The organism is Gemmatimonadota bacterium (genome assembly GCA_016720805.1).
GTDB lineage: Bacteria > Gemmatimonadota > Gemmatimonadetes > Gemmatimonadales > GWC2-71-9 > Palsa-1233.
On record JADKJZ010000001.1, the window covers coordinates 342,700 to 456,489 of the forward strand.

The 113,790-nt window shown below is 68.4% G+C and carries 112 protein-coding genes, 1 tRNA gene and 1 pseudogene (2 of these 114 cut by a window edge); 98 read left to right on the plus strand and 16 right to left on the minus strand.

Going from position 1 to position 113,790, the window contains the following annotated elements; genetic code table 11:
- From IPP98_01575 to IPP98_01620, 10 genes are all read left to right on the plus strand, one after another.
- A protein-coding gene (locus IPP98_01575) for a nuclear transport factor 2 family protein (GenBank protein MBL0177802.1) crosses the window boundary here: on the plus strand, window positions 1-172 show its 3' portion. Its footprint begins 320 nt before the window's first position; 172 of the gene's 492 nt are visible here — the last part of the coding sequence; the start codon falls outside the window, past its left edge; the stop codon is at window positions 170-172.
- A complete protein-coding gene (locus IPP98_01580; GenBank protein ID MBL0177803.1) occupies window positions 148-1,608 on the plus strand; it encodes a PAS domain-containing protein in 1,461 nt (486 codons plus the stop codon). Before IPP98_01575 ends, IPP98_01580 begins: the two co-directional genes overlap by 25 nt.
- A complete protein-coding gene (locus IPP98_01585; protein MBL0177804.1) occupies window positions 1,605-2,273 on the plus strand; it encodes a response regulator transcription factor in 669 nt (222 codons plus the stop codon). The genes IPP98_01580 and IPP98_01585 overlap by 4 nt, the downstream gene beginning before the upstream one ends.
- Window positions 2,274-2,279: 6 nt before the next feature.
- Window positions 2,280-3,797 (plus strand): HAMP domain-containing protein, encoded by a 1,518-nt coding sequence (locus IPP98_01590; protein ID MBL0177805.1) that lies wholly within the window; start codon window positions 2,280-2,282, stop codon window positions 3,795-3,797.
- 108 nt (window positions 3,798-3,905) lie between these two features.
- Window positions 3,906-4,616 carry an energy transducer TonB gene (locus tag IPP98_01595; GenBank protein MBL0177806.1) on the plus strand — a complete coding sequence of 237 codons (711 nt, stop codon included), beginning with the start codon at window positions 3,906-3,908 and terminating at the stop codon, window positions 4,614-4,616.
- A 71-nt stretch (window positions 4,617-4,687) separates the two neighbouring features.
- Complete coding sequence (locus tag IPP98_01600) at window positions 4,688-5,437, plus strand: MotA/TolQ/ExbB proton channel family protein (GenBank protein ID MBL0177807.1); 750 nt, start codon at window positions 4,688-4,690, stop codon at window positions 5,435-5,437.
- On the plus strand, window positions 5,418-5,852 hold the full coding sequence (locus IPP98_01605; protein ID MBL0177808.1) for a biopolymer transporter ExbD: 435 nt from the start codon (window positions 5,418-5,420) through the stop codon (window positions 5,850-5,852). Before IPP98_01600 ends, IPP98_01605 begins: the two co-directional genes overlap by 20 nt.
- Window positions 5,853-5,854: 2 nt before the next feature.
- Window positions 5,855-6,274 carry a biopolymer transporter ExbD gene (locus IPP98_01610; protein ID MBL0177809.1) on the plus strand — a complete coding sequence of 140 codons (420 nt, stop codon included), beginning with the start codon at window positions 5,855-5,857 and terminating at the stop codon, window positions 6,272-6,274.
- A 7-nt stretch (window positions 6,275-6,281) separates the two neighbouring features.
- Window positions 6,282-7,073: a hypothetical protein gene (locus IPP98_01615; GenBank protein MBL0177810.1), complete on the plus strand. Its 792-nt coding sequence runs from the start codon at window positions 6,282-6,284 to the stop codon at window positions 7,071-7,073.
- A complete protein-coding gene (locus tag IPP98_01620) occupies window positions 7,070-8,566 on the plus strand; it encodes an amino acid permease (GenBank protein MBL0177811.1) in 1,497 nt (498 codons plus the stop codon). The genes IPP98_01615 and IPP98_01620 overlap by 4 nt, the downstream gene beginning before the upstream one ends.
- A 605-nt stretch (window positions 8,567-9,171) precedes the next feature.
- Here the strand turns inward: IPP98_01620 and IPP98_01625 are convergent.
- From IPP98_01625 to IPP98_01650, 6 genes are all read right to left on the minus strand, one after another.
- Window positions 9,172-10,161 carry a PDZ domain-containing protein gene (locus IPP98_01625; protein MBL0177812.1) on the minus strand — a complete coding sequence of 330 codons (990 nt, stop codon included), beginning with the start codon at window positions 10,159-10,161 and terminating at the stop codon, window positions 9,172-9,174.
- A gap of 171 nt (window positions 10,162-10,332) precedes the next feature.
- Window positions 10,333-11,214: a hypothetical protein gene (locus IPP98_01630; protein ID MBL0177813.1), complete on the minus strand. Its 882-nt coding sequence runs from the start codon at window positions 11,212-11,214 to the stop codon at window positions 10,333-10,335.
- Window positions 11,211-12,680: a sodium/solute symporter gene (locus tag IPP98_01635; GenBank protein MBL0177814.1), complete on the minus strand. Its 1,470-nt coding sequence runs from the start codon at window positions 12,678-12,680 to the stop codon at window positions 11,211-11,213. The genes IPP98_01630 and IPP98_01635 overlap by 4 nt, the downstream gene beginning before the upstream one ends.
- 130 nt (window positions 12,681-12,810) lie before the next feature.
- The gene (locus IPP98_01640) at window positions 12,811-13,140 is read right to left on the minus strand and encodes an iron-sulfur cluster assembly accessory protein (GenBank protein ID MBL0177815.1); all 330 of its coding nucleotides are present in this window, start codon (window positions 13,138-13,140) and stop codon (window positions 12,811-12,813) included.
- A gap of 138 nt (window positions 13,141-13,278) precedes the next feature.
- Window positions 13,279-14,472 carry a beta-lactamase family protein gene (locus tag IPP98_01645; protein MBL0177816.1) on the minus strand — a complete coding sequence of 398 codons (1,194 nt, stop codon included), beginning with the start codon at window positions 14,470-14,472 and terminating at the stop codon, window positions 13,279-13,281.
- Window positions 14,469-16,241, minus strand: coding sequence for a hypothetical protein (locus IPP98_01650; protein MBL0177817.1), 1,773 nt, complete (start codon window positions 16,239-16,241; stop codon window positions 14,469-14,471). Before IPP98_01650 ends, IPP98_01645 begins: the two co-directional genes overlap by 4 nt.
- On the opposite strand from IPP98_01650, the gene IPP98_01655 reads away from it, so the two are divergent.
- The 19 genes and pseudogenes from IPP98_01655 to IPP98_01745 all read left to right on the plus strand — a co-directional run bounded on the left by IPP98_01655 (window position 16,230) and on the right by IPP98_01745 (window position 33,472).
- A complete protein-coding gene (locus IPP98_01655) occupies window positions 16,230-17,516 on the plus strand; it encodes a DUF1343 domain-containing protein (GenBank protein ID MBL0177818.1) in 1,287 nt (428 codons plus the stop codon). The two genes, IPP98_01650 and IPP98_01655, sit on opposite strands and share 12 nt — an antisense overlap.
- Window positions 17,517-17,669: 153 nt before the next feature.
- Window positions 17,670-18,272, plus strand: coding sequence for a CDP-alcohol phosphatidyltransferase family protein (locus IPP98_01660; GenBank protein ID MBL0177819.1), 603 nt, complete (start codon window positions 17,670-17,672; stop codon window positions 18,270-18,272).
- Window positions 18,241-19,593 (plus strand): inositol-3-phosphate synthase, encoded by a 1,353-nt coding sequence (locus tag IPP98_01665; GenBank protein MBL0177820.1) that lies wholly within the window; start codon window positions 18,241-18,243, stop codon window positions 19,591-19,593. The genes IPP98_01660 and IPP98_01665 overlap by 32 nt, the downstream gene beginning before the upstream one ends.
- A 117-nt stretch (window positions 19,594-19,710) precedes the next feature.
- Window positions 19,711-20,001: a hypothetical protein gene (locus IPP98_01670; GenBank protein ID MBL0177821.1), complete on the plus strand. Its 291-nt coding sequence runs from the start codon at window positions 19,711-19,713 to the stop codon at window positions 19,999-20,001.
- Between the two features lie 28 nt (window positions 20,002-20,029).
- The gene (locus tag IPP98_01675; GenBank protein ID MBL0177822.1) at window positions 20,030-20,656 is read left to right on the plus strand and encodes a DUF47 domain-containing protein; all 627 of its coding nucleotides are present in this window, start codon (window positions 20,030-20,032) and stop codon (window positions 20,654-20,656) included.
- 3 nt (window positions 20,657-20,659) lie between these two features.
- Entirely contained in the window at window positions 20,660-21,688 is a 1,029-nt protein-coding gene (locus IPP98_01680; protein MBL0177823.1) for an inorganic phosphate transporter, read from the plus strand.
- A 110-nt stretch (window positions 21,689-21,798) separates the two neighbouring features.
- The gene (locus tag IPP98_01685; GenBank protein ID MBL0177824.1) at window positions 21,799-22,899 is read left to right on the plus strand and encodes a thiamine pyrophosphate-dependent dehydrogenase E1 component subunit alpha; all 1,101 of its coding nucleotides are present in this window, start codon (window positions 21,799-21,801) and stop codon (window positions 22,897-22,899) included.
- Window positions 22,892-23,869: an alpha-ketoacid dehydrogenase subunit beta gene (locus IPP98_01690; GenBank protein MBL0177825.1), complete on the plus strand. Its 978-nt coding sequence runs from the start codon at window positions 22,892-22,894 to the stop codon at window positions 23,867-23,869. The genes IPP98_01685 and IPP98_01690 overlap by 8 nt, the downstream gene beginning before the upstream one ends.
- 26 nt (window positions 23,870-23,895) lie before the next feature.
- The gene (gene sucB, locus IPP98_01695) at window positions 23,896-25,257 is read left to right on the plus strand and encodes a 2-oxoglutarate dehydrogenase, E2 component, dihydrolipoamide succinyltransferase (GenBank protein MBL0177826.1); all 1,362 of its coding nucleotides are present in this window, start codon (window positions 23,896-23,898) and stop codon (window positions 25,255-25,257) included.
- Window positions 25,258-25,259: 2 nt separating this feature from the next.
- On the plus strand, window positions 25,260-25,577 hold the full coding sequence (locus IPP98_01700; GenBank protein MBL0177827.1) for a hypothetical protein: 318 nt from the start codon (window positions 25,260-25,262) through the stop codon (window positions 25,575-25,577).
- A 1-nt stretch (window position 25,578) separates the two neighbouring features.
- Window positions 25,579-25,845 carry a hypothetical protein gene (locus tag IPP98_01705; protein ID MBL0177828.1) on the plus strand — a complete coding sequence of 89 codons (267 nt, stop codon included), beginning with the start codon at window positions 25,579-25,581 and terminating at the stop codon, window positions 25,843-25,845.
- On the plus strand, window positions 25,842-26,678 hold the full coding sequence (locus IPP98_01710) for a PHP domain-containing protein (GenBank protein MBL0177829.1): 837 nt from the start codon (window positions 25,842-25,844) through the stop codon (window positions 26,676-26,678). Before IPP98_01705 ends, IPP98_01710 begins: the two co-directional genes overlap by 4 nt.
- Window positions 26,675-27,412: an SDR family oxidoreductase gene (locus tag IPP98_01715; GenBank protein ID MBL0177830.1), complete on the plus strand. Its 738-nt coding sequence runs from the start codon at window positions 26,675-26,677 to the stop codon at window positions 27,410-27,412. The genes IPP98_01710 and IPP98_01715 overlap by 4 nt, the downstream gene beginning before the upstream one ends.
- Window positions 27,409-28,146 (plus strand): hypothetical protein, encoded by a 738-nt coding sequence (locus IPP98_01720; GenBank protein MBL0177831.1) that lies wholly within the window; start codon window positions 27,409-27,411, stop codon window positions 28,144-28,146. The genes IPP98_01715 and IPP98_01720 overlap by 4 nt, the downstream gene beginning before the upstream one ends.
- 193 nt (window positions 28,147-28,339) lie before the next feature.
- The gene (gene trxB / locus IPP98_01725; GenBank protein MBL0177832.1) at window positions 28,340-29,320 is read left to right on the plus strand and encodes a thioredoxin-disulfide reductase; all 981 of its coding nucleotides are present in this window, start codon (window positions 28,340-28,342) and stop codon (window positions 29,318-29,320) included.
- 26 nt (window positions 29,321-29,346) lie between these two features.
- On the plus strand, window positions 29,347-29,964 hold the full coding sequence (locus IPP98_01730) for an MBL fold metallo-hydrolase (protein ID MBL0177833.1): 618 nt from the start codon (window positions 29,347-29,349) through the stop codon (window positions 29,962-29,964).
- A gap of 119 nt (window positions 29,965-30,083) precedes the next feature.
- Window positions 30,084-30,648: pseudogene (locus IPP98_01735) on the plus strand (YceI family protein).
- A gap of 230 nt (window positions 30,649-30,878) precedes the next feature.
- Window positions 30,879-32,300, plus strand: coding sequence for an aspartate ammonia-lyase (locus IPP98_01740; GenBank protein ID MBL0177834.1), 1,422 nt, complete (start codon window positions 30,879-30,881; stop codon window positions 32,298-32,300).
- On the plus strand, window positions 32,297-33,472 hold the full coding sequence (locus IPP98_01745; GenBank protein MBL0177835.1) for an MFS transporter: 1,176 nt from the start codon (window positions 32,297-32,299) through the stop codon (window positions 33,470-33,472). Before IPP98_01740 ends, IPP98_01745 begins: the two co-directional genes overlap by 4 nt.
- Window positions 33,473-33,593: 121 nt before the next feature.
- Here the strand turns inward: IPP98_01745 and IPP98_01750 are convergent, their stop codons facing one another.
- Window positions 33,594-33,947, minus strand: coding sequence for a helix-turn-helix transcriptional regulator (locus tag IPP98_01750; protein ID MBL0177836.1), 354 nt, complete (start codon window positions 33,945-33,947; stop codon window positions 33,594-33,596).
- Window positions 33,948-34,305: 358 nt separating this feature from the next.
- Here IPP98_01750 and IPP98_01755 point away from each other — a divergent pair, with 358 nt between their 5' ends.
- The 3 genes from IPP98_01755 to moeB all read left to right on the plus strand — a co-directional run bounded on the left by IPP98_01755 (window position 34,306) and on the right by moeB (window position 36,606).
- The gene (locus IPP98_01755) at window positions 34,306-34,821 is read left to right on the plus strand and encodes a hypothetical protein (GenBank protein ID MBL0177837.1); all 516 of its coding nucleotides are present in this window, start codon (window positions 34,306-34,308) and stop codon (window positions 34,819-34,821) included.
- Window positions 34,822-34,977: 156 nt separating this feature from the next.
- Window positions 34,978-35,433 carry an Rrf2 family transcriptional regulator gene (locus IPP98_01760; GenBank protein ID MBL0177838.1) on the plus strand — a complete coding sequence of 152 codons (456 nt, stop codon included), beginning with the start codon at window positions 34,978-34,980 and terminating at the stop codon, window positions 35,431-35,433.
- 12 nt (window positions 35,434-35,445) lie between these two features.
- On the plus strand, window positions 35,446-36,606 hold the full coding sequence (moeB, locus tag IPP98_01765) for a molybdopterin-synthase adenylyltransferase MoeB (protein MBL0177839.1): 1,161 nt from the start codon (window positions 35,446-35,448) through the stop codon (window positions 36,604-36,606).
- A gap of 23 nt (window positions 36,607-36,629) precedes the next feature.
- Here the strand turns inward: moeB and IPP98_01770 are convergent.
- Window positions 36,630-36,713 (minus strand) — tRNA-Leu (locus IPP98_01770).
- 72 nt (window positions 36,714-36,785) lie between these two features.
- Between IPP98_01770 and smpB the strand changes: the two genes are divergently transcribed.
- The 12 genes from smpB to rplQ all read left to right on the plus strand — a co-directional run bounded on the left by smpB (window position 36,786) and on the right by rplQ (window position 44,447).
- Window positions 36,786-37,280 (plus strand): SsrA-binding protein SmpB, encoded by a 495-nt coding sequence (gene smpB, locus IPP98_01775; protein ID MBL0177840.1) that lies wholly within the window; start codon window positions 36,786-36,788, stop codon window positions 37,278-37,280.
- The gene (locus tag IPP98_01780) at window positions 37,277-38,497 is read left to right on the plus strand and encodes an N-acetylmuramoyl-L-alanine amidase (protein ID MBL0177841.1); all 1,221 of its coding nucleotides are present in this window, start codon (window positions 37,277-37,279) and stop codon (window positions 38,495-38,497) included. Before smpB ends, IPP98_01780 begins: the two co-directional genes overlap by 4 nt.
- Window positions 38,497-39,846, plus strand: coding sequence for a hypothetical protein (locus IPP98_01785; protein ID MBL0177842.1), 1,350 nt, complete (start codon window positions 38,497-38,499; stop codon window positions 39,844-39,846). The genes IPP98_01780 and IPP98_01785 overlap by 1 nt, the downstream gene beginning before the upstream one ends.
- On the plus strand, window positions 39,843-40,223 hold the full coding sequence (locus IPP98_01790; protein MBL0177843.1) for a hypothetical protein: 381 nt from the start codon (window positions 39,843-39,845) through the stop codon (window positions 40,221-40,223). The genes IPP98_01785 and IPP98_01790 overlap by 4 nt, the downstream gene beginning before the upstream one ends.
- Window positions 40,120-40,710 (plus strand): hypothetical protein, encoded by a 591-nt coding sequence (locus tag IPP98_01795; GenBank protein ID MBL0177844.1) that lies wholly within the window; start codon window positions 40,120-40,122, stop codon window positions 40,708-40,710. Before IPP98_01790 ends, IPP98_01795 begins: the two co-directional genes overlap by 104 nt.
- A complete protein-coding gene (gene pyrF, locus IPP98_01800; protein ID MBL0177845.1) occupies window positions 40,703-41,386 on the plus strand; it encodes an orotidine-5'-phosphate decarboxylase in 684 nt (227 codons plus the stop codon). Before IPP98_01795 ends, pyrF begins: the two co-directional genes overlap by 8 nt.
- Window positions 41,387-41,463: 77 nt before the next feature.
- Window positions 41,464-41,580 (plus strand): 50S ribosomal protein L36, encoded by a 117-nt coding sequence (gene rpmJ / locus IPP98_01805; protein ID MBL0177846.1) that lies wholly within the window; start codon window positions 41,464-41,466, stop codon window positions 41,578-41,580.
- Window position 41,581: 1 nt separating this feature from the next.
- Complete coding sequence (rpsM, locus tag IPP98_01810; protein MBL0177847.1) at window positions 41,582-41,962, plus strand: 30S ribosomal protein S13; 381 nt, start codon at window positions 41,582-41,584, stop codon at window positions 41,960-41,962.
- Window positions 41,963-42,364 (plus strand): 30S ribosomal protein S11, encoded by a 402-nt coding sequence (rpsK, locus tag IPP98_01815; GenBank protein MBL0177848.1) that lies wholly within the window; start codon window positions 41,963-41,965, stop codon window positions 42,362-42,364.
- Between the two features lie 3 nt (window positions 42,365-42,367).
- On the plus strand, window positions 42,368-43,003 hold the full coding sequence (rpsD, locus tag IPP98_01820) for a 30S ribosomal protein S4 (protein ID MBL0177849.1): 636 nt from the start codon (window positions 42,368-42,370) through the stop codon (window positions 43,001-43,003).
- A 64-nt stretch (window positions 43,004-43,067) separates the two neighbouring features.
- Entirely contained in the window at window positions 43,068-44,087 is a 1,020-nt protein-coding gene (locus IPP98_01825) for a DNA-directed RNA polymerase subunit alpha (protein ID MBL0177850.1), read from the plus strand.
- Between the two features lie 3 nt (window positions 44,088-44,090).
- Window positions 44,091-44,447 (plus strand): 50S ribosomal protein L17, encoded by a 357-nt coding sequence (rplQ, locus tag IPP98_01830; GenBank protein ID MBL0177851.1) that lies wholly within the window; start codon window positions 44,091-44,093, stop codon window positions 44,445-44,447.
- A 138-nt stretch (window positions 44,448-44,585) separates the two neighbouring features.
- On the opposite strand, the gene IPP98_01835 is transcribed toward rplQ, so the two are convergent.
- Window positions 44,586-44,795: a 50S ribosomal protein L28 gene (locus IPP98_01835; protein MBL0177852.1), complete on the minus strand. Its 210-nt coding sequence runs from the start codon at window positions 44,793-44,795 to the stop codon at window positions 44,586-44,588.
- Between the two features lie 95 nt (window positions 44,796-44,890).
- Between IPP98_01835 and gmd the strand changes: the two genes are divergently transcribed.
- Genes gmd through murB form a run of 6 tightly spaced genes read left to right on the plus strand, consistent with a single transcriptional unit; the run spans window position 44,891 to window position 50,998 of the window.
- Window positions 44,891-45,853: a GDP-mannose 4,6-dehydratase gene (gene gmd / locus IPP98_01840; protein ID MBL0177853.1), complete on the plus strand. Its 963-nt coding sequence runs from the start codon at window positions 44,891-44,893 to the stop codon at window positions 45,851-45,853.
- Entirely contained in the window at window positions 45,850-45,987 is a 138-nt protein-coding gene (locus tag IPP98_01845) for an NAD(P)-dependent oxidoreductase (GenBank protein ID MBL0177854.1), read from the plus strand. The genes gmd and IPP98_01845 overlap by 4 nt, the downstream gene beginning before the upstream one ends.
- The gene (locus IPP98_01850) at window positions 45,929-46,456 is read left to right on the plus strand and encodes an SDR family oxidoreductase (GenBank protein ID MBL0177855.1); all 528 of its coding nucleotides are present in this window, start codon (window positions 45,929-45,931) and stop codon (window positions 46,454-46,456) included. Before IPP98_01845 ends, IPP98_01850 begins: the two co-directional genes overlap by 59 nt.
- Before the next feature lie 27 nt (window positions 46,457-46,483).
- The gene (locus IPP98_01855) at window positions 46,484-46,789 is read left to right on the plus strand and encodes a GDP-mannose 4,6-dehydratase (protein ID MBL0177856.1); all 306 of its coding nucleotides are present in this window, start codon (window positions 46,484-46,486) and stop codon (window positions 46,787-46,789) included.
- Window positions 46,773-50,039 carry a carbamoyl-phosphate synthase large subunit gene (carB, locus tag IPP98_01860; protein ID MBL0177857.1) on the plus strand — a complete coding sequence of 1,089 codons (3,267 nt, stop codon included), beginning with the start codon at window positions 46,773-46,775 and terminating at the stop codon, window positions 50,037-50,039. The genes IPP98_01855 and carB overlap by 17 nt, the downstream gene beginning before the upstream one ends.
- Entirely contained in the window at window positions 50,036-50,998 is a 963-nt protein-coding gene (gene murB, locus IPP98_01865; GenBank protein ID MBL0177858.1) for a UDP-N-acetylmuramate dehydrogenase, read from the plus strand. The genes carB and murB overlap by 4 nt, the downstream gene beginning before the upstream one ends.
- A 114-nt stretch (window positions 50,999-51,112) precedes the next feature.
- Here murB and IPP98_01870 read toward each other — a convergent pair whose 3' ends face one another.
- Both IPP98_01870 and IPP98_01875 read right to left on the minus strand, forming a co-directional pair.
- Window positions 51,113-53,716, minus strand: a complete 2,604-nt coding sequence (locus tag IPP98_01870; GenBank protein ID MBL0177859.1) for a serine/threonine protein kinase — start codon at window positions 53,714-53,716, stop codon at window positions 51,113-51,115.
- The gene (locus tag IPP98_01875) at window positions 53,713-54,243 is read right to left on the minus strand and encodes a sigma-70 family RNA polymerase sigma factor (GenBank protein ID MBL0177860.1); all 531 of its coding nucleotides are present in this window, start codon (window positions 54,241-54,243) and stop codon (window positions 53,713-53,715) included. The genes IPP98_01870 and IPP98_01875 overlap by 4 nt, the downstream gene beginning before the upstream one ends.
- 182 nt (window positions 54,244-54,425) lie before the next feature.
- Here IPP98_01875 and IPP98_01880 point away from each other — a divergent pair, with 182 nt between their 5' ends.
- Entirely contained in the window at window positions 54,426-55,319 is an 894-nt protein-coding gene (locus IPP98_01880) for a hypothetical protein (protein ID MBL0177861.1), read from the plus strand.
- Window positions 55,320-55,380: 61 nt separating this feature from the next.
- On the opposite strand, the gene IPP98_01885 is transcribed toward IPP98_01880, so the two are convergent.
- From IPP98_01885 to IPP98_01895, 3 genes are all read right to left on the minus strand, one after another.
- The gene (locus IPP98_01885; protein MBL0177862.1) at window positions 55,381-56,082 is read right to left on the minus strand and encodes a response regulator transcription factor; all 702 of its coding nucleotides are present in this window, start codon (window positions 56,080-56,082) and stop codon (window positions 55,381-55,383) included.
- Window positions 56,079-57,689, minus strand: coding sequence for a HAMP domain-containing histidine kinase (locus tag IPP98_01890; GenBank protein ID MBL0177863.1), 1,611 nt, complete (start codon window positions 57,687-57,689; stop codon window positions 56,079-56,081). The genes IPP98_01885 and IPP98_01890 overlap by 4 nt, the downstream gene beginning before the upstream one ends.
- A 78-nt stretch (window positions 57,690-57,767) precedes the next feature.
- Window positions 57,768-58,157, minus strand: coding sequence for a DoxX family protein (locus IPP98_01895; GenBank protein ID MBL0177864.1), 390 nt, complete (start codon window positions 58,155-58,157; stop codon window positions 57,768-57,770).
- A 307-nt stretch (window positions 58,158-58,464) separates the two neighbouring features.
- Here IPP98_01895 and IPP98_01900 point away from each other — a divergent pair, with 307 nt between their 5' ends.
- The 22 genes from IPP98_01900 to IPP98_02005 all read left to right on the plus strand — a co-directional run bounded on the left by IPP98_01900 (window position 58,465) and on the right by IPP98_02005 (window position 87,328).
- Entirely contained in the window at window positions 58,465-59,745 is a 1,281-nt protein-coding gene (locus IPP98_01900; protein ID MBL0177865.1) for a hypothetical protein, read from the plus strand.
- 63 nt (window positions 59,746-59,808) lie between these two features.
- Entirely contained in the window at window positions 59,809-60,399 is a 591-nt protein-coding gene (locus IPP98_01905; GenBank protein MBL0177866.1) for an N-acetyltransferase, read from the plus strand.
- Between the two features lie 45 nt (window positions 60,400-60,444).
- Window positions 60,445-61,560: a DegT/DnrJ/EryC1/StrS family aminotransferase gene (locus tag IPP98_01910; protein ID MBL0177867.1), complete on the plus strand. Its 1,116-nt coding sequence runs from the start codon at window positions 60,445-60,447 to the stop codon at window positions 61,558-61,560.
- Window positions 61,557-62,639 carry a Gfo/Idh/MocA family oxidoreductase gene (locus IPP98_01915; GenBank protein ID MBL0177868.1) on the plus strand — a complete coding sequence of 361 codons (1,083 nt, stop codon included), beginning with the start codon at window positions 61,557-61,559 and terminating at the stop codon, window positions 62,637-62,639. Before IPP98_01910 ends, IPP98_01915 begins: the two co-directional genes overlap by 4 nt.
- 3 nt (window positions 62,640-62,642) lie before the next feature.
- Window positions 62,643-63,932, plus strand: a complete 1,290-nt coding sequence (locus IPP98_01920; GenBank protein ID MBL0177869.1) for a nucleotide sugar dehydrogenase — start codon at window positions 62,643-62,645, stop codon at window positions 63,930-63,932.
- Window positions 63,929-65,233, plus strand: a complete 1,305-nt coding sequence (locus IPP98_01925) for a UDP-glucose/GDP-mannose dehydrogenase family protein (protein MBL0177870.1) — start codon at window positions 63,929-63,931, stop codon at window positions 65,231-65,233. Before IPP98_01920 ends, IPP98_01925 begins: the two co-directional genes overlap by 4 nt.
- On the plus strand, window positions 65,233-66,168 hold the full coding sequence (locus IPP98_01930; GenBank protein ID MBL0177871.1) for an SDR family oxidoreductase: 936 nt from the start codon (window positions 65,233-65,235) through the stop codon (window positions 66,166-66,168). The genes IPP98_01925 and IPP98_01930 overlap by 1 nt, the downstream gene beginning before the upstream one ends.
- Entirely contained in the window at window positions 66,165-66,872 is a 708-nt protein-coding gene (locus IPP98_01935; protein MBL0177872.1) for a tetratricopeptide repeat protein, read from the plus strand. Before IPP98_01930 ends, IPP98_01935 begins: the two co-directional genes overlap by 4 nt.
- The gene (locus IPP98_01940) at window positions 66,869-67,759 is read left to right on the plus strand and encodes a hypothetical protein (GenBank protein MBL0177873.1); all 891 of its coding nucleotides are present in this window, start codon (window positions 66,869-66,871) and stop codon (window positions 67,757-67,759) included. The genes IPP98_01935 and IPP98_01940 overlap by 4 nt, the downstream gene beginning before the upstream one ends.
- Complete coding sequence (gene bamD, locus IPP98_01945; GenBank protein MBL0177874.1) at window positions 67,759-68,565, plus strand: outer membrane protein assembly factor BamD; 807 nt, start codon at window positions 67,759-67,761, stop codon at window positions 68,563-68,565. The genes IPP98_01940 and bamD (IPP98_01945) overlap by 1 nt, the downstream gene beginning before the upstream one ends.
- A 1-nt stretch (window position 68,566) precedes the next feature.
- Window positions 68,567-69,139, plus strand: a complete 573-nt coding sequence (gene nadD / locus IPP98_01950; protein MBL0177875.1) for a nicotinate (nicotinamide) nucleotide adenylyltransferase — start codon at window positions 68,567-68,569, stop codon at window positions 69,137-69,139.
- 6 nt (window positions 69,140-69,145) lie between these two features.
- Complete coding sequence (gene secA / locus IPP98_01955) at window positions 69,146-72,307, plus strand: preprotein translocase subunit SecA (protein ID MBL0177876.1); 3,162 nt, start codon at window positions 69,146-69,148, stop codon at window positions 72,305-72,307.
- Between the two features lie 191 nt (window positions 72,308-72,498).
- On the plus strand, window positions 72,499-73,098 hold the full coding sequence (locus IPP98_01960; protein MBL0177877.1) for a response regulator transcription factor: 600 nt from the start codon (window positions 72,499-72,501) through the stop codon (window positions 73,096-73,098).
- Window positions 73,099-74,995: 1,897 nt separating this feature from the next.
- A complete protein-coding gene (locus tag IPP98_01965) occupies window positions 74,996-76,120 on the plus strand; it encodes a hypothetical protein (GenBank protein ID MBL0177878.1) in 1,125 nt (374 codons plus the stop codon).
- Between the two features lie 227 nt (window positions 76,121-76,347).
- Complete coding sequence (locus IPP98_01970) at window positions 76,348-76,575, plus strand: hypothetical protein (GenBank protein MBL0177879.1); 228 nt, start codon at window positions 76,348-76,350, stop codon at window positions 76,573-76,575.
- A gap of 696 nt (window positions 76,576-77,271) precedes the next feature.
- The gene (locus IPP98_01975; GenBank protein MBL0177880.1) at window positions 77,272-79,503 is read left to right on the plus strand and encodes a hypothetical protein; all 2,232 of its coding nucleotides are present in this window, start codon (window positions 77,272-77,274) and stop codon (window positions 79,501-79,503) included.
- Window positions 79,504-79,603: 100 nt separating this feature from the next.
- Entirely contained in the window at window positions 79,604-81,748 is a 2,145-nt protein-coding gene (locus IPP98_01980) for a hypothetical protein (protein MBL0177881.1), read from the plus strand.
- A gap of 100 nt (window positions 81,749-81,848) precedes the next feature.
- Entirely contained in the window at window positions 81,849-82,973 is a 1,125-nt protein-coding gene (locus IPP98_01985) for a hypothetical protein (GenBank protein MBL0177882.1), read from the plus strand.
- Between the two features lie 156 nt (window positions 82,974-83,129).
- A complete protein-coding gene (locus IPP98_01990; protein ID MBL0177883.1) occupies window positions 83,130-83,249 on the plus strand; it encodes a ribbon-helix-helix protein, CopG family in 120 nt (39 codons plus the stop codon).
- A gap of 100 nt (window positions 83,250-83,349) precedes the next feature.
- Entirely contained in the window at window positions 83,350-83,577 is a 228-nt protein-coding gene (locus IPP98_01995; protein ID MBL0177884.1) for a hypothetical protein, read from the plus strand.
- A gap of 69 nt (window positions 83,578-83,646) precedes the next feature.
- A complete protein-coding gene (radC, locus tag IPP98_02000) occupies window positions 83,647-84,321 on the plus strand; it encodes a DNA repair protein RadC (GenBank protein ID MBL0177885.1) in 675 nt (224 codons plus the stop codon).
- Window positions 84,322-85,156: 835 nt separating this feature from the next.
- On the plus strand, window positions 85,157-87,328 hold the full coding sequence (locus IPP98_02005; protein ID MBL0177886.1) for a bifunctional (p)ppGpp synthetase/guanosine-3',5'-bis(diphosphate) 3'-pyrophosphohydrolase: 2,172 nt from the start codon (window positions 85,157-85,159) through the stop codon (window positions 87,326-87,328).
- Window positions 87,329-87,459: 131 nt separating this feature from the next.
- Here the strand turns inward: IPP98_02005 and IPP98_02010 are convergent, their stop codons facing one another.
- On the minus strand, window positions 87,460-88,341 hold the full coding sequence (locus IPP98_02010; GenBank protein ID MBL0177887.1) for a metallophosphoesterase: 882 nt from the start codon (window positions 88,339-88,341) through the stop codon (window positions 87,460-87,462).
- Window positions 88,342-88,446: 105 nt separating this feature from the next.
- Between IPP98_02010 and IPP98_02015 the strand changes: the two genes are divergently transcribed.
- The 19 genes from IPP98_02015 to IPP98_02105 all read left to right on the plus strand — a co-directional run bounded on the left by IPP98_02015 (window position 88,447) and on the right by IPP98_02105 (window position 107,054).
- Window positions 88,447-88,854, plus strand: a complete 408-nt coding sequence (locus IPP98_02015; protein ID MBL0177888.1) for an EVE domain-containing protein — start codon at window positions 88,447-88,449, stop codon at window positions 88,852-88,854.
- Window positions 88,855-89,019: 165 nt separating this feature from the next.
- Window positions 89,020-91,074 (plus strand): excinuclease ABC subunit UvrB, encoded by a 2,055-nt coding sequence (uvrB, locus tag IPP98_02020; protein ID MBL0177889.1) that lies wholly within the window; start codon window positions 89,020-89,022, stop codon window positions 91,072-91,074.
- Complete coding sequence (tsaE, locus tag IPP98_02025; GenBank protein MBL0177890.1) at window positions 91,071-91,478, plus strand: tRNA (adenosine(37)-N6)-threonylcarbamoyltransferase complex ATPase subunit type 1 TsaE; 408 nt, start codon at window positions 91,071-91,073, stop codon at window positions 91,476-91,478. Before uvrB ends, tsaE begins: the two co-directional genes overlap by 4 nt.
- An 11-nt stretch (window positions 91,479-91,489) precedes the next feature.
- Window positions 91,490-92,194, plus strand: coding sequence for a tRNA (adenosine(37)-N6)-threonylcarbamoyltransferase complex dimerization subunit type 1 TsaB (gene tsaB / locus IPP98_02030; protein ID MBL0177891.1), 705 nt, complete (start codon window positions 91,490-91,492; stop codon window positions 92,192-92,194).
- Window positions 92,154-92,636, plus strand: a complete 483-nt coding sequence (rimI, locus tag IPP98_02035; GenBank protein MBL0177892.1) for a ribosomal protein S18-alanine N-acetyltransferase — start codon at window positions 92,154-92,156, stop codon at window positions 92,634-92,636. The genes tsaB and rimI overlap by 41 nt, the downstream gene beginning before the upstream one ends.
- 85 nt (window positions 92,637-92,721) lie before the next feature.
- A complete protein-coding gene (gene ssb / locus IPP98_02040) occupies window positions 92,722-93,234 on the plus strand; it encodes a single-stranded DNA-binding protein (GenBank protein ID MBL0177893.1) in 513 nt (170 codons plus the stop codon).
- 159 nt (window positions 93,235-93,393) lie between these two features.
- Window positions 93,394-94,221, plus strand: a complete 828-nt coding sequence (locus tag IPP98_02045; protein ID MBL0177894.1) for a hypothetical protein — start codon at window positions 93,394-93,396, stop codon at window positions 94,219-94,221.
- Between the two features lie 89 nt (window positions 94,222-94,310).
- Window positions 94,311-95,267 (plus strand): NAD-dependent epimerase/dehydratase family protein, encoded by a 957-nt coding sequence (locus IPP98_02050; GenBank protein MBL0177895.1) that lies wholly within the window; start codon window positions 94,311-94,313, stop codon window positions 95,265-95,267.
- A 299-nt stretch (window positions 95,268-95,566) separates the two neighbouring features.
- Window positions 95,567-95,971, plus strand: coding sequence for a MotA/TolQ/ExbB proton channel family protein (locus IPP98_02055; protein MBL0177896.1), 405 nt, complete (start codon window positions 95,567-95,569; stop codon window positions 95,969-95,971).
- Between the two features lies 1 nt (window position 95,972).
- Entirely contained in the window at window positions 95,973-96,395 is a 423-nt protein-coding gene (locus tag IPP98_02060) for a biopolymer transporter ExbD (protein ID MBL0177897.1), read from the plus strand.
- Complete coding sequence (locus IPP98_02065; GenBank protein MBL0177898.1) at window positions 96,392-97,063, plus strand: TonB family protein; 672 nt, start codon at window positions 96,392-96,394, stop codon at window positions 97,061-97,063. The genes IPP98_02060 and IPP98_02065 overlap by 4 nt, the downstream gene beginning before the upstream one ends.
- Window positions 97,060-98,352 (plus strand): PD40 domain-containing protein, encoded by a 1,293-nt coding sequence (locus IPP98_02070; GenBank protein MBL0177899.1) that lies wholly within the window; start codon window positions 97,060-97,062, stop codon window positions 98,350-98,352. Before IPP98_02065 ends, IPP98_02070 begins: the two co-directional genes overlap by 4 nt.
- Before the next feature lie 14 nt (window positions 98,353-98,366).
- Window positions 98,367-98,966, plus strand: coding sequence for an OmpA family protein (locus IPP98_02075; GenBank protein MBL0177900.1), 600 nt, complete (start codon window positions 98,367-98,369; stop codon window positions 98,964-98,966).
- A complete protein-coding gene (gene bamD / locus IPP98_02080; GenBank protein MBL0177901.1) occupies window positions 98,966-99,784 on the plus strand; it encodes an outer membrane protein assembly factor BamD in 819 nt (272 codons plus the stop codon). The genes IPP98_02075 and bamD (IPP98_02080) overlap by 1 nt, the downstream gene beginning before the upstream one ends.
- Window positions 99,785-99,810: 26 nt before the next feature.
- On the plus strand, window positions 99,811-103,410 hold the full coding sequence (gene tatC / locus IPP98_02085; GenBank protein MBL0177902.1) for a twin-arginine translocase subunit TatC: 3,600 nt from the start codon (window positions 99,811-99,813) through the stop codon (window positions 103,408-103,410).
- A 165-nt stretch (window positions 103,411-103,575) separates the two neighbouring features.
- Entirely contained in the window at window positions 103,576-105,525 is a 1,950-nt protein-coding gene (locus tag IPP98_02090; protein MBL0177903.1) for a tetratricopeptide repeat protein, read from the plus strand.
- Window positions 105,522-106,514 carry a polyprenyl synthetase family protein gene (locus IPP98_02095; GenBank protein ID MBL0177904.1) on the plus strand — a complete coding sequence of 331 codons (993 nt, stop codon included), beginning with the start codon at window positions 105,522-105,524 and terminating at the stop codon, window positions 106,512-106,514. Before IPP98_02090 ends, IPP98_02095 begins: the two co-directional genes overlap by 4 nt.
- Entirely contained in the window at window positions 106,514-106,786 is a 273-nt protein-coding gene (locus tag IPP98_02100) for a DUF4321 domain-containing protein (GenBank protein MBL0177905.1), read from the plus strand. The genes IPP98_02095 and IPP98_02100 overlap by 1 nt, the downstream gene beginning before the upstream one ends.
- A 13-nt stretch (window positions 106,787-106,799) precedes the next feature.
- Window positions 106,800-107,054, plus strand: coding sequence for a twin-arginine translocase TatA/TatE family subunit (locus tag IPP98_02105; GenBank protein MBL0177906.1), 255 nt, complete (start codon window positions 106,800-106,802; stop codon window positions 107,052-107,054).
- 85 nt (window positions 107,055-107,139) lie between these two features.
- On the opposite strand, the gene IPP98_02110 is transcribed toward IPP98_02105, so the two are convergent.
- The gene (locus IPP98_02110) at window positions 107,140-108,978 is read right to left on the minus strand and encodes a peptidyl-prolyl cis-trans isomerase (protein MBL0177907.1); all 1,839 of its coding nucleotides are present in this window, start codon (window positions 108,976-108,978) and stop codon (window positions 107,140-107,142) included.
- 151 nt (window positions 108,979-109,129) lie between these two features.
- Here IPP98_02110 and IPP98_02115 point away from each other — a divergent pair, with 151 nt between their 5' ends.
- The 6 genes in view from IPP98_02115 to IPP98_02140 are tightly spaced (at most 59 nt apart) and all read left to right on the plus strand, a layout consistent with a single transcriptional unit that may run on beyond the window.
- Entirely contained in the window at window positions 109,130-109,993 is an 864-nt protein-coding gene (locus IPP98_02115) for a hypothetical protein (GenBank protein MBL0177908.1), read from the plus strand.
- Window positions 109,990-110,430, plus strand: a complete 441-nt coding sequence (gene aroQ, locus IPP98_02120; GenBank protein MBL0177909.1) for a type II 3-dehydroquinate dehydratase — start codon at window positions 109,990-109,992, stop codon at window positions 110,428-110,430. Before IPP98_02115 ends, aroQ begins: the two co-directional genes overlap by 4 nt.
- Complete coding sequence (locus tag IPP98_02125) at window positions 110,423-111,505, plus strand: aminopeptidase P family protein (GenBank protein MBL0177910.1); 1,083 nt, start codon at window positions 110,423-110,425, stop codon at window positions 111,503-111,505. Before aroQ ends, IPP98_02125 begins: the two co-directional genes overlap by 8 nt.
- A gap of 21 nt (window positions 111,506-111,526) precedes the next feature.
- Entirely contained in the window at window positions 111,527-112,087 is a 561-nt protein-coding gene (gene efp / locus IPP98_02130) for an elongation factor P (GenBank protein MBL0177911.1), read from the plus strand.
- 59 nt (window positions 112,088-112,146) lie between these two features.
- The gene (gene accB / locus IPP98_02135) at window positions 112,147-112,626 is read left to right on the plus strand and encodes an acetyl-CoA carboxylase biotin carboxyl carrier protein (GenBank protein MBL0177912.1); all 480 of its coding nucleotides are present in this window, start codon (window positions 112,147-112,149) and stop codon (window positions 112,624-112,626) included.
- Window positions 112,619-113,790: the 5' portion of a PilT/PilU family type 4a pilus ATPase gene (locus IPP98_02140; protein ID MBL0177913.1), read on the plus strand. Its footprint extends 1 nt past the window's final position; only the first 1,172 of its 1,173 coding nucleotides appear in the window; the start codon lies at window positions 112,619-112,621; only part of the stop codon is in view: it crosses the right edge, with 2 bases visible at window positions 113,789-113,790. Before accB ends, IPP98_02140 begins: the two co-directional genes overlap by 8 nt.

The window sequence follows — 113,790 nt, forward strand, 5'->3', positions numbered from 1 at the left end:
ATTGCGGGTCGACGGCAACATTGCCGTGGCCCGGGTGGTCGTCACGGTGCCTGCAGCTGGCGGCGCCGGCGAGATGGAAGCGGCCGACCTGCTCACGCTCGGTCGGCGCGACGGGGCGTGGCGGGTCGCGCACACGCAATTCGGGCCATGGCGGACACGATCGGCACCCTGACCCCCGCCGCGCCCCTGCTGGCGCCGCCGCTCGCCGTCGTGGTGGGCGCCGCGCGCGTGCTCGGGGCAGCCGGCACCTCGGCCTCGCGCCTGCGGGCACTCTGCGAACATCTGCGCAACACCTTGCCGGCCGACGAAGTCCGCCTCCGCTCGGGCGAGCGTCGCGCCGGCGCGCCGCGTGAGCCGACCGCCGACCTCTTCGCGGTGGCGGTGCCGTGGCGCACCGATCGCCCGGCAGTGCTGGAGGTCCTGGGGAGCCGTCGCCCGCCGGCCGAATTGCGCCCGGTGCTCGAGGCCGTCGCGGCGTTGCTCGCCACCGTCCTGCCGGTCCTCGAAGAGGGCACCGCGGATGAGCAGGGGCTCGAGCGTCGTCTGGCACGGCTCACCATCGATTCCTTGCCGGTCGGCCTGTATGTCGTCGATCGACAGTACCGGATCGTGGTCTGGAATCGGAAGCGTGAAATCGGGACGCAGGGGCTCCGACGCGACGACGTGATCGGCCGCCCTGTCGCCGAGGTGCTCCATCGCCAGGACGCGGACACCCTGCTCGCCGAATTCGATCATGTCTTCCGGACCGGCGAGGTCTTCGAGACTGAGCAGGAAGTGACCGCCGACACGGAGCGACGGATCTTCCGCACCTCGCGCCTGCCGATGCGCCTCGAGGGAGACGGCATCAGCCACGTCATCACCATCGGGGAAGACGTCACCGAGACGCGGGCGCTCCAGCGCGCGATGCAGCAAACAGAGAAGCTCGCCGCCGTCGGCCAGCTCGCCGCGGGCGTGATGCACGAAATCAACAATCCGCTCGCCACCATCGGCGCCTGCGTTGCGGCGATCTCGTCGCGGCTGGGGGCCTCGGCCGAACCGGTGGTTCGGGAATATCTCGACATCATCGAGAGCGAGGTCGTGCGGTGCACCAACATTGTCGACGGGCTGCTCGACTTCTCCCGCGCCGGCCGCGCCGGTGGGGCGATGGAGCCGACCGATGTCCACGGGGTGCTCGAGCGCACGCTGTACCTGCTCAAGCACCATCAGCGCTTCCGACGCCTGCAGGTCACCCGCGACTTCACCGAGCCGCTGCCGCTCGTGCTGGGCAACGCCGAGCGGCTGATTCAGGCCGCGATGGCCATCCTGCTCAACGCCGCCGATGCCACGGGTGGTCGCGGGCAGGTCGTGGTGCGCACGCGGGTCGAGGGGAGCTTCGTCGTCGTGGAATTCCAGGATGACGGACCAGGGATTCCGCCGGATGTCCTCCCGAAGGTGTTCGAGCCGTTCTATACCACGAAGGGACCCGCCCGCGGCACCGGGCTCGGCCTCGCCATCTGCTATGGCATCGTCGCCGACCACCAGGGCCGGCTGGACGTGCGCAGCGAGCCCTCGCGCGGTTCGGTGTTCCGGATGGCACTCCCCATCGCTCGCGAGGGACGGACTGCATGAAGCTGCTGGTGGTGGAAGACGACCGTACCGTTGGCCAGTACGTCAAGCGCGGGCTTGAGGAACAGCAATACCTCGCCGACTGGGTCGGGGACGGGGCGGAGGCGCTGCGCCTGATGACGGCGACGGCCTACGACCTGATCATTCTCGACCTGCGCCTGCCGGGGATGACCGGGCTCGAGGTCCTGCGCACCCTGCGGGACCGCGGCCTCACGATGCCGGTGCTGGTGCTGACGGCGCAGGACAGCGTCGAGTTCAAGGTCGACGCGCTGCGGGCCGGCGCCGATGACTACGTCACCAAGCCGTTCGCGTTCGACGAACTGCTCGCGCGGATCGAGGCGATCTCGCGCCGACCCCGCCTCCTCTCCTCGCGATCGCTGCGCGTCGCCGACCTCGAAGTCGACCTCGATGCTCGCGAGGTGCGCCGTGCCGGAACCCTGGTGGAGCTCACGCCGAAGGAGTACGCGGTCCTCGAATACCTGATGCGACACCAGGGTCGCGTCATGTCGCGCACGCTGATCACCGAGTACGCGTGGGACTACCACTTCGACCCCGGCACCAACATCGTCGATGTCGTGATCAATCGCCTGCGGAAGAAGGTCGATGCCGGCGCCACGCAGAAGCTGGTGCACACGGTCCGCGGCGTCGGATACGTCGTGAAGGGCTAGCCTCACGTGCAATCGATCCGGCGCCGGCTCTCCCTCTCCTACGCGCTGGCGCTCACCACGACCCTCGGCGTCTTCGGCGCGGCGCTCTACCTCGACCGGCGCAGCGCGGCGGCCCGGGAACGCGAAGAGCGGGTCGAGACCCGACTGAAGGTCGAGGCGAACTTCGCCGTGTCGTGGCTGGAGCAGCAGTCGCGCATCTATCCGCGCCTGGTGCGCGGGATGCGCCGAATCGGCTCCACCAATCCGGCCGACTCCACCTGGGATCTGCTTCCCGAAATCCGCGGCTACTTCCAGGGGCTCGGGCAGGACTACCTCTTCGTCGCCGATCCCTCGGGCCGCCTGCTCTTCGTGTCGCAGTCCGCCAACGACCTCGAGCCCGCCTCGCTTTCCGCGGTCCGTGACATCCTGATCCGCACGCCCGTCATGTTGCGCTCCGGGCGCCTGCGCCTCACCCCCGACGGCGAGCCGTTCCGCTACTACATGTTGCCGACCGACTCGGTGCGCGAAGTGCGCGCGGTGCTGCTCGCCGCCCGGCCCGACGACTCGACCGGCTATGGGCCGAACGAGTTGCTGATGGCGATGCTGATCGTGGCGCCGCTGATTCTCGTCGCCTCGATCGTCCTCGGCTACTGGCTCGCCGGCCGTGCCCTCCAGCCGATGGACACGATGGTCGAGGAACTGGTCGCGATGCGCGACGGCCGCTCGCTCCACCGCCGCATCGCCGTCCCCCCGGGGCAGGACGAGCTCAGCCGCCTGGCGCAGAACCTCAACGCGATGCTCGACCGCGTCGAGCAGTCCTTCGTCGCGCTCCGGCGCTTCACCGCCGACGCCTCGCACGAGCTCAAGACGCCGCTGATGGTGCTCCGCGCCGGGGTGGAGCGGTCGTTGACCGATCCGCGGACCCCTGCGGAACTGGTGGCCTCGCTCGACGAGACGCTCCGGCAGATCAACCAGATGAGCGACCTGGTCACCAACCTCCTGACGCTCGCGCGGGCGGATGAGGGCCGCTCCTCCCTGGTGCTCCGCCCAGCGGACCTCCGCGGCCTGGTGGCCGAGGCGGGGGAGACGGCGGAAATCCTCGGCGAGCAACAGCGGGTGACGGTGGTCCTGGACCTGCCGGAAGTCGCCGTCGAGGTGCCGGTGGATCCGCCCCGGATGCGCCAGCTGCTGATGAACCTGGTGACCAATGCGGTCAAGTACACGCCGGCTGGCGGCACCGTCACGCTGACCTTGCGAGACCAGCCGGAGGCGGCCATCCTCTCGGTGCAGGACACCGGCATCGGGATCGCGCCCGGCGACCTGGAACACGTCTTCGACCGCTTCTGGCGGGCGGACCCGGCCCGGTCCCGCACCGGTGACCGCCCGGGGACCGGGCTGGGACTCGCCATCGTCAAATGGGTCGCTGAGGCCCACGGCGGGTCCATCCAGGTCCAGAGTCGGCCGGGGAGGGGGAGCACCTTCGTGGTGACCATCCCCAAGCTGGAGCCGAAGGTGCCGTCCCCTGTCCCTGAAGGCGATCGCTAACGCAGTTGTCATTGAATTGTCATCCAGCGGTGACGCGGGTGCGAAGTGACCCCGCGACATTCCCTGCCGAGTCTGTTGGTCCCGCCCCACTTGCGGAGGTTCGTCCGCGTGTTTGAAAACCTGATCGAGTCCAAGCCGAAGAAGGATCGTACCATCGGGCAGACTGCCGTCTCGGTGGTCGTCCACATCTTTCTGGTCCTCGGCGCCGTCAAAGCCACCCAAGGGGCGGCCGAAACGGTGAAGCAGATTCTTGAGGACACCACTGCGGTGTTCATCAAGCCTCCCGAGCCGCCACCGCCGCCGCCACCGGACGAGGTGCCGCCGGACGTCGTGGTGTCGAACAATCCCCCGCCGCAGGGATTCCAGACGATCATGCCGCCGGACAAGATTCCGACGGAGATTCCGCCGGTGAACCTGAACGAGAAGTTTGACGCGAAGGACTTCTCCGGAAAGGGCGTCGAGGGCGGCATCGCCAAGGGCATCATCGGCGGCACCGGCCCCGTGGGCGACATCATCGCCGGCGAGACCTTCACGCAGGACCAGGTCGACGATCCGGTGGCCTACATCGATGGCGCCGACCCGGTCTTCCCGCCGGCCATGCGTGGCGCCGGCATCGCCGGCCGCGTGACGCTGCAGTTCATCGTCGGCACCGACGGGCGGGTCGAGCGGTCGTCCATCAAGGTCATGAGCAGCACGAACAAGGCCTTCGAGGATCCGGCGGTCACCGCGATCAGCCGGGCCCGCTTCAAGCCGGCCAAGATGCGCGGTCAGGCCGTGCGCCAGCTGGTCCAGCAGTCAATCGCATTCGATATCCGCTGACGGCGCTTCACGCCGCAGGAACCCAGGGCCGCGCCGTCGCGGCCAGTCATCCACCCGGAAGAGGTTGAGCGATGAATACGTCACTCCTGAAGCTCTGGTCAGACGCGGGCTACTTCGCCAAAGGCATCGTCATCTTGCTGGCGATCATGTCCGTCTACTCCCTGACGATCACGATCCAGAAGCTGATCAAGATCAAGAAGAGCGAGGCCGCGACCCGCAAGTTTGCGCCGCAGTTCTCCCGCGCGATCCAGGAAGAGAACATCGAGCAGGCCATCACCATGGCCGAGAAGAACAAGGACAGCCACGTCGCCCGCGTCCTCGGCGGCGCCCTGGCCGAAGTGAAGCCGCTCCTGCGTGACCGCGCGACGATCACCGCCGCCGACATCAACTCGGCCGAGCGTGCGGTCGAGCGGCAGATGATGATCACCCTCGCCGAGTTCAAGCGTGGCTCGGGCGTGCTCGGCACGGTCGGGTCGACCGCGCCGTTCGTCGGGCTGCTCGGCACCACGATGGGTATCGTCAACGCCTTCCAGGCGATGAGCGCCGGCGGCGCGTCGGGCGGCCTCGCGGGCATCGGCGCCGGTATCGCCGAGGCGCTGATCACGACGGCCTTCGGCCTCATGGTCGCCATCCCGGCCGTGTGGGCGTACAACTACTTCACCACCAAGATCGAGAACCTCGCCGTCGAGATGACCTACACCTCGAAGGAGCTCATTGACTACCTGATCAAGAGCGTGGGGGCCGAGTTCGGACGCTCGATCTTCACGAAGGAGTTCCAGGCCCAGAAGGCGGTGAGTGGCAGTGGCCATATCCACGGGTAGCAAAGGCAGCGTCAATGCGGAGATCAACGTCACGCCGATGATCGACGTGATGCTGGTCCTCCTCATCATCTTCATGATCGTGACGCCGGTGCTCGAGTCGGGCTTCACCGCCCGCATGCCGAGTGGCGCGAACGTGAAGCCGGCGCCCGAAGAGGAGAACGAGGTCACCCTCGGTCTGGACGTTGCCGGTGGCTATTTCATCGACGGCAAGTCGATCGACAAGGAGAAGGCCGAGGCCCAGCTCACGTCGATCTTCGCGGCCCGGACCGAGGACAAGATCCTCTACTTCAAGGCCGACGCGGGCCTGAAGTACTCCAAGGTGCAGGAAGCGGTGGAAATGGCGCGCCGGGCCGGTGCCCGCGTGCTGGTGGCGATCACGGACCGCAACGGCGGCCTCATGTCAGAGGAGAAATAGCCATGGCGATGTCAACGGGCGGAGGCGGCGACGTCACCTCCGACATCAACGTGACGCCGATGATCGACGTGCTCCTCGTGCTGCTGATCATCTTCATGATCGTGCAGGCGCTGAAGCGGGCGGCCATCGACATCCAGATTCCACCGATCGAGACCGGGGCGAAGTCCAATGCCCCGAGCACCCAGATCGTGCTCGAGCTCCGCGATGACGGCAGCTATGTCATCAACGGGCAGGCCCCGACCCCGAAGGCGCAGCTCGACCGCAAGTTCCACGAGATCTACGATCAGCGTCCGGCGAAGCTGCTCTTCGTGAAGCCGGGTCAGAATCGAGTCTATGCCGACATCATCGAGGCGATTGACATCGCACGCGGTGCCGGGGTCGCGGTGGTGGGTTTCACCCCGATCGAATCGAACGCGAACTGAGCCAGGGGTGAGCATCACCCCGGCCGACGACCACGCGGGCGCACCCTCTGGGCGCGTCCGCGTTTCGGCATCCTTCCCGGAGCCGCCGCGGCGCAGCCCCGTGGCGACAGCGGCCTCGCTGTTGTTCCACGCGGTGCTGCTCTACCTGGCCATCCGGGTCAGCGCGGTGGTGGTGGAGCCGCGCGGTGGTGATTTTGCCGAGGCCTTCCAGCAGTTCATCGCGGGCGGCGGAGGCGGGGGTGGGAAGGGCGGTACCTTCATTGCCGTGGCGCCGCCGGCCGCGCCAACGGTCGTACCGGTCGAGACGCCGCCGGTGGTGACGCCAACCGTGGTCCCCACGCCGACACCGGTCGAGACTCCACCGACCGAGATTCCGCCACCGGCGGCGGCTCCCGGCGCTGCGCCGGCCGGCGCCGGAAGCGGCGGCGGGACTGGCGGGGGGACCGGCACTGGCACGGGCACCGGCACCGGCAGCGGTGTGGGGCCTGGCAGTGGGGGCGGCACCGGTGGCGGGGTCGGGACTGGGCGGGCAGGGATGCCGCCGGTGCCCCGGTCGCTGATGATCCCGCCACTGGACTTCCCCAAATCCCTGCGGGGAAAGACGGCCGAGGTCGTGTTCACCATCTCGAGTGAAGGGCGCGTCACGGACTTCACGGTGACCCCACCGATCACGGACAAGGGCTTCGCCAAGAAGTTCGACGAGGTGATGCGAGCCTACCGGTTCCGCCCTGCTCGTGACGCCGATGGCAACGACGTTGCCAGCACCTACACCTACACGTTCACCTTCGGAGCCCAATGAGCGGTCTCTTCTCCCGCAAGCCGATCATGGCGGAATCGGATCGCGGCATGCGCCGAACCCTCGGGGCTGGCGACCTCATCATGCTGGCGATCGGGGCGGTGATCGGGGCGGGCATCTTCGCCTCGCTCGGGACAGCAGCGGCCGGCGAGGTGGCGGCCGACGGCACCATCATTCGTGCGGGCGCCGGGCCAGCGCTGGTCCTCTCGTTCGTGCTGCTCGGCGTGGTCTGCGGGCTCGCGGGGCTCTGCTATGCGGAGCTCGCGGCGATGATTCCCCAGGCCGGGTCCGCGTATGCCTACACCTACGCGACGCTTGGCGAATTGCTCGCGTGGATCATCGGCTGGGACCTGATTCTCGAGTACGCCGTCGGCAACATCGCCGTCGCGGTGGCATGGAGCGGCTACTTCACCTCGCTGCTCAGCGGATTCGGCATCTTCCTGCCCGGCTGGCTGACGCACGGCTACCTGCAGGTGAAGCTCTCCTCCAATCCCGACATCGCGGTACTGATGGACACGGCCCCGCGCATCGCGGGTGTGCCGGTGTTGTTGAACGTCCCGGCGTTCCTGATCGTCGCCGCGGTCACCTGGTTGCTCCTCCTCGGCGTCCGCGAGAGTGCGCGCGCCAACAACATCATGGTCGCCATCAAGCTTCTCGTCCTCGGGCTGTTCGTGGTCGTCGGCGTGCAACACATCAACCCCGACAACTACGTCCCGTTCGCGCCGAATGGCTTCCGCGGCATCCACCAGGGCGCGGCGATCGTCTTCTTTGCCTACATCGGCTTCGATGCCATCTCCACCGCCGCGGAAGAAACCAAGAATCCGCAACGCAACCTGCCCATCGGGATTCTGGGCGGCCTCGCGGTCTGCACGCTGATCTACGTGATCGTCGGCGCCGTGGCGACCGGCCTGGTACCGTACCAGCAGCTCGCATCGGCCGATCCCCTGGCGCGCGCGCTCGACCTGGCCGGCCTGAAGACGGCGAGCTGGATCATCTCCGCCGGTGCCGTGGTCTCGATGACGGCCGTGTTGCTGGTCTTCCAGTATGGTCAGCCGCGGATCTTCTTCGGCATGGCGCGCGACGGCCTGCTGCCCAAGTGGGCCGCCAAGTTGCACCCGAAGACGCGGGTCCCGCACATCACGACCATCCTCACCGGGGTGCTCGTCGCCGGCGGTGCACTGCTCGCCGAAGAGAACATGATCTACGACCTGACCAATATCGGGACGCTCGCCGCGTTCTTCCTCGTCTCGGTCGGCGTGCTCGCGCTCCGCATTCGGGAACCTGATCGGCCGCGCCCGTTCCGCGTGCCGTTCATCTACCTGGTCTCGCCGCTCGCGGCTGGCGCCTGCCTCTTCGTGATGAAGGGGTTGCCTGCACGAGCCTGGATGATGTTCGGCTGGTGGCTGCTGGTCGGGCTCGGCATCTACGTCTTCTACGGCTACCGACATTCGGTGCTGCGGACCGGCAAGCCGGTGGTGACGGAAGAGCTCGACTAGGCAGCGAACGGCGAACAGCGAACGGCGAACAGCGGTGCAACAGGTGAGGGGTGAGGGGTGAGGGGGAACAGTCCCCTTACCCCTCACCCCTCACCCCTCACCGCTATTCGCTGTTCGCCGTTCGCTGCTACGCCCCGGCGAGCAACTCCTTCTGCGTCTTCGCCTTCTGCAGTCGGGTGAGCGCTTCCATCATCGCCTTGTCGCGGGCGATGCCACGCTCGAACGCCGCGCCGTCGCCGAGGGCGAGGCCCGCCATCTGATTCTCGAGCAGCCGATCGACCACATCCTGCGCCGCGTCGAACTGCTCACGGGTGATCGGCAGCTTGGCGCGTTCCGACAGGACGTAGAGCGAGTCGCGCCACTGCGGCGCCACCGCGAAGCCCTTCACGATGGTCGGCTGCGCCATCCGCGCCACTTCGAACGCCGCGTTCTGGAAATCGGTGATCCGCTGTCCGAGGGCGCGCGCGAGGGCCTGTTCCGGCGTGGTGGCCGTGTCCGGCTTGATCAGGACTTCGGGGGTCACCCCACCGCCCCCGAGCACGGTGCGGCCGGCGTCGGAGCGGAAGGTCGGACGCTTGCCGGCGGTATCGGTCTCGACGAAGCGTTCATCGCCCATCCCGCCATGATCCGCCTGGATGGAGCGCCCGCTCGGCGTGTACCACTTGCCGGTCGTGAGGCGGACCGCCCACCCCGAGGGCAGGGTCCGCTGGGTCTGCACCAGCCCCTTGCCGAAGGTGCGCGTGCCGATGACCAGGGCGCGGTCGTGGTCCTGCAGCGAGCCCGCCACGATTTCCGAGGCTGAGGCGGAGCCGCCATCGACCAGCACGACGATCGGCGCGGTGCCAATCGGGAGGGTGGCCTCGGCGTGATACAACATCGGGGCCTGGCCGCGGTGTTGCACGCGGGCCACTTCCATCCCCGGCGTCAGGAAGAGACCCGCCATCGCGGTGGCCGCATCGAGGTCGCCGCCAGGGTTGCCGCGCACATCCAACACGTACTTCGCCGCGCCGCGCTCGGCGAGCTGGAGCATGGCCGCCTGCACGTCCTCGGCGGCCGTGGAGTTGAAGCGCTGGATCGGGACGTAACCGATGTGCCCCTCGAGCATCAGCGTGAAGGGCACCGCCGGGAGTGCGAATGACGCCGCGCGTCACCGTCGTCGTGACCGGCGCGAGCGCAGGATAGCGCTCGTAGGTCACGCGGACGGGCGTGGCCGGTGCGCCGAGCAGGAGGGAGGTCACCGAGTCGACGATCATGCCGGAGACGTCGCGGCCGTCGACCTTGAGAATCCGATCGCCGTGGGTCAGCCCGGCGCGCGCCGCCGGTGTTCCCTCGAACACGCGATACAGCGTGACATGGCCGCCCTGGCTGCGGACCAGGGCACCGATGCCGGCGTACCGATTGCCGATGGACTGGCGCTGGAAGCGCGCCTGCTCATCGGGCGAGAGGATGGCAGCATAGGGATCGTTGAGCGAGGCGATCAGCCCTCGGGCCGCGCGCTCGTAGAGCGAGTCGACCGGGATCGAATCGACCGCAGTGTTGGCAATGATGCTGAAGACCTGGCCGAGCAGCTCCTGGCCCGCCGCCGGTCGACGCACGGGACCCTGCGCAGGCAGGGCACCGGCGACGCCGGCGAGCAGGAGGGCCAGCAGAATCGGGCGACGATTGGTCACGACGTGGGCCTCGACAAGTGGGGGACGATAAGGTGGTGCATCCCGCATAGTACGCACGAAGGGGGAAGAACGTGCCGTGAACGGGTGAGTGTTCCGTCAGGAGACGCTGTCGGCCAGCACGATGGCACCGCGGCACGGGTCGATCGCCGGTCCGTGCACGGCAATCCCGTGTCGGGCGCACTCAGCCAAGAGCAGGGGGCGCAACGGCCCCCCAGGTGCAATCAGGCCGCCCGAAAACGCCACCGCCGCAGCGCCCGGACCGGCGCCGGCGGCGCGCGCCAAGCGGCAGAGGGCGTCCAGCGCCCCCTGACGGATCTCGACGGCGGCCGCATCGCCGCGCTCCGCGGTCTGGAGCGTGGCGGGCGCCAGTGCCGCCACGGCTGCAGGCGTCGCGGTGGTGGACCACCGGACAAGGCCGGCGATCCCCTGGACCCCAGCGGCGGCACAGAGCGCCTCCGCAAGCCGGGTGGCCGGGCCGAAGCCCTCGTGCATCACGCCGACCGCCTCGAGGGCGCGCTGACCGATCCAGTACCCCGAGCCGTGGTCCCCCATTCGCCATCCGAGCCCCCCGGCGCGCCGGGCGGTGCCCTGGGCGTCACGTCCGATGGCGATGCTGCCGGTGCCGGCGATCAGCAGCACTCCAGCACCCGCCCCGAAGGCCGAGGCGCGCGCAAGCTCCGCATCGGTGGTGACCAGGGTGCGCCAGGCCAGATGCCTTCCACTCAAGGCCCCCTCGAGTTCCTCGCGCTCGTGGTCTCGGCCGGCCCCCGCGGCGCCGACGACCAGCACATCGGCGCGCTTGATGCCCGCCCGATGGAGCAACGGTCCTGCGAGTGCCGCGATCTCCTCGGCCCGGGCCGCACCCAATCCGCTCCGCATCGCACCGCCAGCCCCTTCGGCGCGGCCCCGTTCCACCGTGCCGTCAAAGAGCGCGACGCGGCACGAGGTCCCGCCGAGGTCCGCGCCGAGCACAATCACGTGGCGACTCGGCGCAACTGCGACGAGAGGATCGCCGTCCCCACCATGATCGTCGTGCCAAGCGGGACGTACCACGGCCAGGCCAGGGTGCCGAGTGTCGTCAGCATCGGGAGGCCGGACGCGGCGAGCTTGGCGGCAAAGACCGTGATCAGCATGACCGCCACGGTCACCGCCGCCGCGCGGATCACGTCGGCCCCGATCACCCGGCCGCGCATCCCGGCGAGCAGGTAGGCGCCGAGCAGCGCGCCGTACGTCACCGAGGCGATCGACAGCGCGAGGACCACGGCCGGCGTGTCGTTGCCAGTGGTGAACGCATGGAAGCCCAGTGCGCCGCCCATCAGGGCAGTACCCCAGATGATCGAAACAGCACGCCCGACGCGCAGCAGTTTGGCGGGGTCACGCTCGCCGGTGATCGACGCATACAGATCGTGGGTGAGCGAGGAGGCGAGGGCGTTGATCGACGACGAGATCGTGCTCATCGCGGCCGCGAGGATCCCCGCGATCACCAGGCCGCGAATTCCGCTGGGGAGGTGTTCGAGCACGAAGCGTCCGAAGATCTCGTTGGAGGGTGTCGTCGTCGGCGCAAGATTCGCCGCCCAGATCGCCGTGCCCACCAACAGGAAGAGCAGGAACTGCCCGATGACCAGGACGCCGGAGCCGATCAGTGCCACGCGCGCGTCACGGAGTGAGCGCGTGGCGAGCAGGCGCTGCACGATCAGGTGATCGGTTCCATGCGAGGCGGCCGAGAGGAGGGCGCCACCGACAAGGCCACCGAGCAGTGTGTACGGTGCCGTGAGGGAGAAGCTCGGATTGAAGACGCGCAGCTTCCCGGCCTCGCCTGCCACCGCGAGCACCTGATCGAAACCGCCTGCCAACTGCGAGGCGATCCAGAGCGCGGCCACTCCGCCGCCGAGATAGACGACCAACTGCACGACATCGGCCCAGATGACCGCCTTGATGCCACCGAACCAGGTGTAGAGCAAGGTGACCAGGCTCATCACGACGATCGAGAGGGGGATGCTCCATCCCGTCAGCAGTGCGAGCGGAATCGAGCCGGCGAAGATCCGGACCCCATCGCCGAGAAAGCGCGTGGCGAGAAAGACCAACGACAACGCGCGTCGGGTTGAAGGTCCGAAGCGCGTCTCGAGCCGCGCGTATGCGGTCTCCTGCTCACCCCGGAAGTAGCCGGGAAGGAGCCAGAGCGACACGCCGATGCGCCCGATCAAGTAGCCGACCGGGAGTTGCAGGAAGGTCAGGTCGCCGCGTGCCCCGAGCGCCGGCGTCGAGATCACCGTCACCGCCGATGTTTCCGTGGCGACAATCGAGAGCAGCACCGCCCATGCCGGCAGGTCCCGCGCCCCGAGGAAGTAGTCGCCGCTGGAAGCCTGCCCGCGCGAGAGCCAGAGCCCGAGGCCGAGCGTGGCGAGGAAGTAGGCGGCGATGACGGCAAGGTCGAGGGGGGTCAAGGGGGGCCCTAGGTCGTTGGTCGTTAGGCGTTGGTCGTTAGCGGATCGGTGCGTTCGGCTGGGCTGGAAACAGGCAGAGGGGGCCCCGCAACGGAACCCCCTCTAACGACTCACGACTCACGACTAACGACTAGACCGTGAACGAACTCCCACACCCACACCCACCCGTCGCATTGGGATTGGTGAAGGTGAAGCCGCTTCCCTGCATCGAGGTGACGTAATCGATCACGACCCCGGAGAGGTACTGCGCGGAGAAGGCGTCGACGAAGACGCGCACGCCGTTCAGGTCGGCGGTCATGTCGTCCTCGGCCGGCTTGTCTTCGATGTTGAGCGAGTACTTGAAGCCGGAGCATCCGCCGGGGAGGACGGAGACGCGAAGCCCAGCCGTCTCGGCGGGGACATCATCGGCCGCGAGGAACTTGCGGACTTCACCGGCGGCAGTGTCGCTGATCGTCAGCACGAAGCCCTCGGGGAGGGCCTGCGTCAGGGTCTCGCTCATGATGCCTCTCCAGAAGGGGTCTTGCTGTCGTGGAACATCGTCTGAATGGTCGCCGGCGTCAATCTGGGTACGCCTGACTGGCCCGCCGGGTTCCCGGGATCATGGCGGGGTCGAGGCACGCGGGACGATCCCCGGAAAGGCCGCCCGCATCACGGCATCGGCCACCACGGCCCGAATCAGGCCGAAGGCCGGGGTATTCCGGGTGGGATGGACCCGATTCGTCAGCAACACGATGACGATCTCACGGTCCGGGTCGACCCAGATCGAGGTGCCGGTGAAGCCGGTATGGCCGTAACTCCGGGCACTCATGATCGTCCCCGCCGAGGAGACGCCCGAGGGGGTATCCCACCCGAGTCCGCGCGACGACCCCGCCGGTTGGTCCTGCCGCCTGGTCCAGGTCGGGAACCCCTTGGGCGGGGTCGGGCCGGTGATGGGTGCTCGCCCGAGGACACCGGCGAGGGTCCACTCGCCGAAGCGGAGCAGATCCTCTGCGCTGCTGAAGAGGCCGGCGTGGCCGGAGACGCCGCCGAGCCGGGCGGTGTTCTCGTCGTGGACTTCGCCACGAAGGATGCGACCGCGCCATGGGTCCCTCTCGGTCGGGGCGATCTGCGGCCGCCATCCCTTGGGTGGCAGGTATCGCATCCGGGTCAGGCCGAGCGGCTTCGTCACCCGTGTCGCAAAGAGTCGATCGATCCGTTCGCCGTAAAGTTGTTCGAGGATCGCCGTGAGCGTGATCGCGCCGAGGTCCGAGTAGACCATCCGGGTTCCCGGCGGTGCCGAGAGGTCGGTGGTCACCGTGCGCAGGATGCCTCCCGCGCGGACGATCGTCTCGAGCCACAGCGGGCGACCGGGCGGCAGACCGCTGTCATGCAACAGCAGGTCGCGGACACGCACGGCGGACTTGTTGCCGCTGCCGCGCGCAAAATCGGGGAGATACTGCACCACCGGCGCGTCGAGGTCGAGGCGCCCTTCGTCGACGGCCATCATTGCCAAGGTCGTGAGCGTGATCACCTTGGTGAGCGATGCCATGTCGTAGAGCGTGCGGCCGTCGGGACGGGTGGCGTCGTCGAGTCCGAGGCGGCCGGTCCCGTAGACAAATCGCTCGCCGCGAATCGAGACGGCGAGGACGGCGCCCGGGGCGGCGCCGGCGCGAATCGCAGAGTCAAGCACTGCCGCTGCCGGCGCCATCCGCGTGGCAAGCGTCGCCGACACGGGCAGCGGGGTGGTGTTCGGGAGGCCGTGACTGCATCCGGCGAGCAGCGTCGCCAGCGCGACGCGAGTGCCGCGGCTCACGGGACGACGCGGCGCGTGGTGGTCCGCTGCAATCCGGTCCCCAGGGGCCATGCCGGGGGAATCGGAATCGGGGCACGCCCCGTGATGGCCCGCCGACCGCTCAGCGCCTGCGCCACCGCCTTCTCGGCCAGGGCGCTGTTGTTCCACGCAATCAGGAAGCTCGCCGCCGTCGGCACCTGCGCAATGATGTAGGGCGATCCGAAGGAGATCAGCACGGCCGGCTTCTTCGCCGTCAACGTCTTGAGCAGGTCGGCGGTCGCCGGCGCCAGACCGATCACCCCGCTATACGAACCCCAACGGGCGGAGGTCGCCAGCACCACGCTCTCGGCTGCGTCGATTGCCGCGCCGGCAGCGCTCAATTCCTTCGGCGTGGGCTCGGTGGTCGACACGCGCACCGCGGTGACGGTGTATCCGGCGGCGCGCAGATCGGTGGCGAGCGTGCTGCCGAGCGTGCTGCCGACATCGGCGATGCTGACGAGTGCGACCTTGCGCGGGGCCGCGCGCAGCGCGTCCACCGTGGCGAGCGAGTCCTTCAGCAGCACCAGCGCGCGCGAAGTGATATCGGCGGCGATCGCTTGGGAGGCGGCGGTGCCGACGACATCAGGCACCTTGGCCAAGTCGACCTCGCGCTGCTGGAAGAGTCCCATCTTCACCTTGAGCGCGAGGATCTTGGCCACCGAGCGATCGAGTCGCGCCATCGAGATCCGGCCGCTCTCGACCGCTTTCGTCATGGCGGCGATCGCGCTGGTCGGGTCCGCCGGCATCAGCAGGATGTCGGTGCCGGCCTCGAAGGCGCGGATCACGGCTTCATCGGCGCCGAACGTCTTGACGATGGCGCCCATGTCGAGGGCATCGGTCGTCACCAGTCCGGTGAAGTGCAGCGAGTCCTGCAGCAGCCCGGTCAGGATCGCGGGGGAGAGGGTCCCCGGGCGCGCCAGGCCGCTATCCATCGCGGGCAGCGCGATGTGTGCCGACATGATCGCGTCGACGCCGGCGTCGATCGCGCTGCGGAAGGGGATCAGCTCCAGCGTATCCATCCGGGCATAGCCGAACGGCAGCGAGGGCATCGCGAGGTGCGAGTCGGTGTCGGTGTCGCCGTGACCGGGGAAGTGCTTCGCCGTCGCGAGGACGCCGCCATCCTTGAGTCCGCGCACCGTGGCGGCCACCAGCGCGCCGACGGCCCGGGGGTCGCTGCCGAATGACCGGGTGTTGATGATCGGATTGTCGGGGTTGCTGTTCACGTCCGCGACGGGGGCAAAGGCGAGATGGACGCCCATCGCCCGCGCCTCGACGCCGGTGATCCGCCCCATGGTGTAGGCGTCCTCGACCTTGCCGGTGGCGGCGACGCCCATCTGCGTCGGGAAGCCGGTACCCGCTGCGACGCGCATCGTCGTCCCGCCCTCGAAGTCCGCCGAGATGAGGAGGGGGAGTGGCGCGCGACGCTGCAATGCGTTCAACTTGGCAGCCATGTCGAGCGGCGTGCCGGTCGAGATGATGATGCCGCCGACCTGCAACGAGTCCACCCACATCCGCGCACGCACCATCGTCGGGGCATCAGTGGCGGCGTAGTCGGCCAGCAACCACGGCATGACCAGCTGGCCGACCTTCTGCCGGATGGTGAGTTGGCGAAGCAGCACGGCGACCGTGTCGGCCCGGCCGACGCGCGGGGCCGATGTCGCGGCCGCACTCGTCGAGCCGCCGGGCAACGGGGCGCACGCCATCAGGGTGGCAACGATCCACAGACGCGAGGAGGCGGGATGCAGGGTCACGGGCAGTCGAGGCTCGGCAAGGGGTGGATGCTGGTGCTGCTCGGGGTCTCGGCGTGTGCCGCCCCCGCGAGTGTCGCCCGGCCGACCGTGCGTCCGGCCCCGGTCTTCGGCCGGGCACCGACCATCACGCTCACGCTGGTGCGGCCCGGGATCGAGGTATTGCTCACCGATTCGCTCGCCCTGGTGCGCGGGCGTCGCGTCGGATTCGTAACCAACCTCGCCGCCGTCGATGCCGAGGGCGTCAGTGCCATTGCGCGTTTGCGCACGGCCGGGGTCAATCTGGTGGCGCTCTTCGGTCCGGAACACGGTCTCGCCGCCACCGCCGCGCCTGGCGAGAAGGTGGCCTCCGCGGTCGACAGCGCGACGCAGACTCCAATTTACTCCCTCTACGGGCAGAACGTCCGGCCGACGCCCGCGATGCTGGCCGGCATCGATCTGTTGTTGGTGGACCTGCCCGACGTCGGGTCTCGCTACTACACCTACCTCGCCACCACGGTCGAGGTGATGAAGGCGGCCGCCCCGCTCGGTATCCCGGTCGTCATTCTCGACCGCCCCAATCCCCTCGGGGGCGCGGTGCAGGGCAATGTGCTCGACACCGCCTTCGCATCGATGGTGGGACGACTCGCGGTGCCGATGCGGCACGGCCTGACGCTGGCGGAGGAGGCGCGGCTGGCGCGTCACGACCTCGGGATTGCGGTCGACCTGCGCGTCGTGCCGGTCGACGGCTGGCGCCGCAGCCTGGCCTTCGAGTCGACCGGATTGCCGTTCCGCGCGCCGTCGCCGAATCTCCGCGACGTCGACGCGCTCTTCCACTACGCCGGGACCTGCCTCTTCGAGGGGACGGCGCTGTCCGTTGGGCGGGGGACCGATCTCCCCTTCCACGTCATTGGAGCCCCCTGGCTCGACACCACTGCCGTGCTGGCCCGGATCCGCCACGACAAACTCCCCGGCGTCGCCTTCGAGGGCACCCAGTTCACCCCGATCGCCCCGGGCGACGGCAAGTTCGCCAAGACCCCGGTCGTCGGGATCCGGCTGCGGATCGTCAATCGCGCCACCTACGACCCGACCCGGACCGCCGTGCACCTCCTCGCGGCGGTGCGGGCGGTGCACCCGGCGGAGGTCAAGATTGGCGGCTCCTTCGACCGACTTGCCGGCGGGAGCGCGCTTCGAGAGGCGCTCCTCCGCGGGGAGGACCCGGAGCAGATCGTGGCCGCGTGGCGGCCAGCCTTGGCGGCCTTCCGGGCCCGGGTCGCGGAGTTCCAGCTCTACCCCTGACGGGGCCGCGTTGCCGCATCCCCCCTCGTCCCGTTACGTTTTGGCACCATTCCGCCGCCCCGACTGGGGCGGCGGAACTGTTGGGCCCACCCGGAACAGGGGCGCGTGGCGGCATTGGTATCAGCTGCGAGCAAGCGGATCTATCACGATGGCATGGCCCCGTTTGTTCGGGCCCTGCTCCGTGCCGGCGTCACCCCCAACACATTGACCACGGTCGGGGCGCTGTTGATCCTCGCCTCCGCGGTGGCATTCGGCGCGGGCGCCATTCGGTGGGGCGGGTTGCTCCTCCTGATCAGCGGCATGATCGACACCCTCGACGGGCAGGTGGCCCGACTGGGTGGGCAGGAGAGCCGCTTCGGCGCGTTCTACGACTCCACGCTGGATCGGGTGGGGGATGGGGCGTCGTTCATCGGGATCGCCGCCTATCTTATGCGGGCGCCGGATGTCCGGTGGCGGGACGGGGCGGTGGTGTTGTGCATGGTCGGGATCGTCGCCGCCCTGCTGGTGTCGTACATGCGCGCCCGTGCGGAAGGGCTCGGCCTGGAGTGCAAGGTCGGGATCGCCCAGCGGGCTGAACGGATTCTCGGGCTCGGACTCCCCACGCTGATCCTCGGCGCGGGACCTGGCGCCCTGGTGCTCACGGCGATTGTCGCCCTGCTCACCCTGTTGTCGCTCATCACCGTCGGTCAGCGGTTCGCCCACGTCCATCGGGAGACCGCCAACGATGCCCAGTCAAGGGGAACTACGCGTGGCTGATCAGAATGCCCGGACGATCGCTCCGGCCGAAGGCAAGCTCGGTGTCCTGTGTGTCGGCCTCGGCGCCGTCGCATCGACCTTCATCGCCGGCGTCGAGCTGGCCCGTCGCGGCCTCGCGAAGCCGACCGGCTCGCTGACGCAGCTGTCGACGATCCGGCTCGGCAAGCGCACCGACGGTCGCGCCCCGCTGATCAAGGACTTCGTCCCGATCACGCCGCTCAACGACCTCGTCTTCGGCGCCTGGGACCCGGTGCCCGACAACGCCTATCAGTCGTGCCTGCACTGCGGCGTCTTCGACAAGCACGAGCACGTCTTCCCGATCAAGGATTTCCTCGAGTCGATCACCCCGATGCCGGCCGTCTTCGACCAGCAGTACGTGAAGCGCCTGCACGGCACCAACGTGAAGCAGGGGAAGACCAAGCGCGAGCTCGCCGAGGCGCTCCGTCAGGACATCCGCGACTTCAAGCAGAAGACCGGCGTCGCGCGCTGCGTGATCGTCTGGTGCGCCTCGACCGAGATCTTCATCGTGGCCGGTCCGCAGCACCAGACCCTCGAGGCCTTCGAGGCGGCGATGGAAGCCAATGACCCGGCGATCGCCCCGTCGATGCTCTACGCCTACGCGGCGATCATGGAAGGGGTCCCGTTCGCCAACGGCGCGCCGAACCTCTCCTGCGACATCCCCTGCCTCGAGAAGTTGGCGCGCGAGAAGGGCGTCGCGATCGGCGGCAAGGACTTCAAGACCGGCCAGACGATGCTCAAGACGGTGCTCGCCCCGATGTTCAAGGCGCGCATGCTCGGCGTGGCGGGGTGGTACAGCACCAACATCCTCGGCAACCGGGACGGCGAGGTTCTCGACGATCCGGAATCGTTCAAGACCAAGGAAGAGTCGAAGCTCGGCGTGCTGGAGTACATCCTGCAGCCGCAGCTCTACCCCGAGTTGTACGCCAACATGTATCACAAGGTGCGGATCAACTACTACCCGCCCCGCGGTGACAACAAGGAAGGCTGGGACAACATCGACATCTTCGGATGGTGCGGCTATCCGATGCAGATCAAGGTCGACTTCCTCTGCCGCGACTCGATCCTGGCCGCGCCGCTGGTGCTCGACCTGGCGCTCTTCTTCGACCTGTCGCAGCGCGCCGGGATGAGCGGGGTGCAGGAGTGGCTCTCGTTCTACTTCAAGAGCCCCCAGGTCACGCCGGGTCTCTATCCCGAGCATGACCTCTTCATCCAGCACACCAAGCTGAAGAACACGCTGCGGTGGTTGATGGGCGAGGAGATGATCACCCACCTCGGCCAGGACTATCCCCACGGGGACTGAGCGAGTCGTCGTGGCAGGTGCCGCACCCAACGGGGCCACATTGTGGCCCCGTTGTTACATTCGCCCGCTTTTCCGGATTGCCCCAAATTCATCCGGACGGTAGCTTCTCCCGCTCACATGCAATACTTCCATCGGACCTCCGTGTCGCCCGACGCCGCCATCGCTGCGGCCGCCGCCTTCTTCGGCGCGCGCCTTGCTCCCACCGAGGAATCGCCCCGCCGACGCAGCTTCGCGGGCGCCCTCGGTGCCGTGCGCGTCTCCGCGCAGGCCGAAGGGGGGCATTACACGCGCATCACGGTGCGCACCGACCAGCCCGGTGAAAGCGAGCTCGACAAGCTCGCCAAGCGCTTCCTGGGCGAAGTCCATGTCCTCGCCGAGCCCGCGCACCAGCTGCGCGGCTCGTACTAGTTCGCCTCCGACCCGGTCCGTCGATCCCATGGCCATTCGCCTGTTGCCCCGCGACGAACGCTTCTTCGAGCTGTTCACCAAGCTGGCGACCACCACCGTCGAGGCCTCGCGTCGACTGATCGAGCTGTTCACCGAGCAGGGCGAGGCCCGCTGGGCGGCCGTGGAACTCATCAAGGCGCTGGAGCATGAGGCCGATGAGACCACCCACGCCATCGTCACCCGCCTGGACCGCTCCTTCATCACCCCGTTCGATCGCGAGGACATCCACGAGCTGGCCTCCCGCCTCGACGACGTGATCGACCGGATCGACTCGGTCGCTCGCCGCTCGCGGATCTTCCGGATCGACGAGGTCCCCGAGGGTGCGTTGCTGTTGTCGGAAGTGGTCCATCGTGCCGCCGTCGAAGTGCTCCGCGCCGTCGAGGCGCTGGAGAAGGGGCCGCCGTCCACCGTGCTGGCCGCCTGCCGCGACATCAAGCGACTCGAGGAAGAGGGCGACGCCCTGTACCATGAGTGGCTGGGGCGGCTCTTCGAGCCCGGCGCCGATCCGCTGATGGTCATCAAGTGGAAGGAGCTGTACGACACGCTGGAGAAGACCCTCGACAGCGCCGAAGACGCGGCAAACGTGCTGGAGTCGGTCACCATCAAGCACGGCTGATCCATGGATCACTCGATCGCGTTCGTGCTGCTGGTGGTGGTGGTGGCGCTGGTCTTCGACTTCATCAACGGCTTCCACGACAGCGCCAATTCCATTGCGACGGTAGTGGCGACCCGCGTCCTCACCCCGGGCGTCGCCGTCTTCTGGGCCGCCGGCTTCAACTTTCTTGCCGCCTTCGTCGTGGGCACCGCCGTCGCCAAGACGATCTCCAAGGGCCTCATCGACCCCAGCATCGTCACGCCGACGCTCCTCTGCGCGGCGCTGCTCGGCGCAATCACCTGGAATCTCGTCACCTGGTGGCTCGGCCTGCCGAGCTCCTCGTCGCACGCCCTGCTGGGCGGCTTCGCCGGCGCGGCGATCGCGAAGGCAGGGCCCGGGTCGATCATCCTGGCCGGCTGGATCAAGCCGATCGTGGGGATCGTCCTCTCGCCGCTCCTGGGCATGATCCTCGGCCTGCTCCTCTCGGTGATCTTCTCCTGGGCCCTCTGGAAGCGTGACGCGCGCACGCTCGACCGCTTCTTCCGCCGCGCCCAGCTGGTCTCGGCCGGTTTCTACTCGTTGGCGCACGGCTCGAACGATGCCCAGAAGACCATGGGCATCATCGTCGGGCTGCTGGTCGCGTCCCAGTCGCTCTTCGTGAATCAGACCGGCCTGCTGCATCACGCCTATCTGCCGACCGCCGACCACGTCCCGCTCTGGGTCGAGATGGCCGCCTATTCCGCAATCGCCGCCGGCACGGCGATGGGCGGCTGGCGGATCGTCAAGACGATGGGCAGCGGCATCACCAAGCTGCAGCCGTTCGGCGGCTTCTGCGCCGAAACCGGTGGCGCCATCACCGTCCTGCTGGCGTCCTCCCTTGGCGTCCCGGTCAGCACCACGCATACCATCACCGGCGCGATCGTCGGCGTTGGCGCGTCGCGGCGCCTCGCCGCCGTTCGCTGGGGCGTCGCAGGCCGGATCGTCTGGGCCTGGGTCCTCACCATCCCGTGCAGCGCGCTGGTGGCGGCAATCGTCTTCTGGGTCATCGGCTGATGACCCGTCCGGAGTAGCGCGGGGAACCACGCCCCGCGCTTGACCCACCTCGGGTGACGGTCGAAGTTTCCCGCCGCACCACGTCCCCGACCCGAGGCAGCCGCATCCGCATGGCCGAACCCAGCGTCACCGCCGACCACGCCCCGCCGGACGGCCTCACCCGCGAACAGCTGTTGGCGCTCTATCGCTGGATGCGCCTCACGCGCACCCTCGAGGAGCGGCTCGTCGCGCTCTATCGCCAGACCAAGGTGGTGGGTGGCCTCTTCCGCTCGCTCGGGCAGGAGGCGTGCGCGGTCGGCTCGGCCTTCGCCCTCGAGCGTCGCGACGTCCTCTCGCCCCTGATCCGCAACCTCGGCTCGATGCTCGTCAAGGGCGCGACGCCCGTCGAGATCCTCCGCCAGTACATGGCGAAGGGCGATTCGCCGACCCGGGGCCGCGAGCTCAACATCCACTTCGGCGACGTCGAGGAGCGGCACTTCGTCGGCCAGATATCGCACCTTGGTGACATGGTGCCGGTGATGGCGGGCGTGACGCTGACGTTCAAGTTGCGCGAGGAGGACCGCGTCGGGCTGGTGTACGTCGGTGACGGCGCGACCAGCACCGGCGCCTTCCACGAGGGGATCAACTTCGCCGCGGTGCAGCGCTGTCCGTTGATCGTGGTGGTCGAGAACAACGGCTACGCCTATTCGACGCCGACCTGCCGGCAGACCGCGGCGGCGCAGTTCGTCGACAAGGCGATCGGCTACGGCATTCCCGGCGTGCGCTGCGACGGCAACGACATACTTGAGGTCTACCGGGTGACGCGCGACGCCGTGGCGCGGGCGCGCAGCGGCGGCGGCGTGACGTTGCTGGAACTGTTGACCTACCGGCGGAAAGGGCATGCGGAGCATGACAACCAGAGTTACGTCGCCCCCGGCGAAATCGAGCACTGGGCCGCAACCAACGATCCGATCGATCGCTACATCGTGCGGTTGACGAACGAATTCGGCTTCACGCCCGCTGAACTGGCCGATGTCGACGCCGACGTGGCGCGCGAGGTCGACACCGCGACGGACGTGGCGGAGCAATCGCCGGCATGTGATGGCCCCGATGCGCTGGTGGGCGTCTATGCCGACCCACCGCGGATGCCATCGCTCTGGTTCCGTGACGGCGTCGGAAGCGCGGTCGATGCGCACGAACGGCCCGCAGGCTGGGGGACGCACGATGGCTGAGATCACCTTCCTCGAGGCCATCCGCGAGGGAATCGCGGAGGAGATGGAACGCGACCCGTCGGTCTTCCTCCTGGGCGAGGACATTGGCGGCTTCGGCGGTGCCTTCAAGGTGACCGAAGGGCTGCAGGCGCGCTTCGGCGAGAAGCGCGTCATCGACACGCCGATCTCCGAGGCCGGGATCGTCGGGGCGGCGGCCGGCGCGGCCCACTACGGCATGCGGCCGGTGGTGGAGATGCAGTTCATCGACTTCATCTCCTGCGCCTACGACATGCTCACCAACTACGTCGCCACGGCACGCTACCGTGCGTTCCTGCCCTGCCCGATGGTGGTCCGCGGCCCCTCCGGCGGGTACGTCCGCGGCGGGCCGTTCCATTCGCAGAATCCGGAGGCCGCCTTTCTCCACACGCCGGGGCTCAAGATTGCCTACCCGGCGACGGCCGAGGATGCCAAGGGGCTGATCAAGTCCGCGATCCGGGACGCCGACCCGGTACTCTTCTTCGAGCACAAGTATCTCTACCGGCGGATCAAGGGGACGATGCCCGCGGGCGACCACCTCGTCCCGTTCGGCAAGGCCCGCGTGGCCCGGGAAGGGAAGGACTTGACCATCGTGACCTACGCGGCCACGGTCTGGAAGGCGCTGGAGGCGGCCGAGCAGTTGGCGGCGGAGGATGGCCTCTCGGTGGAGGTGCTCGACCTCCGGACCTTGCTTCCGATGGACCACGAGGCGATTGTCGCCTCGGTGAAGAAGACCAACCGCGTGCTGATCGTGCACGAGGACACCGTGACCGGCGGCGTGGCCGGCGAGATCACGGCGCAGATCAGTGAACGCTGTTTTGAATGGCTGGACGCACCGATCCGCCGCGTCGCAGCCCATGACGTGCCCCTGCCGTACGCTCCACCGCTGGAGGACTTCGTCCTCCCGCAGACATCGGACATCGTGCGCGCGAGCCGTTGGCTCGCCGCCTACTGAAAGACTGGACCAACGAGGGAGTCGGGATGGCTCGCATTGACGTGATCATGCCCCAGATGGGTGAATCCATCACCGAAGGGACGATGTCGCGGTGGATCAAGCAGGTCGGCGACGCGGTGAAGCGCGATGAACCGATCTTCGAGATCTCCACCGACAAGGTGGACGCCGAGATCCCCGCGCCGAACGCCGGCGTGTTGGTCGAGGTTCTCGTCACCGAAGGGCAGACCGTCTCGGTCGGCACCGTCGTGGCGCGGATCGACACCGAAGCCGCGGCCGGCGCTGCGGTGCCCGCCGCCCCGGCCCCAGCCGCCGCGCCGGCGGCCGCCCCGACGCCGGCTCCCGCGGCTGCCGCGCCCACGCCAACGCCAGCTCCCGCGCCAAAGGCCGCCCCGGCCCCGGCCCCGGCCGCGCCGGGCGCCGAGGAGACGGCGGAACAGCGACTGCAGCGGAAGTCGACGCCACTCGTCCGGAAGATGGTCGAGGAGCATGGCCTCGACCTGGCGCAGATCCCGGGCAGCGGCTCGGCTGGTCGCGTCACCAAGACGGACGTCCTCTCCTTCCTCGAGACCGGTGCGCCGGCGGCGCCCAGTGCGCCCACCGTGCCGGCTCCCGCCGCCGCGCCGGCTGCCGCCGTCGCGGTGCCCGCCGCACCCCGCGCGCCGTCGCCCGCCGTCGAAGCCTGGGAAGGCGATCGGGTGGAACCGTGGGGGCGCGTCCGCAAGCTGACCGCCGATCACATGATCATGTCGCGGCGCGTCTCCGCGCACGTGAACTCGTTGATGGAGATCGACTACACCCACGTCGCCGGCATCCGGAAGCGGCTCAAGGGCGAGTTCGCCGAGCGCGGGGTGAACCTGACGTACCTGGCGTTCATCGTGAAGGCGATTGCCGACAATCTCCGCAAGCATCCGGTCGTGAATGCGGCGATTTCCGGCGACAACACGATCTACCGCCGCGACATCAACGTCGGCATCGCGGTCGCCCTGGACTGGGGGCTCATCGTTCCGGTGATCAAGCATGCCGATGAGCTCTCGCTGCTCGGCGTCGCCCGCTCGATCCAGGATCTCGCCGAGCGCGCGCGCACCAAGAAGCTCGCCCCGGACGACATCCAGAAGGGCACCTTCACGATCACCAATCCGGGCGGTTTCGGCACCTACGTCGGCACGCCGATCATCAACCAGCCGCAGGTGGCGATCCTCGCGATCGGTGCGATCGAGAAGCGCCCCTCGGTGATCACGCTGCCCGACGGCAGCGATGCCCTCGGCATCCGCACCAAGGGGATGTGGTGCATGGCCTACGACCACCGCATCGTCGATGGCGCCGATGCCGATCGCTTCCTGGCCGACGTCCGCGCGACGCTGCACGCCTTCCCCGAGCAGCAGGGGTAGGCGTGTCTCGGGTGCTGACGGCGGTGCAGGTGGCCGTCAGTCCGGCGCAGGAAGCCGAGTGGCTGGCGACGGTGCATGCGCTGGCCACTCGGCTCGTCACCCGGGGGATGCACCTCTGGGTCTTTCGTGCCCGCGACGAGGCCGGCGCCTTCCTCGAGTTCACCGAGGGCAAGGACGACGCGCAGCACCGGCGACATGGTCCCGCCGACGCCGAGGAGGCGCGGCTCGAGCGCCGACTGCTGGAACTCGCGCACTATCCCACCACTCCGGTGCCGGTGTGGGAGGAAGTCCCCTCTCCATCGCCCGACGCAAGGAGCTGAGATGGCCCGTCGTATCACCGATCTGCAGGGCACAACGTGGCGCGTCGCCTTGAGTGGGCGCTCCACCATGTATGGTCACGACGAACTCTCGCTCGAATTCCGTCCCGTGGAATCGCCGACCCAGGTGCGCTACTGCCGCTACTCGCCGCAGGGTGCCAAGGCCGGGGAGCTCGCGCTCGACGAAAGCAGCGATCGGGAACTGCTCTCCCTGCTCGCCTCGGCCCAGCCCGCGTGGACGTCGCCGGATGGGGACTACGGCCGGACGTGATTGATCTCCACTGCCACTCCACGGCCTCCGACGGGCATCTGCCGCCCGCCGAGGTCGTGAAGCACGCCGCCCAGATCGGGCTCAGCGCGATGGCGCTGACGGACCACGACACGCTCGACGGGCTCGTCGAGGCGACCGCCGCCGGCGCCGAGCTCGGCGTGCGCGTGGTGGGCGGCTGCGAATTTTCCGTCGCGGCAACCTGGGGCGAGATGCACCTGCTCGGCTACTTCCTGCAGCCGGGCGACCGCGACATCGAACACTTCCTGGTCTCGGCCCGAACGGATCGGAGTCGGCGCGCACGCGAGATGGTCACGCGCCTCGTGGGGCTCGGCGTGCGGATCGGCTACGACGACGTGGAGCGCGAGGCCGATGGCGGGGCCGTCGGACGCCCGCACGTGGCGCGCGCCCTGTTGCGCCTCGGTCTGGTGACGACGGAGCAGCAGGCCTTCGACAAGTATCTGGGGCGCGGCCGCCCCTGTTTCGTCGACAAGGCGCTGCCGACCCTCCGCGAAGTCGCCGATCTCGTCCATGCGCGCGGCGGCATCGTCTCCGCTGCCCACCTGAAGTGGCACGGCACGAAGGTGACTCTGGCGGCGCTGCAGCTCGACGGGCTCGATGCCGTGGAGACGCGGCACCCCAGTCACGACGGCGAGACGCGCGCCACCATCACTGAGGCGGCGGCCGCGCTCGGTTTGGCGCGCAGCGGCGGCTCGGATTGGCATGGCGAGTTCGGTGCGGCCGCTGGTCATTCGCTGCTCGGCGCGCAGGAAGTGCCGGATGAATGGCTCGACGAGCTCGAGGCGCGCCGGCCGACCGGAGCACGCGCCGCGTGAGCACCCAGCCGCGACGCGTCGCCTTGGTGACCGGCGGGGCGCGTCGTCTCGGTCGGGCCTTCACCGAGGCACTCGCCGAGGATGGCCTGGCAGTGGCGGTGCACTACGGCCGCGCAGCCGAGGAGGCCGACGAGGTGGTTGCCGGGATCCGCCAGGCGGGCGGGGAAGCGGAGGCCTTCGGCGCCGACCTCCGCGATGCCGACGCGGCGAAGACATTGCCGGGCCGGGTGGTGGCCCGCTTCGGGCGCCTCGACGTCCTGGTCAACTCCGCTGCCGAAATGGAGCGGCGCACGGTTGAGGAGACCACGGTCGAGGAGTGGGACGCCACGATGGCGCTCAATCTCCGTGCGCCGTTCTTGGTCGCGCAGCAGGCCGCGCCGCACCTCAAGGCGACCCAGGGTCGCATCGTCAACATCGCGGATCTCAGCGGCTTCGAACCATGGCGCCATTACGTCGCGCACTCGGTGAGCAAGGCGGGTGTCGTGATGCTGACCAAGGTGCTGGCCGTGGCACTCGCCCCGGAGATCACCGTCAACGGGATCGCACCCGGCACCGTGCTCGTCCCCGACGACTACGACGATGCCCGACGCACCTTCCTCAGCGAGACGACCCCGCTCGGCAGACTCGGGACCCCAGGCGATGCGGTCGCGGCGCTGCGCTACCTCGTGCACCACGCGCCGTTCGTCACCGGCGAGACCATCGTCGTCGACGGCGGCCGCCTCCTCAGGCGATGATCGCCCTCGGGGACGTGGCCATCATCGGTGGTGGCTGCTACGGTTCCTTCTACGCCACACAACTTGCGAAGGCACACGCCAAGGGAGCCGTCAGCTGGCGTCGACTCCTGATCATCGATCGCGCCGTCGATTGCGCCATTGTCGCAACACTGCCGACGATCCCGCGTGCCGAGTTGGTCGTCGCCGAGTGGGGCGCCTTCCTCGATGACTGGCTCGAGGACGCGACGCGGCAGGACGACGATCAGATCGTCCCCTCGCCGCTGATGCCGCACCTGCTGGCCCAATGGCTGACTCGGCGCGCTGCCGAGGCGTGGCCGCGGCACACCGTCGAGATGGTGAAGGCGGAGGCCGAGGTGGGTACACCCTTCGATTGGCTGCATCCCGTTGACGGCGTGCGCTACGTCTCCTTCGCCGATTGGCTCTGCCCCACGCACTGTATCGAGCCCGCCACCTGTCCGGTGATCGCCGCGCCCCGCACCTGGGAGATGGGCGACGCGGTCACGGCGTGGACGGAGGCGCGCCGGGCCGAGCGGCCCACGGCCGGACCCGCGCTCTTCACCTGCCGCCACATGGTCCACGGCGTCGGGATGTATCGCGCGCGCCTCGCCTTCGAAGGATTCGCCGCGCTTGCCGAGCAGATGGCGGAGACGCCGACAGGGGCCGACCTGGTCGTGGGGTCGGTGTCGGCGTGTCATGGAGCGGTGGGGGTGCTGAGAGTGAACGGGGAACGGTGAACGGTGAACGGGGGCGATGGTGAGGGGTGAGGGGTCAGGGGGTGTGCCCTTCGTCCCCTCCTCCCTCCTCACCCAGCGCGGCCGCTGGCCGCGCCCCGTTCCCCGTTCACCGTTCACCCGCCCCGGAACCCACCCCACCCCCCAATCGTTCTATATTCGCCACGCACCATACGACCCTTTTCCGGATCTCCGCATGCGCACCGAAACTCTTGTCATCATCGGCTCAGGCCCTGCCGCCTGGACCGCCGCCATCTATGCGGCCCGCGCCAATCTCGACCCCGTGGTCTATGAGGGCGAGCCGTCGCGCGAGATGATCCCGGGCGGCCAGCTGATGTGGACCACCGACATCGACAACTTCCCCGGCTTCCCCGAGGGCGTCGATGGGCAGGGGTTGATGGAGCGGATGAAGGCGCAGGCCGTGCGCTTCGGCACGCGCGTGGTGAGCGAGAACATCGCCTCGGTGGATTTTGCGCAGCGCCCGTTCACGCTGCGGCCGAGTTGGAGCGAGCCGGTGCAGGCCCAGTCGGTCATCGTGGCGACCGGCGCCCGGGCCATCTGGCTGGACGTCCCCAACGAGGCGCGTCTGGCGCAGAGCGGTGGCGGCGTCTCGGCCTGCGCGGTCTGCGATGGTGCGTTGCCGTTCTTCCGGAACAAGGTGCTGGCCGTCGTCGGCGGAGGAGACTCCGCGATGGAAGAGGCAACCTACCTCACCAAGTTCGCGCAGCAGGTGATCATCATCCATCGCCGAGGTTCCTTCCGCGCCTCGAAGGTCATGGCGGAGCGCGCGCTCAACCATCCGAAGATTCGCGTGGAGTGGAATTCGGAAGTCACCGCAGTCATCGGTGAGGACGAGATCACCGGCGTGGTCGTTCGCGACACCGTGACGGGAGAGGAGCGGACGCTGGTGGTCGGAGGTCTGTTCGTCGCGATCGGACACACGCCGAACACCGCGTTTCTCGGCGGTCAGATCGCCACCACACCGAAGGGCTACATCGAGACGCCGGTGTCGTGGCGCACCGAGACGAACGTCGCCGGCGTCTTCGCGGCCGGGGATGTGATCGACGAGTACTACCGTCAGGCGATCACCTCGGCGGGGAGCGGCTGCATGGCGGCGCTGGAGGCGGAGCGGTGGTTGGCGCACCACGGGCTCGAGCCCGTCGCCACGCCTGCGTGACGGCCACGGCCGGGCTCGGGACCGCGGTGATCACCACCGGGGGATTCGTGCAGAACTGCTGGTTGCTCTGGGACGTGGCGAGCGGCGAGGCGGTGGTCGTCGATCCCGGGGAGGGCAGTGACGAGATTCTCGCGGCGATCGACGCACGCGGTCTGGTGGTGCGCGCGATCTGGCTCACCCATGCGCACATCGATCACATTCTGGGCGTGACGGCGCTGCGCGAGGCCACCGGTGCGCCGGTCTGGTTGCATCCCGCCGATCGCCGCTGGTATGACGCGCTCCCGGAACAGGGCCGCTTTTTCGGCATCACCGGGCTCGAACCGCTGGCGCCCCCCGAGCACGACCTGGCCGAAGGCGACGAGGTCGCTGTTGGGGCGTATCGCTTCCTGGTGCGCCACACCCCCGGCCACGCGCCAGGGCACGTCGCCTTCCTGGGGCACGGGGTCGCGGTCGCGGGCGATGTCCTCTTCGTCGACTCGATTGGCCGAACCGATCTGGCGGGGGGTGACCTCCCGACTCTGCTCCGGAGCATCTCCGACGTCCTGCTGCCCCTTCCAGACGAGACGCGCGTCCTCCCCGGACACGGCCCCGAGACGACGATCGGCCGCGAGCGGCGGCTGAACCCCTTCCTTCAGCAGCGCTAGGACCGGACCGGCCACCTCAATGGGGTCGCGTGCCGGAGCATACTTGACAGGTAAAGCTTTGTTATGTACAATTGTGTTGTCAACACGTATTATCGTAACCACGTTTTCTGGAGCTGCCCATGACCGCCACCACCGTTGCCACTGCCACCCCGGTCCGGACCTGGAAGATCGACCCGTCGCATTCGGCGGTGGAGTTCTCGGCCCGCCACCTGATGATCACCACCGTCAAGGGTCAGTTCGCCGAGTTCGACGGGGGTGATCGGCTTCGACCCGGCGTCGCCCGACAGCGGCACGGCGCAGGTGACCATCGCCACCTCGAGCATCACGACCCGCTCGGCGGATCGCGATACCCACCTCCGCTCGCCTGACTTTCTCGATGTCGAGCAGTTCCCGTCGATTTCCTTCGTGTCGACCGGCGTCGAGGACGTCTCCGCCGATCACACCACCTTCACGGTGGTCGGTGACCTGTCAATCCACGGCGTGACCCGTCCGGTGCGACTCGCGACAACCTTCGAGGGGCAGGGGGCCGATCCCTGGGGGAACACGCGCGCCGCGTTCCTGGCCACCGCCACGATCGACCGCCGCGATTTCGGGCTGGTCTGGAACGCCACGCTCGAGAGCGGAGGCGTGCTGGTGAGCAACGAGATCAAGCTGACGCTGGATGTGCAGGCGATTGGGGCCTGATCGGCGGTGAACGGTGAACGGGGCGCGGCCTGCGCCCCCGCTGGGTGAAAGGTGAAACGGGACGGCACACATGCCCCCGTTTCACGTTTCACGTCTTACCGTCTTTCCCGTTCACCGTTCACCGTTCACCGTTCACCGTTCACTCCCCGCCGCCGTTCACCTTCCGCCCCCGCGCCCTTAAGCTTCCCCCGGCCTCCGGGCCGGAACCTTCACCAGGACGCGATGCCCTCATGTCATTCCGCACCGAAAAGGACCCCCTCGGCGAAAAGCAGGTCCCCGCCGACGCTCTCTACGGGATCCAGACCCTTCGCGCCGTCGAGAATTACCCCATCTCCGGACTGCGCCCCCTCGCCGGCTTCGTCGAAGCGGTGGTGATGATCAAGCGCTCCGCCGCCGTCGTCCACAAGCACACTGGCCGCCTCGAGCCCGAGTTTGCCGACGCGATCATTCAGGCCGCCGATGAAGTCCTCGCCGGGCAGCACCGCGACCAGTTCGTCGTCGATCCGTATCAGGCCGGTGCCGGCACCTCGCACAACATGAACTGCAACGAAGTGCTCGCGAATCGCGCCAACGAGATCCTCGGTGCCCCCCGCGGTGCCTACGCGCCGGTGCACCCGAACGATCACGTCAACATGGCGCAGTCGACCAACGACGTCATCCCGACGGCGATGCGCCTCGGCACGCTCCGCGCGCTGCCGAAGCTGCTGGCGTCGCTCGATCAGCTGGCCGAGGCCTTCCTCGCGAAGGGAAAGCAATTCGACCATGTGATGAAGTCGGGGCGGACGCACCTGCAGGATGCCACGCCGATTCGCCTGGGCCAGGAGTTCACCGCCTACGGTCACACGGTGGCCCGGCACCGCGCCAAGCTGGCGCAGGCCGCCGACTGGCTCCGCCCGATGAACATCGGCGGCAGCGCCGTCGGCACCGGCATCAACGTGGAAGTCGTCTATCCCGGGCTGATGGTGACCGAGATGAGCCGACTCTCGGGCGTCGCGCTCGAGGTCTCGCCCGATCGCATCCAGCTGATGCAGTCGATGGGCGACATCGCCACGTTCAGCGGCGCCATGCGCGCCTTCGTGCTCGACCTCTGCAAGATCGCCGATGACATCCGCCTGCTCGCCTCGGGGCCGCGCACGGGGCTCGCCGAGATCATCCTGCCGGCGGTGCAGCCGGGGTCGTCGATCATGCCGGGGAAGATCAATCCGTCGATCGCCGAGATGGTCAATCAGGTCTGCTATCAGCTGCTCGGCTTCGACACGACGGTGGCGATGGCGGCGAAGGCGGGCGAACTCGAGCTCAACGTGATGATGCCGGTCATCACCCACAACGTCCTCTTCGGCATGGAAATCCTCAGCAACACTGCCCGGGTGTTCGCCGAGAAGTGCATCAGCGGCATCGAGGCGGACGAGGCGATGTGCGCGCATTGGCTGGAGCGCTCGCCGGCATTGGTGACGGCCCTGATGCCGAAGATCGGCTACGCCGAATCGGCGAAGCTCTCCAAGGAGGCGCTCGCGACGGGCAAGACGGTGAAGCAGCTGGTCACCGACAAGAAGGTGCTCGAGGGGAAGGAGCTGGACGAGGTGCTCGACCTCCGCGCGATGACCGAGCTGGGCGTGCCGGGCGGTGGCAAGGGCGTGCCGGTCAGCGGGTGATCGACACCGACGCCGCCCGATGGCGGCGGCTCGCGCTGCTCGCGCTCGCCGTCGTCGGGGGGATGTCCACCTGGTTTGCGGGGAGCGTCGCCGCTCCACTCCGCGCAGCCGACCTCGCCCTCACCCCGGGCGAGGTCGGTTGGCTTGTATCAACCGTGCAGCTCGGCTTCGTCGTCGGCACGCTGGTGATCGCAGTGTTCAACATCGCCGACGTGGTGCCCGGGCGCCGACTCTTCGCGGTGTCGGCGGTGGGTGCCGCGATTGCAAACGCGGCGCTGCTGGTCGCGCCCACCCTCCCGTGGCTCGTCGCCTCCCGGCTCGTCACGGGACTCTGCCTGGCCGGCGTGTACCCACCCGCGATGAAGATGGCGGCCACCTGGTTTCGTCAATCGCGCGGTCTCGCGATCGGCAGCGTGGTGGGTGCGCTCACCATTGGCAAGGCGCTGCCCTATCTGCTGCAGGGGAATGGCGCCGTCGTCATCGAGCTGGTGGTGCTGGTCCCGTCCGTCGCCGCCCTCGCGGCGGCCTTTCTCATCGGCACCACCTGGCAGGACGGGCCGCATGCCTTCCCGGCCAGGCCATTTCACTGGGGGCTGATCGGCGAGGTGGTGCGCGACCGACCGCTGCGCCGAGTCACCGGCGGCTACCTCGGTCACATGTGGGAACTGTATGCATTCTGGGCGTGGGTGCCGGGCTTCCTGACGGCGGCTGCGGCGGCGCGTGGCGAGGGAGCGGCCGCGCATGGGACGGCGGCCTTCACGATCGTCGGGATCGGCGCCCTCGGCTGCGTGGGCGGTGGGTTGCTGGCCGACCGCTTCGGGCGGCGTCAGGTGGTGCGTGGGGCCATGCTGGTCAGTGGCACGCTCGCGGCGCTTTCCCCGCTGCTCTTCGGCGCACCGACCTGGCTGCTGATGATTGCGCTGCTCGTGTGGGGAATCGCCGTGATCGCCGACTCGGCGCAGTTCTCCGCACTCGCCACCGAACTGGCGCCCCCGCACGCCGTCGGCACGGCGCTCGCGCTGCAGACCTCGCTCGGCTTCCTGCTCACCATCGCCAGCATTCAACTCGTGCCGATGCTCGCCGACACGCTCGGATGGCGCTGGGCGCTGGCGGTGTTGGCGGTGGGGCCGTTTGCGGGGGTGGTGGTGATGCGGAAGGGAAGTGAAGGGTGAACGGCAAACGGGAGAGAGGGTGAGCCGTAAAACGTGAAACGGGTGCCGATGGCGGACAGCTGCTCACGTTTCACCTCTCACGTTTCACGCCCCCGTCCCCGTCCCCGTCCCCGTTCCCCGTTCACCGTTCACCGTTACTCCCCCCTCCCAACCCATTCAGGAAGAACCCCGCCAGTTCCGCCCTCCCACTCTGCCCGGACTTGTCGTAGACCGAGACGGCATGCTGTCGAACGGTCCGTTCCGAGCGACCGGTGCGGCTGGCGATCTCCTTGTGGCCCAACCCCTGAAGCAGGAGGAGGGCGACCTCGTGTTCGGCGGGGGTGAGTTCCCATTTCGTGAGTTGGGCGGTGACCGCCTCGCCGAACGATCGAACGGCGCCTTCCGCGCTCGCGCGCCAGGCATCCCGTTCGACCTGCCGCTCGTCGAGGGAGCGACGGGTGTGCCGGAGCTCGGCCGAGACGGCGCGCCACCGCAGCCAGAGGAAGGTGGCGAGCGTGGCGCTGGTCAGGACCAGGGCGACTTCGAGGAGGATATGGGCCGACCACCACGACGTCGGCTCGTCCATGAGGAGATCGACGACGCCCCCGATGCCAACCAAGGCCAGGACGCCGATGACCAGGGCATCCAGGGCGGCAGGGGCGGGCGGGTCGTCGGGGCTGGATGACGGCTGAAGTGGCATCCGGCAAATGTCGGAGTGTCATCCCGCCACCACAAGGCGGACGGATGCCGGATGGTGACGCCGCCCGTTCCCCGGCAGCTTGGGCCCACGTGATCGGCGAGGGGGCGTCATTCGGGCGTGCCACTGCCGGTCCAGTCAGCCAGGAGCGCCCACCATGTTCGCCGATCTCCTCCCCGTCCCACTCCACCCGGCCATCGTGCACCTGCCGATCGCCTTCGCGGTGCTGCTGCCACTCTTCGCGCTCGGTGGGCTGCTCGCCGTCCGTCGGGGGGCGTCGCCTCGCGCCGCCTGGGGGATCACCGTCGCCATGGCGGCGGCCCTGGTCGCCACCGGGCTCATCGCCAAGGAAACCGGCGAGGATGGGGAGGACCGGGTCGAGCAGATCGTCCCCAAGGCTGCCTTCGAGGCCCACGAGGAGGCGGCGGATCGCTTCGTCGTGATCGGCGTGGCGGTCTTTGCCCTCAGCCTCCTCGGGCTCCGGCGGGACGCCATTGGCAATGCCGGGCGCATCGTGACCACCTTGGGGACCGTGGCTGTTCTGGCCGCGGGTTACTCGGTAGGGCACGCTGGCGGGCAGCTGGTGTATCAGCACGGAGCCGCCTCGGCCTATGCCCAGGCCCCAGGGGGAAGCGCGCCGACTGGGGTTGGGGAGGTCGAGGAAGGGGAGTGATCTGGGGAAGGAAAGCGATTCTGCCACCAGAACGGTCGGAATCGCTTACCTTCCGGGGGTAGGGAGCTGGGAATGACCCTACTCGATCATTCACCCTTTACCTCCGACCCCCCCTGTCGACATCACCGCCATTCGGAGCAAAGTGATTTTATGCGCGTGACCACGTGGACTGAATACTCGCTGATCATTTCGCTGCACCTGGCACGGCGTCGCCGTGACGGTGCCCGCGCGATCGCCGCCCGCGAACTTGCAGAACTTGAGAAGCTCCCGCCGGACTATGTCGAACAGATCCTCCTGCGCCTTCGCCGCGGCGCGCTGGTCGAATCGATTCGCGGCGCCAAGGGCGGCTATCTCCTGGCCCGCGACCCCGAAGGCATCACGGTACATGATGTCATGACGGCGTCGGAGCACCAGACGTTCGAGATGAATTGCGCGACGCACCCGGTCAATTCCGAGCGCTGCTCCCCGACGACCGCCTGCTCGATCCGCCCCGTCTGGCAGGCGCTGCAGGGTCGCATCGACGAACTGCTGCTGTCGATCACGCTCGCGGATCTGTTGGCCAATGACGAGGCCCAGCTCCCGACGCTGGTCACGCTCCAGCACACGACCTAGCCCGTGCGGCGCATTGCGCCGCACCCCTCGCCTGTGACCAGACTCTCTTCCGACGAACTCCAGCGCTACGCCCGGCATCTCACCCTCCCTGAAGTGGGGGTGGCCGGGCAGGAGCGCCTGTCATCAGCGCGCATTCTCCTGATCGGTGCTGGCGGCCTCGGCTCGCCGGCGGCGCTCTACCTCGCGGCCGCTGGCATCGGGACGCTCGGCATCGTCGATGCCGATGTCGTCGATGCCTCGAATCTGCAGCGGCAGGTGCTGCATGACACGCCATCGATTGGCCACCTCAAGGTTGTCTCGGCGAAGGCGCGCCTCGAGGCGCTCAATCCGTTCGTGCGTGTCGAACCGATCGCGGAACGGCTGACCGCGGCCAATGCGCGCGCGATCATCGCACGGTACGACCTCGTCATCGATGGCAGTGACAACTTCCCGACCCGCTATCTCGTCAACGATGCCTGCGTGCTGGAGGGGAAGCCGTTCGTCTACGGTTCGATCTTCCGTTTCGAGGGGCAGCTCTCGCTGTTCGGGGTGCGCGGGGGACCGTGTTACCGCTGCCTCTTTGCGGAGCCGCCGTCGCCTGAGCTGGTGCCGTCGTGTGTCGAGGCGGGCGTGATCGGGGTCCTGCCGGGCCTCATTGGCACCCTGCAGGCGCTCGAGGCCATCAAGTGGGTGCTCGGCATCGGACGATCCGCGGCGGGCCGCCTGCTGCTCGTGGACGCGCTGGCGCTCACGGTGCGGGAGATCGCCGTGGCGCGTGACCCGGCCTGCGCCGTCTGTGGCGATGCCCCGAGCGTGACCACCTTGGTCGACTACGACGCGTTCTGTGGCCTGACGCCGCTGGCGATGGCGGATGGGGACGGGGAGATCACGCCGACCGCGCTGGCGCGCGCCCTCGGGGCGAGCGAACTCCCGGTCCTGCTCGATGTGCGGGAAATGTGGGAGGTGGCGATCGCCGTGCTGCCGGGCTCCACCGTCATCCCTTTGGGTGAGCTCCCGGCCCGGTTGCGCGAACTCCCCACGTCGCGGCCGATCGTGACGGTCTGCCACCACGGTCTCCGCTCGGCCGCCGCCCGCGACCTGTTGCGGCGCGCGGGGTTTCCACATGTGACAAGCCTCGCCGGCGGAGTGGACGCCTGGGCGAGGCTTGTGGACCAGCAGATGGCTCGGTACTGACCGGCGGTGCCGGGTCCTGCGAGTGCCGAAGGGGGGACTCGAACCCCCACGGGCTTGCGCCCACTGCGCCCTGAACGCAGCGCGTCTACCAGTTCCACCACTTCGGCGAGGCGGCAAACCTAGTCCCGTCGCGGCCCGAGCGTCAAGCAGTCGACCCAATCGTCCGTTACTTTCGAAGCATGGCTCCCAAGGACACCGCCCCCGCCGCCGAGCCCAAGGCTCGCCTCTCCGTCGCCCGCAACCCCAAGGCGACGTATGACTATTTCGTCCTGGACACGATGGAAGCGGGCGTGGTGCTGACCGGGACCGAGGTGAAGTCGTTGCGTCGGCGGGGGGCGTCGATCAAGGAAGCCTTCGCTCGCGTCTACAAGGGCGAGGTCTGGCTCGAGGGGATGAACATCACCCCGTACGAACAGGGCAATCGCTACAACCACGATCCGGTGCGCTCCCGCAAACTGCTGCTGCACAAGAAGGAGATTGAGAAGTTGATCGGTTCCGTCGAGCGGCAGGGGCTCTCGCTGGTGCCGCTCGAGCTCTACTTCCTCGGTGGTCGCGCGAAGATCCAGCTCGCCCTCGCGCGGGGCAAGAAGGCGCACGACAAGCGCGAGACCCTCAAGAAGCAGATCGCCACGCGCGAGATTGCGCGCGCGGCATCGTGGAAGGGACGCCAGTGAATCGGCCTGCGCTCCTCACCGGCGCCCTCGCGCTGATGTTCGTGGGGGCCCCACCGGCCCGCCTGCAGATCAACACCGCGCGGGGCGCCGTGAGCGTGCCGTTGACGCAGCTGGCGGGCGAGGGGCCGTTGGTGCCGCTCGCCGCGCTCGCGTCGGCGCTGGCCGGCCGCGTCGAAGGCCGTGATTGGGTCACCCTGACGGCAGGGCGCGCGAGCTACCGCTTCCTGGTGGGGACGACCGTCGTGCAGGATGGGACCGTGCTGCGCAATCTCCCCGCGGCGACGCGTCGCCGGAACGACACCGTCTTCGTGCCGCTGGCCTTTGTGGCCGATGTGCTGGCCGACCCCGCGCGGCGCGCGTGGACCTACTCGCCGCTGACGACCACCCTGGCGGAGCTCCCGGCCGGCACGCCGATCGTGACCCGGCCCGCGCGTACCACGACCGGTGCCGAGGAACGCGCCCGCCTCCCCGACGGATTGCGCCCAGGGCATCAGGTCACCATCGACGCCGGCCATGGCGGCACCGACGCCGGCAACCCGGGGCTTCAGTTTCCGCGCGGGATCCACGAGAAGGACGTGACACTCGCGGTGTCGCTCAAGCTGCGCGCCGAGCTCGAGCGGCGCGGCGTGCGCGTCACGATGACGCGTACCACCGACACGCTCATCAATCTCAACCATCGCGCGCCGCGGTACTGTGGCGGCAGCTGCGACCTCTTCGTGTCGGTGCACGTGAACTCCCTCGACAAGCGCCCCGGCTACGACCGCGTCCGCGGTTTCGAGACCTACTTCCTCGCCGACGCGAAGACCGCCGACGCGGCCCGCGTGGCCCGGATGGAGAACGACGCCATCCGCTTTGACCTGCCCGATACCGATGCCCCCGCGCTCGGCAAGCTCGACTTCATCATCAAGGACCTGCAGACCAACGAGTTCCTGCGGGAATCGGCGCGCGCGTCGGAGCTGGTGCAGTCGCACATTCGCGAGGTGCACACCGGCCCCGATCGCGGCGTGAAGCAGGCCGGCTTCGCGGTGCTCGCCTCGGCGCGACGCCCCGCGATCCTGATCGAGCTCGGCTACAGCACCAACCCCGAGGACGGCAAGCTGATGTCGAGTCCGGACGGTCAGGCCGCGCTCGCCGATCGGATCGCCGACGCGATCGTCGCCTACCTGCGCGAATACGACCGCCGCACTGGCGACGCGCAGCGCGGGTTGGAAAAGTGATGCGTCGCCTCCTGGTCGGCGTGGTACTGCTCAGTGGCTGCACCTGGTCGAACTCGCTCTACCAGGCGCGTCGTCTGGCGGCCGAGGGCGAGGCCGCGGCGCGCAACGGACAGGCGTTCGAGGCACAGCGCGCCTGGGACCTGGCGGGCGTCAAGGCCGACTCCGCCTATGCGCGCGCGCACGGCGTCGGGCGCGGCGCGGCAGAGGCGCTCTGGGTGCGCGGCCGCTCCGAAGCGCGGCGACCCGATTGCCCGGCCGCGATCGCGACCCTCGATCAGGCGCTGATCGCGCTGCCGAACGCACCATGGCGTGAGGGGCTGCTGCTGGAGCTCGGCCGCTGCCGCGCGGCGATGGGTGACCCCTCCGCCGGGGCGCACTTCGCGGAACTGCTCCAGAGCCGTGATCCCGCCCGGCGTCGAGAGGCGCACCTCCGCGCCGGTCATCTGGCCGTGCAGGAGCAGCGGTGGAACGAGGCGCTCACCCTGCTCGCCGGCGAGGACACGGCATCGGCACGCGTCGATCGCGCCGTCGCGCTGAGCGCGTTGGGCCGGACCGACGAGGCCCTCCAGGTGGTGGCGCCGCTGCTCCTCGTGGCCGACAGCACCGTCGCCTGGGAACCGCTGGTCCGACACTTCGCCGCGCACAGCACCGCTGATGCCGATCGTTTCCTCGAACGACTCTCGGCGCAACCCACGGCCAATGACGTGCGCCGCAGTGCCTGGCTGTTCGCCGCCATCGACGCGGGACTGCCAGTCGACCCGGTTGCCGCGGAGCGGCACTTCCAGTCGCTCGTGCGGTTGCCTGCGTCGCGGAGTGTGAACGAGGGTCGGCTCCGGATCGCCGAGTATCGCGTGGGGCAGGCCACTTCCATGCGTGGACTGCAGTCGGCGCTCGACGCCTTGGGCAATCTCGGCACCGGCAGTGGACTCGCCGCCGCGCGGATCGCGGAACTCCAGCGCATCGGCGGGCAGATGGTCGCGGAACACGACTCGCTGGTGGTGGGGAAGGGTGCCGGCGACCTCACGCTCTTCGCGCTGGCGGAGGTCGCCCGCGATTCGCTGCGGGCGCCGGCGCTGGCGTCGTCGCTCTGGTGGCAACTCGAGCAGGGGTGGCCGGCGTCGCCCTTCGTGCCGAAGGCGCTGATGGCGCGGATGGCGATCGTCCCCGATTCAACCGAGGCGTTGCGCGGCCGCCTGGTGGCGATGACGGCGAGCCCCTACCTGGCCTTTGCGCGAGGGGAAAACGACCCGCGATTCGTGCAACTCGAAGACTCGCTCGGCGACTTCATCACCGCGCGGGCGCGACGGCTCGCCGCCGCCGCGGCCGCCGCGCAGGCGGACAAGGAGTGAGCGGACTCGCGCGTGAGGTCGCCGGCATCCGCTTCGCCAATCCGGTGCTGCTGGCCTCCGGGACGGCGGGATACGGCCGGGAATTGCTCGGCGTCGCCGACTTGTCGTGTCTTGGCGGGCTGGTGACCAAGGCGGTGTCGCTCGCGCCGCGGGCGTGGCAATGCCGCGCCACGCGTCGCCGAGTTCCACGGGGGGATGCTCAACTCGATCGGGCTCGCCAATCCCGGCGCCGATCAGGTTGCGCGCGACGAGCTGCCGTGGCTCCTCGCCAACGTGCGCGGGCCGCAGGTGCTGGTGAACGTCGTCGGCTTCACGATCGAGGAGTATGCCGAGGTCATTGCGCGGCTGGAGTCGGTCAATGGCCACGCCGGGTATGAACTCAACCTCTCCTGCCCCAACACCTCGGCGGGCGGCGTCGAGTTCGGTGCCGATCCCGACTCGGTCCGTGCGGTGGTCTCGCGATGCCGTGCGGCGACGACGCGCCCGCTCTTTGCGAAACTCTCGCCGGCGTTGCCCGACATCCCGTCGATCGCCGCGGTGGCCCACGACGCGGGTGCCGACGGCATCACGCTGGTGAACACGATGCCCGGGTACCTCTTCGACGGCGATGCGCCGCGGCTGGGGAACGGCTTCGGTGGGGTGAGTGGCCCGGCGCTCTTGCCGACCGGCGTGCTGGCGGTCAAGCGCACCGCCGCCCGACTTCCGGGCGTGCCGATCATCGGCGTGGGTGGCGTTCGATCGGCCGCTGAGGTGCGGGATTATTTGCGTGCCGGGGCGACGCTGGTCGCCATCGGCACGGCCGGGCTCGCCGACCCTCGGTGCCCGGAACGGATCGTCAGAGCATTGGAGCAGCACGGTGGCTGAGCTCATTGTCGCATTGGATCTTCCTGACGCCCCCACGGCGGTGGCGCTGCTCGATCTCCTGCCGGACCGCTGTCCGGTCAAGGTGGGGTCGGTGCTGATGACCCGGGCGGGGAGCGGCTTCGTGCGCTCCCTGGTGGCGAACGGCCATCCGGTCTTCCTGGACCTGAAGTGGCACGACATCCCCAACACGGTGCGTGGCGCCGTCGAGGCCGCCCTCGACCTCGGCGTCTCGATGGTCACCGTCCATGCGCTCGGCGGGCCGGCGATGATCGAGGCGGCCGCCAAGGCCGCCGGCGACCGCCTCAGCGTCGTCGCGGTGACGGTCCTGACCTCGCACACCCCGGCGGAGTTCGCGGCCGTGACGGGGCGCCCGGGGGTCGTCGCGGGCGATGAGGCGGCCCGGCTGGCCACCATGGCGATGGCGGCCGGGGCGGATGGCGTGGTCTGCTCGGCCGAGGAGCTGGCGGCCGTGGTGCCGGCGGTGCGAGGGGGCCGAGTGGTGGTCCCGGGGATCCGCCGGGCCGAGGATGCCGTGGGGGATCAGGCCCGGATCGCGACGCCGGAGGCAGCGCTGGCCGGGGGGGCGACCGACCTGGTGGTGGGGCGACCAATCACCTCGGCGGCGGACCCGGCGGCCGCGTATCTTGCCTTTCGACAAGTGTTTGCGGCAAAATGATGCACGGGGTTGCGTGTCGCTGATCCCGCCGGTATCTTGTCGTGCTGTCCCGCAACCCTAGGGTCCGGAGTTCAATCGTGAAGGTTCGTTCGAGCGTGAAGCCGATTTGCGAGAGCTGTCGGGTGGTGAAGCGTCGGGGCGTGACGCGCATCATCTGCAAGCGCACCCCCAAGCACAAGCAGCGGCAGGGATAACATGGCGCGTATTGCTGGTGTAGACCTTCCGCGCGAGAAGCGCGTCGAAATCGGTCTGACGTACATCTTCGGGATCGGCAAGGTGACGAGCAAGAAGCTCCTCGCCGAGACCGGGATCTCGCCTGACACCCGTGTGCGTGACCTGTCGGAGGCCGAAGTCGGCCGTCTGCGGCAGATCATCGAACGGACCGTGAAGACCGAGGGCGCGCTGCGCACCGAGGTCGCGATGAACATCAAGCGGCTGATGGACATCGGCAGTTACCGGGGCATCCGCCACCGGCGGGGGCTGCCGGTTCGCGGTCAGCGCACCCATACCAACGCCCGGACGAAGAAGGGCCCGCGTCGGGCCATCGCCGGCAAGAAGAAGGCGACGAAGAAGTAAATGACCGCACCCACTACTGCACCTCGGTCGGGCGCCAAGCGCTCGAAGAAGATTGTCGAGTCGGAGGGGATGGTCCACATCTCCGCGACCTTCAACAACGTGTTGATCACCATCACGGACCTGCGCGGCAACACGATCGCGTGGGGCACCGCCGGCAAGGCGGGGTTCAAGGGCTCGAAGAAGTCCACCCCGTTCGCCGCCACGGTGGCCTCCGAGAACTGCGCCCGCGAGGCGCTGAATCTCGGACTCCGCAAGGTGCACGTCCGCGTCCAGGGTCCCGGGAGCGGTCGCGAGTCGGCCATTCAGGCCCTCGCGTCGGTCGGTCTCAAGGTGGCGTCGATTCGCGACGTGACCCCGATTCCCCACAATGGGTGCCGTCCGCCCAAGAAGCGGCGGGTCTGAGCCATGGCACGATATACTGGACCGGCCTGCCGTCTGTGCCGTCGCGAAGGGACCAAGCTGTTCCTCAAGGGGACCCGCTGCCTCACCGAGAAGTGCGCCGTCGAGCGCCGGGCGTATCCGCCGGGCCAGCACGGCCAGAACGCCGGGCGTGGCCGCAAGACGTCCGAGTACGCCAAGCAGCTGCGTGAGAAGCAGAAGGTGAAGCGGATGTATGGGCTCACGGAGACCCAGTTCCGCACCATCTACACGCGCGCCTCGCACCTGCCGGGCGTCAAGGGCACCAACCTGCTGGTGGCGCTCGAGACCCGCCTGGACAACATCGTGTACCGGATGGGCTTCGCCTCGTCCCGTCGCGCGGCGCGTCAGCTCGTCCGTCACGGCCACGTGGAAGTGAACGGGCGCAAGCTCGACATCCCGAGCTACAAGGTGCTGCCGGGCCAGGAAGTCCGTGTCGCACCGGCCGATCGCGAGTTGCTCGCGGTCAAGGTGGCCCAGGATGCCGCGTCGCGTGGCGCCATGGTTTCCTGGCTCTCGGTGGATGCCGAGAAGGCCGCCGGCCGACTCCTCGAACTGCCCACCCGCGACGCCATTCCGGTGAACGCGACGGAGCAGTTGATCGTCGAGCTCTACTCGAAGTAAGAAGGGGAACACGCGGCCGATGAGCATTGACCTGACTGGTTTGGTCCGCCCGCACGTCGTCGAGATGACGAAGCGCGAGGACAACCCGAACGTGGCGGAGTTCCGCCTCCAGCCGCTCGAGCGCGGCTTCGGGCACACGATCGGCAACTCGCTGCGCCGGCTGCTGCTGTCGTCGCTGCGCGGCAGCGCGGTCTGGGGCTTCCGCCTCGACGGCGTGGTCCACGAGCATCAGACGGTGCAGGGTGTCCTGGAAGACGTGCACCAGATCGTGCAGCGCCTCAAGGCGCTCACCCTGGTCCTCGATCCGTCCGTCGACGAGTCGATCCTGCGCATCGTCGCGCAGGGCCCCGGCCCGGTCTACGCCCGCGACATCCAGTCGACCGGCCACGCGACGATCCACCACCCGGATCAGCTGCTCTTCACGGTGCAGGAAGATCGCGAGATCAACTGCGAGCTCTACGTGAACAAGGGCCGCGGCTACGTCGAGTCCGAGATGCACCCGACCGATCGCTCGTTCCCGGTCGACCTCGTCCGCATCGACGCGATCTACAACCCGGTCCGTCGTGCCAACTTCACCGTCGCGGAAACCCGCGTCGGGCAGCGCACCGACTACGATCGCTTGACCCTCTCGGTCGAGACCAACGGCACCATCTCCCCGGAAGACGCGCTGGCCTACGCCGCCGCCCTCGCCCAGGAGCATTTCCGCTACTTCGTCGAGTTCGGCAAGGTGCCGGTGCACATCGCGCCGGCGTCGGATACTCCGGCCCCGGTCAGCTCGCCGGCGCCGACCGGTCTTGCCGCCTCGCTGGCGCGCTCGATCGATGACCTCGGCCTCTCGGTCCGGTCGCTCAACTCGCTCAAGAATTCCTCGATCCGCACCCTCAAGGAGCTGGTCGAGCAGACGCCGAAGACCCTGGACGATGTGAAGAACATCGGCGACAAGGCGATCCACGAGATCGCCGAAATGTTGCAGAAGGAAGGGCTCAAGTTCGGCATGAAGTTCGACGAGGTCGACGGCGACCTCCGGATCACCGATCACGGTTCGCTCCCGGCCATTCCGGCCGCCAGCGGCGAGGAAGCGTAAGCAATGCGGCACAACACGAAGGGACGGGCGCTGTCGCGGACGTCCAGCCACAAGCGGGCGATGATGCGCAACATGGCGGCCTCCCTGTTCGAGCACGAGGGCATCACCACCACCGTTGCCAAGGCGAAGGAGATCCGGCCGTACGCCGAGAAGCTCATCACCCTGGCGCGCCGTGGCGACCTCCACGCCATCCGGCAGGTCGAGCAGAAGATCCCGAACAAGACGCTGCTCACCAAGCTGTTCAAGGAAATCGGTCCGCGCTTCGCGGCGCGTCCGGGCGGCTACACCCGCATCCTCAAGCTCGGGCATCGCCCCGGCGACGGCGCCGAGATGGCGCGGATCGAGCTCGTCGGCGAGTGATGGCTCCGTGTTCTGCTCCGGCCGTTGGACAGAAGGGGACCCTCGGGTCCCCTTTTTCCGTCCGCGGCCGTCCGGACAAGCCAAACGGGTGGCACCCGTGAAGGGCGCCACCCGTTGATCACTCCGGGAGCAGAACGGTCAGGCCGCGACAGCGACCTTGGTGGCCTTGGCCACCTTCCCGCTCTTCATGCACTTGGTACAGACCTTCACCCGGCGCGGCGAACCGTCCACCAGGACGCGGACCGTCTGGAGGTTCGGGTACCAGCGGCGCTTCCGCCGGTTGTTCGCATGGCTGACATGGTTGCCGGTAGTCGGCCCCTTGTCGCAGATGGTGCAGACGCGCGCCATGATATCCTCGTTTGCGGCGGTCCAGAAAGACGGAACTCCAATAGCCCCCAAATCTATGGGATGGGGGCCGGTCTGACAACTCCCCGGAGCACACAATGCCAAAGGCCCTGATTACGGGCATCACTGGCCAGGATGGGTCCTACCTGGCCGAGTTCCTTCTGGCCAAGGGGTACGAGGTCTTTGGGGTGGTCCGGCGGACCTCCCATCACTCGTACGAGCGGATCGACCACCTGATCCCGCGGGTCCAGATCGTGGCAGCCGACCTCCTCGATCAGCACTCGTTGACGATGGTCATGCAAGAGGTCCAGCCGGACGAGGTGTACAACCTCGCGGCCCAGTCGTTCGTGCCGACCTCGTTCACGCAGCCCGTGCTCACCGGCGAGTTCACGGCCCTCGGCGTGACCCGCATCCTCGAGGCGGTGCGCCTCGCCGCGCCGAAGGCACGCTTCTATCAGGCGTCGTCGTCGGAAATGTTCGGCAAGGTGCAGGAGACGCCGCAGCACGAGGCAACGCCGTTCTATCCGCGCTCGCCCTACGGCGTGGCCAAGCTCTACGGCCACTGGATCACGGTGAACTACCGCGAGTCGTACGGCCTGTATGCGGTGAGCGGGATTCTCTTCAATCACGAATCACCGCGGCGTGGCATCGAGTTCGTCACGCGCAAGGTGACGGATGGCGTGGCGCGCATCGCGCTCGGCCTCGCGACCGAACTCAAGATGGGGAACCTCGAGGCGCGTCGCGACTGGGGCTATGCCGGCGACTACGTCGACGCGATGTGGCGGATGCTGCAGCTGGACCAGCCCGCCGACTTCGTGATCGGCACGGGCCAGACGCATTCGGTGGAAGACCTGGTGCGCGTGGCGTTCGAGCGCGTCGGGCTCGATTGGCGAAAGTACGTCACCATCGATCCGCGCTTCTATCGCCCGGCGGAAGTGGACCTGCTGCTCGCCGATCCCCGCAAGGCCAAGGACGAGCTCGGCTGGTCGCCCACCGTCTCCTTCGAGGGATTGATTCACATGATGGTCGACGCCGACCTCGCGCGGCTGCGCCCGGCGTGAGCCGTCTGCTGGTGACCGGCGCCGACGGCTTCGTCGGCCGATGGTTGGTGCGCGCGGCGCGTGCCAGCGGGCATCATGTCATCGCCGCCATCGCGCCCGAATCGCCGGATCCGGCCACGTGGCTCCGGCGATGAGCTGGCGGGCTGCGAGGCGGTCCGTGCGGACCTGCGCGACCCGGCCGGGCATCGCGGCGCTCGCTGCCACCGCGCCGAGGCGGTGATCCACCTCGCCGCGATGGCCTCGGCGCGGCTGCGCGCCGTGATCCGGCCGCCGCCATGCGCGTCAGCATGCCGGGCGACCGCCGCCCTCGCCGACGGGCTCGTACACGCGGGGCGCCCGACCTTTCTCCTCGTCTCGACGGGCGAGGTGTACGGTCGCGACCACAGCGGGCCGATCCCCGAGACGGCGTCGCTGGCCCCATGCTCTCCCTATGCGGCGAGCAAGGTCGGCGCCGAGGTCGCGGTGCTCGAAGTGCGCCGCCGCACCGGCCTGCCGGTGGTGATTGCCCGCCCTTTCCCGCACACCGGTCCGGGGCAGGCCCCGATCTACGTGCTGCCGGCGCTGGCGGCGCGCCTCCGCGGGCAAAGCGGGCGGCGCCAGTGAAGATCCCGGTGGGCAACCTCATGTCCCGTGCGCGACCTCCTCGATGTGCGCGACGTCGTCACGGCCTATCTTGCGCTGTTGGCGAAGGGTGTGCCCGGTGAGGCCTACAACGTGGCCAGCGGGACCGGTCACCGACTGACCGAGTGTTTCGAGATGCTCGCCCGACTCGCCGGCACCACGGCGCGTCCGGTGCAGGACGCTGCGCTGTTGCGCGCGGCCGATTTGCCGATCCTGATCGGGGACCCGACCCGGCTGCGCACCACGACCGGCTGGGCTCCCCAGATTTCCCTTGACCGCACCTTGCAGGACCTCGTACATGCCCAAGCGGACTGATATCTCCTCGATCCTCCTCCTTGGCTCCGGCCCGATCGTCATCGGGCAGGGCGCCGAGTTCGACTACTCCGGTACCCAGGCGGTGCGCGCGCTGAAGGAGGAGGGCTACCGGGTCATCCTGGTGAACTCGAATCCGGCGACGATCATGACCGACCCGGAACTCGCCGACGCCACCTACATCGAGCCGGTGACCCCCGAGTGGGTCGCCAAGGTGATCGAGCGCGAGCGCCCCGATGCGCTGCTGCCGACGATGGGCGGACAGACCGCGCTCAACGTCGCGATGGCGCTGGTGAAGGACGGCACGCTCGAGAAGTACGGCGTCGAGCTGATCGGCGCCAACGAGCGCGCCATCCGCGTCGCCGAGGATCGCTCGGAGTTTGCCGACGCGATGGTGCGGATCGGCCTCGCCACGCCGCGCGGCAACGTCGTGCGCACGCTGGAGGAAGGCCTCGCCGCGGTCGAGCAGACCGGCTACCCCGCCATCCTGCGCCCCTCCTTCACGCTCGGTGGCACCGGTGGCGGCATCGCCTACAACCGCGACGAGTTCGTCACGATGCTGGCCCGCGGCCTTGAACTCTCGCCGGTCACCTCGGTGCTGGTCGAGCGCAGCATCATCGGCTGGAAGGAGTACGAGCTCGAGGTGATGCGCGACGGCGCCGACAACGTCGTGATCGTCTGCTCGATCGAGAACCTCGATCCGATGGGCGTGCACACCGGCGACTCGATCACCTGCGCCCCCGCGATGACGCTGACCGACCGCGAGTATCAGGCGATGCGCGACGCCTCGATCAAGATCATCCGCGAGGTCGGCGTCGCCGCCGGCGGCTGCAACATCCAGTTCGCGGTGAACCCCGCCGACGGCGAGCAGTTGGTGATCGAGATGAATCCGCGCGTGTCGCGCTCCTCGGCGCTCGCCTCGAAGGCGACCGGCTTCCCGATCGCCCGCATCGGCGCGAAGGTCGCCGTCGGCTACACGCTCGACGAGTTGCCGAACGACATCACCAAGGTCACGCCGGCGTCGTTCGAGCCGGTGCTCGACTACGTCGTCGTCAAGATCCCGCGCTTCGCCTTCGAGAAGTTCCCGGCCGCCGAGCCGACGCTCACCACGCAGATGAAGTCGGTCGGCGAGGCGATGGCGATCGGCCGCACCTTCAAGGAGGCGCTGCAGAAGGGCTTCCGCGGCCTCGAGACGGGGCGCGCCGGCTGGGTCATCGGTGCCGGTCCGGTCGACGACCGCCTCGACGCCATCGACCGCGAGACGCTGCTCGCCGCGATCCGCCGGCCGACGCCGGAGCGGCTCTTCCAGGTCAAGCGCGCCCTCATCGCGAAGGTGTCGGTCGAGGACCTGCACGAGGCCTCGGGGATCGACCCCTGGTTCCTGCACCAGCTCGCCGAGCTGGTGGCGATGGAAGACGAGTGGATCGCGCACCCGTATGGTGCCAACGATGAGGCCGACCGCGCCATCATCCTGCGGATGAAGCGCGCCGGCTTCTCCGACTGGCAGCTCGCCGACCTCAAGTCGCTGGTCGAGGCCGACATCCGCACCACGCGGCATCGGCTCGGCCTCCGCCCGGTGTACAAGACGGTCGACACCTGCGCCGGCGAGTTCCCGTCGAGCACGCCCTATCTCTACTCCTGCTGGGACGAGGAGAACGAGGGTGGCCCGCGCCCCGACGAGACGCGCAAGACGGTGATCATCCTGGGCTCGGGCCCGAACCGCATCGGCCAGGGCGTCGAGTTCGACTACTGCTGCGTCCGGGCGACGCTCGCCTTCCGCGAGCTCGGCTATCGCACCGTGATGGTCAACTCGAACCCCGAGACCGTCTCCACTGACTTCGACATCTCGGACGCACTCTACTTCGAGCCGCTGACGCTCGAGGACGTGCTGGAGATCGTCCACCTGGAGAAGCCGCTGGGCGTCGTGGTGCAGCTCGGCGGCCAGACGCCGCTCAAGCTCGCCAAGGGGCTCGAGGCCGCCGGGGTGCCGATCCTCGGCACGTCGCCCGACGCCATCGATGCCGCCGAGGACCGCCAACGCTTCGAGGCGCTGGTGAACACCCTTGGCGTGCGCCAGCCGCCGGCCGGGACGGCGCGGACGATCGAGACCGCGCTGGAAGTGGCGGAGCGGATCGGCTATCCGGTGCTGGTCCGGCCGAGCTACGTCCTCGGCGGCCGGGCGATGCGAATCATCTACGACGCGCCCGAGCTGCGCGGCTTCTTCGACGAGGCGGCAGCGGTCGCCCCCGGCCATCCGGTGCTGATCGACTCCTTCCTCGAGGACGCCTTCGAGGCCGACGTCGACGCCATCTGCGACGGCGAGTCGGTGATCATCGGCGGCGTGATGCAGCACATCGAAGAGGCCGGGATTCACTCCGGCGACTCGGCCTGCGTGATGCCGCCGTACCTGATCACCGAGGAGCAGGTCGAGCAGATGCGGGCCCACACCCGGGCATTCGCGCTGGCGCTCGGGGTGGTCGGGCTGATCAACGTGCAGTACGCCGTCAAGAATGGCGTGGTCTACGTGATCGAGGTCAACCCGCGCGCCTCGCGCACCATCCCGTTCGTCTCGAAGACCACCGGCGTCCCGCTGGCGTCGCTCGCGGCGGCGGTCATGATCGGGAAGAAGCTGGCGGACCTCGGCCTCCGCGACGATCCGCTGCAGCCGTATGTGGCGGTCAAGGAAGCGGTCTTCCCGTTCACCAAGTTCGCGGGTGTCGATGTCCGCCTCGGTCCCGAGATGAAGTCGACCGGCGAAGTCATGGGGATCGCCGACTCCTTCGGGATGGCGTTCGCCAAGGCGCAGGCCTCGGCCGATGGCGCGTTGCCGCTCAGCGGGACCGTCTTCGTGACGGTGAACGACCACGACAAGGGCTCGGTGGTGCCGATCGCCAGGCGCTTCCACGAGCTCGGCTTCCGGGTGCTCGCGACGACGGGCACCGCCAAGTACCTGCGGGCCCGCGGCGTCCCGGCAGAACGCGTGTTGAAGGTGTACGAGGGACGGCCGAACGCGATCGACCTGATGGTGTCCGGGGAGATTCAGCTGCTGGTCAACACGCCGCTCGGCAAGTTGACGCAGATGGACGACCACTCGATGCGGCGCGCAGCGCTGCAGCACCACGTCCCGTACACCACGACGCTCTCCGCGGCCTCGGCGGCCGTCGACGCGATCATCGCGATGAAGAGCCGTCCGCTCGAGGTGCGCTCGCTGCAGGAGTGGCATCGCTTGGCTCGCGAGGCGACACCGGCGTGACCACGGCGCGCGATCCCGGCTTTGCGGCCGCGTTGCGCGCGCGCGTGCAGGGTGACCTGCGCGAGGGCGAACCACTCTCGCGTTGGTCCACCTATCGCATCGGTGGCCCGGCCACCGTGCTGATGCCGGCCAATGCCGAAGATGTCGCCATCGCGGTCCGGATGGCGGCGGAGGCCGGCGTGTCCTGGTTCGCCCTCGGCCTCGGCTCCAACCTCCTCTTTCCCGACGCCGGCCTCGACGCGCTGGTGATCCGGATGGGGAAGGGCCTCGATGCACTCCGCCAGGAGGGCGATCGCTGGACGCTGGGGGCCGGGCTCCCTGCGCCGCTTGCCGCCAAGCGGACCGCGGCGGCGGGGTGGGCCGGGATCCACAAGATGGTCGGCGTGCCAGGGAGTGTCGGCGGCGGGATCGTGATGAACGCCGGCTGCCACGGCGCGGAGTGGCGCGATACCGTCGTCTCGGTGCTGGTGATGGACGCGTCGGGGCACGACCGCGTCGTCGCGGCAGCCGAGGCCGGCTTCTCGTATCGGCGCAGCCAGCTCGGTCACGTGGTCGTGCTCGAGACCACGTGCGCGCTCTCGGCCGCGGACCCGGTGCATCTCGAGGCCGAGACGGAGGAACTCTACAAGTGGCGCCGCGAGGGGACCCCGTTCAACCAGCCCTGCTGCGGCTCGGTCTTCCAGAATCCGGTGCTGCCGGCCGATTGGGCAGAAGGCAACCCGCGCACCAGCGGGCAGTGCATTGACGCGACGGGGCTCAAGGGACTCCGTGTCGGCGGCGTGGAAGTCTCCCCGATGCACGCGAACTATTTCGTCAACACCGGCGACGGCACCGCCGCCGATGTGATCGCGCTGATGCAGCAGGTACGGCATCGGGTGAGGGAACGGTGGAGCGTGGAGTTGGTGCCGGAGGTGAAGCTTATCGGCACGCAGGGCGACGTGATCACGCTCGGTCGTTAGCCGTTAGTCGTTGGTCATTAGAAAGGTCCTTCGACTTCGCCCGCTTCGCGGGCTTCGCTCAGGATGACAACCCACCCTTCTAACGACTAACGACTAACGACTAACGACCAATGACTATTCCTTCCCCACCGTATCCGCCCTCACCCGTTCCGCCTCCCCCTTCCTCCCCAACGCTTCATACTCCGCCGCCATATCCGTCCGCGCCGCCTTCAGGTACGACACCGACGGCTCCGCTTGCGTGACCAGGATGTCGAACCCCGCCTTCGTTTCGTCCAGCGCCTCCGCATATCGCTTCTGCCGTAGCATTGAGCGACCGAGCTTGAGCCGGGCGATCGCGGTGTTGACGTGGGTGCCCCCCTGCGAGGCGGTGAAGATCCGCTTCGCCTCGCGGAAGAGGGCTTCGGCGGCGCGATAGTCCTCGCGGCCGTTGGCGACGGCGCCGAGGTTCGAGATGGCAATGCCGGTGCGCCAGTCATCGGGGCCGTGGACCTGTTGGTAGATGGCGCGGACGCGCTGGTAGGAAGCCTCGGCCTCGTCGAAGTGCTTGGCAGCGAGATCCAGCGACGCCAGCTCGTTGAGGGCCGATGCCACGCGCGGGTGATTCGGACCTGCCGTTCGCTGCTGGATGGCGAGGGCCTCGCTGAGCAGCGCACGTGCTTCGTCGGGACGCTCGAGGCGGCTCACCGCGCGCCCGACCTGCGTGATCGCCGACGCCGTCGTGGGATTGTCGGTGCCGTACCAGGCGCGAATGATGTCGAGTGCCTGGCGCTGTTCCTGTTCGGAGAGGGCGTAGTCGCCGCGCTGGAAGGCGCTGGCGCCAAGGTTGGTGTGGATCTCCGCCACCGAAGGATGGCGCGGGCCACGGGTGGCGAGGAGCAAGGGGAGCGCCTCGCGATGCAGCGAGTCGGCGCGCGCGTATTCGCCGGCATAGAAGTAGGTCGCGGCGAGGTGCACCATCGCCGTCGCACGCAGCAGCGGGTCGGCCGTCCGGCGGGCCAGCAGCACCGAGTCCTGGATCGCCCGGGCGGCCTTGTATTCGCCACGCTCCTGCAAGACCGCGCCGAGCGCGGCCATCGCCTCGACAATCGCGGGGTCGCCAGCGGGATAGGTTGTGCGCGCCATGGTGAGGCCTGCGCGCACCAGCGACTCAGCCGGCGCGAGCTGCGCCTGGTCGACGCGCAGGAGGCCCAGGGCCACCAGCCCGGCGGCGACGTCGCGATGGACCGGGCCGTGCAAGGCGCGTTGCCGCGCCAGGGCTCGGGTCAGCAGCGTGTCGGCTCGGTCGTAGTCACCGAGGTGCTGGTGGATCGTGCCCAGCGTCGCAAACAGCTCGGCCTGGCCCTCGGGGTCCCGATCGAGCACCGCGGCTTCCTGTTCGCCGCGCTCGAGCAAGCCGCGAACCGACAGCGAGTCGGCGGGGCCGGCATCGTCACCGCCCCCAGAGAACAGCCCCATCGTGAAGCGTTGAATCCGTTCGGCCCGGCGCGCCTCGAGTTGCGCCGCGTCGCGGGCGTCGGCCAGACGGATCGTGTAGTAGGTCACCAATCCGATCGCGGCGATCACCACCGTGGTGGCGGCCGTGACCTCGCGCCACCGACGGCGCAGCAACTTGCCAGTCCGATACCGCCACCGCGCGGGATGGGCTTCGAGCGGCTCACCGGCGAGGAAGTGGTCGATGTCTCGCGCGAATGCCTCGACCGTTCCGTAGCGCAGCGCCGGGTCGCGCTGGATTGCGGTCAACGTGAGGATGTCGAGGTCGCGCCAGGTCGCGTCGTTGCCCGTCCGGCGGCCGTGCCGTGCAGCGGCGAGTGAGGGACGGACCGGGGGTTCGGTCAGGCGACGCGCGACGGCATCGGGGCCCCCGAACGGGCGCTGTCCGGCGAGCAACTCGTAGAGGATCACCCCGAGCGCATGGACGTCGGTCTGCGCGCTGACGATCCCTTCGGCGAGCTGCTCCGGGGCAGCGTACGCCGGGGTCAGCATCCCGGCGCCGGTCTGCGTCTGCACCGGGTCTTCGGTGTCCTCAAGGTGCTTGGCGATACCGAAGTCGAGCAGGGCGACGCGCCCATCGGCGCCGACGAGGATATTGGACGGCTTCAAGTCGCGATGGATGACGGCTCGCGCGTGGGCATACTGCACTGCCTCGCACGCGGCCCGCAACAGCCGGAGCCGCTCGGTGATCGTCAGTTGGCGGCGCTCGCAGTAGTCCGTCAGATGCTCGCCCTCGACGTACTCCATCACGAACCACGGCGTCCCATCCTCGAGCGCGCCGGCGTCGTGCAGCTGCGCGATCCCCGGGTGCACCAGGCGCGCCAGCGTCCGCTGCTCCCTTCGAAAGCGCGCGCGACGTGCGGGCGAGAGCCAGGCATCGCGGAGGATCTTCAGCGCGGCCTCGGTCCCGAGATCGTCGCGGGCGACGAGATAGACGATCCCCATCCCGCCCTCGCCGAGTTGGCGCACGATGCGGTAGGGCCCGAACGCGCCGTCGGCGGGAGCAGCGGGCGCCGCGAGCAGGTCGGCCGCCATCGCGCCGATGCGGACGCCGAGCAGGTCGCCGTCGGCCGCATCGGCGACCAGCATCGCCCGGACGCGGCTCACCACCTCGGGGTCGTCGCCGGCCCAGGTGTGCAGCATTGCCTCGCGTTGGTCGGCAGGCAGCTCGAGGGCCCGATGGAAGAGGGCCATGGCGCGGGCGTGGCGTGCAGCCGGTGAGGTCATGCGGGGGTGGCGCCGAGTTCGGTGGCGAGCCACGCCCGCGCCGCGCGCCAGTCGCGCAAGACCGTGGCCTCGGAAATGGTCAGCAGTTCGGCGATTTCCTCGACGCTGAGTCCGCCGAAGTAGCGTGCCTCCACCACGGCCGCCTGGCGCGGCGACAACTTGGCGAGGTCGGCGAGCGACGCATCGAGCGCGAGCAGACTGCCGGCGGTGCCGAGGTGGTTGGTCAGCTCCTCGTCAAAGGTCACCAGGATGGCATCGGGACCGCCGCGCTTCACGGCGTGCCGTTGGCGCGCCGCCTCGACCAGCACCTGACGCATTGCCCGGGCGGCAATCCGGCGGAAGTGCAGCGCGGAGGTGACTTCGAAGCCGGGTGAGCGGGCGAGCTTGGCCCACGCCTCGTGTACCAGCGCGGTGGGGTTGAGCGTGGCGGTCGGATGGTCGCGGCGCACCTGCGCCGCCAGCGCGCGCAGTTCGGCGTAGGCGGCAGTGAAGAGGACGTCGAGGGTGTCGCGATCGACTCGGGACATGCAGGGGCGTCCTCAAGGGGGAGGCGCTGGGGCAAAGGTCGGATGGACTGGGGGGCGGTGGCCTTCCGAATCTACCGCCTGCCGGCAGGGCGGGGGAGAGGCGGCGGGCGGATCGTGACGGATTCACGGGGGCTTTGGCGCAAAGGAGAGTAAGCCCGAGCTTTTCCCCAATGGAGGTCCCCATGTGCCGTCTCGTTCTCTCGCTCTCCCTGGCCATCCTCACCGCCTGTGGCGGCGGCTCGCCCACCGGCCCTGGCGGGGGCGGCAACGGGACCGACAAGGTCACCGCCTCGATCGACGGGCAGGCCTTCACCGGCGCCACCATCCAGGCCAATCCGGTCTCGACCGTCCCCGGCAGCCTCGCGTTCCAGGCCACCCAGGTGGTCGGGGGCGCCGCGCGGAGCATCGCGATGTACCTCGCGTTCATCCCGGGGCCGGGCACCTATCCGCTCGGGATGAATATCGGCACCTCGCCCGGCGGCACGGTCACGCTCGTCAACGGCGTGAACGGCTTCACGACGCCGCTCTCCGGTGCGGCCGGCAGCGTCACCATCACCTCGCTCACCGCGACACGTGTGGCCGGCACCTTCACCTTCACGGCGACCGCAACGCTCGGCACGGCGACCACGACCGTGACCAATGGTGTCTTCGACGTGCCGTTGTCCACCGGTTACGTCGTGCCAACAGCCGACCTCGCGGGCAGCACCATGACCGCGACGATCAACGGGACGCCGCAGGTGAGTGCGACGCTGAGCGGCATTGGCGGTGGCGCGACGACACGCGTCGTGGGTGGGATGAATCTGGAGTATTCGATCAGTATCACGGTCGGCCCGATCACCACGCCAGGCTCGGGCGCACTCACCGGCTTCACGGTGCCGACCCGACGGGTCACGATCACCCGGGTGGGGACCGCGCAGTCATGGGGTGGAGTGGGCAACGACAACGGGACGCTCAATATCACCACGCTGACGCCAACCCGCATCGCCGGCACCTTCTCGGGGACGCTGGCTCCGAATGCGCAAACGACCGGGACGCTGACGATCACCAATGGCGCGTTCAACGTGCGGACGCCGTAGGCGGGGATCGATGATCGATGATCGATGATCGATCATCGATGGACGATCATCGATCATCGAATCAGTCCGTCTTCACCCGATACCCCGTCTTCCGCACCGTCAGGATGTGCACCGGATTGGCGGGGTCCGCTTCGAGCTTCCGGCGCAACTCGAGGATGTGGACGTCGACGGTGCGCGAGACGATGTCGGGCTCGTACTGCCACACGGCGTCGAGCAACTCGGCACGGGTGGCCACACGCCCTTCCCGCCGCAGCAGCGCGACCAGCAGGTCGTACTCGCGGGGGCGCAGCGCGACCGCCTCGCCGTCGCGCAGCACCACGTGCGTCCCGGTGTCGACGCTCACGGTGCCGAACTGCCACCGTTCGCTCGCTGCCCTCGGCTCGCTGGGGTGCACTGGGCGGCGTCGGAGCATCGCGTTGACCCGGGCCAGCAGTTCTGGCAGCGAGAAGGGCTTGATCACGTAGTCGTCGGCGCCGAGGCGGAAGCCGCGCAACCGATCGGTTTCCGCGGCGCGAGCCGACAACACCAGCACGGCGACGTCGTGCCCCTCTTCGCGCAGGGTGCGCAGCACGGTGAAGCCATCCATGTGCGGCAGCATCAGGTCGAGCAGAATCAACTCGGGATCCCACCGGCGCGCCTGCGACAATCCTTCCAGCCCATTGGTCGCGATCCGAACCTCGTGCCCGTCATGGGTCAGGTTGAGCCGCAGCCCTTCGGCCAGTCCCGGATTGTCTTCGACCACCAGAATTCTGCGCATCGTCATTCTCCTGCTATCAGGGGGAGCGTGACCCGGAAGCACGCACCGTGTGGAGCAACCTCCTCGATCTGGACCGAGCCGTGGTGCAGCAGGACCAGTTGGCGGACGACGGCGAGCCCGATGCCGCTGCCGCTCCCCTCGCCGCGTTCGAAGGGCTCCCAGATCCGCTCCCGGTCCTGCGGCGGGATGCCGGGCCCCTGATCCGCCACGGCGAATTCGAGCACGGTTGTGTCATGCCGGGAGCTGACGTGGACGGTGCCGCCGCTGCCGCCGTGTCGGATCGCGTTGTCGAGCAGATTGATCAGGATGCGGCGCACCGCGTCCCCGTCGAGCGTTGCCATCGGCCCCGGCGTGATGGTCGTCTCGAGGACGATCCGATGCGCGCGGGCGAGGGGCTCGAAGAGCGCGGCGACTTCCCGCACCAGGCGGTCGACATCCTCCGGGCGCGGCGAGAGGCGGTGCGCCGGGCGCCCCACGCGCGACAGCGCGAGCACGTTCTCGACCATCTGCCCCAGGTGACGGGTCTCGCGCACGATCGTGTCAAGCGCGCCGCGTTGGGCTGCCTCGCCGCCCGCTCGCTCCAGGAGCAGGGTCTCGGCGAACAGCTGGATGTTGGCCAGCGGCGTGCGCAGCTCGTGCGACATGCTCGAAGTGAATTCCTCGCGCAGTCGGCTGAGCGCGACGGCGCGCCAGGCCGTGACCGCGGCGGCGCTCACCAGGAGCAGGGCCAGCGCAACGGCCATGGCGACGCGCGCGCCGGGCAGCGGTGGATACCCGCCCGGCATCAGCACCGGCACGGCGCTCGGCAGAATGGCGTAGGTGATGCGCGCCATCAGCGGTCCGAGCACCATCCGGTCACTCTTCCAATCCCCGTTGGCCACATTGCCCGACTCGAGCAGCACCTCGCCGTGATCCCCGAACACCCGGACCGCGATCGGCTGCGAGTTGCTGTCGGTCGGCGCCATCTGCAGCGAATCGCGCAGCCGCATGAAGGCGTTCAGTGTCGGGGTGATTGGCAGGCGGAGCACCTTCTCGCGAAAGCGGGTGAGCGGGATCTCGAGACCGACCCAGCGCTTGCCGCCACGCTCGCGTTCGACAAAGGCAATCGACGTATCCGCGCCGCGCGCGATGACGGTGCCGAAATACGTGGCATCCTTGGCGCGCGGCTTGCCGAGGCGGGTGCGCAGGGAGGTGGCGAGGATCGCATCGGCGGTGTCACCCGCGGAGGTGGCGATCGCCGAGACGCTGTCGAAGACGAAGTAACGATGCGGGGCCAGTTCGAGCACGTAGGGCGAGAACGCCTCGGCGCCGGTCAGCGTGGCGATCGAGTCCGAGGTCAGTTGTCCCTTCGCCACCAGGGCCCGTTGCGCGCCGCGCAGCAGCGTGCGCAGATCGATGAAGGTCCGGCTCTGGACACTGCCCGCATAGGAATCGGCGAGGTAGGCGGCGTGGTCGCGGAGGGTCTCATCGGCGGTGGCGCGGTGGCGCATCATCGTCGTCCAGAGGAACCACGCCCCCCAGCCGACGATCAGGACGGCCAGCAACGAGGCGCCGCCGACCAGAAATTCAGGACGGCGGCGCCAGTCGCGGAGCGAGCGGGGAGGGAAAGGCATCGCGTCAAAGGTACTGCCCCTGGCCGTTCCCCGGGGTCGGCCTGACAAGGCTCTGACCGGCCTCCGGGGCGGGTGGGGTCACGCGGTGTCGTGGCGTGGCGGAGCCTCGGCGGCGACGGCGAGGAGGACCGCGATCAACAGCACGCTGTACTCCATGCCGTTGCGCCCCCCACCCACGACGAACCACCCTTCCGTCGCGTGAATCAGGACGATGCCGATCAAGAGTTCCGCCACGAAGAGCAGTGAGACCACGCGTCGTCGCCAGCCGAACCAGAGGGCCACGGCCCCGGCGAGTTCGGCGCCGGTGATCGCGGCGGCCAGCAGCTCACCCGCGGGGAGGTGGAGCGAGGTCAGCCAGCTGCCGAAGCCGCGCACGCGCTCGGGCAACGCTGCGCGGTAGGCACCGTGCACTGCCATGAGACAGGCCACCACTCGGCGCAGCATGGCCAGCACCGTCGTGGCAGGCATGGAGACTCCGGTTGGAAAGGGGGCATTGCTGCTGCGGCGATGACGCCGCCCGCTGAGGGCGGCGTCCGGCCGCCGGAACCACCGAAGGAGCGGCAACCCCTGGGGAGTGGAACCGACGACCGGAATTCATGCACGCACATGGAGGTCAGGCTGCGTGGCCCTCACCTCCGCAATCACAATCGCTCCGCGGAGGAATCGGGAACAGGGGGGTCGTGTAAGGGGACGGTATGCAACTGGTTCGGGCACCGCTGACGTCCTGCTGACGTGAGGCCCGCGCGCTCAACGCGCCGCGGCGTTTGCTTGTCGCATGCGATCAATCCTTGCCCTCCTCCTGGTGTTCACGGCGGTGCATGCCGCTCCCGCCCAACGGTCCGATTCCGCGGCGACGGCGCGTCGACTCATGCGCGGCGCGGCGTCCGTGCTGCAACGCGGCGACACGACGGCCGCCGCCGATTCCGTGCTCGCCGCCGCACGCGCGTGGCCGGCGCAGAGCAGTTACTGGCTCGCCGCCGCGCGCTGGAATGCCCTGGCACATCGTCCGGGCGCGGCACTTGATGCGCTGTCCACGCTTGCCGCCATGGGTGCGGGGTGGCAACGCGATGATCCGCGCCTGGCGCCGCTTGCGGGCGAGGCGCGCTTCGCGGCGTTGCAGCCACCATCGGCGGAGGTGCGGAGCCGTGTGGTGGCCACGCTGCCGGACCCCGATTTCCATCCGGAAGGTGTGGCGTTTGACGCGCGCACGCAGCGGCTCTTCGTCGGCAGCGTGCACCGCGGAAGCGTCGTGATGATCGACCCGGACGGTGCGGTCTCCACGTTCGTGCCGCCCGGCACCGCCGGCCTGCGCGCCGTCTTCGGCGTGCTGGCAGACACCGCGCGCGGCCTGCTCTTCGTCAGCAGCGCCGATGTGCCCGAGCGTGACGGTGGCCTCGCGTCACCGCGCGCCGCATCGAGTATCCTCGCCTTCTCGCTCACCAGCGGCGCGTTCGCTCGGCAGTGGAGCTTCCCGGAGGACGGACACCAGCATCTCATCGGCGAATTGGTGCTGTCACCCGACGGCAGCGTGTGGGGCACCGACAGCGAGCACCCGATGATCTACCGCGTGCCGATGACGGCTGATGCCGATCGACTCGAGCGGATGCCGTTCGCGCATCGGGACTGGGTGTCGTTGCAGGGGCTGGCCTTCAGCGAGGACGGCCGCCAGGCCTGGGTCGCCGACTGGACCACCGGCCTCTATCACCTCGACATCGTGCGCGGCGTGGTCTCTCCCGTTGCCGCTCCGGCCGGCGGTACTCTCCTCGGGATTGACGGGCTGTACCGAGACGGCCCTGGGCGGTTGATCGGCATCCAGAACGGCATCATGCCGCACCGGATTGTCGCCCTGGTGCTGGAGGCCGGAGGGACGGCGGTGCGTGCGCTGCGGCCGCTCGACCATCCGCCGGGGGAGGGGGAGCCGACGCTCGGCGTGCTCACACCGGAGGGGCTCCTCTTCGTGTCGGGCTCCCTCTGGCCGTTCTACAACGGGGCAGGGCACCTCGGTCCCGCCGAGGGGCGGCCACGGGGCGAAATCCGACGGATTTCCTGGCAGTAAGTCCGGCACGCCACCGGCATGGTCTGCACTATCTTTCGGCTCCTTCGTGAAGGGAGCCGGGAGATGGCAGATTTCTTCGTCCACGAGTCCTCGTACGTGGACGCCGGGGCGGTAATCGGAAGCGGGACCAAGATCTGGCATTTCTGCCATGTCATGGGCGGGGCGGTCATCGGGGAGCGCTGCTCCCTGGGGCAGAACGTGGTGGTCATGCCGGGGACCCGGATCGGCCACAACGTCAAGATCCAGAACAATGTCTCGATCTACGAAGGCGTGGAGCTCGAAGACGACGTCTTCTGCGGCCCCTCCTGCGTCTTCACGAACGTGATCAATCCCCGCAGTCACGTCTCCCGGAAGGAGGAGTACCGGCGCACCCTGGTGCGGCGGGGCGCCTCGATTGGGGCCAACGCGACCATCGTCTGTGGGGCAACCCTCGGCGAATACGCATTTATTGGCGCCGGGGCCGTCGTGACGGGCATGGTCCCGGATTATGCCCTGATGGTTGGGGTCCCGGCCCGGCGGATCGGATGGATGTGCCAGTGCGGGGAGCGGTTGGCGCTGGACGCAGGGCACGCGACGTGCAAGGCCTGCGGTTCGAGCTATCAGGAAGACGGCGACCGGCTGCGGCCGATTGTCCCGCCCGTGGCGCCGGGCTAACTTCCTTTCCTGTTGTCACTTACGCCACTTTGACGCGAGTCAGCGATGCCTGTTCCCATGCTCGACCTGGTTGCCCAGCACCGAATCATCGGCAAAGAGGTCCAAGCGGCTGTCCAATCGGTCATTGATCGTCAAGCATTCATCATGGGGCCCGAGATCCCGGCCCTTGAGCAGGCCATTGCCACCCTGACCGGGGTGCGCCGCGGTATCGGCTGCGCCAGCGGCACCGACGCCCTCCTCCTCCCGATCCGCGCGCTGGACCTGACGCCGGGCGACGAAGTGATCGCGCCCGCCTTCACCTTCTTTGCGACGGCCGGGGCAATCCACAATGCCGGCGGCGTGCCGGTCTTTGCCGACATTGATCCGGTGACGTTCAACGTCACCCCGGAAGCGATCGAGGCCGCCATCACCCCGCGCACCCGCGCGATCGTCGTGGTGCACCTCTTCGGCCAGATGGCGCCGATGGAGCGCATCGTCCCGATCGCCGCCAAGCATGGCCTCGCGATCATCGAGGACGGCGCGCAAACCATCGGCGCGCGCCGCCTGGTGGACGGCCAGTGGAAGCATCCCGGCCAGCTCGGCACGGTGGCGACCCTCTCCTTCTTCCCGACCAAGAACCTCGGGGCGTGGGGCGACGGCGGCATGATGCTGACGAACGACGAGGCGCTCGGTGAGCGGCTCGCCCGGCTCCGGCTGCACGGCGGGGCCAAGCAGTACCACCACGACGAGATCGGCTACAACTCGCGCCTCGATTCGCTTCAGGCGGCGGTGTTGCTCGCCAAGCTGCCGCACCTGGCCACCTGGAATGCGCAGCGCCAGGCACACGCGGCGCACTACGATGCTGCGTTCACCGGACTCGCCGGCGTCTGTCCGCCACGCACCGATCCGGCGAACGAGCACATCTGGCACCAGTACACCATTCGCGCCGAGCGGCGCGATGCCCTGATGGCGCACCTCAAGTCGCGCGGCATCGGCTGCGCCGTGTACTACCCGCTGCCGCTCCATCTGCAGCCCTGCTTCGCGCACCTCGGCTACATGCGCGGTTCGCTGCCGGTGACCGAGGCGGCGATGGACTCGGTCCTCTCGCTGCCGATCTTCGCGGAACTGACGCCGGCCCAGCTCGACGAGGTGGTCGGCGGCATCACGGAGTTCTACGCGTGAGTCTCGGCACCCGACCGGCCTTCGTCTCCGCCGACCCGATCCTCGGGCGGAAGATCCGCGTGGCCCTGGTCGGCTGCGGCCGCATCTCGGCGAATCATTTCGAGGCCTTCGAGGCGCACGCCGCGGAGTGTGAGGTCGTCGCGGTCTGCGATTCAGAACCGGAAGCGCTCGCCAGGGCGGTCGCACGGACCGGCGCCCGCGGCTTCACCCATCTCGACGCGCTGCTCGCCGGCAGTGATGCCGACGTGGTCGTGCTGGCCACGCCGAGCGGCCTCCACGCGGCACAGGCAATCGCCTGCGCCGAGGCCGGGCGGCATGTCGTGACCGAGAAGCCGATGGCGACGCGCTGGCAGGACGGCAAGGCGATGGTCACGGCCTGCGACCGTGCCGACGTACACCTCTTCGTCGTCAAGCAGAACCGTCGCAACGCCACCGTGCAGGCGGTGAAGCGCGCGGTCGAGGCCGGCCGTTTCGGGCGGATCTACATGGTCTCGGTCAACGTCTTCTGGCAGCGGCCGCAATCGTACTACGACTCGGCGGCGTGGCGCGGCACCTGGGAGTTCGACGGCGGCGCGTTCATGAACCAGGCCAGTCACTACGTCGACCTGCTCGACTGGCTCATCGGCCCCGTCGAGAGCGTGCAGGCGTACACCGCCACGCTGGCCCGCACCATCGAGGTCGAGGACTCCGGCGTCCTGGCGATCCGCTGGCGCAATGGGGCGCTCGGCACGATGGCGGTCACGATGCTGACCCATCCGAAGAACTTCGAGGGATCAATCACCATCCTCGGCGAGCATGGCACCGTGCGCCTCGGTGGCGTCGCGGTGAACCAGATCGACCATTGGGAATTTGCCGAGCCGCATCCTGACGACAGCAAGATCACCGAGGCGAGCTACGCCACGACGTCGGTGTACGGCCACGGCCACAAGGGATATTACGAGAACGTCTTCGCGACGCTGCGCGGCAAGGCCCACGCCGATACCGACGGCCGCGAAGGGCTGCATTCGCTGGAGTTGTTGATTGCCACCTATCTCGCGGCCCGTGATGGCCGGCGAGTCGCCCTGCCTCTGGAGTACTGACCGATGTCGCTTGCGAACGATCTCATTGCCCGCGCGGCCTCCCGCGACCTCACCTTCGGCATCGTCGGGTGCGGCTACGTCGGCCTCCCGCTCGCCGTCGAGCTCGGCCGTGCCGGCTTCAAGGTCATCGGCTACGATATCTCGGAAAAGGTGTGCGACGCCCTCAATGCGGGGAAGTCGCACATCAAGGACATCACCGATGCCGACGTCGCCGAGCTCCGCAAGGACGGCCGCTTCCACGCGACCACCGACGCCTCGGAGCTCGGCCTCGCCGACGCGATCTCGATCTGCGTTCCGACGCCCCTCTCCAAGTACAAGGACCCCGACGTTTCCTTCATCGTTGCTGCCACCGAGTCGATCAAGGCGACGCTTCGGCGCGGCCAGGTGATCATCCTCGAGAGCACCACCTATCCGGGCACCACCCGCGAGATCATGCTGCCGGCGCTCGAGAGCACCGGGCTCAAGGTCGGCGAGGACTTCTTCCTCGCCTTCTCGCCCGAGCGCGTCGATCCGGGCAATCCGACCTACGGCACCCGCAACACGCCGAAGGTCGTCGGCGGCATCACGCGCGACTGTCATCGCGTCGCCTGCGCCTGTTACGCCCCGGCCGTCGACACGCTCGTCCCGGTCAGCACCACCGAGGCGGCCGAGCTGGTCAAGCTGCTGGAGAACACCTTCCGCAGCGTCAACATCGGCCTCGTCAACGAGATGGCGATCGTCTGCGACAAGCTCGGCGTCGACGTCTGGGAAGTGATCGATGCGGCGGCGACGAAGCCATTCGGCTTCATGAAGTTCACGCCGGGGCCTGGTCTTGGCGGGCACTGCATCCCGATCGACCCGCACTACCTCGCCTGGAAGATGCGCGGCCTCAACTACAAGACCCGCTTCATCGACCTCGCCGGCGAGCTCAACAGCGAGATGCCGCTCTTCTGGGTGCGCAAGACGATGGAAGAGCTCAACGGCCACAGCAAGGCGATCAAGGGTGCCAAGGTCCTGGTGCTCGGCGTGGCCTACAAGAAGGACATCGACGACCTCCGCGAGTCGCCGGCACTCGACATTCTCGGCCTGCTGCACCAGTACGGCGCCGACGTGAGCTACCACGATCCGTATGTCGCCGGCTTCTCCGAAGCCGGGCACGACTACAAGTCGGTGCCGCTCACCCCGGCCGCCGTGGCCGCTGCGGACGTGGTGCTCGTCGTGACCGACCACACCTCGATCGACTGGAAGATGGTCAAGCAGAACGCGCGGCTCGCTGTCGACACCCGCCACGTGCTGGCGAAGATCGACGCATGAAGGTGACCGTGATCGGCTCCGGCTATGTCGGCCTCGTCGCCGGCGCCTGCCTCGCGGAGACCGGCAACGACGTGGTCTGCGCGGACGTCGATGCGAAGAAGATCGACGGCCTGCGGAACGGCATCCTCCCGATCTACGAACCGGGCCTCGACGTGCTGGTGGTCCGGAATGCCGCCGAGGGGCGGCTCCGCTTCACCACCGAGATCGGCGAGGCGGTGCGGCACGGCGACATCGTCTTCATTGCGGTCGGCACGCCCCCCGGCGAGGACGGCAGCGCCGACCTGCAGCACGTCCTGGCGGTGGCCACGACCATCGGCAACCACTGCGACCGCTTCAAGGTCGTGGTGACGAAGTCCACCGTGCCGGTCGGCACCGCGGAGAAGGTGCGCGGCGCGCTGACCGCCACCGGGGCGAAGGACTTTGCCGTCGCGTCGAACCCCGAGTTCCTCAAGGAAGGGGCGGCGATCGACGACTTCATGAAGCCCGACCGCGTGGTGCTCGGCACCGACGATCCGCGCGCCGAGGAGATGCTCCGTGAACTGTACGCACCGTTCGTGCGGAGCGGTGCGCCGATTCTCTTCATGGATATCCCGTCGGCCGAGGTGACCAAGTACGCCGCCAACGCCATGCTGGCGACGCGAATCTCCTTCATGAACCAGATCGCCGACCTCTGCGAACGCGTCGGGGCCGATGTCTTCGCGGTGCGGAACGGGATCGGCAGCGACTCGCGGATCGGCAAGGCGTTCCTCTTCCCGGGCCCGGGCTACGGTGGCTCCTGCTTTCCGAAGGACGTGAAGGCGCTGGTGCACACCGCGCGTGGCGTCGGCATGGCGCCCGACCTGCTCGAGGCGGTGGAGGCGGTCAACGCACGGCAGAAGCAGGTGATGTTCACCAAGCTGCAGGCGTTGCTCGGCGCCATGCGCGGCACGACCGTGGCGGTCTGGGGCCTCGCCTTCAAGGCGGGCACCGACGACATGCGCGAGAGCCCGGCGGTCGCGCTGATCGACGCGCTGCTGGCAGCGGGTGCCTCGGTGCGGGCGCACGACCCCGAGGCGATGACCGTCGCGCGCGGTGTCTGGGGCGACCGGATCACCTTCGCCACCGATCCGTGGCAGGCGCTCGAGGGCGCCGATGCGCTCGCCGTGGTGACCGAATGGCTGGTCTACCGCACGCCCGACTTCGACCGGATCAAGGCGGCGCTGCATCGTCCGATCGTGGTGGATGGGCGCAATCTCTATGAGCCGGCGCGCATGGCGCGGCTTGGTTTCCAGTATGCCGGCATTGGCCGGAGGATGAGCTGATGCGCGTCGTGATCACGGGAGCCGCTGGCTTCCTCGCCTCGCACCTGACCGATCGCTTCCTCGCGAACGGTGATGCGGTCGTGGGGATCGACAACTTCCTGACCGGACGTCCGGCGAACTTGGCCCACCTGGCGGGCAACCCGAAGTTCGAGTTCATCGAACACGATGTCTCGACGCCGTATGACGTCGAGGGGCCGGTCGATGGCGTGCTCCATTTCGCATCGGCCGCCTCGCCGCCGGACTACCAGGAGTACCCGATCGAGACGCTGCTGGTCGGCTCCGAAGGGACGCGCCACGGCCTCGAGCTCGCCAAGCGGAAGGGCGCCCGCTTCTTCCTCGCCTCGACCTCCGAGGTCTACGGCGATCCGCAGGTGCATCCGCAGCCCGAGACCTATTGGGGCTACGTCAACTCGATCGGTCCGCGCTCGATGTACGACGAGGCGAAGCGGTTTGCCGAGGCGATGGTGATGGCCTATCACCGCACCCACGGCGTCGACACCCGCATCGTCCGGATCTTCAACACCTACGGGCCGCGCATGCGGCCCGAGGATGGCCGCGTCGTCTCGAATTTCCTGGTGCAGGCGCTGCAGGGGAAGCCGCTGACCATGTATGGCGACGGCTCGCAGACGCGCTCCTTCTGCTACGTGAGCGATGAGGTCGAGGGGATCTTCCGCCTCTTCAACTCCGACCGCACCCTGCCGACCAACATCGGCAATCCGGTGGAGTTCACGATGCTGGAGCTGGCGCAGCAGGTGCTCGCGGTCACCGGCTCGTCGTCGAAGATCGAGTTCCTGCCGTTGCCGGGCGACGACCCGAAGGTGCGCCAGCCCGACATCACCGTGGCGCGCACCGTCCTCGGCTGGGAGCCGAAGGTGCCGCTGCGGGAAGGGCTCGAGAAGTCGCTGCCGTACTTCCAGGGCGAGGTCGCGGGATGAGTCGCGGCGCCTCGGCCCTGCTCGAAGGCGCGCGCGAGCGCTTCGCCAACCGCGACTATTACGGGGCGCTGCTCTGCCTCGATGATGAGGCCGCGGGCGAGCACGGCTGGGCCGATGTCTTTCACCTCCGCGGCGTCTGCTTCTCGCTGCTCGATCGCCATGCCGAGGCGGTGGCCGCCTTCGACCGCGCCATCGCGATCAACCCGCGCTACCTCGAGGCGCATCTCCATCGCGCCCTGGCGCTCACCGCGCTTGGCCGTGAGGCCGAGGCCGCGGCGGCGTTTGCCGCTGCGCGCGAATCGGTCGGTCCCGATGTGGCCGGCCTCTCCGCACCGATCGCCGCGCGGCTCGCGAATGAACACGCCAAGCTCGGTGAGCTCTACGCCGAGGCGGGTGCCGTGCAGGATGCCGTGCGCGAGTATCGCCGAGCCTCGGAGCTCGGGCCCGCGTACCTCGACCTGCGGCTCCGCCTCGCGCGACTGCTGATGGAGTCGGGGAATCCACTGGAGGCGCGCGACGAGCTCAGCGCCATCCTGGTGACTCGCCCCGACTGGGTCGAGGCGCGCGTGCAGCTCGGGCTCGCGCGGCACCTGGCCGGCGACACCGCCGGGGCGCGGGAGACGTGGCGTCGGTGCCTCGAGGATGCGCCCGGCCTGGACCGTGTCGCGGCGTACCTCGCCATGGTGGACCGGATCCCCGAATGAAGCGCGTGCTCCTCGTGGCCGTGCTGCTCGGCTGCGGTGGTGCGCGGAACAGCCCCGAGCGGCTCGGCGACGAGGCATGGCATCGCGGGCAGTGGGCCGTCGCCACCGCCCAGTACCGACTCGTGGGCGACATCCCCCGACTGTTGGCCAAGCGCGCCGATGCGGCACTGCTCGGTGGGGACCTGATGGCGGCGGCGATGCTCTATCGGCAACTGGGCGCGGCGGACCCGACCCGGACGGGTGAGGCGGCCGCCGGACTGGTCCGCGTAGCCGAGGTGGCCCAGCGTGCCGGGGATGTGCACGCGGTGGCCGCCTGCATCGCCGGACTCGCCGAAGTGGCACCGGGGTGGCCCCTCGGGCGGTTGGCACTTCGGCTGCCACCCGATGCACAGTGGGATCCAACGCTGGTCGGAGCCATCGGTCCCGCCGGGCTCGCCTCGGCCGGGGGAGGGGAGCGGTGGCTGCTGGCCCTGGGTCGCGGCTATCGGGCCGCCAAGCGCTGTCCGGAGGCGATCGCCGCCCTCGAGACGCTGCGCCGTCGGGAGCGTGGGCCGGCCGCTGACACTGCCGGGGCCGAGTTGGCGTCCTGTCAGCTCAGCGTGGGCCTGGCGGCCCTCGGGGCTGGGAGCCCGGGAGAGGCGGATTTCTGGCTGCTGCAGGCCGCGACGGCCGATCCGCTTGGTGCATCTGGTCGACGGGCGCTCGTCGCCTTGGGCGATGCGCGGCTCGCCGAGGGCGATCTCGCTGGGGCCAATCTCCTCTGGCAACAGGTCCTGACCGCGCCAGTTTCGCCCGATTCGATTACAGTAATGGCGCTCGAACGGCTCCGGGATCCGGGGGTGTTCGGGAGCAAGTCAGACTCTTCCGTCGTCCCGGGACGTCCCTGATGCGTCGTTTGTTGTTGCCATCGCTCGCTGCTGCCATCGTCGCCCTTGCCGGCTGCCACCGCGGGCCGGAGGTTTCGCCGGGTGCCGCTCGGCTCCGCCTGAGCTCGCAAGAAATCGATTCGATGTGGAATCAGGCACTCGCGCTCTATCAGAAGCGGGATTGGCGCAAGGCCGGCACGGCGCTGGAGCGGGTCCAGCTCGAAATGCCGATCAACGACAAGCGCATTCCGGTCGCCCGCTTCTACCTGGCGGAGTCGCGCCTCGGCGAGAAGAGCAACCTGCAGGCGGTCCGCGAGTTCCGCCGCGTCTCCGACGAATTCCCCAGCGATACCCTCGCCGCACCCGCGCTGCTGCGCGCCGGCGATGCGTACCTGAAGATGTGGCGCCGCCCCGAACTCGATCCGACCTACGGGCACAGCGCCTACGCGACCTACCAGGAATTGGTGAGCCGCTACCCCGGCACGGAGGCGGCCAAGACCGCCGACCTCCGCATCAAGGACATCGAGAATCGCTTCGCCATCAAGGAGTACAAGGCGGCGCTCTACTACATCCGCTTCAAGGCGCTCGACTCGGCGATCCTCTACCTCCGGAACATCATCGCCACCTGGCCGCGCGCGGAAACGGTGCCGGACGCCCTCGAGAAGCTGGTTGGCGCGTATCGGACCCTCGGCTACGTCGAGGACACCAACGAGACCTGCGCGTACTTCCGCCGGCAGTGGCCCGATTCGCCCAAGCTCGCCGTGACCTGCCCGGAGTCGAAGGACTCTGCTGCTGCCCCGGCCGCCGAGATCAAGAAGGGGCCCTGACGTGCGGGTCGGGATCCTCGGCGGTTCCTTCGACCCGATCCACAACGCCCACCTGATCATCGCGCAGCTGGCCCGGGAATCCCTCGGGCTGGATGTCGTGCGGCTGATGGTCGCGGCCCAACAGCCCCACAAGCCCGCCGGACATGGCGCCACCGCGGAACAGCGTGCCGAAATGGTGGAGCTCGCGGTCGCCGGCCTCCCGGGGCTGGTGGCCGATTGGCGTGAGCTCCGGCGCAGCGGCCCATCGTACACCGTCGACACCTTGCGCGCCCTCCACGAGGAGACCCCTGACACGGAATTCACCCTCCTCCTTGGCGCCGACACCGCCAGCCACTTCGCGGAATGGCGTGAACCCGAGGCCATTCGGGCGCTGGCGCGGGTGGTCGTCTTCCGGCGGGGCGGTGCGGCCGTTCCGGCAGGCTTCTCTGCCGAAGTGGCCGTCCCGGCATTGGAACTCTCCTCCACCGCGATTCGTACCCGTGCTGCAGCTGGTTTGTCGCTGGTCGGATGGGTCCCTGACCGGGTGGCCGACTATATTTCGAGGTTTGGGCTCTATGTCAGTCACGGGGAGTAGTGCTGGATGATCAAGCGGCTCGTGGAATCGGTATTCGGCACGCGGCAGGCGCGCGAGGTGAAGCGCTTGCAGCCCATCCTCAATCAGATCAAGAGTCATGAGGATCGGCTCAAGGCGCTGGACGATGCCGGGGTGCAGGCTGAAACGCAGCGCTTTCGGGGGATCCTCGCCGAGCGGACCGACGGTCTGCGCGCCGAGGTGGAGCGGTTGCGGGCCGAGAAGCACGGCTGCCCCGATCCGGTGGAGCGCGACGCGCTCGACCAGCTGCTGCAGAAGGCCGAAGTCACCTGGAAGAACGAGGTCAACCAGACCCTCGACGATCTCCTCCCCGAGGCGTTCGCCGCGGTGCGCGAGGCGTGTCGTCGACTGGTGGGCAGCACCGTCGATGTCACCGGCCAGCCGATCCAGTGGAACATGGTGCCGTACGACGTGCAGCTCATCGGCGGCATCGCGCTGCACCAGGGGCGGATCGCCGAAATGGCGACCGGCGAAGGCAAGACGCTCGTCGCCACGCTGCCGCTCTACCTGAACGCCCTCACCGGGCGCGGCGCGCACCTCGTCACCGTCAACAACTACCTCGCCCGCCGCGACTCGCAGTGGATGGGGCACCTCTACCGCTGGCTCGGCCTGACCGTCGCCTGCCTCGATGACACCGAGCCGTCGTCGCAGCAGCGTCGCGACGCCTACCTCGCCGACATCACCTACGGCACGAACAACGAGTTCGGCTTCGACTACCTGCGCGACAACATGGTCTTCTCGCTCGAGCAGCGGGTGCAGCGCGAGTACGTCTACGCGATGATCGACGAGGTCGACTCGATCCTCATCGACGAGGCGCGGACGCCGCTGATCATCTCCGGGCCGGTGGGCGACGAAGACTCGGTGCACTACCGCGGCTTCAATCCGAAGGTCGCCGAGATGGTGCGCCGCCAGAACGAGGTTGTCTCGGGGCTGGTGGCCGAAGGCGAGAAGTTGCTGCAGGACGAGAAGAAGAAGAGCGAGGCTGGCGTCATCCTCTATCAGGCGCAGATGGGCGGCCCGAAGAACAAGAAGCTCGCCAAGCTCCTGAACGAGACCGGCGTCAAGCAGTTGGTGCAGCGCGCGGAGCTGGACTATCTGGCCGACCGCAAGCTGCCGACCAAGCAGCAGTCGATGCGCAACATCGAAGAGTCGCTCTTCTTCGTCCTCGACGAGAAGGGGCACTCGGTGCACCTCACCGATCGCGGCGCGGCGGCGTTGTCGCCGAACGACCCCGATCTCTTCCTCGTCCCCGACCTCTCGCTGGAAATTCATCAGCTCGAGCACGACGAGTCGAAGAGCCTCGAGGAGCGGGCCGAGCTGCGCCGGCAGATGGAAGCGGACTACGCGGCCAAGAGCGAGCAGCTGCACGTGATCCACAAGCTGCTGCAGGCCCACGCCCTCTACGAGCGCGAGACCGAGTACATCGTGCAGGAGGGGCAGGTCCTCATCGTCGACGAGTTCACCGGCCGCATCATGCATGGCCGGCGCTGGTCGGACGGGCTGCACCAGGCCGTCGAGGCGAAGGAAGGCGTGGTCGTCAAGGGCGAGACGCAGACGTTCGCGACGATCACGATCCAGAACTACTTCCGGATGTTCGAGAAGCTGGCGGGCATGACTGGTACCGCCGAGACCGAGGAGACCGAGTTCTACTCGATCTACGGCCTCGAGGTGTCGGTGATCCCGACCAACCGGCCGATCCGCCGGACCGACCATGTCGACCAGATCTACAAGACGCGGCGCGAGAAGTTCAACGCGGTGGCGGAGGAAGTCGAGCGGATCCACAAGACGGGGATGCCGGTGCTGATCGGCACCACGTCGGTGGACATCTCGGAGACGTTGTCGCGGCAGTTGCAGCGGCGCGGGCTGGTGCACGAGGTGCTCAACGCCAAGTATCACCAGCGCGAAGCCGAGATTGTGGCGAAGGCGGGCATGAAGGGGGCGATCACGATCGCGACCAACATGGCCGGCCGCGGTACCGACATCAAGCTCGATCCGGCGCTCGACCTCAGCTCGTCGGAAGCGGGGCTGCACATCATCGGCACCGAGCGGCACGAGTCGCGGCGCATCGACCGGCAGTTGCGCGGTCGGTCGGGCCGTCAGGGCGACCCGGGCGTCTCGCTCTTCTTCCTCTCGCTCGAAGACGACCTGATGCGGCTCTTCGGGTCGGACCGCATTGCCCGGATGATGGACAAGGGTGGCGCCGAGGAGGGTGAGGTGATCACGGGCAAGCTGATCACCGCGGCGATCGAGTCGGCGCAGAAGCGGGTCGAGCTGCAGAACTTCCAGCAGCGGAAGCGGCTGCTCGACTACGACGACGTGATGAACCAGCAGCGCGAGGTGATCTACTCGACTCGGCTCTTTGCGCTGGAGCGTGGGGCGGAGCTGCAGGCCGAGGCGCTCAAGATGATCCGTGCGGCGCTGACCAAGGCGGCGGAGAACTACCTCGCCGACGCGGAGCGTCCGGAGGAGTTCGACCGGGTGGGGCTGCACGAGTCGTTGCTGCTCCAGTTCCTGGTGCCGGCCGATGCGGTGAAGGATGCCGAGGCGACGCCGACGCGCGAGGCGGTGATCGAGGCGGCGGTGGCGGCGGGTGAGGAGGCGTTCCAGCGGAAGGTCGACTACCTGCAGGAGTTCGGCACCAAGATCGGGATTCCGGAAGTGGACCTGCAGGTGTTGTCGCAGGTGACACTCTCGGTGCTCGACGAGAAGTGGAAGGACCACCTCTACGATCTGGACCAGTTGCGCAACGCGATCCAGTATCGGGCGTACGGTCAGAAGGATCCGCTGGTCGAGTACAAGAAGGAGGCCTTCGACATGTTCGAGGATCTCCTCCGCGACATCCAGGCGACCTTCTCGGAGCGCTACCTGAAGATCCAGGTCAGTGCCGATGGTCCGCCGCCGCCCCCCCCGCCGGCGATGGCGCCGCCGGTGCTCAACGCGCCGTCGACCGACGACTTGTTCAACGGGCCGGTGACGCGGACCGTCGGTCCGACGGTGGTGCCGAAGATCACGACGCCGGGCGGGCAGGGGTTGTCGCACGCGTTCGGCGATCAGACGGGTGGTCCGGCAGAGCCGACGGTTGGCCGGAACGATCCGTGCCCGTGCGGGAGTGGGAAGAAGTACAAGAAGTGTCATGGGGCGGGGGCGTAGTTCTTCAGGCGCCGTATTCAGGCGCGGATGTGAATCAGCGCCAACCCAAGAGGATGTTCATAGAAGCCGCCGCGAGGCGGCTTCTCTGCGTTTCGGGGGGTGGTGCCGCCAAACCGTTGCGCGGAGCCGACTCTGGGTATACTCCGAGATCGGCCCCTGTGACTCCCTCTGATTGGAGCCCCCCCCCCCCCATGACCCTGCCGCACCTGCTCCTGGTGACACCTGACGCGATGTTGGCCTCCTTTCTCGACAGGGTGCTACGAGGCCTGTACCGCGTCACGCCGTTCATCATCCCGGGCGCGTTGCGCCACACCGACCAGCTCCTCGCGGCCGTGACCGAACAAGCCGACCTGCTGTTGCTGGATGCTCGGCATATTGCGCCGTTCGAGGTGGCGTCCTTCGTGGCGGCGAACGCCCATCCGGCCCTCCTCCTGATCGCGCCTGCCGGGCTGCGCACCGAGGCGATTCCGAAGGCCGTCCGGGGCGCAGTGACGCATCTGGCGACGGCGTCTGAGTTCCGGGTGGTGCTCGATACCGCCATGGACGGGGAGGACTATCTGTCGCCGGTCTTTAGCGCCGAGGATCGGTTGCGGTATTGGCAATTGCCGACGCCACCGACGGAGCGGCATCGAGCGGTGTTCGAGCTAAAGCGGCGCGGGAGGACCACGCATCAGATCATGGCAGAATTGGGTTTGGAGCAGAAAACGGTCGAAGGATGCATCACAGCGCTGCGGGCGGGGTTCGGGCTGGCGAAGCGTGAGGTCTTCGATTGGCGGGATGGGAGGCTCTGAGTCTCGCCTGTACCCGCTGAGGGCACCCTCATCGCAGGCAAGGGTTTCCGGCATCTCGCCAATTCCGCACTTTGGATCTCCGTCGCTGAGCGCTTTGGTGTGGGCCACAGTAGCCCCGTCAGCGGTGCCGGTACACCTATCAGGGAGGGAACATGCTGAGAGCGCCGATTCTGGTTTTGTTTGCGATGATTGGACCGGTGATGTCGGCCGGGGGCACCGCCGAGGTGGCGTTGAGCGCGGAGCGAGAGTCCCGTTCCGTGTACGCGGACGTCACCGAGGGTTTGGCGACGTCGGAGGCACAGCCTGAGAATTGTGTCACCTGCATGTGGCACCAGCGGTGTGAAGCGGGTTTCCACTCTGCGGATATCACCACGGGTGGTGCCAACATGGGGGCGCACTACGACTGCATCCAGAACCCGCAGCCGTACTGGTGCTCGGGCCACCCGCTCTGCGGGGGAGAGGCTCTCCTCGATAGTAGGCGGGTAACAGATCTGGCGATCCGCCTCCTTGACGGTGACCTGCGAGCACTCCGGCGACTGACTGAGGAGTTCCCGGACCACCTCCGTACGTCAGCAGACGGCGCTGACATCGAGGTTCTGGCGTGTCCCCACGGATTTGCATTCGCAACCGTGCCCGCAAGCGAGATTGGTGATCTCGCGGCTGTCCGATAGGTTCGCGGCGATGACTACCTGGTCGTGCTTTTTGGCCGGCCCGACTGGGCAGTCCACCGTCGCGCACCTCGCCTTGCTCGCTCTCTTCGTTGTATCCACGCCCTGCCTGGCTCAAGGTGGGCGGGTGCTCGAATCCGAGTTGCTGCGTGAACGGTGTCCAGCCTGTTCGGTCTCGATTAAGCTGGTTGGAGTGATTCGTGACACGCTAGATCACTACGGTGATGCGGCGGGCATTGCGGATATTGCACTTAGCGGCGATTCCACCGTGATCATTCTTCCGTGGAAGCCGACCGACGCTGCAATTGTTGCCGTTACCTTTTCTGGGCGGCAGCTTTGGCGCGGAGGTAGACCCGGTCAAGGACCAGGGGAGTTTACCCGAGCGGCATCGATAGGATCGCTCATGGGCGATTCGATTGTAGTTTACGATCGCAGCCTCGGTCGACTGTCCGTTCTGTCGCGAACGGGAAAGTACGTTCGTGGGTTCACTGTGCTCCCGACCGCATACTCGGTCTTGGCGCTTGGCGGAACTTCAGCAATTGTTGCGGGGCGCTTCGCCGGTACGTCTACCGATCTCGTGAGGCGCAAGCTGCCTCTGCACTTGCTGCAAGGTGAGTCGGTGGTGCGCTCGTTCGGTGAAGTTGTCTCTCGAGTCGACCCCGCGAGCCGTTTCAATACGACAGACTTCTATTGAGTAGCCCGCAGGGATTCATCTCTGTGTCGCGCGCGAATCACTTGATTATCGAAGTTTGGGATCGCGGTGGGTCGCTTCAAAGGCGGTTTGTGTACGAACCCTCGTGGTTTCCCGTGCAGACTAGTCTCGCTCCAACTGGCCCAAGCGCTCCTCCTCCACCGATCGTGTACGATGGTTGGGTGGATGAGAATCAACTGCTGTGGCTGATCGTGGGAAAAGCTGGTCAAAGATGGCGCGAGGCGTTCGATTCCGCGCTCTCGCGGGGTGAGGGAGGGCAGTCGATTCATCGGCTCATCCACCCCGAGTTATTGTATCAGGGCGTTGCTGTCGTGGTAGATCTTCAGCGCCGTGAGCTAGTTGTGGCCCGACCGCTTCCATTCTTGCCCAGATTCGCACTTGGCGGAAGTGTGGTTGCGGATTTCGCAGCCATCGGCACGAGTGTGGGTGCGATCAGACTTCACAAGTTGACGCTGCGACAGTAGGATCAAGGGCTTGAAGGCCCCGCTAGCTTCTTCGATCCCTCGCGTGAGGAAATATGCGACTTGCGATCCCGTGTGCCGTGGTTTTGACGGTTATACTGATTGGCGCTCGTCCTATTGGCGGCCAATCACCGTCCCCGCGCCCCATCATCCTCACCTCACCCACCTGCGCCACGTGCCGAGTCGAGCTCACGCCGGTCGGCAAGCTCGGCGGCGACGGTGGTCCGCTTGACGATGCCAAGGGATTCGGCGAGCTCAAGGCGATCAACGACACGCTGATCGTCGTGACGCCCGCGCGACCGCTGGGCGTGTGGGGTGTGCACCCATCAGGGCGGATCATCTGGCGGAGCGGGCGGCAAGGGTCTGGGCCTGGGGAGTTCCAGCGGGCCGATCGGATCGGCTTGCTCCCTGGCGACTCCATCGTCATCTGGGATCAAGAGCTCGCGCGCCTGACGCTGCTGACCAAAGGTGGCCGCTTCGTCCGTAGTGAACGTGTGATCGCCGGGGTACCGATTTTCGTCCCGACCTCCGGAACCGGAGGCTTCGCGCTGGGGAGGCTCGTCAAGCCGGCGCCAGGAACCAAGACCCCGCCACTCCCCGTGCACCGCGTCCGGCTTGACTCTGTGCTCAGCAGCTTCGGCAGTGCGAACGCCACCAAGGACCCGGGGGATCCGTTCCGCTTCGATCGCATCGTGCTGCCGTACAGAGGCGGCGCGATCGTGATTCCGCGCGTCTATCAGTTTGCAGCTGAGATCTATGATCGTCGCGACCAGCTTACCATGCGAGTCGAACGGGTCGCCAAGTGGTTTTTCCCCTATGAGAGTTATGTGGCCGGCATTCCCGACACGCCACCAACGCCAATCGTGTACGATGCCTGGGTCGATGACCAGGACCTTCTCTGGCTGCTGATTCAGCGCGCCGCGCCGACGTGGGCACAGGCGTTCAGCAAGGAAGCGACCGCCGGGGAAGGGGGGCGCAAGGTGCGCCGCCTCGAGAACCCTGGGCTCTACCTCGAAGGCGTGATCGAGGTGATCGATCTCAAGAAGCGCCAGCTGCTCGTCTCGCAGCCGGTGCCTCAGCAGGTGGCCTACGCACTGGGGCGGAGCATGATCGCCTCGAAGCAGGAGACGGCCGATGGCGATCGCTTCCTGGTGCTGCATCGGGCGACGTTGCGGCGGTAGCCGAAGAGCGGAGCGGTCGATACTCGCTTCAGTCGGCGGTCAGGCCGCTCTTGTTGAATTAATCGGTACCGCCCTTCGCCATGGCTGCTGGAAGTTTCGCGACCCGCCCCCCGGGTCCCTTGCGTGGCCAGGTCCCCTGTCCCACAATGCTCTGCATTTTTCAGCGCCGTCCCCCGTTCGTTGCGACGATTCAATCGAACGGCTCGGCGACGACCCAAGGATGAGCGATGCCCGCGCTGGAGTTGGTCGACGTCCCGGAGTCTCTGATCGAACGCCTCACAGCCCTCGCTGTCGCGAGCAATCGTGGCGTGAACGAGGAGGCGGTCGCTGCACTCGAGCAGTGGGGGGAGACGACTGCACTCCTGTCGCGGCTTCGGGAGCGTCGTGCGCAGCTCCACGTGCGGCCGCTGACCGACGAGGAGTTTCGTCGGATGAAGAACTACGGCCGGCGCTAGCGCCCCATCACGCCACCCCGTGCGCTCGTACGCGCCGGGGCCCGCGCCACCCCGCCGCCACCTTGCGGCATGCCCACCCTCCTCGCCGATCACAACCGCCCCCGCGAAGGTCTCTGGCGCCGGAGCGAAACGAGTAGCGTGGCCCTCGATCGGTGGCCTTTCCATTGGACACGATCTGACGATCTGGATCCGGGACTATCCGAGGATGGCCAATTCCCAAGTCCGATGGGTCGGGTATCGGCTCGACGGAGGACCTGCCGGTGCGGTCGTTGCGTCATCGACAAATGAGAGTGGGTCGGGCTTGCAAATTCTGGGATTCGTATCTCGCGACACCGTGGTCGTGCTGCGAGCAGAGTCTGATGGCGCGCGATTCGTCGAGTTGAGGCAATTGAATGCGATCGCTGTTCCCTAGGCGCGGTCCGGGAGCGGCGGCGCTATGTCCCGGGCCCGACGGGCACCGTGGTCGGCCGGGTGGCCGTGCCCGACAATGTTCGGATCGTGGTCGCCAATGCCACGCACATCTGGGGCATCGAGACCGATGCCGATGGGGTGCAGAGCGTGGTGAGGTATCGCGTGGGGTAGGGAATGCCTCAGCGGTACGGAGCTGATCGAAGCGGTCGCAAGGCGGCTTCGCTGCGTCCGGAGGTGGGCGCCACCAGCTTCCGGAACGCCGGGATCGGGGTGATACTGGGAGAGTTGCCCGCCTCGCCTCCGACCCGGGAGCTCCCCCTGACGAGCCTGAGTCACGCCCTCCAGCGCGCGCTGCCGTTCCTCGTCGCGTTCACCGTCGGCGCGGCCCGGCCGCTCGCCTCTCAGGCGCTCGCGACTCCAGCCTCGGCGGGCTGTGCGGCGATCATGTCGCTCTCGTCGAGCGAACTCCTCGAGCGAGAACGCCTCGTCAACTTCGACCGCCGGCTGCGCGAATCGACGCCGTCCTATTGGCGTGAACTCGGCTGCATTCGGCAGGCGCTCGATCGTGCCGGCCACAAGGGTCGCGAAGGGGCGCTGATGATCGCCGGGACGAGCTGGCATCAGGGTGCGATCAATGCCTACCTCCAGGCGCTGCGCACCGGACCCACGGATTCGCTCACGCTGACGCTCCTGGGCCAGGTCGTCCTCGACGACTGGTACGCCGACTCACTCGGCGCGATCGGCCGCGCACTGCTCCTTGGAGCGCAGGGCGGCGTGCTTGACCGTGATGCGCTCCGTGCCTGCTCCGTGGCCGCCTTCTGGGCCGGTGATCGGCCGACGGCTCGCGGTTGTGGCGAGGCGGGCCTCGCGAGTGGTCGGGACTCCACCTTCCACCAGCTCGCGGTGGCACGCGCCGCCGCTGGGGCAGGGGACACCGTGACCACCAGCCGCGCGTTCGGTGCGGCCGCACGCGCGGTGCGCACTGCCGAGGACTGGGAGCTGCTCAGGTCGCAATTGCAGTGGTTCCTCACACCGGCGGAGCAGGCACGCGTGGACTCGGCGGCTGGGGATCGGCGGGCGCGATTGGTTACCGATGTGATCGCCAGTCGGGATGTCCGCGATGGCCGCCCCTCGGGCGCCAGGGCCGTGGAGCACTTTCGCCGGCTGGACTATGCCACGGCGCACTTCGCGCTGCAGATGCCGAAGTCCCAACGCGAGCGCATCCGGACCTTGCCCGCCACCGTCATCATCCCCGACAGTATCGCCGACCGCTTGCGCACGGAGCGGATCAGAGATGGTCTCCCCGGCGATGTGTACGACCCGATCAGATATGGTCTCCCCGGCGATGTGTACAACCCGAATGATTCGTTTCCCCACAGTGTCCCGGCGCGCCCGCTACGCGAGTTCCCACGGTGGCAGGTCGATCTCGACGACCGCGGGGTCGTCTACCTCCGCTATGGGCAACCGGTCCAGCGCATTCCGCGGATCGGGAAGTTCACGATGCGAGAGGTGTGGTTGTACCTGATCGATGACAAGAAACTGTTGGTGCACTTCGAGAGCGAGGCGTTCACGGGGACCCTCGAGGCGACCCGTCTCGTCACCGGCGTCCTCGGGGACTACCTCTGCGACGTGGATGTGCGGCGCTGTCAGGAAACGGCGGAGGCGGTGCAGGGGAGGCTCAAGCCGGAAAACCTCGAGACCATCCGGGGTCAGGACCGCGAATTTCTCGCGACAGCCACCACCAAGGACAACAACTCGAGCCAGCCGAGGAACCAGCTGCGGGTGATGGCGAACGCGTATGCACTTTGGCGGCCGAGCACGGGGCAACCCGTCACCGTCATTCCGTACGCGGTCCGATTGTCGGACATGGCGACGTTGCCGGGCGACTCGTTGCTGCAGCCGGTCCGCGTGGCGGCGCAGAGCTGGGACGGCACGGCCGCGGTGCGCTTCGACTCCACCATCACCCGTCGAGTCCGGAAGCCCGCCGGTGCGGGCAGGGATGCGTACCTGACCGGGGTGATGGCATTGCCCGGGACTTCGGGATTGTCGGCGTGGAGCGTTGTCCTCTCCCAGGGGCCGGACCACGGCGGCCGCTACTACGAGGAGCAGCACGCGCCGCTCGCGACAGGCCCACTGGTGCTCAGCGACGTCGTCCTCGGCGCCCCGTCGCAGAAGCTCAACTGGGAGGATGGTGAGCTGGTGCTGCCCCTGGTCCCGCTGCAGGGATTCAACCAGAAGGAACCGGTGGCGCTCTACGTCCAGGCGCGGTCGGCCGTCTCCCGAGCCGATGGCGTGGCCGTTGAGGTCGTCATTGCCCGACCCTCAGTTCCCGGGAAGGAACGCAAGGTCGAGCTCACCGTTGGCTTCAAGCGTGCGCTTGGGGCCGGGCTGAACGAGCTCCAACAGGAGGTCGACATTTCGCGCCTGGATCCCGGCGAGTACGTGCTGGAGGTCGCCGTGCGGCACGCTGCCACGGGAGCGAGTGACCGGCGGAGTGCGCGTCTGGTGGTGCGGTAGCGACCTTCAGCGCGGCTGCGAAGCACCGCGTGTCGCTCCCAAGAGGTCATCCTCTCTCAATCGTTCTGTGCCGAATCCACCGTACCCCTGAGGATCGACGATGCGCACCGCCGCTCTCGGAATCACATGGTTGATGGTCACGATCATCGCCGTGCCTCCGCTGGCCAGCCAGGCGCCCCCGACCCCGCCGTCGTCAGCCTGTGCGGCGCTCATGTCGCTCTCGTCGAGCGAACTCCTCGAGCGCGAGCGCCTCGCCACCTTCGACCGTCGGCAGCGCGAATCCACCCCGGGATTCTGGCGCGAGCTCGGCTGCATCCGTCGGGCGCTCGATCGTGCCGGCCACAAGGGTCGCGAAGGGGCGCTGATGATCGCCGGCACGAGCTGGCATCAGGGCGCGATCAACGCCTACCTGCAGGGACTCCGAAGTGTCCCCACGGATTCGTTGACACTCAACGCTCTGGGTGCGTTGGTGCTCGACGATTGGTACGCCGACTCGCTGGGGGCGATCGGCCGTGCGCTTCTTCGCGGTGCCCAGGGCGGCGTCGTTGACCGTGACGCGCTCCGCGCCTGCACCGTCGCCGCTTTTTGGGCTCGGGACCACGACACCGCGGCGGAATGTGCCCGGCGCGGCCTGACGAGTGGGTGGGATTCAACTTCCCACGCGCTGGCCCTCGCGCGTGTTGCCGCCGATCGGGGCGACACGACTGCCACCTCCGCCGCATTCGACCTGGCCGCCGCCTCGGCGCGGAGCTCGGCGGACCGCGACGCGCTGCGATGGCACCTGCAGTGGTTTCTCTCGCCGGCGGAGCAACAAGCCCTCGATGCAGTGACAGGAGATACGTTCGTGCGCGGCGTCCGCGACGCACTGGCACGGCGCGATGTCCGTGATGGTCGGGCGCCTGGGGCGCGAGTGGTGGAGCACTTCCATCGATTGGAATACGCGGAGCAGCATTTCCCGATGCTGCGACCTCGAGCCGAGCGCGAACGGCTGCGCTCGCTCCCGGCAACGATCATCTTTCCGGATACGCTGATAGACCGACTCCGGCAGGACCGACTGCGGGACGGATTGAACGGCGACCTCTACAGCTTTAATACCAAGCGGCCGGCCCATGAAGTTCCCGCCCTCCCGTTTCGCGAGTATGCGCGCTGGCAGGTGGACCTCGATGATCGGGGAATCGTGTACCTGCGGTACGGTGCCCCGGCGCGGCGCATCCCTCGGATTGGCCTCTTCTTCGCACGTGAGGTCTGGTTGTACTGGATCGATGGCGAGAAGCTGCTGGTGCACTTCGAGGCCGAGGCGTTCAGTGGCTCGCTTGAGGCTACCCGCTTGGTCACAGGCGTGCTCGGCGACTACCTGTGTGACGTTGATGTGCGACGGTGTTTGCTCGTGCAGAAGTCTGGTGGGGTCGATCCGGAGGATGTTGCTGGGGTGAAGGCTCAGGACCGCGAGTTCATGGCGACCGCCACGACGAAGGACGACAACTCTGTCCGTGCCGATAAGAGCGTCCGCCTCCTCGCCAGCGCCTACGCACTCTGGCAGCCGCGGAGCGGTGCCCGCGTGACGGTGATCCCCTACGCGATTCGCCTCCGCGACCTCGGCAAACTGCCGGGGGACTCCCTGCTCGTTCCGCTCACGCTTCAGGCCCGCAGTTGGGATGGTGCGGCCGGGGTCGGCCGTGACACCACGGTCGTCCGTCGGCTGCGAGCGCCACGGAACGCAGGCGGCGATGACTACCTGACTGGCGCCATCACGCTACCGGGGAGCGCGGGCGTCTCCGCTTGGAGTCTCGTCGTCAGTCAGGGCGAGGAACGCGCGGGCCGCTACTACGACGAGCACCACGAGCCGCTTGCGATGGGTCCGATGGTGCTCAGCGATGTCGTCCTGGGCGCCTCATCGCAGAAGCTCAGTTGGCAGGATGGCGCGGTGGCCATTCCGCTGGCGCCGCTCCAAGGCTTTCAGCGGAACGAGCCGGTGGCCCTCTACGTCCAGGTGCACTCCACCGTCGCGCGCACCGACGGTGTGGCGTTCGAGGTGGCGATCGCGAGGCCGGCCGCTCCGGGTAGGGAACGCAAGGTCGAGTTGACGGTCGGGTTCACGCGCGCGCTCACGGCGGGACTGAATGAGCTGCAGCAGGAAGTCGACATCTCTCGGCTCGACTCGGGCGAGTACCAGCTGGAGATCACGGTGCGGCATGCCGCCACCGGAGCGAGCGACCGGCGGAGTGCGTGGCTAGTGGTGCGGTAGCGACCTCTATCGCGGCTGCGAAGCACCGCGTGTCGTTCCCCGATGGTCACGATTTCTCAATCGCTCTGTGCCAAATCCACCGTACCCGTGAGGATCGACGATGCGCACTGCCCCTCTCGGAATCTCATGGTTGATGGTCACGCTCATCGCCGTGCCTCCGGTGGCTAGCCAGGGAACTGCCCCACGTCCAATCATCCTCACCACCCCCACCTGCGCCACCTGCCGCGTCGAACTCACCGCGGTCGGCAAGCTCGGCGGCGACGGCGGCCCGATTGACGATGCCAAAGGGTTCGGCGCGCTGAAGGCGATCAACGACACCCTGATCGTTGTGACCCCCGCGCGGCCGCTCGGTGTCTGGGGCGTGCACCCGTCAGGGCGGATCATCTGGCGCAGCGGGCGACAGGGCGCCGGGCCCGGCGAATTCCAACGAGCCGATCGGATCGGCCTGCTCCCAGGCGACTCGATCGTGATCTGGGATCAGGAACTCGCGCGGCTGACGCTCCTCACCAAGAGTGGCCGCCTCGTCCGCAGTGAACGCGTCTCCGGGGCCGCGCAGGTCTTCGTGCCGACGTCGAGCAATGGCGGCTTCGCGATGGGGAGGCTCGTCAAGCCGGCGCCAGGGAGCAAGGCGCCGCCACTCCCGGTGCACCGCGTACGGCGTGACTCCGTGCTCAGCAGCTTCGGCAGCGCGAACGCCACCAAGGACCCGGGGGACCCGTTCCGCTTCAATCGGATCGTCCTGCCGTACCAGGGCGGAGCGGTTGTCATTCCGCGCGTCTATCAACTGGCGGTCGAGATCTACGATCGTCGCGACCAGCTCACCACACGCTTTGAACGCGTGGCGAAGTGGTTTCCCGTCTCCGAGAGCTTTGTCGCCGGCAGCCCCACCACGCCGCCGACGCCGATTGTGTACGATGCCTGGGTCGATGATCAGGATCTCCTCTGGCTGCTGATCCAGCGCGCCGCGCCGACGTGGGCACAAGCGTTCAGCAAGGAAGCGACCGCCGGGGAAGGGGGGCGCAAGGTACGGCGCATCGAGAACTACGCGCTCTACACCGAGGGGGTGATTGAGGTGATCGACCTCAAGAAGCGCCAGCTGCTCGTGTCGCAGCAGGTGCCTCAGCAGGTGGCCTATGCGCTTGGGCGAAACATGATCGCCTCGAAGCAGGAGACGGCCGACGGCGATCGTTTCCTGGTGCTGCACCGGGCGACGTTGCGGCGGTAGCGGAAGAGCGGGGCGTTCGGCATTTGGTGTTGGCGGTGGTCAGATCGCCCTTGACCGCATTAATCGGTACCGCACTGCGCCATCAACGCTGGAGATTCTGCCACCCGCCTCCCCAATGCCTTGCGTACGCGCACTCCCCGTCACACAATGCTCGGCATGAGGCAGCGTCGTTTCACCGTTCGACTCGACGAGTCGCTCGCCGAGCGCCTCGCAGCCGCTGCGAAGCGACTTCGTACCAGTCGCCAGGTCGCCGGCGAGGCCGCGCCGGACCTCTGAGGCGAGGTCACACACCCCGGGGGGGGGTCGCGCAGGCGTGTGGATTCCGGATCGAGGAAGCGTGTCCGAGCGGTCTCTTGAAAGGAACCAAGGAGGTGCCATGGTCACCCTGCAGATAGAAGGGGTCCCTGAATCCCTGATCGAACGCCTGACCGCTCTCGCTGTCGCGAACAATCGCAGCGTGAGCGAGGAGGCGGTCGCTGCACTCGAGCAGTGGGTGGAGACGACTGCACTCCTGTCGCTGCTTCGGGATCATCGCGCGCAGCTTCACGTGCCACCGTTGACCGACGAGGAGTTTCGTCGGATGAAGAACTACGGCCGCCGCTAACGCCCCATCCCGTCCCCCCGCGCGCTCGTTCGCGCCGGGGGACGCGCCCCTCCGCCGCCACCTTGCGGCATGCCCACCCTCCTCGCCGACCACGACCGCCCCCGCGAACGCCTCTGGCGCCTCGGCCCCGCCGCCCTCAATGCCCGCGAACTCCTCGCCATCCTCCTCGGCACCGGCTCCGGCGAACACGACGCCCTCGCCACCGCCGAGCAGCTGCTGCACGCCGCCGATGGCGGGCTGCGCCGCTTGGCCGCACGGCCCGGCGCCGAGCTGATGCAGACCGCTGGCGTCGGCGAGGCAAAGGCCGCCCGACTCCTCGCCGCCTTCGAACTCGCCGGTCGACTCGCCCGCGAGGCACGCCCAGCCGCGCCCCGCATCCGCGAACCCGCCGACGTCGCCCGGCTCGTCGGTGACCGGCTCCGCGATCTCCCCGTCGAGGAGTTCCACCTGCTGGCGCTCGACACTCGGTCCCGCGTACTGCGCGACGTTCTCGTCACCCGAGGCCTTCTTGACTCGTCGCTGGTGCATCCGCGCGAGGTCTTCCGCGCGGCGATCGCCGAGGCGGCCGCGGGGATCATCCTGGTGCACAACCACCCGAGTGGCGATCCGACGCCGTCGCCCGAGGATCGCGCGGTGACGCGGCAGCTGGTCGCGGCGGGGCAGCTGCTCGATCTCCCCGTATACGACCATGTCATCATCGCCGGGGATCGGTTCACGAGCTTTGCGACGGCGGGCTTGCTCTAGGGGACGATGATCGATGATCGATGGTCGATGATCGAGGGGGCGGCGAGGGGCGGGCGAGCGGGTTCCGTGTCGCCGAGGCCCCCCCCCCCGGGGGGGGCGCCCGCGGGGGCCCCGGGGCGGGGGGTAGGGGGGGGGGGGGGGGGGGGGGGGGGGGGGGGGGGAGACCGGGGCCCCCCCGGGGGGGGGGGGGGGGGGCGGGGGGGGGGGGGGGGTGGCGCGCGGTTCGGGGCTCGCTGACGCTGCGGTCCGACGTCGCACGCCGGCGGTGCGCCGGCCTGTCGGACGGATGGTCACCCGGCGAGCGACTGGACGGTCCTCGCGTCAACGACCCCGACTCCGCGCCCCTCAACATCACCCCTGGTCTGAAGCGGGCCCGGCACTGGGGGGCCGGACGAGCGGGTTCCGTGTCGTCGAGCCCTCTCCTCCGCCGGACGTGCCGATTGCGGCGCCCCCGGCATGCTGTATAGGGGGCGCCGCGGCGAAGACGCTTGGAACACGCGAGACCGGAGCCCCCAGGTCGGGCCCGCGGCATTGGGGGCCGAGGCCGCGGTGGCGCGCGGTTCGGGGCTCGCTGACGCTGCGGTCCGACGTCGCACGCCGGCGGTGCGCCGGCCTGTCGGACGGATGGTCACCCGGCGAGGCTGGACGGTGGTCAACGACCCCGCCAGCGCCCTGCGACAGGGTACCGAGTGCAGCGACTTCGGAGGCCCCGCCGCCCTGCGGGGGCGGGGAAGAGCGGCAGCCTGGCCCAGCCGCGATCACGCAGGTCCCTCGCTGCGCTCGGGATGACAGTGCCAGTCGTTGACGCCGCGCCCGGGCCCCGCCATTGTCAGGCATGTCCCCGACCCCCGCGGCCGACCTCGCCGACCTCTCGCCGGGCTTCTTCGCCACCCTGGAGAAGCACGCCGACCGGCTCGACATTGCCCTGATCGACCGCGCCCTCCGCTACTCGGCCGCCGCCCACCGCGGCCAGAAACGGATGAGCGGCGAGGACTTCGTCGAGCACTCGATCGCCGTCGCCTCGATCCTCGCCGGGCTGCTCGTCGACACCACCTCGATCTGCGCCGCACTGCTCCACGACGTCGTCGAAGACTCCGACATCACCACCGACGACATCTCGCGCGAGTTCGGCCCCGAAGTCGCCGGCCTGGTCGATGGCCTCACCAAGATCTCCTCGCTCTCGTTCAGGTCATCGGTCGAGGAGCAGTCCGAGAACTACCGCAAGCTGCTGCTGTCGGTGGCGAAGGACGCGCGCGTCATCATCATCAAGCTCGCCGACCGCCTCCACAACATGCGGACACTCGAGCACCTGCAGCCGGCGCGGCGCGAGCGGATCGCCACCGAGACGCGCGAGATCTACGCGCCGCTGGCACACCGCTTCGGCATGGCCAACGTCAAGGCCGAACTCGAGGACCTCGCGTTCAAGTTCCTCGAGCCCGAGGAGTACCAGGCGCTCGCCGTGCAGGTCGCCGCCAAGCGGGCCCAGCGCGAGGAGATGATCGCCGGGCTCCGGACGCCACTCGAGCAGGAACTCCGCCGCGCCGGAATCCAGTGGTCCGACGTCTCCGGCCGGCCGAAGCACCTCTGGTCGATCTACCAGAAGATGAAGAAGCGCGGCAAGCCGTTCGAGGAGATCTATGACCTCATGGCGATGCGCGTCACCGTCCAGACCGTCCCCGAGTGCTATCACGTCCTCGGCGTGATCCACCACCGCTGGACGCCGCTCCAGGAACGGATCAAGGACTACATCGCGAGTCCCAAGTCGAACGGCTACCAGTCGCTGCACACCACGATCTTCGGGCCCAACGGCCAGCTCTTCGAGATCCAGATCCGCACGCAGGAGATGCATCGCACGGCCGAGTACGGCATCGCGGCGCACTGGCTCTACAAGACGCTCAACAGCGGCGAGGAACTCGACCAGCAGCTCGGGTGGTTCCGGCAGCTGATGGAACTCCAGCAGGAGAGCGCGTCGGCCGAGGACTTCCTCGAGTTCCTCAAGGTCGACCTCTACCACGACGAGATCTTCATCTTCACGCCGCAGGGCGACGTGAAGCAGCTGCCGAAGGGCGCCACCGCGATCGACTTCGCCTTCCACGTCCACACCGACGTCGGCTTCCGCACCCAGGGCGCCAAGGTGAATGGTCGGATCGCGCCGCTCCACCGCGAGCTCAAGAACGGCGACACCGTCGAGATCCTCACCTCGCCGCAGGCCAAGCCGTCGCGCGACTGGCTCGCACACGTGCGCACCGGGCGCGCGCGCAGCAAGATCAAGCAGTGGATCCGCCAGGAAGAGGAGTCGGTCTCGTCGCAGCTGGGCCGCGAGATCCTCACCCGAGAACTGAAGCGCCGCCGACTCGAGGCGCCGTCGGCCGAGGCGATGCACCAGGCAGGGATCACCCTCAACCTGATCGATGGCACCGCGCTCGAGGTCTCACTCGGTCGCGGTGACCTCGCCATCGGCCAGGTGATGCGCGCGCTCTTTCCGGACCTGGCGCCCGACGCCTTGCAGGAGAAGCCGGCGACGATCTTCGGCCGCGTCGTCGATCGCTTCCGCCTGGGCCGCGGCATCAAGATCCAGGGCGTCGACGGCCTGATGATCCGCTACGCCCAGTGCTGCCAGCCGGTCCCGGGCGACGAAGTGGTGGGGTACGTGACGCAGGGCCGCGGCATCTCGATCCACCGCGCCGACTGCCCCAACCTCCTCACGCTGGGCGGCGAGGGACGCCGGGTCGAGATCGACTGGCAGGAGCAGAGCGGCGAGACCTTCGCGGTGCGGCTCGTGGTCACCGGTGAGGATCGTCGGGGCCTCTACGCCGACGTGATGCAGGCGATCTCGCAGACCGGCACCAACATCCGTGGCGCCGACCTCCACTCGAAGGACGGCTCGGTCTTCGGCACGATCTTCGTCGAAGTCGACAACCTGCCGCACCTGGCGAAGGTGCTCAAGGCGATCCGGCGGGTGAAGGGAGTGAGTACGGTGGAGCGAAGGGAGGCGCAGGGGCCGTAGGGGTGAACGGTGAACAGTGAGAGGGCGGGCCGATGGCATCGTGAGGAGTGACACGCAGGGGCAGGTGTCACGGTCTGGTTGGCACCACCCAGGTCCCTCCTCGTTCAGGATGACCCCTCACCCCTCACCCCTCACCGCAACACCATCCTCCGACTACTAATCCCCGCACTCCTCCCCACCACCCCATCCGAATTCGCCGGCGGCGCGTTCACGAAGCTGCCGTCGCGGCCGGTGATGCGCAGGATCCCGTCGGCGCCGAAGTCGAGGAAGGCGAAGAGCGGCGTGGTGTAGGGGTGCATTCCGCCCGACCAGAAGTAGCTCGCCGAGTTGATTGTCAGGCAGGGGATCCCGTCGACGCGCTCAAGGCGATCGACGTGGAGGTGGCCGCTGAGGCAACAGGCGACTCGGCCACGCGGATTCACGCGCCCGGCGGCGCGGATCAGGTCGAAGATCTCGCGCTGCTCGTCGGGGAGCGCGTTGTCGGCGCCGCCGATGCCGAGCGGCTGGTGGCCGATGAGGACGACGGGTTCACGGGAGGTGCGCAGCTGTCGGTCGAGCCAGGCGAGCTGTTCGGGGTCGGCGCGATTGAGCTCGCTGCCGGCGTTGAAGTAGTTCCCGTTGGCGTAGGGGAGGACCTTGCCGTCCTTCCGGAAGTTGTTCAAGTCGAGCGCCACGAAGCGCCAGCCGCCGATGACGCTGGCGTGATAGCGCGTTGCCATTCCCCACGCCGCCATCGCCGCCGCCTTGTCGACCTTGTCCATGTCGTGATTGCCGAGGACGGAGTGGCGCGGCAGCGCGATGCGGCGCCACTTCGCCAGCAACGCGTCGGAGCCAGCATCGGAGTAGCAGAAGTCGCCGAGCTGCCAGACCGCGTCGAGGTCCTGGTGTTGGGCGATCGCGTCGAGGAAGGCGTCGAAACGCTCGAGCGCATCGGGAGCGAGGCCGTGATGGAGGTCGGTGATCACCGCGAGGCGCGCGCCCGCACCAGGTGGTGCGCCGACCGGAAGCCGCACGGAAAGCAGCGGGACGGCGCGCGCCGGCGGCGGCGAGGAAGTCGCGGCGGGAGAGCGTCATCGAGGCCTCGGGGAGGGAGCCTGCGCCCAGAATATATTCGGGGCATGCCAACCCTCCTGCTCAAGTCCGAACCCTCCGTCTACTCCTTCGACGACCTCCTCCGCGACGGCCACGCCGTCTGGGACGGCGTCGCGAACGCGCAGGCCCTCATCGTCCTCGCCGGCGCCAAGGTCGGCGACGAGGTCCTGGTCTACCACTCCAACGAGGGGAAGGCGATCGTCGGGCTCGCCAAGGTCACCAAGAAGGCCTATCCCGACCCGAAGCTCGACGACCCGAAGCGGCTGGTGATCGAGATCGCCCCGGTGAAGGCCCTCAAGGCCCCGGTGACACTCGCCGACATCAAGGCGGTCCCCGGGCTGGCCGATCTGGCGCTGGTGAGGCAGAGCAGGCTGAGCTGCATGTCCGTGAGTCGCGAACATCGGAGTCTTCTGAGAGGCCTTGGGGTCAAATAGGATGATGGATGATGGATGATGGATGATCGATGATGGATTCTGAACTGGGGCACCGTCGCCCGAGGAGGTGCCCGGGCCCGGATCGATCATCGACCATCGATGATCGATCATCGATCATCGGCCTCTCCACCGAACATTCCCCGAAGCCGATGTTATATTGGTCCCATGCCCGATTTCGAGGTCCACGCCCCCTTCCAGCCCGCCGGTGACCAGCCGCGCGCCATCGCCGAGCTCACGGCGGGGCTCGTGCGGGGGGACAAATACCAGACCCTGCTGGGGGTGACCGGCAGCGGCAAGACGATGACGCTCGCCAACGTCATCGCCGCGTACCGCAAGCCGACGCTGATCCTCTCGCACAACAAGACGCTCGCCGCGCAGCTCTACGGCGAGATGAAGCAGTTCCTCCCCGGCAACGCGGTGGAGTACTTCGTCTCGTACTACGACTACTACCAGCCCGAAGCGTACGTCCCCTCGACCGACGTCTACATCGAGAAGGACGCCTCGATCAACCAGGACCTCGAGGCGCTGCGGCTCCGCGCCACCTCGTCGCTGATGGAGCGCGAGGACGTGGTGATCGTCTCGACCGTCTCGGCGATCTACGGCCTCGGCGACCCGGCGGCCTACCGCGCGCTGATGGTGAGCATCGCCGTCGGCGAGGAACGCGGCCGCGATGCGATCCTCACCGACCTCGTCGGCATCCAGTACCAGCGCAACGATGCGTCGTTCGAGCCCGGCACCTTCCGGGTGCGTGGCGACACCGTCGAGATCTTCCCGGCCTACGATGAGCAGGCCGTGCGCATCGAGCTCTGGGGTGACCAGGTCGAGAAGATCACCCGCTTCCACCCCGTCTCCGGGAATGCGATATCGCAGCTCGAGCGCTGCGCGATCTATCCGGCGAAGCACTTCGTGACCCAGCGCCCAACCGTCGAGAAGGCCGTCGGCCTGATCCGCGCCGAGCTGCAGGGGCGGCTGCTGGAGCTGCGGTCGGCGGGGAAGCTGCTCGAGGCCCAGCGGCTCGAGTCGCGCACCACCTTCGACATCGAGATGCTGCTCGAGGTCGGGACCTGCGCCGGCATCGAGAACTACTCGCGATTCCTCTCCGGCCGCATGCCCGGCGAGCGCCCCGCCTGCCTCTTCGACTACTTCCCGCCCGAGTTCCTGGTGGTGGTCGACGAGTCGCACGTGTCACTGTCGCAGATCAACGGAATGTTCAACGGCGACCGCGCCCGCAAGACGACGCTCGTGGAATACGGCTTCCGCTTGCCGTCGGCGCTCGACAACCGGCCGCTGATGTTCGACGAGTTTCTCGCGCTCTCGCCGCAGATCATCAACGTCTCCGCGACGCCGGGCGACCTCGAGCTCAAGATGAGCGGCGGCACCATCGTCGAGCAGATCATTCGGCCCACCGGGCTGATCGACCCAGAGATCGACATCCGCCCCGTGCGCGGCCAGGTCGACGACCTCCTCGGCGAGATCCGGAAGCGCGAGGCCGCGGGCGAACGCGTCCTCGTCACCACGCTCACCAAGCGGATGTCGGAGGACCTCGCCGACTACCTGCAACAGGCCGGCGTGCGCGTCCGCTACCTCCACTCCGACATCGACGCGATCGAGCGGGTCGAGATTCTCCGCGGTCTCCGCCTCGGCGAGTTCGACGTCCTGATCGGGATCAACCTGCTCCGCGAAGGACTCGACCTCCCCGAGGTCTCGCTGGTCGCGATTCTCGACGCCGACCAGGAGGGCTTCCTCCGCTCGGACCGCTCGCTGATCCAGACCTGCGGCCGCGCGGCACGGAACATCAACGGCCGCGCCATCCTCTACGCCGATCGGATCACCGGCTCGATGGAGCGGGCGCTCAACGAGATGAGCCGCCGGCGCGAGATCCAGCGCGCGCACAACATCGAGCACAACATCACGCCGATGGGGATCGTGAAGTCGCTCGACGAGGTGCGCCTCTCGACCCACGTCGCCGACCAGCGCAACGAACGCACCGATCGCGCCGACACCCGCGCGGCGCGGAAGGGGGCGCCGGCCGAGCCGCTCGACCTGCACGATCCGGCGCAGCGCGCCGTGGCGATCGCCGCGCTCGAACAGCAGATGCGGCAGGCGGCCGCGAATCTCGAGTTTGAACTCGCGGCGATGCTGCGCGACCAGCTCAACGACCTCCGCGCCGCCGATGCCCCCAACGTCAAGCGCGGCGGCTACCGCGGCGGCCGGCGATGAGCGCGCCCGTCCTCGACCTCGCCGCGCTGGAGGGCGCCGGGCGCGAGCTCGGCGCCACGCTGCCGACCGGGAGCGTGGTCTGGCTTCAGGGTGACCTCGGAGCGGGGAAGACCACGCTCACGCGTGCCATCCTGATCGGCCGCGGCGTCACCACGCCCGGTGCCTCGCCGACATACGCGCTGGTGCACCACCACGAGGGGCCGCGCGGCTCGGTGTATCATCTCGACTGCTACCGATTGCGCCATCCCGATCAGGCGGCGGACCTCGACTGGGAAACGCTCGCCACCGCCGATCTGTTGCTGATCGAATGGCCCGAGCGGGCCGGTGCCTGGGCGCCGCCGCCGACCCATCGCATCCACCTCGGCCATGTGGACGAGCACACGCGCTCGATGGAGGTCACCTGATCACCCTCGCGTTGGATACTGCGACGGACCGCTGCACCGTCGCCGCGACCGATGAGACCCGCGTGGTGGAGCGGCACATCGACGGCGCACGGCAGCATGCGCGGTCGGTGCTCGGACTCATCGACGAACTGCTCGCCGAGCTTGATGCCGCGCCGCGCGACATCCGCCGGATGCTGACGGCCGACGGGCCGGGTTCGTTCACCGGATTGCGCGTCGCGGCGTCCGTGGCGAAAGGAATTGCCTGGGCAGGGCAAGTCGAGTGGCACGTTGCGCCCTCGCTGCTGGTCCGCGCGGCGGCACATGCCCCCGTGAACGGCGGCGTGGTGCTCGCCCTGAGCGATGCACTGCGTGGCGATCTCTACGCGGGTTGCTGGCGCTTCTCGCCCGGCCGCGTCGATCGAGTGGGCGATCCGCCGCGCGCGAGGACACCGGCGTCGCTGGCCGAGTTCGGCACGGTGGACGTCGTGGTGGGCAGTGTGCCGGAACCGTTGCGGGCCGCCGTCGAAGCGGCCACGGGGCGCACGCTGATCTGGGGCGAGGCGGCGTTGCCGTCGGCGCGTGTACTGCTCGCCCTTGATGGCCTCGCGGGCGGAACGCTGCCGGTGACCGATGTGGCGGGATGGGAGCCGGAGTATGGCCGCCCCGCCGAGGCGCAGGCGGTCTGGGAGAAGAAGCATGGACGGCCCCTGCCGTCTCCGCCCAGCATCGCTCGCTGACGTCGCCGCGATCGCCCGGCTCGAGCTCCGCGCCTTCTCCGATGCGTGGACCGAGGCGCAACTGGTCGAGTCGTTGTCAGCCTCCGGTGCGCTCGGCCTCGTGGCGCAGGAAGACGATGACATCATCGTGGGCCACTTGATCGGCCGCACCGTCGTGGACGAGGGAGAGATCCTCACGCTGGCCGTGGCGCCTGAACGCCGGCGGCGCGGCATTGCGGCCGGACTGCTGGTCGAGGCGATGACGATCATGGCAGGGCGGGGAGTCGGCCGTGTCTGGCTGGAGGTGCGTGCCTCCAACGAGCCCGCTCAGGCGCTGTACCGGGAGCATGGCTTTACCCCGGCGGGGCGTCGGCGAGGCTATTATCGTGAGCCGGTGGAGGACGCCCTCGTGCTGCGGCGCGACCTTCCCCTTTCTGCATCACCCGGTCCCCCACTGCCGTGACCGGTACCTTCGACCGGGGATTGGTCGCCTATCCTGCGACCGTTCACCGGAGTGCAATCCTTTCCGTCCGACGCTGGAGCGACGCATGAGCAAGAGTCTCAACAAGGTGATCCTGATCGGCAACCTCGGCGCTGAGCCCGAGCTCCGATCCACGACGGGCGGTGGTCGCGTCGCGACCCTCTCCCTCGCCACGGGCCGGCAGTGGAAGGACGCCAGCGGCCAGAAGCAGGAAAAGACCGCCTGGCACCGGCTGATCGCCTGGAACAACAAGAACGGCCAGCAGCTCGCCGATATCTGCGAGCGCTATTGCAAGAAGGGCGACAAGCTCTACATCGAGGGCGAGATCGACTACCGCTCCTGGGACGACAAGGACGGCACCAAGCGTTACACCACCGAGATCACCGTCCGCGAGCTGATCATGCTCTCCGGGAAGGGTGAGGGCGAGGGTGGCGGTGGGGGCGGCGGGGGCTGGAGCGGTCGGGCCGCGGGCTCCGGCAGCTCGGCGCCGGCGAAGGGCGGAGGGGCCGCCAAGAAGGACGATTCCTTCGATGAGGTCCCCGAGGCGCTGGACGCCGAGGATGACGATCTGCCGTTCTAGGCGGGCACAATGCGAGGGGGGGCCGGGGGGAATCCCCGGTCCCCCCTCCCCGCAAGGCAGGTATCGTACGATACTCCACTCATCTCCTTGTTCCGGAACCGTTTGGCACGCTTCGTGGTGCATAGGCGGCATCTCTACCAGCCCACGCGGAGGACCTTCATGCGGTCACAGCTCGCCCTATTGCTCCTGATGGCCTCGACCCCCCTCGCCGCCCAGCAGCAGCCGCTGTCGTTCCTGCGGAAGAGTGGCGCGGCCGAACAGGACGCGGCATTGACGATTTACAAGGAGCAGCCCTACCAGCCGGTTCGGCCAGGTGAGGTGCGCCAGTCCGGCTTCCTGACCGAGGGTCAGGCGCTCCCCTTCGGCAAGGTCCTCGGCCCCGTCTCTCCGACTCAGGTCCGCTCCTCTTCGACCGCTTCGCTGGCGCTGACCGGGACCCTGATCGGGATTCGGGCACCGGCGGGCGCCACCTACGCCCCGGGCGACACCGTCGTCCTGGCGATCGTGTCGCAGGGGCCGAAGGGGTGGGGCGACATCGTGACCCCGACCGGGCTGGCCCGGGTCGGGACCACCAACGACCGCCAGACCCTCGCCACGGTGATCGCCACGTACGGCCCGATCCGCGATGGTCAGGTGACGCTGCCGATCGAGCCGGTCAAGAATCCGGGCCGAGTGCAGCCGGTCAAGGCGAGCGGTCCCGCCGGCACGATCATCGGTGGCGCGACCACCCGCGAGCTGGAGCAGCCGGGCGGCATCATGTTCTCTGACCTCGGTCGGGAGTCGGGCCTTCGGCCTGGGGACTTCGTGGAAGTCCGCCGCCGTCCGGCGCCGCGGCAGAACACCAGCGACACGATCGACGAGCTGATGGCCACTGGCCAGGTGCTCCGCGTCAATGCCCGCAGCAGCACGATCAAGCTGCTCCGCGTCGTGGCTCCGGGCATCGCCCCGGGCACGCCGGTCGTGCGGGTCGCCACCCTTCCCAACTGAGCCGTGGCCCCCGGCCACGGCTATCTTTCCCCGTCAATTCTTCCCACCCCAACGGCGGGCGCACTTTGCGCCCGCCGCGGAGGCGTTCCATGAGCGGTTCAGTCCTGATCACCGGCGGCGCAGGCTTCATTGGCTCCCACATCGCCGAGGCGTATCTCGCGGGCGGCTGGTCGGTCACCTGTCTCGATGACCTCTCGCGCGGCAAGCAGGACCAGGTGCCGAGCGGGGCGCGCTTCATCAAGGCCGACGTGCGCTCCCCCGAGGCCTTCCAGCTCGTTGCCGACGGCGGCTTCGATGTCGTGATTCACCAGGCCGCGCAGATCGACGTGCGCGTCTCGGTGCATGAGCCCGCACTCGACGCCTCGATCAATCTCGTCGGCTTTGCCAACATTCTCGCTGGTGTTGCCGCGGGCAAGGTCAAGCGCGTGGTGTTCGCTTCGAGCGGTGGCGTGGTGTACGGCGACCCGGCGGTGATTCCGACGCCGGAACCGACCGCCAACCTGCCGATTTCCCCCTATGGCGTCAGCAAGCTCGCCGGTGAGCACTACCTCCGCGTCCTCGGCACGCTGCACGGCTTCGAGGGCGTCGCGCTCCGCTATGCCAACGTCTACGGCCCGCGTCAGGACCCGAAGTCCGAGGCCGGTGTCGTCTCGATCTTCGTCTCGCGCCTGCTGGCCGGCCAGCCGCTGACGATCTTCGGCGACGGGACGCAGACGCGCGACTATGTCTTCGTCCGCGACGTGGCGCGCGCCAACTATCTCGCGGGTTCGGGGTCCGCCCCTGTGTCCCGTGGAGACCGCCTCGACGTCCCCGCCTACAACATTGCCACTGGCCGGGAGACCTCCGTGAATGACCTCGCACATTTTGTCGGCAACGCCATCGGCGTGAAGCCCGTGATCGAATACGCCGAGCCGCGCCTGGGTGAGCTGGCGCGCTCGTGCCTCGACGTCTCGAAGGCGGAGCACGTGCTCGGGTGGACGCCGCAGGTCTCCTTCGACGAAGGGATGAAGGCGCTGGCCGGCTGGTTCGAAGGGACCGTCCGCTGATGGGTGATCAGGCAGCCCCGGCCGCCGGCGGTCTGCTCGATCTGGTGCTCAGCGCCAGCCCCGAGACGACGGTGGTGCTGATCATCTGCGGCATCTGTTCCATCGTCTCGTGGTACGTCATCGGCGCCAAGTGGTGGGAGTTTCGGCGGTTGGGTGCGCAGCGCGTGGCGTTCGATGACGCGATCGGCCGCGCGCGCACCGTCGCCGATCGTGAGCAGGCCGCGACGGCGCTCGGGCGCTCGCCCTACGCCGAGGTGGTGCACACGGCCGGGTCGTACGTGGCCGACCTCCAGGCGGCGATGGCCCGCACCAATGTCACCCGCAGTGGTCTCTCGCTCACGCAGCTCGAGGCGCTCACCATGGCGCTCGACGGCGTGGTGCGTCGCACCGCCGAGCGTGCCGGTCGCCTCATTCCCTGGCTCGCCATCATCGGCGCCACCGCACCATTGCTCGGCCTCTTCGGCACCGTCCTCGGCATCATCAACGCCTTCCAGGGCATCTCGGCCGGCGGGTCGAGCACGATCGCCTCGGTCGGCCCGGGCATTGCCGACGCGCTGGTGGCGACGGCGGCGGGCCTCGGCGCGGCAATCCCGGCCGTCGTGTTCTACAACATCTTCACGGCGCGGCTCGAGCGGGTCGAAGGCGAGCTCGAGCGGACGGCGCAGGAGACGATCGGCGCATTGGGTCGCGAGGGGCTCCTCTAGCATGGCAGGGCTTGGCGGACTCGGGCGCCGGCGCAGGCGCCGCACGCTCAACGCCGAGGTGAACATCATCAACCTCGTCGACGTGGTGCTGGTGCTGTTGATCATCTTCATGGTCACCGCCCCGATGATGCAGGGCGGGATCGAAGTGCGCTTGCCAAAGGCGGCCACCACCCCGATTGCCAATCGCGATGCACTGACGATTTCGGTCACGCGCGACGGGCGGGTGGCGGTCGAGGATCAGGTGCTGACGATGGCAGATTTCCGCCGGATGATTCCGGGCATCGTGCAGCGCAAGGCGCCGAAGGCGATCTACATCCGCGGCGACGCCGATGGCCGCAGCGGTGACTTGGTGACGGTCCTTGGCCTGGTACGGAAGACGGGGATCAGCTCGGTCGGGATCGTGGCGGAGCCCGACGGCCGATGATGGGGTCGCAGCGCGCCGGGCTCGTGGGCACGCTGATGGCGCATGGGGTGCTGGCAGGCCTCGTCTTCGTCACCGTGGGTCGTGCAACGGAGGACGCGCCGCTCGTCTATGCGGTGGACCTGCTGGCGGCACCGTTGCCGTCCGATGCCCCGCGCCGCGCGGCCACCGAGGCGACGCCGACCAACGATCCCGACGTCGCCCCCTCGGTGAAGCCACCCAAAAAGGTGAAGCCCGAACCCGAGAAGCCCAAGCCGAAGCCGATGCCAGGCGTGAAAGAGGAGAAGCCGCTGCCAGTGCGGTCCACCAACACGCCGGCACCGGGTGAGACGCCAAGCACGGGGCGCGATCAGGTCACGGTGAAGCAGGCGGGCTTTCAGGGGGCGTTCCCGGGCTACGTGAACAACATCGTCGAGCAGGTCCGCGTCCGCTGGGCGCAACCGACATTGTCGCGTCCGCTCAAGACCGAAGTCGCCTTCACGATCCTCAAGGACGGCTCGGTCACCGGGATCGAGGTGACCGTGAAGTCCGGCAGCTATGGCTTTGATGCGGCGGCGATGGCGGCGATCGAGGCGGCAGGCAATGCCAAGGCGTTTGGGCCGCTGCCCGCGGCGTTCCCCGGGGACGCGCTCCCCGTGACCTTTTTCTTCACCCCGAAGGGGCCGCAGTGATTCGATCGTTCCGCCTGTTGATGCTGCTTCCGCTGCTGGCGCTGCCCCTCGCCGCGCAGGACGGCGTGCGCACGGGCATTTCCTACGGCCCGCCGGGCGTCCGCCCCGGCATCGTGGTGGCGGCCGCGGCCGGCCTCGATTCGGTGCGCGCCATCATCGAGCGGGATCTCACCTTCTCCGATCGCTTCGAGGTCATTGCCCTGCCCGACAGCAGCACCCGGATCACCGGGGCGTTGCAGGTGGGGATCTACAAGCTCCTCGGCGCGGCGGCGGTGGTCGAACTGCAGCCGGCTCCCGGCGGGATCGAGATCAAGCTGTACGATGCGGCGACCGGCACGGTCACCCAGCAGGGTGTTCGGCCGCTCGATCGGGGTGGCGTGGGTGAGTCCCGCATGGCGATCCATCGGGTCAGCGACGAGGTGGTGACTTGGATCACCGGGGCCAAGGGGATTGCGGCGACCCGGATCCTCTTCAAGCTGGCCAAGTCGAACGGCACCGACGACGGTATTTTCCGGATCGACAGCGACGGGCAGAACATGGTCCGGGTGTCACGTCCCGGCGGGATCACGCTCTCCTCGACGTGGCATCCGGATGGCGTACGGGTCGCCTACACGGAAATGCGCGACCAGGTGGGCACCATCGTCCTCCAGTCGCTGGCGACCGGGAGTCGGGTCACCATCCCCACCACGACGACCAACCAGAACTACTCGGCCGCGATCTCGCCGGATGGGTCCCGGATGGCCTTCACTCGCAGCGGCGAGGACGGGTCGGACATCTTCGAGGTCGATCTGGCGCAGATGTGCTGTGTGCACCGTTTGACGACGGTCGGGAGGCTGGCGGACAACCTCTCGCCCACCTATTCTCCCGACGGGAAACGGATTGCCTTCATCTCGCAACGGGGCGGCCGGCCGGGCCTCTACGTGATGGACGCCGACGGCTCGGGTCAGCAGGCGCTCGTCTTCGAGTCGGACGCTTCCGCGGAGTCCCAGGCACCGGATTGGTCGCCGGATGGTACCAAGATCGTCTTCCACCGCGACCTGGCCGGTGGCCGGCAGATCAACATTCTGGACGTGGCGCGCGGGACCGTGCGCGCCGTGACCAGCAGCGGACGGAACGAGGACCCGAGCTGGGCGCCGGATTCGCGCCACGTGGTCTTCAAGTCCAGCCGCAGTGGGCGCGACCAGCTCTGGGTGCTCGACACCGAGACCTCGGCGTCCCGACAGATTTCCACCCCGGGAGGAGCACGCCTCCCCGCCTGGTCGCCGTCGCTCCGCGCGACGACACCCTGACCCACGAGGATCGCATGTCTCAGCGTACTTTCGTCTCCGCCCTCATGGGCATGGTGCTCCTGACCACCGCCTGCGGGAAGAAGGCCGAACCGGTCACGACGCCGCAGCCGGTCACCCGTCCGACGACCGCCGTCGATTCGGATGCGCGGGCCCGCCAGATCGCCGACTCGATCCGTGCCGCCCAGACGGCTGCCGCCGAGAAGCTCCGCGTCGCCGCGGCCGCTGCCGAGGCCGCCCGCGCTTCGCTGGTGAACGAGATCGCCGAGACGATCCACTTCGACTACAACATGGACGCCATCTCGGCCGACGATCAGGCGCGCCTCGATCGCAAGGCCGCGATTCTCCGCGCCAATCCGGCGCTGAAGATCCGCGTGACGGGCCACGCCGACGAGCGCGGCTCGGATGAGTACAACATCGCGCTCGGCATGCGCCGCGCAGTGGCCGCCAAGGCGTATCTGACGGGGAAGGGGATCGACGCGGGTCGCGTCGAGGTCGCGTCGCTTGGCCGCGAAGTGCCGATCGATGCCGGCTCCAACGAGGCGGCGTGGGCGCGCAACCGGCGTGACGAGTTCGAGATCACTGCCGGTGGCCAGTCACTCGTGAAGCCGAACTGATGCGCACTCGATACGCCGCGCTCTGCCTGCTCGGAGCCGCGGCCTGCGCCACGCCCGGCCAGGTGCGGCGTGTCGAGACGCAGGTCGCCGTGATGCAGCGCAACCAGGAGCGCGCCGATTCGGCGCGCGCCGCGGAGCTTGCCCGCATCATCGCCATGCAGACCCGGGCCATGGATTCCCTGATGGCGGTGACCCGCACGCTCGATCGGGTCGACCGCGGCAGCCGCGAGCAGACCGCCGAATTGCTCGAGGCGCGCAAGCAGATCCTCGCGATTCAGCAACGGATCGATCAGAGTCAGCAGGGCCTGCGCGAACTGCGCGCGCAGCTGGATGCGCGCAGCGAGATGGCGGCGGCGGCGATCAGCATTGGTGATACCGTCGTGAGCACCACGCCGACCACGAGCCCGGTCACCACCCCGGCGCCGGTGGCCGGCGCGCCGAGCGCCGCCGTGCTCTATGCCAATGGGCAGCAGTCGCTGCGGATCAATGCCTTCGGGACGGCACGGAACGCCTTCCGCGAGCTGTTGAAGGCGTACCCGACCTCGAGCTACGCCCCGGACGCGGCGTTCTACATCGGCGACGCCTTTCTCCGCGAGCAGCGGACCGACTCGGCGCAGGTCTCGTTCGGCCGCGTGGTGCGAGAGTTCCCGGCGTCGATGCGGGCCGCCGCCGCACTCTACAAGCTCGGCGTGATGGCGCAGGACCGCGGCGACCTGGCCGCGGCGCGAGGCTACTTCCAGCAGGTGGTCTCGCCGCGGTACCGGGCGGCCGACGAGTACGAGCTGGCGCAGGATCGTCTCAAGACCCTGCCGCTCTAGCCGCCCCGCAGCCCCCGACTCCGACCATGGCCACTTCCACCGGCGAGATGCCGTTCCTCGACCACCTCGAGGAGCTGCGCCAGCGCATCTTCTGGGTGCTCGGCGCGATCGTCGTCGGCGTCGGCCTCGGCCTCTGGCTGGTGCTGCACTTCAATCTCGTCGTCGAACTCGCCAAGCCGATCGCCCCGTACATCCCGGGCGGCAAGCTGACGCTGCACTCACCGACCGAGTCGGTGATGGTGGTGATGAAGCTCGGCATTGCGCTGGGGCTGGTGCTCGCCTCGCCGGTGATCATCTGGCAGCTCTGGGGCTTCCTCTCGCCGGCGCTGTACCAGAAGGAGAAGAAGGCCATCATCCCGACGCTGGTGGCGGGGCTCGGCCTCTTCCTCTGCGGCGCGTGGCTCGGCTGGCGCTACGCCGTGCCGATGACGCTCAAGTTCCTGCTGACCTGGCTCGGCAACGACGCCTTCAACAACCAGATCACCTTCGACTACTACTTCTCCTTCCTGGTCCAGTCGACGCTGGCGCTCGGGCTCTGCTTCGAGTTGCCGCTGGTGATGATCCTGCTCGCGGCGTTCGGCGTGATGGATGCGAAGCGGTACCACGCGATTCGACGCTATGCCGTCGTGGTCTCCTTCATCGCCGGGGCGTTTCTTTCGCCCGGCGCCGACGTCCTGACGATGCTGTTGTATACGGCGCCGCTGCTGATCCTCTACGAGGTCGGCGTCCTCGGTTCTTATCTCGCGCAGCGGAAGGGACGGAAGCGGGTCGCCGAGGCGGCGATGCTCCTGCTGGTGTTGGGTGGATTGCTGGCGACGCCGGCGCGGGCCGCCGGGCAGGTGCCGCGGCCGATCGGCGGCAGCGTGCTCGATGCGCGGCCGCCCGACACGATTCCCCGCGGCAGGGCGCCGGGCGGTCGAGTCGTCGACTCCGCCACGGCCAAGCGCCTCGGCCTCCCGACCGGGCCGGTGCGCAAGTTTCCGGAGCCCGACTCGTTGATGCAGGCCCTCCTCGGTCGGGAGGGCTTTGCCGTGACGCGGTACCTCTCCGACTCGGCACGGATGGTCTCGGACTCGAACTGGATCGACCTGCGGGGCCGGGCGGCCACGGTGCGTGACTCCGCCACGCTCGAGGCCGAGGAGATCCGTTACGACGATGGTCAGGGGATGGTGTTCGCGAAGGGGGAGCCGAAGCTCTTCCAGGGCACCGACATCCTGATCGGACGCACCATCACCTTCGATACCGAGACAGGCGCCGAAAAGGCGATCCTCAGCGACGCGCTGACGTCGTTCGACGAACTCGGCGCCAACTGGTTCGTGCGCGGCAACCTGCAGGTCGATTCGACGGCGAAACGATTGTGGGCCGGGTCCAGCGAGTTCACGACCTGCGACCTGCCGATTGCGCACTACCACTTCGAGGCGCGGCAGGTGAAGTGGGTGGCGCAGTCGGTGCTGGTGGCCCGGCCGGCGGTGCTCTACATCCGCGACGTGCCGGTGATGTGGCTGCCGTTCCTCTTTCAGGACACCAAGGCGGGCCGCCGCTCGGGCATCCTGATTCCGCAATTCGGGCTCAACGACATCGTGCGCCCGTCGCGCAGCTACAATCGGCAGGTCACCAACATCGGCTACTACTGGGCACCGAACGACTACCTCGATGTCACGACGCGACTCGACTGGTATGCCAATCGGTACATCCGCTACGGCGGCGAGCTGCGCTATCGCTGGCTCGATCGGTTCCTGCGCGGCGGCCTCGGCGTCGACCAGACGCGACAGAGCGACGGCACAACCGCGCTCTCGGCGCACTGGGACCACCAGCAGATGTTCAGCGCCGCCACGTCGCTCAACCTGAGCGCCAACTACGTCAGCGACACGCGGGTGGTGCAGAGCAACTCCGTCGATCCGCTGCAGAGCACCCAGCAGATCAGCAGCGACGCCAACTTCACGCGTCGCTTTCGCTGGGGCACCGTGAACATCGGCGCCACGCGCCGGCAGACGGTTAGCGACGGCAGCGGCTCGATGACGTTGCCCAGTCTGGCGATCACGCCGGCGCAGCTCCGGCTCGGGCCGGCGACCTGGTCGCCGACGCTGTCGTTCACGAACGTCACGACGTTCAAGCAGCCGATCCCAACGGTGCCATTGCTCGGTCCGGGCAATCTCGATTCGCTGGTGCGCACCGGCTCCACTCGCACCACCAACCTGGCCATCGCCACACCGTTCAACATCGCCGGCTTCAACTGGCGCAACAACGTGAAGGTGTTCGACCAGGTTCAGCGCTCCCGTCGGGTCATCGGCGCGCTGGTTCCTGATCTCGAGACGCCGGACCCGAACGATTCGGTGCGGATCACCACCATTCGCGGCGGCGACTATTACGGCGGGATCGACTGGGAAACCGGCATCGATCTCCGGCAGCTGTTCAAGGGCACCTGGAACCTGACGCCGTCGATCGGGATCACCAACGTGACGAACGGGCCGCTGCTGGTGCGGACGCCGGGGAGCAACGGCCAGTGGGTGATGCAGGGGAAGAAGCCGCAGTTCGCGCTGCAGTCGATCCCGGTCTTCTACGGCTTCCTCAACAAGGGTTTCGGGCCGGTCGCGCGGACCAGGTACAAGTTTGCGCCGAGTCTCTCGATGCAGTATTCGCCGGCGGCGGCGCTCTCGCAGGACTACATCGACGCCCTTGCCGGGAGTGGGATCACGGGGCTTCGGGCCAAGACGCCGGCGACGACACTCGCGTCGATCTCGCTGTCGCAGAACATCGAAGTGAAGCTGAAGCGCTCGGCCGCCGATTCCGCCGCCGCCGATACCACCGGCGGGAAGCTCGCCTCCGCGAGCGCCACGCCGGAGCGTCAACCGATCTCCGTCCTGACGCTGACGACCTCCTCGATCGGCTACGACTTCGAGCAGGCGAAGGAACCGGGGCGGACAGGCTGGGTCACGCCGGCGTTGACGAATTCGCTGCAGAGTCAGTTGGTGCCGGGCTTCCAGCTCTCGTTGACGCACGACCTCTGGAAGGGGCGGGTCGGCTACGACACCGCGACCTTCGAACCCTTCCTGTCGAACGTGCAGGCCAACCTGGCGCTCTCGTCCTCGACCTTTCGATCGATCGGCGCGCTCTTCGGCCTCGCCTCCAAGGGGCCGACGCGAACCAATGCACCGCCACCGCTGACGCCGGTCGGCCCGCGCCGCTTCCGGCCGGGGGCGTTCTCCTCGTTCGACGCCGCGGCGCCGACGGGCGGGCGCGGGCTGACCGCGTCGCTCACCTGGTCCCTCTCGCGGCAGCGCCCCACCGGCGGCGCCACCGTCGTCGATCCGGTCAACCCGAACGACCCCTTCGGGAGCATCCCGATCGTCCTCCCGGGGCTCTCCACGACCCAGAGCAGCATCGGCCTCAACACCTCGTTCTCGCCGACCACCTTCTGGAGCGTGACCTGGTCGACGCAGTACAACGCCACCCTGGGACGGTTCGAGTCGCAACAGGTCCAGTTGACCCGTGACCTCCACGACTGGCGCGCCCAGTTCAATTTCGTGAAGAACGCCAACGGCAACTACGCCCTCTATTTCTCGGTCTTCCTGCTCTCCCTGCCGGACCTGAAATTCGACTACAACCAGACGACCCTCCGGCCGTGAGCCGCCCCGCGCGCGCTACCGCTCGGTGCCACGCAACCGATACTGCCTCGGAGCCCGTGGACGGCCCGATGACGGCCCGTGGCGCTTGCCCAGAGCCCATGCGGGGCCTACTCTTCAAGCGTAAGTCCCGTCGCCACTTGGCCCACTCCCTCACCCCGGTCGACCATGACGCTTGACAAGCTCAAAGTCGCTGCGCGCCAGCACGAACAGCGCGAGGAATGGCGCGAGGCGATCGAGCTGTACCGTCAGGCTGCCCGGGAGGGTGCCGGCGAGTCCGAGGGCGAGGACCCGTCGCTCTACAATCGCATCGGCGACCTTGAGCATCGCCTCGGCAACATCGCCGCGGCGTGTCAGGCGTGGGAGCAGGCGGCCTCGCGGTACGGCGAGCACGGCCTCACCAATAATGCCATCGCGCTCTGCAACAAGATCCTGCGACTCGAGCCGAGCCGGATCCGCACCTACCTCGACCTCGCGACCTACCAGGCGCGGAAGCGAATGCTGTTCGACGTGCGCGCCAATCTGACGGCATATCGTGATCGGATGACGACGGTCGGACAGGGTGACGAATCCCGCGAGTCGCTCGAGCGCTTCGGGGCGACGTTCGGTGGCTGGCGCGAACTGCGCAAGGTGATGGACGAACTGCTCGGGCGCGACGCGGCCGAGGGCGATGAGGGGACCGGCACCTTCGGCGGAAGCGAGGGTGGACAGGGCCTGATCTTCATCGATACCGGGCCGGTGGAATTCGAGCGGGCATCCGAAGTCGCACCTCCCGCCAGCCTCCAGCTTGAATCGACCGTGCTCGGTGGGGTGGAGATCGAACGTCCGAGCGATGGTGATGCGCTCGCTGGCCTGGAGTCGAGCAGCGTCGACGCGCCCGACCACCGCCCCGGCCCCGAAGGGACGATGGCGGGGTTGCTCGACGTCGATCGGATGGCGGCGGAGATGGGGGAGCAGGCGCAGGTCGAGGGGTTCGATGGCGGCCGTCCCGAGTCCGCGGCCACGCCGGACAACGCCGTGCGCCTCGATGGGCTGGAGCAGAGCGAGTTCGTCGCGCCGACGGAGGCAATCGCGCCGTCGCCCGATGCGGCGGCGCTCAGCGACGTGGTCTTCATCGACATTGGTGGGGTCGTGCCGGCCCATGCGCCGGAAACGGAGGCTGCCCCCGCGCCGGTGGCGCCGCCGGACGCCGACCCCAATGATCCACTCGGCCAGCGCGTCACCGCGGCGGCGCTGTTCGAGTACGGCGACCGGGCGCGCGGCATCGTCGCGCTCGAACGCGCACTCGAGCTCTACGTCGAACGCGACGAACCACTGCACGCCTGGCAGGTGTCCGGCGAACTCATTCAGGCCGAACCGCAGTCGATCAATCGCTACCAGGCGCGCGTCGAAGTGGCAGCGAAGATGAAGGACACGCCGAAGCTGTGCGAGGCCTATCAGGCACTCGGCGAAGCACTGGTGCGTGCCGGGAGCGAGGAGAAGGCGATCGCCGTCTGGCGCCGTCTGCTCGAGCTCGATGAGTTGAATCCCGCCGCACGCGCCGCCCTGCGCGCGATGGTCCCCGAGGGGAGCACGCCGGTGGTACCGGAAGGCTTCGTCGACTTCGGCGCGATGGTCATCGACGACGCCGGGCCGCGCAGCACCCGGATGCGCACCGAGACCACGGGAATCTCTGCCGACGAGGACGAGACCTTCCGTGAGGCGCTCGCCGAATTCAAGCGGGCGCTCGACCAGAATCTCCCGATGGAAGACCATCAGGCGCACTACGACCTCGGCATCGCCTTCAAGGAGATGGGGCTGCTCGAGGAGGCCATCGGCGAGTTCCAGAAGGCCATGCGCTCCAACGAAGGGCGGCTGCGCACGGCGGAAGCGCTGGGTGCCACCTTCCTCGAGAAGGGGATGCCTCCGGTGGCGGAGGCCGTGCTGCGCAGCGTCGAGCGCGGCCCTGAGGATGATGCCGAGAAGATCGGCGTGCTCTACTGGCTGGGGCGCGCCCTCGAGGCGCAAGGGAAGGGCGAGGTGGCGCGCGGCTTCTACGAGCGCGTGCTGGCGGTCGAGGTGAGCTTCATGGACGCGACCGAGCGGATCATCCGGATTGCGGCGGAGCCTTCGGCGTGACCGTCCCGCAGCTGGGCCCCACCTCGCTCACCGATCTGCAGGCGCCGGTGCAGGGCCGCCTCGACGACGTCTCGGCCGAGATGCGCCGGATGATCGAGGAGGACTTCCCGCTCATCAGCGAAGTCAATCAGCACCTGCTGCGGATGCGCGGGAAGATGTTCCGCCCGACGCTGGTGCTGCTCGCCGACCAGGCCACCGGGGGGCCGACCGAACGGGCGGCCACCTTCGCTGCGGTGATCGAGGTGATCCACCTCGCGACCCTGGTACACGACGACTCGGTCGACCACTCCACGCTGCGCCGCGGCATGCCGACGATCAACGCCCTGTTCTCGCATCAGGTGTCGGTGATCATGGGCGACTTCCTCTACTCGCGCGCGGTCGTGGAGCTGGTGCGATTGGGGAATCTCGACGCCCTGCGGATCCTCTCGCGCGTCACCACCGAGATGACGGTCGGCGAGATGCGGCAGCTGCTGGCGGACGACCCGCTGTCGTTCGGCGAGCCGGAGTATGACCTCCTGATCAAGGCGAAGACCGCCTCGCTCATGTCCGGGGCGTGCGAAGTCGGCGCCCTTGAGGCCCCGCTGGTCCAGCGTCGTGCGCTGGCGTCCTTCGGGGAGAAGCTCGGGATGATCTTCCAGATCACCGACGACCTGCTCGATTACACCGCCGATGAGACCACCACCGGCAAGCCGTCGGGACTCGACCTCCATGAGCACAAGGTCACCCTTCCGCTCATCTACGCGATTCCCAGGCTCTCCCCAGTCGAGCGGGCCGAGCTGGAGGCGCTGATGCGCGATCCGACCCCGAGCGACGACGCCATCGCCAGCGTGGTGGCGTCGGTGCGAGCGCATGGCGGCCTCGACTACGCGCGGGATCGCGCCCAGCGACTCATCCTCGAGGCCGAGGAGGAACTCGCGTTGCTTCCTGATACGCCTGCACGTGACATCCTCCGAGCCTCGCTCGGCTACGTTCTCGAACGGAGGCGCTGATGGCGTCCGGACCTCGTCGGCCTCGGTTCTATCTCGGCGTCCTCGCGGCCGGATTCGTCACCGGCGGCCTGCTCTCGGCGCTGCTGGAGCGGTTCCTCCCGGAAAGCGCCGCCCGCAGCTTCTTCACCACGGCCGTCACCCCCTCCCTGGGGCCTGTGTCCGTGGATCTCCTCGTGGTATCGTTCACCATTGGCCCCATGGGGCTGCATGTGACGGTTCTGAGCCTGATTGGCGTCGCGATGGCGTACTACGGAGCTCGATCCCTCTTCTGACCCGGAGTAGGCGATGTTCGGCAATCTTGGCTTCATGGAGATCATGATCATCATGGGCGTCGTGCTCCTGTTCTTCGGGGCGAAGCGCCTCCCCGAGATCGGGTCGTCCATGGGACGCGGCATTCGGGAATTTCAGCGCTCGTTCAAGGACACGCAGGACGCCGTCTTGAACGTGCCGCCGGCCTCGGACGACCGGACCCCGAAGCGGATGATCGACGCCACCGACGACATCCCGGCGGGCGGCGAGCCGAAGCGGCTGTCGCAGTAAGCCGCGCAGTTTCCCACCACGCGAAACGGGCCCCCGAGTCGATGACTCGGGGGCCCGTTTCCTCTTCCGTCAGCGAGTCAGTCGATCAGGGACCCGTCGCACCGGGCTGCGCGATCGGCGCCGTGGCCTCGATCTGCGCGTTGGTCTTGAAGAGGGCGTCGCGCTTGTCGACCACCTTCGCCGCCTTGCGGAGCGACGCCAGGTACTGGCGAATCCGCTCCTGCCGCATCCCCTGGATCGCATCGGCGCGCAGCTGGTCCTTCCCGGTCACGAAGGCGAGCGAGTCCGCGGGCAGGCGCTGGATCATCTGCACCACGTAGAGGCCTTCGTCGGTCTGGATGACGTCGGACGTCTGGCCGTCACGCAGCCCGAAGATGGCACCGACCAGCTTGGCGTTGCTGATCGGCGGGGAGACCCGGGCGAAGGCAGGGAACTCGCGATTCGACAGGCCCAGGGCCTTCGACGCCTCGGGCAACGGCGTGCCAGCCTTGACCCGTGCGATCAACTCGTTCGCGATCGCCTTGGCCTTCTCGTCCTTCTTGTCCTCGCGGGCCTGCCGCTCCACCGTGCCGCGAATCTGCTGCAGCGTCGGTGTCCCGGCCTCGGCGATCGAGTCGAGGCGGAAGACGTAGAACGCCGTCTCCCCTTCGATGACCGGTGAGGTCTCGCCCTGCTTGGCGCGCATGGACCACGCGCCGGCATCCGGGATCACGTACGGCCCGAGGAGCACCCGGCCCCCCTGCTGCACGGCGCCGGTCTGGCCGATCGGCAGGCGGAGCACCCGCGCCACCGTGTCGAGCGCGGCCGGATCGAGATGCTCCGCGCCCAGGCGCTCGAGCGAATCGGCCATGGCGTCGACCTGGTCGCGGTGGGTGCCGGCCAGCTCGAAGGGAATCAGGATGTGCCGCGCGGTCGCCGAATCGGCGGTGCGCTTGGAGACCTCGATCAGGTGATACCCGAACGACGTCTTGACCGGCTGGCTCAGCGTGTTGAGCGGCAACGAGAAGGCGGCGGTGTCGAACGGCGCCACCATCGTCCCCTTCGCGAAGGTGCCGAGCTCGCCGCCATTGGCCGCGCTGCCGTCGCTCGACTCGCGTCGCGCGACTTCGGCGAACGGGGCGCCGCCGACCAGCTCGGCGCGGATCGCGGTGACCCGCGCGAGCGCGGCCGCCGAGTCCGAGGCATCCAGGTTGCGGGGCACCGACACGAAGCTCATGAAGGCGGAGCGCGGACGCTCGAACTCCTTCTTGTGTGCGGCGTAATAGGCCTCGACTTCGGCGGGCGTGACGCTGACCGCCGTGTCCGAGATCAGGCTCTGGCCGATGATCGCCGTCAGCGAGATCTTGGCGAGTTCCTTCTGGTCGCGGTAGCGCTCCCAGAGGGCGGGGTCGGAGAGGTAGGCGTCGGCCGTGATCGCGACCAGCAGCTTCCGCCGCATCAACTCTTCGCGATAGCGCGCCTCGAGCTGCGGGATGAACTGCTGTCCGACCGGCGACGCCAGCCACCGCTGGTACTTCGACATGTCGAACTTGCCGTTGGTCTGGAAGTCCGGGGCAGTCTGCACCTCGTCGGGCGGGACGTTGCGGAGCACGTCCGCGACCTCGTCCGCCGTGACGGTGATGTTGCGGCGCTCGATCTCGCTGGTCAGCGAGACGTTCTGGATCAGCTGCTCCCAGACGTCGTCACGGACCTTCTCGAGTTCGTCCATCCCGAGGCTGCCACCCTGCTGGGTGACGGCGTTCTGGACCGCGGCCGAATACAGGCGCGACTCGATCTTCTGACCGTTGACCGAGCCGACGGAGGTGTTCGTCATGAACCCGCCCGACCCGGTGATGCCGCTGAGGTCGACGATCATCCAGATGAGGAAGGTGATCGTGATCAGCAGGACGACCGGCTTGGCGGCGTTGCGGAAGGCTTGCATCATAGGCGGTCAACCAGCTCCGGACTGAGAAGGAAACAGCCCGCAAAGCTAGGGTGGCGAGGGGGGAACCTCAAGCCGGGGGTCGCCTTGACACCGCCACCGGGGACGCTAGTGTTGGCCTCCCACCCCTTGTCCTCTCGCTGCGCAGGACCGGATGTCACACAGCCCCGAACTCGACCACCTCGCCGCCCGCTGGGCGGAAGCCCCCGACGGGACGGCCTTCGCCGCGCTCGCCGATGGGCTCCGCAAGGCCGGGGCGCTCGCCGAGGCAGAGGCCGTGGCACTGGTTGGACTGTCGCGGCACCCCGAGCTGGTGCCGGGGCTGATCGCCCTCGCCAAGGTCCGCGAAGCCCAAGGGGACCTCGCAGGGGCGTCCGCGACCCTCCAGCGCGCCCTTGGGGCAGATCCCAGCCACCCGGTGGTGCTGGAGGCCCTGGCCGGCCTCGCAGCGGCCTCCGGCGACCCGGAGGGCTCCCGCGCCTGGTTGATGGTCGCCGAGGCCACCGAGGACGATGCCGGGGTCGGCCCGGCGCCTGACCTCGCCGACTCGACCGCCCCACCGGAAGCCATCGCCGTCTTCGAGGCGGAGACGGCGGCCGAGGACGATTGGAACGACGGCGGTCTCTGGCCCGACGACGATGCGGCCGACGCCGACAGCGACGCGCCGGAGCTGGTCACCGAATCGCTGGCGAACCTCTTCTTCCACCAGGGGCACCTCGATCGCGCGGCGGCAGCGTTCCGGACGTTGGCCGATCGTCACCCCGAGCAGGTCGAGTTCGTCGGCCGGGCCGAGGCGATCGAGCGCGACCTGCAGGCCCGTCGCCCGCGCCCCTTCGACTCGGCCGTCAGCGGCGGCACCCCGCTCGGAGAATGGCTCGCCCGCGTGGCCGCCGCCGCCCCCGCCGTCTCCGCGCGGGACGAGGGCTTCGATGCCTTCTACGAGGCGCCGTTGCCGGCCGCCCGGGACACGGCCGACTTCACCGCGTTTCAGGACTGGCTCAAGGGGCTCGGCCGATGATCCGGATCACCGTCCTCAACGGACCGAACCTCAATCTCCTCGGCCAGCGCGAGCCGTCGATCTACGGCGCCACCACGCTCGCGGAGCTCGAGGTGCAGGTCCGCGCCCGCGCCGAGACGCTCGACGTGGCCATCGAGTGGATCCAGTCCAACCACGAAGGGGAGTTGGTGGATCTGGTGCAGGGGCTGCGCGGCCGTGCCGATGGCGCGATCGTGAACCTCGGCGCGTACACCCACACCTCGCTCGCGTTGCGCGATGCCTTCCTTGCGGCGCCGATCCCGTTCATCGAAGTGCACCTCTCGAACCTCTATCGTCGCGAAGCGGCCCGGCATCATTCGCTGACCGCCGACCAGGCCATCGGGATGATCAGCGGGCTCGGCGCGCGCGGCTACCTGCTCGCCCTGGACGCACTCGCCGGCATCCTGCGGGATGATTGATCGCCGCCAGGCGAGGCAGGCCTCGGTGCGTCGGGCGATGGTCGCCGAGGGACTCGACGCGCTGCTGGTGAGCCACCTCCCCAACATCCGGTGGCTGACCGGCTTCACCGGTTCGGCGGCGCAATTGCTCCTGACGGCCGAGCATGCGCTCTTGCTGACCGACTTCCGCTACGCCACCCAGGCGCCGCAGGAGGCAGGGAGTGCGGCCGACGTCGTGATCGAGCGCGCCTCGGTCTGGGAGCGGGTGCGTCGCGAGGTCGAGCGGCGTCAGCTGGAGGCGATCGGGTTCGAGGCCACCAGCCTCACGGTGCGAGATGCGGAACGCCTCGAGGGCGCCGCTCGCGGTCGCTTCCGCCCGGTCAGTGAATTGGTCGAGGGGCAGCGGCAGGTGAAGGACGACGACGAACTCACCGCGATTCGCGCGGCCGCGGCGTTGGCCCATGAGGCGCTGGACGCCGTCCTGCCGACGATCCGCGCCGGCGACCGCGAGATTGACGTTGCCGCGCGACTCGAGGCGGCGCTGCGGGTTCGCGGCAGCGAGTGGCACCCGTTCCAGACGATAGTCGCCTCGGGACCGCGGTCGGCGCTCCCGCATGCGGGAACGTCGGAGCGGGTCATCGGCCGGGGCGAGTTTCTGTTGATCGACTACGGGGCGATCGTCGACGGTTACTGCTCGGACATCACCCGGACCGTGGTGGTCGGGGCCGCGCCGGATGAGCGTCAGCAGCGGATTTACGGGTTGGTGCAGTCCGCCCAGCGGGTCGCCCGGGAGGCGGTCCGGGCCGGCATGACCGGCCGGGAGGCCGACGCGCTGGCCCGGACGCCACTCGCCGAAGCGGGCTACGGCGAGGCGTTCGGCCATTCGCTGGGGCACGGGATCGGGTTGGAAGTCCATGAATCACCACGACTTGCCGCCACCTCCGACGGGCTCCTCCCGGTCGGGGCGGTGGTCACGATTGAACCGGGGATCTATCTTCCCGGTTGGGGTGGGGTCCGCCTCGAGGACGACGTCTGGCTCTCCGCCGACGGTCCGGTCCTCCTGAGCAACGGCCACACCGATCTACTCACGATCTGAGAGCCTGGGGCAGGAGACGGCGTGGCAAGTACCGCGGACATCCGCAATGGGATAGTGATGGAGCAGGACGGCAAGCTGCTGCAGGTGGTCTACTTCCAGCACGTGAAGCCGGGGAAGGGAAGCGCCTTCGTGCGGACCAAGCTCCGGAATGTCCGGACCGGTCTGGTCGTCGAGCGGACCTTCCCGTCGGGCGAGCGCTTCACCGAAGTCGAGCTCAACCGTCGGCCGATGACCTATTCCTACAAGGATGGCGATTCGTTCCATTTCATGGACCTGCAATCGTACGACGACATCCCGCTCACGGCGGCGTTGATCGGCGACGACCAGTTGAAGTACCTGAAGGAAGGGATGGAATGCACCGGCCTGGTGCATGACGAACAGGTCATCCTCCTCGAGCTGCCGATGTTCGTCGAACTCGAGATCGTGGAGACCGACCCGGGGATCCGCGGCGACACCGCCACCGGGGGGACCAAGCCGGCCCGCCTGGAGACCGGCGCGGTGGTGCAGGTGCCGCTCTTCATTGAACCCGGGACACTCATTCGCGTCGACCGGCGCGAGGACAAGTACCTGACCCGCGTATGACACCTGACGACATGCAGGAACTCGCCCGCGCGATGGAAAAGATGCCCGGTCTCAAGGGGATCGACCTTCGCGACGTCCGTCGGCTCGCGGCGCTCCTCCGGGAGCAGCCCGAGATCGGCTCGATCGAACTGAAGGGCCTCTTCGGCACCGGGGTGGTGATCACCCGGACCTCGCACGGTGTCGCCTCAAGCGCGCCGGCGGCCCCGATGTACCAGCTTCCCGTGGCTACTTCGGCCCCCATGGCCGCGTTGCCGCCTGCGGCCTCGGACTCCGCGCCGGCGCCGTTGCCGTCGACACTCAAGGAGGTCCGCTCGCCGATGGTGGGGACCCTCTATCTCCAGCCGGAACCGGGAGCGGAGCCGTACGTCCGCATCGGGTCGCGCGTGACGGCGGGGCAGACGGTCTGCATCATCGAGGCGATGAAGATCATGAACGAGATCGAGGCCGAAGTGTCGGGCATTGTCCGCGAGATCGGCGTCGAGGATTCCTCGCCGGTGGAATACGGACAGGTGCTCTTCCGCGTGGACCCGAATGGCTGACGAGGCCCCGGCGGAAGTCGTCGGCGTCGGCCCCGTCGCCACGGATGCACCGGGTGGGGGCTTCCAGTTCCGCCAGGCCATCGTGCAGATGGTCCAGCGGGGCGCGTCCGACCTGCTCCTCAAGGCGGGACGCCCGCCGACCGTGCGCGTGAACGGCAACCTCGAAGCGTTGCCGATGCCGCCGCTCAAGCCCGAGGACCTGAAGCAGCTCGGCGAGCAGTTGATGACGCCGCGGCAGGCGCGCGAGTTCGCCGAGACGAAGGAGATGGACTTCGGCATCGGCGTGCCCGGCATCGGCCGCTTCCGGACCAATCTCTACAACCAGCGGGGCACCGTCGCGTTCGCGTTGCGCGCGATTCCGTACGAAGTGCGCACCATCAGCGAACTGCAGCTTCCGCCGGTCATCGAGGCGCTGGCGTCGCGTCCGCGCGGCCTGGTGCTCGTCACCGGCGTCACCGGCTCCGGCAAGTCGACCACGCTCGCGGCGATGATCGAGCACATCAATCGCACCCGTCGCGTGAACATCATCACGGTCGAGGACCCGATCGAGTTCCTCCACCGCGACCAGCTCTCCAGCGTGTCGCAGCGTGAGGTCGGTTCCGATACGATGTCGTTCGGCGGGGCCCTCCGTCACGTCCTGCGGCAGGACCCCGACGTCATCCTCATCGGCGAAATCCGCGACTCCGAGACGATGGACACCGCCCTCAAGGCGGCCGACACCGGCCACCTGGTGCTCTCGACCATCCACACCACGGATGCCACGCAGACCATCTCGCGCATCCTGTCGTTCTATCCGCCGTTCCAGCACGGCGAGATCCGGATGCTCCTTTCCACCGCGCTCGCCGCGGTGATCTCGATGCGCCTGGTGCCGCGGGCCGATGGTCGGGGCCGCGTGCCCGCGATCGAGATCCTCGTCAACTCCGCCGCCGTCGCCGACAACATCCGCGACATGAACAAGGCGCTGAACATTCCCGACCTGATCGCCGAGGGCGGCGTGTCCTACGGGATGCAGTCCTTCGACCAGTCGCTGATGCGCTGGCTGCAGGAGGGGACCATCGCGTACGACGAGGCCGTGCGGAATGCCACCAACCCGAGCGAGTTCGCGCTGCGGGTGTCGGGCATCAGCGCCGCCTCCGATCGCACCTTCAACGACCTGGGACGCTG

Bases quoted from the DNA above. Each gene is read 5' to 3' on its own strand.
- IPP98_01660 (MBL0177819.1), top strand. From the start codon at position 17,670: ATGGCCCCGTTTGTTCGGGCCCTGCTCCGTGCCGGCGTCACCCCCAAC.
- rpsM (MBL0177847.1), top strand. From the start codon at position 41,582: ATGGCGCGTATTGCTGGTGTAGACCTTCCGCGCGAGAAGCGCGTCGAA.
- IPP98_01905 (MBL0177866.1), top strand. From the start codon at position 59,809: ATGGCAGATTTCTTCGTCCACGAGTCCTCGTACGTGGACGCCGGGGCG.
- IPP98_01875 (MBL0177860.1), bottom strand. From the start codon at position 54,243: ATGTCCCGAGTCGATCGCGACACCCTCGACGTCCTCTTCACTGCCGCC.
- IPP98_01785 (MBL0177842.1), top strand. From the start codon at position 38,497: ATGCGTCGCCTCCTGGTCGGCGTGGTACTGCTCAGTGGCTGCACCTGG.
- IPP98_01685 (MBL0177824.1), top strand. From the start codon at position 21,799: ATGGCCGAACCCAGCGTCACCGCCGACCACGCCCCGCCGGACGGCCTC.
- uvrB (MBL0177889.1), top strand. From the start codon at position 89,020: ATGCCCGATTTCGAGGTCCACGCCCCCTTCCAGCCCGCCGGTGACCAG.
- IPP98_01900 (MBL0177865.1), top strand. From the start codon at position 58,465: ATGCGATCAATCCTTGCCCTCCTCCTGGTGTTCACGGCGGTGCATGCC.
- IPP98_01620 (MBL0177811.1), top strand. From the start codon at position 7,070: ATGAGCGGTCTCTTCTCCCGCAAGCCGATCATGGCGGAATCGGATCGC.
- sucB (MBL0177826.1), top strand. From the start codon at position 23,896: ATGGCTCGCATTGACGTGATCATGCCCCAGATGGGTGAATCCATCACC.
- IPP98_01895 (MBL0177864.1), bottom strand. From the start codon at position 58,157: ATGCCTGCCACGACGGTGCTGGCCATGCTGCGCCGAGTGGTGGCCTGT.
- rpsD (MBL0177849.1), top strand. From the start codon at position 42,368: ATGGCACGATATACTGGACCGGCCTGCCGTCTGTGCCGTCGCGAAGGG.
- IPP98_01980 (MBL0177881.1), top strand. From the start codon at position 79,604: ATGCGCACCGCCGCTCTCGGAATCACATGGTTGATGGTCACGATCATC.
- IPP98_01585 (MBL0177804.1), top strand. From the start codon at position 1,605: ATGAAGCTGCTGGTGGTGGAAGACGACCGTACCGTTGGCCAGTACGTC.
- IPP98_01935 (MBL0177872.1), top strand. From the start codon at position 66,165: ATGAGTCGCGGCGCCTCGGCCCTGCTCGAAGGCGCGCGCGAGCGCTTC.
- IPP98_01960 (MBL0177877.1), top strand. From the start codon at position 72,499: ATGACCCTGCCGCACCTGCTCCTGGTGACACCTGACGCGATGTTGGCC.
- IPP98_01740 (MBL0177834.1), top strand. From the start codon at position 30,879: ATGTCATTCCGCACCGAAAAGGACCCCCTCGGCGAAAAGCAGGTCCCC.
- bamD (MBL0177874.1), top strand. From the start codon at position 67,759: ATGCGTCGTTTGTTGTTGCCATCGCTCGCTGCTGCCATCGTCGCCCTT.
- IPP98_02090 (MBL0177903.1), top strand. From the start codon at position 103,576: ATGACGCTTGACAAGCTCAAAGTCGCTGCGCGCCAGCACGAACAGCGC.
- IPP98_01930 (MBL0177871.1), top strand. From the start codon at position 65,233: ATGCGCGTCGTGATCACGGGAGCCGCTGGCTTCCTCGCCTCGCACCTG.
- IPP98_01755 (MBL0177837.1), top strand. From the start codon at position 34,306: ATGTTCGCCGATCTCCTCCCCGTCCCACTCCACCCGGCCATCGTGCAC.
- bamD (MBL0177901.1), top strand. From the start codon at position 98,966: ATGCGCACTCGATACGCCGCGCTCTGCCTGCTCGGAGCCGCGGCCTGC.
- IPP98_01600 (MBL0177807.1), top strand. From the start codon at position 4,688: ATGAATACGTCACTCCTGAAGCTCTGGTCAGACGCGGGCTACTTCGCC.
- IPP98_01965 (MBL0177878.1), top strand. From the start codon at position 74,996: ATGCGACTTGCGATCCCGTGTGCCGTGGTTTTGACGGTTATACTGATT.
- IPP98_02060 (MBL0177897.1), top strand. From the start codon at position 95,973: ATGGCAGGGCTTGGCGGACTCGGGCGCCGGCGCAGGCGCCGCACGCTC.
- IPP98_01670 (MBL0177821.1), top strand. From the start codon at position 19,711: ATGCAATACTTCCATCGGACCTCCGTGTCGCCCGACGCCGCCATCGCT.
- IPP98_02125 (MBL0177910.1), top strand. From the start codon at position 110,423: ATGATTGATCGCCGCCAGGCGAGGCAGGCCTCGGTGCGTCGGGCGATG.
- IPP98_01835 (MBL0177852.1), bottom strand. From the start codon at position 44,795: ATGGCGCGCGTCTGCACCATCTGCGACAAGGGGCCGACTACCGGCAAC.
- tsaE (MBL0177890.1), top strand. From the start codon at position 91,071: ATGAGCGCGCCCGTCCTCGACCTCGCCGCGCTGGAGGGCGCCGGGCGC.
- IPP98_02045 (MBL0177894.1), top strand. From the start codon at position 93,394: ATGCGGTCACAGCTCGCCCTATTGCTCCTGATGGCCTCGACCCCCCTC.
- IPP98_02055 (MBL0177896.1), top strand. From the start codon at position 95,567: ATGGCCCGCACCAATGTCACCCGCAGTGGTCTCTCGCTCACGCAGCTC.
- IPP98_01580 (MBL0177803.1), top strand. From the start codon at position 148: ATGGCGGACACGATCGGCACCCTGACCCCCGCCGCGCCCCTGCTGGCG.
- rpsK (MBL0177848.1), top strand. From the start codon at position 41,963: ATGACCGCACCCACTACTGCACCTCGGTCGGGCGCCAAGCGCTCGAAG.
- IPP98_02100 (MBL0177905.1), top strand. From the start codon at position 106,514: ATGGCGTCCGGACCTCGTCGGCCTCGGTTCTATCTCGGCGTCCTCGCG.
- IPP98_01995 (MBL0177884.1), top strand. From the start codon at position 83,350: ATGGTCACCCTGCAGATAGAAGGGGTCCCTGAATCCCTGATCGAACGC.
- IPP98_01690 (MBL0177825.1), top strand. From the start codon at position 22,892: ATGGCTGAGATCACCTTCCTCGAGGCCATCCGCGAGGGAATCGCGGAG.
- secA (MBL0177876.1), top strand. From the start codon at position 69,146: ATGATCAAGCGGCTCGTGGAATCGGTATTCGGCACGCGGCAGGCGCGC.
- IPP98_01720 (MBL0177831.1), top strand. From the start codon at position 27,409: ATGATCGCCCTCGGGGACGTGGCCATCATCGGTGGTGGCTGCTACGGT.
- IPP98_01925 (MBL0177870.1), top strand. From the start codon at position 63,929: ATGAAGGTGACCGTGATCGGCTCCGGCTATGTCGGCCTCGTCGCCGGC.
- IPP98_01940 (MBL0177873.1), top strand. From the start codon at position 66,869: ATGAAGCGCGTGCTCCTCGTGGCCGTGCTGCTCGGCTGCGGTGGTGCG.
- IPP98_01920 (MBL0177869.1), top strand. From the start codon at position 62,643: ATGTCGCTTGCGAACGATCTCATTGCCCGCGCGGCCTCCCGCGACCTC.
- IPP98_02115 (MBL0177908.1), top strand. From the start codon at position 109,130: ATGTCACACAGCCCCGAACTCGACCACCTCGCCGCCCGCTGGGCGGAA.
- IPP98_01825 (MBL0177850.1), top strand. From the start codon at position 43,068: ATGACGAAGCGCGAGGACAACCCGAACGTGGCGGAGTTCCGCCTCCAG.
- IPP98_02015 (MBL0177888.1), top strand. From the start codon at position 88,447: ATGCCAACCCTCCTGCTCAAGTCCGAACCCTCCGTCTACTCCTTCGAC.
- IPP98_01680 (MBL0177823.1), top strand. From the start codon at position 20,660: ATGGATCACTCGATCGCGTTCGTGCTGCTGGTGGTGGTGGTGGCGCTG.
- IPP98_01985 (MBL0177882.1), top strand. From the start codon at position 81,849: ATGCGCACTGCCCCTCTCGGAATCTCATGGTTGATGGTCACGCTCATC.
- IPP98_01890 (MBL0177863.1), bottom strand. From the start codon at position 57,689: ATGCCTTTCCCTCCCCGCTCGCTCCGCGACTGGCGCCGCCGTCCTGAA.
- tatC (MBL0177902.1), top strand. From the start codon at position 99,811: ATGGCCACTTCCACCGGCGAGATGCCGTTCCTCGACCACCTCGAGGAG.
- IPP98_01655 (MBL0177818.1), top strand. From the start codon at position 16,230: ATGCAGGGTCACGGGCAGTCGAGGCTCGGCAAGGGGTGGATGCTGGTG.
- IPP98_01705 (MBL0177828.1), top strand. From the start codon at position 25,579: ATGGCCCGTCGTATCACCGATCTGCAGGGCACAACGTGGCGCGTCGCC.
- IPP98_02105 (MBL0177906.1), top strand. From the start codon at position 106,800: ATGTTCGGCAATCTTGGCTTCATGGAGATCATGATCATCATGGGCGTC.
- IPP98_01870 (MBL0177859.1), bottom strand. From the start codon at position 53,716: ATGACCTCACCGGCTGCACGCCACGCCCGCGCCATGGCCCTCTTCCAT.
- ssb (MBL0177893.1), top strand. From the start codon at position 92,722: ATGAGCAAGAGTCTCAACAAGGTGATCCTGATCGGCAACCTCGGCGCT.
- IPP98_02110 (MBL0177907.1), bottom strand. From the start codon at position 108,978: ATGATGCAAGCCTTCCGCAACGCCGCCAAGCCGGTCGTCCTGCTGATC.
- IPP98_01665 (MBL0177820.1), top strand. From the start codon at position 18,241: ATGCCCAGTCAAGGGGAACTACGCGTGGCTGATCAGAATGCCCGGACG.
- IPP98_01885 (MBL0177862.1), bottom strand. From the start codon at position 56,082: ATGACGATGCGCAGAATTCTGGTGGTCGAAGACAATCCGGGACTGGCC.
- IPP98_01610 (MBL0177809.1), top strand. From the start codon at position 5,855: ATGGCGATGTCAACGGGCGGAGGCGGCGACGTCACCTCCGACATCAAC.
- rimI (MBL0177892.1), top strand. From the start codon at position 92,154: ATGGACGGCCCCTGCCGTCTCCGCCCAGCATCGCTCGCTGACGTCGCC.
- IPP98_01850 (MBL0177855.1), top strand. From the start codon at position 45,929: ATGTCATCGCCGCCATCGCGCCCGAATCGCCGGATCCGGCCACGTGGC.
- gmd (MBL0177853.1), top strand. From the start codon at position 44,891: ATGCCAAAGGCCCTGATTACGGGCATCACTGGCCAGGATGGGTCCTAC.
- IPP98_01675 (MBL0177822.1), top strand. From the start codon at position 20,030: ATGGCCATTCGCCTGTTGCCCCGCGACGAACGCTTCTTCGAGCTGTTC.
- IPP98_01970 (MBL0177879.1), top strand. From the start codon at position 76,348: ATGCCCGCGCTGGAGTTGGTCGACGTCCCGGAGTCTCTGATCGAACGC.
- trxB (MBL0177832.1), top strand. From the start codon at position 28,340: ATGCGCACCGAAACTCTTGTCATCATCGGCTCAGGCCCTGCCGCCTGG.
- IPP98_02065 (MBL0177898.1), top strand. From the start codon at position 96,392: ATGATGGGGTCGCAGCGCGCCGGGCTCGTGGGCACGCTGATGGCGCAT.
- rplQ (MBL0177851.1), top strand. From the start codon at position 44,091: ATGCGGCACAACACGAAGGGACGGGCGCTGTCGCGGACGTCCAGCCAC.
- IPP98_01880 (MBL0177861.1), top strand. From the start codon at position 54,426: ATGTGCCGTCTCGTTCTCTCGCTCTCCCTGGCCATCCTCACCGCCTGT.
- IPP98_01910 (MBL0177867.1), top strand. From the start codon at position 60,445: ATGCCTGTTCCCATGCTCGACCTGGTTGCCCAGCACCGAATCATCGGC.
- IPP98_01990 (MBL0177883.1), top strand. From the start codon at position 83,130: ATGAGGCAGCGTCGTTTCACCGTTCGACTCGACGAGTCGCTCGCCGAG.
- IPP98_02075 (MBL0177900.1), top strand. From the start codon at position 98,367: ATGTCTCAGCGTACTTTCGTCTCCGCCCTCATGGGCATGGTGCTCCTG.
- aroQ (MBL0177909.1), top strand. From the start codon at position 109,990: ATGATCCGGATCACCGTCCTCAACGGACCGAACCTCAATCTCCTCGGC.
- IPP98_02050 (MBL0177895.1), top strand. From the start codon at position 94,311: ATGAGCGGTTCAGTCCTGATCACCGGCGGCGCAGGCTTCATTGGCTCC.
- IPP98_02005 (MBL0177886.1), top strand. From the start codon at position 85,157: ATGTCCCCGACCCCCGCGGCCGACCTCGCCGACCTCTCGCCGGGCTTC.
- smpB (MBL0177840.1), top strand. From the start codon at position 36,786: ATGGCTCCCAAGGACACCGCCCCCGCCGCCGAGCCCAAGGCTCGCCTC.
- radC (MBL0177885.1), top strand. From the start codon at position 83,647: ATGCCCACCCTCCTCGCCGACCACGACCGCCCCCGCGAACGCCTCTGG.
- carB (MBL0177857.1), top strand. From the start codon at position 46,773: ATGCCCAAGCGGACTGATATCTCCTCGATCCTCCTCCTTGGCTCCGGC.